Annotated in this window: 111 protein-coding genes, 2 pseudogenes and 1 riboswitch (1 of these 114 running past the window's edge); of the genes and pseudogenes, 50 read left to right on the top strand and 63 right to left on the bottom strand. The window is 39.1% G+C overall.

The window, feature by feature from the left end; all coding sequences use genetic code 11:
• Nucleotides 1-263: 263 nt before the first annotated feature.
• Entirely contained in the window at nt 264-935 is a 672-nt protein-coding gene (locus F7888_RS14050) for a site-2 protease family protein (RefSeq protein ID WP_191780657.1), read from the bottom strand.
• A 324-nt stretch (nt 936-1,259) separates the two neighbouring features.
• Here F7888_RS14050 and F7888_RS14055 point away from each other — a divergent pair, with 324 nt between their 5' ends.
• Nucleotides 1,260-1,445 carry a 2-hydroxymuconate tautomerase gene (locus tag F7888_RS14055; RefSeq protein WP_191780412.1) on the top strand — a complete coding sequence of 62 codons (186 nt, stop codon included), beginning with the start codon at nt 1,260-1,262 and terminating at the stop codon, nt 1,443-1,445.
• A gap of 428 nt (nt 1,446-1,873) precedes the next feature.
• Here the strand turns inward: F7888_RS14055 and F7888_RS14060 are convergent, their stop codons facing one another.
• The 3 genes from F7888_RS14060 to F7888_RS14070 all read right to left on the bottom strand — a co-directional run bounded on the left by F7888_RS14060 (nt 1,874) and on the right by F7888_RS14070 (nt 4,249).
• Nucleotides 1,874-2,383 (bottom strand): YwgA family protein, encoded by a 510-nt coding sequence (locus F7888_RS14060; RefSeq protein ID WP_191780414.1) that lies wholly within the window; start codon nt 2,381-2,383, stop codon nt 1,874-1,876.
• Between the two features lie 39 nt (nt 2,384-2,422).
• On the bottom strand, nt 2,423-3,724 hold the full coding sequence (locus F7888_RS14065; protein ID WP_191780416.1) for an HD domain-containing protein: 1,302 nt from the start codon (nt 3,722-3,724) through the stop codon (nt 2,423-2,425).
• A gap of 300 nt (nt 3,725-4,024) precedes the next feature.
• On the bottom strand, nt 4,025-4,249 hold the full coding sequence (locus tag F7888_RS14070) for a YuzB family protein (RefSeq protein ID WP_191780418.1): 225 nt from the start codon (nt 4,247-4,249) through the stop codon (nt 4,025-4,027).
• A gap of 348 nt (nt 4,250-4,597) precedes the next feature.
• On the opposite strand from F7888_RS14070, the gene F7888_RS14075 reads away from it, so the two are divergent.
• Nucleotides 4,598-5,284 carry an RsfA family transcriptional regulator gene (locus tag F7888_RS14075; RefSeq protein ID WP_191780420.1) on the top strand — a complete coding sequence of 229 codons (687 nt, stop codon included), beginning with the start codon at nt 4,598-4,600 and terminating at the stop codon, nt 5,282-5,284.
• Between the two features lie 211 nt (nt 5,285-5,495).
• Here the strand turns inward: F7888_RS14075 and F7888_RS14080 are convergent, their stop codons facing one another.
• Both F7888_RS14080 and pta read right to left on the bottom strand, forming a co-directional pair.
• A complete protein-coding gene (locus F7888_RS14080) occupies nt 5,496-6,323 on the bottom strand; it encodes a lipoate--protein ligase family protein (protein WP_318246295.1) in 828 nt (275 codons plus the stop codon).
• 270 nt (nt 6,324-6,593) lie between these two features.
• Nucleotides 6,594-7,562 carry a phosphate acetyltransferase gene (gene pta, locus F7888_RS14085; RefSeq protein ID WP_412096004.1) on the bottom strand — a complete coding sequence of 323 codons (969 nt, stop codon included), beginning with the start codon at nt 7,560-7,562 and terminating at the stop codon, nt 6,594-6,596.
• A gap of 419 nt (nt 7,563-7,981) precedes the next feature.
• On the opposite strand from pta, the gene hemQ reads away from it, so the two are divergent.
• Nucleotides 7,982-8,728 (top strand): hydrogen peroxide-dependent heme synthase, encoded by a 747-nt coding sequence (gene hemQ / locus F7888_RS14090; protein ID WP_191780424.1) that lies wholly within the window; start codon nt 7,982-7,984, stop codon nt 8,726-8,728.
• 381 nt (nt 8,729-9,109) lie between these two features.
• Nucleotides 9,110-9,628, top strand: a complete 519-nt coding sequence (gene gerQ / locus F7888_RS22675; protein WP_225228807.1) for a spore coat protein GerQ — start codon at nt 9,110-9,112, stop codon at nt 9,626-9,628.
• Nucleotides 9,629-9,876: 248 nt separating this feature from the next.
• On the opposite strand, the gene F7888_RS14100 is transcribed toward gerQ, so the two are convergent.
• The gene (locus tag F7888_RS14100; RefSeq protein WP_191780425.1) at nt 9,877-10,248 is read right to left on the bottom strand and encodes a DUF423 domain-containing protein; all 372 of its coding nucleotides are present in this window, start codon (nt 10,246-10,248) and stop codon (nt 9,877-9,879) included.
• Between the two features lie 97 nt (nt 10,249-10,345).
• Here F7888_RS14100 and F7888_RS14105 point away from each other — a divergent pair, with 97 nt between their 5' ends.
• A complete protein-coding gene (locus tag F7888_RS14105) occupies nt 10,346-10,498 on the top strand; it encodes a hypothetical protein (protein WP_191780427.1) in 153 nt (50 codons plus the stop codon).
• 1,417 nt (nt 10,499-11,915) lie between these two features.
• Here F7888_RS14105 and F7888_RS14110 read toward each other — a convergent pair.
• The 3 genes from F7888_RS14110 to F7888_RS14120 all read right to left on the bottom strand — a co-directional run bounded on the left by F7888_RS14110 (nt 11,916) and on the right by F7888_RS14120 (nt 13,481).
• A complete protein-coding gene (locus tag F7888_RS14110; protein WP_191780429.1) occupies nt 11,916-12,236 on the bottom strand; it encodes a hypothetical protein in 321 nt (106 codons plus the stop codon).
• Nucleotides 12,237-12,309: 73 nt separating this feature from the next.
• Nucleotides 12,310-12,594, bottom strand: a complete 285-nt coding sequence (locus tag F7888_RS14115) for a YwdI family protein (protein ID WP_191780431.1) — start codon at nt 12,592-12,594, stop codon at nt 12,310-12,312.
• Nucleotides 12,595-12,800: 206 nt separating this feature from the next.
• Entirely contained in the window at nt 12,801-13,481 is a 681-nt protein-coding gene (locus F7888_RS14120; RefSeq protein ID WP_191780433.1) for a uracil-DNA glycosylase, read from the bottom strand.
• Nucleotides 13,482-13,851: 370 nt separating this feature from the next.
• Between F7888_RS14120 and pflB the strand changes: the two genes are divergently transcribed.
• Both pflB and pflA read left to right on the top strand, forming a co-directional pair.
• Nucleotides 13,852-16,080 (top strand): formate C-acetyltransferase, encoded by a 2,229-nt coding sequence (gene pflB, locus F7888_RS14125; RefSeq protein ID WP_191780435.1) that lies wholly within the window; start codon nt 13,852-13,854, stop codon nt 16,078-16,080.
• Between the two features lie 220 nt (nt 16,081-16,300).
• On the top strand, nt 16,301-17,029 hold the full coding sequence (gene pflA, locus F7888_RS14130; protein ID WP_191780437.1) for a pyruvate formate-lyase-activating protein: 729 nt from the start codon (nt 16,301-16,303) through the stop codon (nt 17,027-17,029).
• A 98-nt stretch (nt 17,030-17,127) separates the two neighbouring features.
• Here pflA and F7888_RS14135 read toward each other — a convergent pair whose 3' ends face one another.
• Complete coding sequence (locus F7888_RS14135; RefSeq protein WP_191780439.1) at nt 17,128-17,307, bottom strand: hypothetical protein; 180 nt, start codon at nt 17,305-17,307, stop codon at nt 17,128-17,130.
• 146 nt (nt 17,308-17,453) lie between these two features.
• Nucleotides 17,454-17,726, bottom strand: a complete 273-nt coding sequence (locus F7888_RS14140) for an HU family DNA-binding protein (RefSeq protein WP_090853529.1) — start codon at nt 17,724-17,726, stop codon at nt 17,454-17,456.
• A 257-nt stretch (nt 17,727-17,983) separates the two neighbouring features.
• Between F7888_RS14140 and F7888_RS14145 the strand changes: the two genes are divergently transcribed.
• The 3 genes from F7888_RS14145 to cas5 all read left to right on the top strand — a co-directional run bounded on the left by F7888_RS14145 (nt 17,984) and on the right by cas5 (nt 19,965).
• Nucleotides 17,984-18,256 carry a small, acid-soluble spore protein, alpha/beta type gene (locus tag F7888_RS14145; RefSeq protein ID WP_191780441.1) on the top strand — a complete coding sequence of 91 codons (273 nt, stop codon included), beginning with the start codon at nt 17,984-17,986 and terminating at the stop codon, nt 18,254-18,256.
• A gap of 100 nt (nt 18,257-18,356) precedes the next feature.
• On the top strand, nt 18,357-19,862 hold the full coding sequence (locus F7888_RS14150; RefSeq protein ID WP_191780443.1) for a glycine betaine uptake BCCT transporter: 1,506 nt from the start codon (nt 18,357-18,359) through the stop codon (nt 19,860-19,862).
• Complete coding sequence (cas5, locus tag F7888_RS23080; protein WP_225228809.1) at nt 19,828-19,965, top strand: CRISPR-associated protein Cas5; 138 nt, start codon at nt 19,828-19,830, stop codon at nt 19,963-19,965. The genes F7888_RS14150 and cas5 overlap by 35 nt, the downstream gene beginning before the upstream one ends.
• Here the strand turns inward: cas5 and F7888_RS14155 are convergent.
• Nucleotides 19,913-20,776 (bottom strand): Cof-type HAD-IIB family hydrolase, encoded by an 864-nt coding sequence (locus F7888_RS14155; RefSeq protein ID WP_225228810.1) that lies wholly within the window; start codon nt 20,774-20,776, stop codon nt 19,913-19,915. The two genes, cas5 and F7888_RS14155, sit on opposite strands and share 53 nt — an antisense overlap.
• A gap of 307 nt (nt 20,777-21,083) precedes the next feature.
• Between F7888_RS14155 and F7888_RS14160 the strand changes: the two genes are divergently transcribed.
• The 3 genes from F7888_RS14160 to F7888_RS14170 all read left to right on the top strand — a co-directional run bounded on the left by F7888_RS14160 (nt 21,084) and on the right by F7888_RS14170 (nt 24,746).
• Nucleotides 21,084-21,722 carry an MSMEG_1061 family FMN-dependent PPOX-type flavoprotein gene (locus F7888_RS14160; protein ID WP_318246296.1) on the top strand — a complete coding sequence of 213 codons (639 nt, stop codon included), beginning with the start codon at nt 21,084-21,086 and terminating at the stop codon, nt 21,720-21,722.
• 22 nt (nt 21,723-21,744) lie between these two features.
• On the top strand, nt 21,745-23,139 hold the full coding sequence (locus tag F7888_RS14165) for an amidase (RefSeq protein WP_191780447.1): 1,395 nt from the start codon (nt 21,745-21,747) through the stop codon (nt 23,137-23,139).
• Nucleotides 23,140-23,372: 233 nt separating this feature from the next.
• Entirely contained in the window at nt 23,373-24,746 is a 1,374-nt protein-coding gene (locus F7888_RS14170) for a dipeptidase (protein ID WP_191780448.1), read from the top strand.
• Between the two features lie 173 nt (nt 24,747-24,919).
• On the opposite strand, the gene F7888_RS14175 is transcribed toward F7888_RS14170, so the two are convergent.
• Nucleotides 24,920-25,270, bottom strand: a complete 351-nt coding sequence (locus tag F7888_RS14175) for a GIY-YIG nuclease family protein (protein ID WP_191780451.1) — start codon at nt 25,268-25,270, stop codon at nt 24,920-24,922.
• Between the two features lie 232 nt (nt 25,271-25,502).
• Here F7888_RS14175 and F7888_RS14180 point away from each other — a divergent pair, with 232 nt between their 5' ends.
• Nucleotides 25,503-25,931: a hypothetical protein gene (locus F7888_RS14180; protein WP_318246297.1), complete on the top strand. Its 429-nt coding sequence runs from the start codon at nt 25,503-25,505 to the stop codon at nt 25,929-25,931.
• Between the two features lie 127 nt (nt 25,932-26,058).
• A complete protein-coding gene (locus tag F7888_RS14185) occupies nt 26,059-26,661 on the top strand; it encodes an alpha/beta hydrolase (RefSeq protein ID WP_191780453.1) in 603 nt (200 codons plus the stop codon).
• A 34-nt stretch (nt 26,662-26,695) separates the two neighbouring features.
• On the opposite strand, the gene F7888_RS14190 is transcribed toward F7888_RS14185, so the two are convergent.
• From F7888_RS14190 to F7888_RS14235, 11 genes and pseudogenes are all read right to left on the bottom strand, one after another.
• The gene (locus tag F7888_RS14190; protein WP_191780455.1) at nt 26,696-27,220 is read right to left on the bottom strand and encodes a GNAT family N-acetyltransferase; all 525 of its coding nucleotides are present in this window, start codon (nt 27,218-27,220) and stop codon (nt 26,696-26,698) included.
• 1,275 nt (nt 27,221-28,495) lie between these two features.
• Nucleotides 28,496-29,167, bottom strand: a complete 672-nt coding sequence (locus tag F7888_RS14195) for a GNAT family N-acetyltransferase (protein ID WP_191780457.1) — start codon at nt 29,165-29,167, stop codon at nt 28,496-28,498.
• A gap of 29 nt (nt 29,168-29,196) precedes the next feature.
• A complete protein-coding gene (locus F7888_RS14200; RefSeq protein WP_191780459.1) occupies nt 29,197-30,075 on the bottom strand; it encodes a carbon-nitrogen hydrolase family protein in 879 nt (292 codons plus the stop codon).
• Between the two features lie 240 nt (nt 30,076-30,315).
• A complete protein-coding gene (locus tag F7888_RS23085) occupies nt 30,316-31,263 on the bottom strand; it encodes a methyl-accepting chemotaxis protein (protein WP_412096005.1) in 948 nt (315 codons plus the stop codon).
• Nucleotides 31,258-32,001 (bottom strand): annotated as a pseudogene (locus tag F7888_RS23090) (cache domain-containing protein); the annotation flags it as partial. The gene F7888_RS23085 and the pseudogene F7888_RS23090, both read right to left, overlap by 6 nt.
• Nucleotides 32,002-32,164: 163 nt before the next feature.
• On the bottom strand, nt 32,165-32,452 hold the full coding sequence (locus F7888_RS14210; protein WP_191780463.1) for a hypothetical protein: 288 nt from the start codon (nt 32,450-32,452) through the stop codon (nt 32,165-32,167).
• Nucleotides 32,453-32,562: 110 nt separating this feature from the next.
• Complete coding sequence (locus F7888_RS14215) at nt 32,563-32,958, bottom strand: VOC family protein (protein WP_191780465.1); 396 nt, start codon at nt 32,956-32,958, stop codon at nt 32,563-32,565.
• A 218-nt stretch (nt 32,959-33,176) separates the two neighbouring features.
• Nucleotides 33,177-33,554: a winged helix-turn-helix transcriptional regulator gene (locus F7888_RS14220; RefSeq protein WP_191780467.1), complete on the bottom strand. Its 378-nt coding sequence runs from the start codon at nt 33,552-33,554 to the stop codon at nt 33,177-33,179.
• 243 nt (nt 33,555-33,797) lie between these two features.
• Entirely contained in the window at nt 33,798-35,456 is a 1,659-nt protein-coding gene (locus tag F7888_RS14225; protein ID WP_191780469.1) for a glutamine--tRNA ligase/YqeY domain fusion protein, read from the bottom strand.
• A gap of 167 nt (nt 35,457-35,623) precedes the next feature.
• Nucleotides 35,624-36,196 carry a TetR/AcrR family transcriptional regulator gene (locus F7888_RS14230; RefSeq protein WP_191780471.1) on the bottom strand — a complete coding sequence of 191 codons (573 nt, stop codon included), beginning with the start codon at nt 36,194-36,196 and terminating at the stop codon, nt 35,624-35,626.
• Nucleotides 36,197-36,214: 18 nt separating this feature from the next.
• Nucleotides 36,215-36,922: an MBL fold metallo-hydrolase gene (locus F7888_RS14235; protein WP_191780473.1), complete on the bottom strand. Its 708-nt coding sequence runs from the start codon at nt 36,920-36,922 to the stop codon at nt 36,215-36,217.
• A gap of 187 nt (nt 36,923-37,109) precedes the next feature.
• Between F7888_RS14235 and F7888_RS14240 the strand changes: the two genes are divergently transcribed.
• The gene (locus F7888_RS14240; protein WP_191780475.1) at nt 37,110-37,298 is read left to right on the top strand and encodes a hypothetical protein; all 189 of its coding nucleotides are present in this window, start codon (nt 37,110-37,112) and stop codon (nt 37,296-37,298) included.
• Between the two features lie 1,174 nt (nt 37,299-38,472).
• On the opposite strand, the gene F7888_RS14245 is transcribed toward F7888_RS14240, so the two are convergent.
• Entirely contained in the window at nt 38,473-38,904 is a 432-nt protein-coding gene (locus tag F7888_RS14245) for a threonine/serine exporter family protein (RefSeq protein ID WP_191780668.1), read from the bottom strand.
• 10 nt (nt 38,905-38,914) lie between these two features.
• Nucleotides 38,915-39,667 carry a threonine/serine exporter family protein gene (locus tag F7888_RS14250; protein WP_191780477.1) on the bottom strand — a complete coding sequence of 251 codons (753 nt, stop codon included), beginning with the start codon at nt 39,665-39,667 and terminating at the stop codon, nt 38,915-38,917.
• Between the two features lie 165 nt (nt 39,668-39,832).
• Between F7888_RS14250 and F7888_RS14255 the strand changes: the two genes are divergently transcribed.
• The gene (locus F7888_RS14255; RefSeq protein WP_191780479.1) at nt 39,833-40,216 is read left to right on the top strand and encodes a CotD family spore coat protein; all 384 of its coding nucleotides are present in this window, start codon (nt 39,833-39,835) and stop codon (nt 40,214-40,216) included.
• Nucleotides 40,217-40,272: 56 nt separating this feature from the next.
• Here the strand turns inward: F7888_RS14255 and F7888_RS14260 are convergent, their stop codons facing one another.
• The 3 genes from F7888_RS14260 to thiW all read right to left on the bottom strand — a co-directional run bounded on the left by F7888_RS14260 (nt 40,273) and on the right by thiW (nt 43,599).
• Nucleotides 40,273-41,991 (bottom strand): ABC transporter ATP-binding protein, encoded by a 1,719-nt coding sequence (locus F7888_RS14260; RefSeq protein ID WP_191780481.1) that lies wholly within the window; start codon nt 41,989-41,991, stop codon nt 40,273-40,275.
• Nucleotides 41,992-42,161: 170 nt separating this feature from the next.
• Entirely contained in the window at nt 42,162-43,061 is a 900-nt protein-coding gene (purU, locus tag F7888_RS14265; RefSeq protein ID WP_191780483.1) for a formyltetrahydrofolate deformylase, read from the bottom strand.
• A gap of 46 nt (nt 43,062-43,107) precedes the next feature.
• A complete protein-coding gene (thiW, locus tag F7888_RS14270; RefSeq protein WP_191780485.1) occupies nt 43,108-43,599 on the bottom strand; it encodes an energy coupling factor transporter S component ThiW in 492 nt (163 codons plus the stop codon).
• A gap of 173 nt (nt 43,600-43,772) precedes the next feature.
• A riboswitch (TPP riboswitch) is annotated at nt 43,773-43,877 on the bottom strand.
• 133 nt (nt 43,878-44,010) lie between these two features.
• On the opposite strand from thiW, the gene F7888_RS14275 reads away from it, so the two are divergent.
• A complete protein-coding gene (locus F7888_RS14275; RefSeq protein ID WP_318246299.1) occupies nt 44,011-44,706 on the top strand; it encodes a DUF1287 domain-containing protein in 696 nt (231 codons plus the stop codon).
• Between the two features lie 37 nt (nt 44,707-44,743).
• On the opposite strand, the gene F7888_RS14280 is transcribed toward F7888_RS14275, so the two are convergent.
• On the bottom strand, nt 44,744-45,730 hold the full coding sequence (locus F7888_RS14280; RefSeq protein WP_191780487.1) for a DUF3231 family protein: 987 nt from the start codon (nt 45,728-45,730) through the stop codon (nt 44,744-44,746).
• 157 nt (nt 45,731-45,887) lie between these two features.
• On the opposite strand from F7888_RS14280, the gene pepT reads away from it, so the two are divergent.
• Together pepT and F7888_RS14290 are read left to right on the top strand one after the other, a co-directional pair.
• Complete coding sequence (gene pepT / locus F7888_RS14285; protein WP_191780489.1) at nt 45,888-47,123, top strand: peptidase T; 1,236 nt, start codon at nt 45,888-45,890, stop codon at nt 47,121-47,123.
• Nucleotides 47,124-47,238: 115 nt separating this feature from the next.
• Entirely contained in the window at nt 47,239-47,958 is a 720-nt protein-coding gene (locus tag F7888_RS14290; protein ID WP_191780491.1) for a 3-ketoacyl-ACP reductase, read from the top strand.
• 180 nt (nt 47,959-48,138) lie between these two features.
• Here the strand turns inward: F7888_RS14290 and uraH are convergent, their stop codons facing one another.
• From uraH to F7888_RS14305, 3 genes are all read right to left on the bottom strand, one after another.
• The gene (gene uraH / locus F7888_RS14295) at nt 48,139-48,498 is read right to left on the bottom strand and encodes a hydroxyisourate hydrolase (RefSeq protein ID WP_191780493.1); all 360 of its coding nucleotides are present in this window, start codon (nt 48,496-48,498) and stop codon (nt 48,139-48,141) included.
• A gap of 14 nt (nt 48,499-48,512) precedes the next feature.
• Nucleotides 48,513-49,007 (bottom strand): 2-oxo-4-hydroxy-4-carboxy-5-ureidoimidazoline decarboxylase, encoded by a 495-nt coding sequence (gene uraD, locus F7888_RS14300; RefSeq protein WP_191780495.1) that lies wholly within the window; start codon nt 49,005-49,007, stop codon nt 48,513-48,515.
• Nucleotides 49,008-49,163: 156 nt separating this feature from the next.
• On the bottom strand, nt 49,164-50,777 hold the full coding sequence (locus F7888_RS14305) for a PucR family transcriptional regulator (RefSeq protein ID WP_191780497.1): 1,614 nt from the start codon (nt 50,775-50,777) through the stop codon (nt 49,164-49,166).
• Nucleotides 50,778-50,968: 191 nt separating this feature from the next.
• Here F7888_RS14305 and allC point away from each other — a divergent pair, with 191 nt between their 5' ends.
• Both allC and F7888_RS14315 read left to right on the top strand, forming a co-directional pair.
• The gene (gene allC, locus F7888_RS14310) at nt 50,969-52,219 is read left to right on the top strand and encodes an allantoate deiminase (protein WP_191780499.1); all 1,251 of its coding nucleotides are present in this window, start codon (nt 50,969-50,971) and stop codon (nt 52,217-52,219) included.
• A 16-nt stretch (nt 52,220-52,235) separates the two neighbouring features.
• The gene (locus F7888_RS14315; RefSeq protein WP_191780501.1) at nt 52,236-53,474 is read left to right on the top strand and encodes a pyridoxal-phosphate-dependent aminotransferase family protein; all 1,239 of its coding nucleotides are present in this window, start codon (nt 52,236-52,238) and stop codon (nt 53,472-53,474) included.
• Nucleotides 53,475-53,530: 56 nt separating this feature from the next.
• Here F7888_RS14315 and F7888_RS14320 read toward each other — a convergent pair whose 3' ends face one another.
• The 6 genes from F7888_RS14320 to F7888_RS14345 all read right to left on the bottom strand — a co-directional run bounded on the left by F7888_RS14320 (nt 53,531) and on the right by F7888_RS14345 (nt 60,610).
• Nucleotides 53,531-54,721, bottom strand: a complete 1,191-nt coding sequence (locus tag F7888_RS14320) for an amidase (protein WP_191780503.1) — start codon at nt 54,719-54,721, stop codon at nt 53,531-53,533.
• A gap of 218 nt (nt 54,722-54,939) precedes the next feature.
• Complete coding sequence (locus tag F7888_RS14325; RefSeq protein ID WP_191780505.1) at nt 54,940-55,959, bottom strand: ABC transporter substrate-binding protein; 1,020 nt, start codon at nt 55,957-55,959, stop codon at nt 54,940-54,942.
• A gap of 13 nt (nt 55,960-55,972) precedes the next feature.
• Nucleotides 55,973-56,830 carry an ABC transporter permease gene (locus tag F7888_RS14330; protein WP_191780507.1) on the bottom strand — a complete coding sequence of 286 codons (858 nt, stop codon included), beginning with the start codon at nt 56,828-56,830 and terminating at the stop codon, nt 55,973-55,975.
• Between the two features lie 3 nt (nt 56,831-56,833).
• A complete protein-coding gene (locus tag F7888_RS14335) occupies nt 56,834-57,619 on the bottom strand; it encodes an ABC transporter ATP-binding protein (protein ID WP_191780509.1) in 786 nt (261 codons plus the stop codon).
• A gap of 498 nt (nt 57,620-58,117) precedes the next feature.
• Nucleotides 58,118-59,539 carry an 8-oxoguanine deaminase gene (locus F7888_RS14340; protein WP_191780511.1) on the bottom strand — a complete coding sequence of 474 codons (1,422 nt, stop codon included), beginning with the start codon at nt 59,537-59,539 and terminating at the stop codon, nt 58,118-58,120.
• A gap of 159 nt (nt 59,540-59,698) precedes the next feature.
• Nucleotides 59,699-60,610 carry an AEC family transporter gene (locus tag F7888_RS14345; protein ID WP_191780513.1) on the bottom strand — a complete coding sequence of 304 codons (912 nt, stop codon included), beginning with the start codon at nt 60,608-60,610 and terminating at the stop codon, nt 59,699-59,701.
• Nucleotides 60,611-60,931: 321 nt separating this feature from the next.
• On the opposite strand from F7888_RS14345, the gene F7888_RS14350 reads away from it, so the two are divergent.
• From F7888_RS14350 to F7888_RS14360, 3 genes are all read left to right on the top strand, one after another.
• Nucleotides 60,932-62,194, top strand: a complete 1,263-nt coding sequence (locus F7888_RS14350) for an MFS transporter (RefSeq protein ID WP_191780515.1) — start codon at nt 60,932-60,934, stop codon at nt 62,192-62,194.
• 229 nt (nt 62,195-62,423) lie between these two features.
• Complete coding sequence (gene lacZ, locus F7888_RS14355) at nt 62,424-65,483, top strand: beta-galactosidase, LacZ type (protein WP_191780516.1); 3,060 nt, start codon at nt 62,424-62,426, stop codon at nt 65,481-65,483.
• Nucleotides 65,484-65,628: 145 nt separating this feature from the next.
• Nucleotides 65,629-66,702, top strand: coding sequence for a PQQ-dependent sugar dehydrogenase (locus tag F7888_RS14360; RefSeq protein ID WP_191780519.1), 1,074 nt, complete (start codon nt 65,629-65,631; stop codon nt 66,700-66,702).
• A gap of 35 nt (nt 66,703-66,737) precedes the next feature.
• Here F7888_RS14360 and F7888_RS14365 read toward each other — a convergent pair whose 3' ends face one another.
• Complete coding sequence (locus F7888_RS14365) at nt 66,738-67,325, bottom strand: DNA-3-methyladenine glycosylase (RefSeq protein WP_191780521.1); 588 nt, start codon at nt 67,323-67,325, stop codon at nt 66,738-66,740.
• 125 nt (nt 67,326-67,450) lie between these two features.
• Between F7888_RS14365 and F7888_RS14370 the strand changes: the two genes are divergently transcribed.
• A complete protein-coding gene (locus tag F7888_RS14370; protein ID WP_191780523.1) occupies nt 67,451-67,705 on the top strand; it encodes a hypothetical protein in 255 nt (84 codons plus the stop codon).
• Nucleotides 67,706-67,999: 294 nt separating this feature from the next.
• Here F7888_RS14370 and ftsZ read toward each other — a convergent pair.
• From ftsZ to F7888_RS14410, 8 genes and pseudogenes are all read right to left on the bottom strand, one after another.
• Nucleotides 68,000-68,950 (bottom strand): annotated as a pseudogene (ftsZ, locus tag F7888_RS14375) (cell division protein FtsZ); the annotation flags it as partial.
• Nucleotides 68,951-69,105: 155 nt separating this feature from the next.
• Nucleotides 69,106-69,954, bottom strand: coding sequence for an SDR family oxidoreductase (locus tag F7888_RS14380; RefSeq protein ID WP_191780527.1), 849 nt, complete (start codon nt 69,952-69,954; stop codon nt 69,106-69,108).
• Nucleotides 69,954-71,027 carry a mannonate dehydratase gene (gene uxuA, locus F7888_RS14385; RefSeq protein ID WP_191780529.1) on the bottom strand — a complete coding sequence of 358 codons (1,074 nt, stop codon included), beginning with the start codon at nt 71,025-71,027 and terminating at the stop codon, nt 69,954-69,956. The genes F7888_RS14380 and uxuA overlap by 1 nt, the downstream gene beginning before the upstream one ends.
• Nucleotides 71,028-71,239: 212 nt before the next feature.
• Entirely contained in the window at nt 71,240-71,962 is a 723-nt protein-coding gene (locus F7888_RS14390; RefSeq protein ID WP_191780531.1) for an amino acid ABC transporter ATP-binding protein, read from the bottom strand.
• Complete coding sequence (locus F7888_RS14395; RefSeq protein WP_191780533.1) at nt 71,955-72,614, bottom strand: amino acid ABC transporter permease; 660 nt, start codon at nt 72,612-72,614, stop codon at nt 71,955-71,957. The genes F7888_RS14390 and F7888_RS14395 overlap by 8 nt, the downstream gene beginning before the upstream one ends.
• Before the next feature lie 24 nt (nt 72,615-72,638).
• Nucleotides 72,639-73,409, bottom strand: a complete 771-nt coding sequence (locus F7888_RS14400; protein ID WP_191780535.1) for an ABC transporter substrate-binding protein — start codon at nt 73,407-73,409, stop codon at nt 72,639-72,641.
• A 415-nt stretch (nt 73,410-73,824) separates the two neighbouring features.
• On the bottom strand, nt 73,825-74,991 hold the full coding sequence (locus F7888_RS14405) for a M20 family metallopeptidase (RefSeq protein ID WP_191780537.1): 1,167 nt from the start codon (nt 74,989-74,991) through the stop codon (nt 73,825-73,827).
• A gap of 170 nt (nt 74,992-75,161) precedes the next feature.
• The gene (locus tag F7888_RS14410) at nt 75,162-76,895 is read right to left on the bottom strand and encodes a two-component system sensor histidine kinase NtrB (protein ID WP_191780539.1); all 1,734 of its coding nucleotides are present in this window, start codon (nt 76,893-76,895) and stop codon (nt 75,162-75,164) included.
• Nucleotides 76,896-77,260: 365 nt separating this feature from the next.
• Between F7888_RS14410 and F7888_RS14415 the strand changes: the two genes are divergently transcribed.
• Nucleotides 77,261-78,676 carry a flavin-containing monooxygenase gene (locus F7888_RS14415; protein WP_191780541.1) on the top strand — a complete coding sequence of 472 codons (1,416 nt, stop codon included), beginning with the start codon at nt 77,261-77,263 and terminating at the stop codon, nt 78,674-78,676.
• Nucleotides 78,677-78,939: 263 nt separating this feature from the next.
• Here the strand turns inward: F7888_RS14415 and F7888_RS14420 are convergent, their stop codons facing one another.
• The 3 genes from F7888_RS14420 to brnQ form a co-directional block, all read right to left on the bottom strand.
• The gene (locus F7888_RS14420; RefSeq protein ID WP_191780543.1) at nt 78,940-79,563 is read right to left on the bottom strand and encodes a hypothetical protein; all 624 of its coding nucleotides are present in this window, start codon (nt 79,561-79,563) and stop codon (nt 78,940-78,942) included.
• 10 nt (nt 79,564-79,573) lie between these two features.
• Nucleotides 79,574-80,743: a ParM/StbA family protein gene (locus tag F7888_RS14425; RefSeq protein WP_191780545.1), complete on the bottom strand. Its 1,170-nt coding sequence runs from the start codon at nt 80,741-80,743 to the stop codon at nt 79,574-79,576.
• A 380-nt stretch (nt 80,744-81,123) separates the two neighbouring features.
• Nucleotides 81,124-82,419 (bottom strand): branched-chain amino acid transport system II carrier protein, encoded by a 1,296-nt coding sequence (gene brnQ, locus F7888_RS14430; protein WP_191780547.1) that lies wholly within the window; start codon nt 82,417-82,419, stop codon nt 81,124-81,126.
• A gap of 333 nt (nt 82,420-82,752) precedes the next feature.
• Between brnQ and ahpC the strand changes: the two genes are divergently transcribed.
• The 6 genes from ahpC to ftsW all read left to right on the top strand — a co-directional run bounded on the left by ahpC (nt 82,753) and on the right by ftsW (nt 89,735).
• Nucleotides 82,753-83,316, top strand: a complete 564-nt coding sequence (ahpC, locus tag F7888_RS14435; protein WP_191780549.1) for an alkyl hydroperoxide reductase subunit C — start codon at nt 82,753-82,755, stop codon at nt 83,314-83,316.
• Between the two features lie 12 nt (nt 83,317-83,328).
• Nucleotides 83,329-84,858 (top strand): alkyl hydroperoxide reductase subunit F, encoded by a 1,530-nt coding sequence (gene ahpF / locus F7888_RS14440; protein ID WP_191780551.1) that lies wholly within the window; start codon nt 83,329-83,331, stop codon nt 84,856-84,858.
• A gap of 297 nt (nt 84,859-85,155) precedes the next feature.
• Nucleotides 85,156-86,601: a L,D-transpeptidase family protein gene (locus F7888_RS14445; RefSeq protein ID WP_191780553.1), complete on the top strand. Its 1,446-nt coding sequence runs from the start codon at nt 85,156-85,158 to the stop codon at nt 86,599-86,601.
• Between the two features lie 146 nt (nt 86,602-86,747).
• Nucleotides 86,748-87,404 (top strand): helix-turn-helix domain-containing protein, encoded by a 657-nt coding sequence (locus F7888_RS14450; protein WP_191780555.1) that lies wholly within the window; start codon nt 86,748-86,750, stop codon nt 87,402-87,404.
• Nucleotides 87,405-87,434: 30 nt separating this feature from the next.
• Nucleotides 87,435-88,580 (top strand): rod shape-determining protein RodA, encoded by a 1,146-nt coding sequence (gene rodA, locus F7888_RS14455; RefSeq protein ID WP_191780557.1) that lies wholly within the window; start codon nt 87,435-87,437, stop codon nt 88,578-88,580.
• A gap of 12 nt (nt 88,581-88,592) precedes the next feature.
• Entirely contained in the window at nt 88,593-89,735 is a 1,143-nt protein-coding gene (gene ftsW, locus F7888_RS14460) for a putative lipid II flippase FtsW (protein ID WP_191780559.1), read from the top strand.
• Between the two features lie 31 nt (nt 89,736-89,766).
• On the opposite strand, the gene F7888_RS14465 is transcribed toward ftsW, so the two are convergent.
• Nucleotides 89,767-90,822 (bottom strand): NAD(P)/FAD-dependent oxidoreductase, encoded by a 1,056-nt coding sequence (locus tag F7888_RS14465; RefSeq protein WP_191780561.1) that lies wholly within the window; start codon nt 90,820-90,822, stop codon nt 89,767-89,769.
• A gap of 214 nt (nt 90,823-91,036) precedes the next feature.
• Between F7888_RS14465 and F7888_RS14470 the strand changes: the two genes are divergently transcribed.
• From F7888_RS14470 to F7888_RS14495, 6 genes are all read left to right on the top strand, one after another.
• A complete protein-coding gene (locus F7888_RS14470) occupies nt 91,037-91,882 on the top strand; it encodes an ABC transporter ATP-binding protein (RefSeq protein WP_191780563.1) in 846 nt (281 codons plus the stop codon).
• On the top strand, nt 91,833-92,759 hold the full coding sequence (locus F7888_RS14475) for an iron-hydroxamate ABC transporter substrate-binding protein (RefSeq protein WP_191780565.1): 927 nt from the start codon (nt 91,833-91,835) through the stop codon (nt 92,757-92,759). Before F7888_RS14470 ends, F7888_RS14475 begins: the two co-directional genes overlap by 50 nt.
• Before the next feature lie 73 nt (nt 92,760-92,832).
• Nucleotides 92,833-93,846, top strand: a complete 1,014-nt coding sequence (locus F7888_RS14480) for a FecCD family ABC transporter permease (protein WP_191780567.1) — start codon at nt 92,833-92,835, stop codon at nt 93,844-93,846.
• Nucleotides 93,843-94,850, top strand: coding sequence for a FecCD family ABC transporter permease (locus F7888_RS14485; RefSeq protein WP_191780569.1), 1,008 nt, complete (start codon nt 93,843-93,845; stop codon nt 94,848-94,850). Before F7888_RS14480 ends, F7888_RS14485 begins: the two co-directional genes overlap by 4 nt.
• Nucleotides 94,851-94,966: 116 nt before the next feature.
• On the top strand, nt 94,967-96,034 hold the full coding sequence (locus tag F7888_RS14490; protein ID WP_191780571.1) for a DUF2804 domain-containing protein: 1,068 nt from the start codon (nt 94,967-94,969) through the stop codon (nt 96,032-96,034).
• Nucleotides 96,035-96,170: 136 nt separating this feature from the next.
• Nucleotides 96,171-97,289 (top strand): DUF1835 domain-containing protein, encoded by a 1,119-nt coding sequence (locus F7888_RS14495; protein WP_191780573.1) that lies wholly within the window; start codon nt 96,171-96,173, stop codon nt 97,287-97,289.
• 49 nt (nt 97,290-97,338) lie between these two features.
• Here the strand turns inward: F7888_RS14495 and F7888_RS22975 are convergent, their stop codons facing one another.
• Nucleotides 97,339-99,111, bottom strand: a complete 1,773-nt coding sequence (locus tag F7888_RS22975; RefSeq protein WP_191780575.1) for a sensor histidine kinase — start codon at nt 99,109-99,111, stop codon at nt 97,339-97,341.
• Nucleotides 99,112-99,226: 115 nt separating this feature from the next.
• Complete coding sequence (locus tag F7888_RS14505) at nt 99,227-99,679, bottom strand: helix-turn-helix domain-containing protein (protein ID WP_191780577.1); 453 nt, start codon at nt 99,677-99,679, stop codon at nt 99,227-99,229.
• Nucleotides 99,680-99,923: 244 nt separating this feature from the next.
• Between F7888_RS14505 and F7888_RS14510 the strand changes: the two genes are divergently transcribed.
• Nucleotides 99,924-100,748 (top strand): lipid II flippase Amj family protein, encoded by an 825-nt coding sequence (locus tag F7888_RS14510; protein ID WP_191780579.1) that lies wholly within the window; start codon nt 99,924-99,926, stop codon nt 100,746-100,748.
• A gap of 42 nt (nt 100,749-100,790) precedes the next feature.
• Here the strand turns inward: F7888_RS14510 and F7888_RS14515 are convergent, their stop codons facing one another.
• From F7888_RS14515 to F7888_RS14530, 4 genes are read right to left on the bottom strand one after another with little or no spacing between them, the layout of a single operon-like run.
• On the bottom strand, nt 100,791-101,546 hold the full coding sequence (locus F7888_RS14515) for a PHP-associated domain-containing protein (RefSeq protein WP_191780581.1): 756 nt from the start codon (nt 101,544-101,546) through the stop codon (nt 100,791-100,793).
• 12 nt (nt 101,547-101,558) lie between these two features.
• Nucleotides 101,559-102,377, bottom strand: coding sequence for an energy-coupling factor transporter transmembrane component T family protein (locus F7888_RS14520; protein WP_191780584.1), 819 nt, complete (start codon nt 102,375-102,377; stop codon nt 101,559-101,561).
• Entirely contained in the window at nt 102,367-104,070 is a 1,704-nt protein-coding gene (locus tag F7888_RS14525) for an ABC transporter ATP-binding protein (RefSeq protein WP_191780586.1), read from the bottom strand. The genes F7888_RS14520 and F7888_RS14525 overlap by 11 nt, the downstream gene beginning before the upstream one ends.
• A complete protein-coding gene (locus tag F7888_RS14530) occupies nt 104,063-104,932 on the bottom strand; it encodes a cell division protein FtsQ (protein WP_191780588.1) in 870 nt (289 codons plus the stop codon). The genes F7888_RS14525 and F7888_RS14530 overlap by 8 nt, the downstream gene beginning before the upstream one ends.
• 141 nt (nt 104,933-105,073) lie before the next feature.
• Between F7888_RS14530 and F7888_RS22980 the strand changes: the two genes are divergently transcribed.
• On the top strand, nt 105,074-105,934 hold the full coding sequence (locus tag F7888_RS22980) for a MurR/RpiR family transcriptional regulator (RefSeq protein WP_318246300.1): 861 nt from the start codon (nt 105,074-105,076) through the stop codon (nt 105,932-105,934).
• Between the two features lie 495 nt (nt 105,935-106,429).
• Here the strand turns inward: F7888_RS22980 and F7888_RS14540 are convergent, their stop codons facing one another.
• The 3 genes from F7888_RS14540 to F7888_RS14550 all read right to left on the bottom strand — a co-directional run bounded on the left by F7888_RS14540 (nt 106,430) and on the right by F7888_RS14550 (nt 108,679).
• On the bottom strand, nt 106,430-107,551 hold the full coding sequence (locus F7888_RS14540; RefSeq protein WP_191780593.1) for a response regulator: 1,122 nt from the start codon (nt 107,549-107,551) through the stop codon (nt 106,430-106,432).
• Between the two features lie 154 nt (nt 107,552-107,705).
• On the bottom strand, nt 107,706-108,209 hold the full coding sequence (locus F7888_RS14545; protein ID WP_191780595.1) for a hypothetical protein: 504 nt from the start codon (nt 108,207-108,209) through the stop codon (nt 107,706-107,708).
• Nucleotides 108,200-108,679 carry a hypothetical protein gene (locus F7888_RS14550; RefSeq protein WP_191780597.1) on the bottom strand — a complete coding sequence of 160 codons (480 nt, stop codon included), beginning with the start codon at nt 108,677-108,679 and terminating at the stop codon, nt 108,200-108,202. The genes F7888_RS14545 and F7888_RS14550 overlap by 10 nt, the downstream gene beginning before the upstream one ends.
• 257 nt (nt 108,680-108,936) lie before the next feature.
• On the opposite strand from F7888_RS14550, the gene F7888_RS14555 reads away from it, so the two are divergent.
• The 7 genes from F7888_RS14555 to F7888_RS14585 all read left to right on the top strand — a co-directional run bounded on the left by F7888_RS14555 (nt 108,937) and on the right by F7888_RS14585 (nt 113,753).
• Nucleotides 108,937-109,602 carry a cobalamin B12-binding domain-containing protein gene (locus F7888_RS14555; RefSeq protein WP_191780599.1) on the top strand — a complete coding sequence of 222 codons (666 nt, stop codon included), beginning with the start codon at nt 108,937-108,939 and terminating at the stop codon, nt 109,600-109,602.
• Entirely contained in the window at nt 109,589-110,695 is a 1,107-nt protein-coding gene (locus F7888_RS14560) for a two-component system sensor histidine kinase NtrB (protein ID WP_191780601.1), read from the top strand. Before F7888_RS14555 ends, F7888_RS14560 begins: the two co-directional genes overlap by 14 nt.
• Nucleotides 110,696-110,716: 21 nt before the next feature.
• Entirely contained in the window at nt 110,717-111,025 is a 309-nt protein-coding gene (locus F7888_RS14565; RefSeq protein WP_191780603.1) for an antibiotic biosynthesis monooxygenase family protein, read from the top strand.
• Nucleotides 111,022-111,369 carry a hypothetical protein gene (locus F7888_RS14570; protein WP_191780605.1) on the top strand — a complete coding sequence of 116 codons (348 nt, stop codon included), beginning with the start codon at nt 111,022-111,024 and terminating at the stop codon, nt 111,367-111,369. Before F7888_RS14565 ends, F7888_RS14570 begins: the two co-directional genes overlap by 4 nt.
• A 93-nt stretch (nt 111,370-111,462) precedes the next feature.
• Nucleotides 111,463-111,597, top strand: coding sequence for a sporulation histidine kinase inhibitor Sda (sda, locus tag F7888_RS14575; RefSeq protein ID WP_191780672.1), 135 nt, complete (start codon nt 111,463-111,465; stop codon nt 111,595-111,597).
• A 50-nt stretch (nt 111,598-111,647) separates the two neighbouring features.
• Nucleotides 111,648-112,715, top strand: coding sequence for an ATP-binding protein (locus tag F7888_RS14580; RefSeq protein WP_191780607.1), 1,068 nt, complete (start codon nt 111,648-111,650; stop codon nt 112,713-112,715).
• Between the two features lie 141 nt (nt 112,716-112,856).
• A complete protein-coding gene (locus F7888_RS14585) occupies nt 112,857-113,753 on the top strand; it encodes a sulfurtransferase (RefSeq protein ID WP_191780609.1) in 897 nt (298 codons plus the stop codon).
• 320 nt (nt 113,754-114,073) lie between these two features.
• On the opposite strand, the gene F7888_RS14590 is transcribed toward F7888_RS14585, so the two are convergent.
• Nucleotides 114,074-114,442, bottom strand: a complete 369-nt coding sequence (locus tag F7888_RS14590) for a winged helix-turn-helix transcriptional regulator (protein WP_191780611.1) — start codon at nt 114,440-114,442, stop codon at nt 114,074-114,076.
• 256 nt (nt 114,443-114,698) lie between these two features.
• On the opposite strand from F7888_RS14590, the gene hxlA reads away from it, so the two are divergent.
• Nucleotides 114,699-115,334, top strand: coding sequence for a 3-hexulose-6-phosphate synthase (hxlA, locus tag F7888_RS14595; RefSeq protein ID WP_191780613.1), 636 nt, complete (start codon nt 114,699-114,701; stop codon nt 115,332-115,334).
• A gap of 1 nt (nt 115,335) precedes the next feature.
• Nucleotides 115,336-115,343 carry the beginning of a 6-phospho-3-hexuloisomerase gene (gene hxlB, locus F7888_RS14600; RefSeq protein WP_191780615.1) on the top strand. The gene runs 550 nt beyond the window's last position, so the window shows 8 of its 558 coding nt (coding positions 1-8); it begins with the start codon at nt 115,336-115,338; its stop codon lies off the right edge, out of view.

Consider the following 115,343-nt stretch of genomic DNA (forward strand, 5'->3'; position numbering starts at 1 on the left):
TTACCCCATACACAACAATCCACCACGATCGGGGCACTTCTTCGCTCCTCTAGTTACCCCATACACAACAATCCACCACGATCGGGGCACTTCTTCGCTCCTCTAGTTACCCCATACACAACAATCCACCACGATCGGGGCACTTCTTCGCTCCTCTAGTTACCTCTTCTACCGTAATCCACCATGATCAGGGCACTTCTTCGCGATTCTAGTTACCTCATTTGCTAAATTCTACAAGTTTAAGGGCCACACACCAATCCTCTTCAATACCCAAATATTGGAGCAATTATCCTAAACAAAACGTCTTGCACGATATAAATACCATTCCCTAAAAAAGGGAAAATTGTACGGTCTCCAATTGGAGTAATGACTAAAAATAAAAACAAAATCACACCATAGCTCTCATACTGCGTCATCTTTGCACGGATAGGATCCGGCATTAAATCCTCAATAATTCGGTACCCATCAAGAGGTGGGAATGGCAGCAAATTAAACACAAACAGCATCACATTCAGGCTAACAAAAATATTGAAGAATTGTTCAACTGCCTCTAACGCAAGCCCTGTTAACGACGTAAATACACCAAGGCTAGCTAATAAATAAAACAAAACAATCGCAACAGCCGCAGCAATCAAGTTACTAATCGGACCTGCCACCGAAACAAGGATCCCAGCAAGGCGAGGATTCTTAAAATAAAACCGATTCACTGGAACTGGTTTCGCCCACCCAAACCCAGCGATAAAAATCAAAATCGTCCCAATTGGATCAATATGAGCAATTGGATTCAGCGTCAGTCGCCCCTGCTTCTGTGCAGTAGGATCCCCAAATTTGTAGGCAACAAAAGCATGTGCAAACTCATGGACTGTAAAAGCAATTAAAAGTGAAATGACGACAAACGGAATCGTTTCTAACGGATATCTAATAAATTGTTGTATGATGTCCACACGGTTTCTCCTTTTTTTATGTTCATTAACATCAGTATACAATATTGGGTGCAATAAGTTAAAATAATGAACATACAAGTTTTCATAATGATTGTTTTCGTATAAAGTGTTGTTTATAAAGCAGCAGCCTGAATACCCTCCGCGTCCGGCGGGGTGTCCGGCGAGCCTCCTCGTCACTGCGTTCCTGCGGGTCTCGCTTTTGGCCACGTATCCCGCAGGAGTCTCAGTGTATTCAGACTGCTAGATTATCCTTCTATTAAACAGGATTTATCGAAAACAGCCTTACAAAAAATACTTAATCAAAGGAGAATTCTAATGCCATACGTAACAGTTAAAATGCTTGAAGGTCGTACTGAAGAACAAAAAAAGGCTCTTGCTAAAAAGGTAACTGAAGCTGTATCCGAAACAACTGGTGCTCCTGAAGAAAAAGTCGTCGTTTTCATCGAAGAAATGCCAAAAAACCACTACGCAGTCGCTGGAAAGCGTCTTAGTGACGAATAGCATTTAGTAGAATAGTGGATCACGCAACGCAAATAGGGTGGGAAATCGCAGGATTTTCCCACCCTATTTTTATATGTTTTAGGTAAATTAGCTTTTGATTCATCACGATTTGAAAACAGATTTGCTCGGACTATGTTTGAAAAATAAAAGGAGAATTTCCGGTTAAATTGGGAGATAGCCTTATTCCCCTTTAAATAAAGGAAATTTTTCCTGTTATATCATCAAAATGGTTGAATTCCGCCTTATTTTAAGCTATTAACCGGAGAATCTTTCCTTATTTCGACTACTTTTGCCCCCAAATCTAAAATAGCGGTAAATTCTCCGCTTATGAAATCTCAAACTCTATCGAAAGAGAAAAACTAAAAAAAGCATGGAGAATTCCCATGCTTTCGTGAGGTAGTAGCCCCTAAGGACATCCTCTTCCTCTATTAATTCATCACTAATTGCTTTTGAAGTGAGGCAATATATCGATAGGCTTCCTCAACTTCTTCGTCAGTATATCTCTGTTTACTTTTCAACGTGAAAATTTTATTTTTCACTTCTTCCTTAGGCAAAGTATCAAAATAAAGAACTGTCGATACTAATTCAAGAAACCTTGCATTTTGTTGGTTTAGATTTTGCATGGTTTCATCTAGTGGAGGCATGTCCAACTCATAATGGCTTAAGAATTGTTGCCCTTTCTCTGTTAACGAGTATTTATATTGAATATAGTTACCCTTATCTTCTTTTTCTTCATTTAGGAAGCCTAGATTACAGAGCTCTTCTACGCGTAAGGTTAGTTCCTCTGAGTAAGGTCCATAGAAGTGAAAGTTGTATTTCTCGAAAAATGGAAAATCAACCTTCTTGGCGATATAAATCATTTTTTGCAGTTTTTTTCGACCTGTAATTTCCCCTGCACTAGAGAAGGCTTGCATGATTTTTGCGTGTTCAGTTAACAATCCCCCGTCATCTCCTCATCCGGTTTGTTCCAAACGTTTTTATTTTATATCTAACAATTCTTTAATCTTCTTCTTTACTGTTGATTTTGATGAAAGTTTGTTGATCATGTCTTCTGGGAAATAGAGCTTATGGTCCGTTCTTCTTTTTCCAGAAATGGCGTCAACAATTTCAGATTGGCGTGAGAGTTCACGTATTTCTCCCGTTGGCATGAGTAAATGGATGGGTAGGCGCTCTTCTTCTTCACCAGGACGATAGAAATCGTATGGTAGATCTGAAGAGGAATCTACAACTAAATAATAGTCAGGGTTAATTCCAGCCTTTTTAAACAGCTGAGTAAGCTCCATCAATTCCATCATTTGCTCACTTGGGTTAAATTCGACGTACTTAAACAGCTTCCGGTCACAGAAGCGGCTGCATAAATCACTTAAAATCTCATCATCTTCTTCCTGCCATGCTTGAAAATAATAGAGAATCACTGATTCATCGAGCTTCAAGTAATCACTTACTGTCACTTCGTTGTTAAAAATGGAGTAAAAATGTGTAGGCTTTGTTTGAAAGCTAAAGTTCTTTTCATATAGTTTTTTTGCTCGGTGTAGAATCTTTGTCAAAATGACCTCAGAGCTTCTAGTCACTGGATGAAAGTAGACCTGCCAGTACATTTGATAACGACTCATTATATAGTCTTCGACGGCATGCATGCCACTACTTTTTATTACCACTTGATCTTCTTGAGGACGCATAACTCGAAGAATTCGCTCCATATCGAAGTGGCCATAGCTGACTCCAGTATAGTAAGCATCTCGCTGTAAATAATCCATTCGATCGGCATCAATTTGACTTGAAATCATACTGACAACAAGCTTATTCTCATAGGTTTTTGCGATGACCTCTGCCACTTTCTTCGGAAAATCAGCACTCACTTTTTTGAGTACACTATTAACCTCCGTTTCACCCAAAATAATACTCTGGGTAAAATCCTCATGGTCTAGATGGAATACTTTTTCAAACGAATGTGAAAAAGGACCATGTCCTAAATCATGAAGAAGAGCAGAACAAAGACACAAAAGACGTTCGTCTGGGTTCCAATATGGACGATCCACGAAAATATCATCAATCATTCTACGGATAATTTCATAGACACCTAGGGAGTGATTAAATCGGCTATGTTCAGCACCGTGAAAGGTGACAAATGTGGTTCCAAGCTGCCTTATTCGACGAAGTCTTTGAAATTCTTTTGTGGCAATTAGTTCCCAAATTAGTTTGTCACGAACATGGACATAGCGGTGGACAGGGTCTTTAAACACTTTTTCTTCGCTTAGTTTTTCATTGGAATATGTCATGTTTTACCTCTTCCATCATTACATGTATCTCTTATTATAGCGTCTTCTGTTAGACAAAAAAACCCATTTTCGTACATATTTCGATTCTATTTTTTTTGAGCTTTACCAAATTTACGGAGGTACTGGTGTGGCTTTGAATGCCGCAGAATGCATACACTCTGCGTCCTGCGGGGTCTCACTTTGGCCACGTATCCCGCGGAAGTCTACGTGTATGCATTCTGCTAATTTTTTTAAATACCCGTCTATTTTTTCAAGAAAAAATCACCTGTTCTCTTTGGAGAGTCTTCGAGGTGATATGGGTTATTTATTTAGTTTTTTCTCAATTTTTTCGATTAGCTCGTCTTCTGTTGGAGCTGAGAGTGGACGATTATTTACAAATGCAAATGATTTCTTTCTTCCTGGTCCGCAGTAGGATTGGCAGGCGATGTCGATCGTTGCTTCTTCATCTATTTTCTTTAATCTTGGAACGAGTGTCTTGATGTTCGTTGCTTGGCAATCGTCACAGATTCTAAATTCGTTTGACATGGATGAAATCCTTCTTTCTATTCTATCAGTTACCTGTTTCTTTTCTATAGGCTATTTTACATATTATTAACGTCTATTGCAACCGAACAGAAATTGGCGTTTTTTTCGTGTATAGCTCCTGTCTTTTTTGTCAATCATAGAATTATCAAATGCATTTCGCACAAAAACAAAATTGTAAACTATCAACTAGGTAACCTCTTTTTTAAAGGCTGTTTTTATATAGATTTTTGCAATGAACCCGCAGCCAGAATACACTCCGCGTCCGGCGGGGTGACTGGTGAGCAGCCTTTTAAACAAAACTACCAGTTGATACTATATGAAATTAATCTAGGTAGGAGTGGAATTTATATGAAAGAAAGACAAGATGCATGGACAGAAGAAAATGATTTATTACTAGCAGAAACGGTATTAAGACACGTAAGGGAAGGAAGTACTCAATTAAATGCCTTTGACGAGGTTGGAGACGTATTAAATCGAACATCAGCCGCTTGCGGGTTCCGTTGGAATGCGGTTGTACGACATAACTATGAAAAAGCATTACAATTAGCGAAAAAACAACGCAAACAACGTCAACGTGCCTTAGGTCAACATCAGCCTGTTAAGAAAAAATTATTATATACACCACCAGTACCAACTATTGAAAGTCTGGAAGCACCAGTAGAATTTTCTACAATTGAGACACCATCTGCTGTTACACCAAAAGTGACTGCACCTGTTACAAACGAAATGGTCACAATTGAACATGTAATCTCTTATTTGGAATCAATGAAAAATCGCACTGGCTCAGTATCTGGCCTTCAAAAAGAGAATGAGAGATTGAAGATGGAAAATCGAGAATTGAAAGATGTGAATAAGGAGCTTGAAGCAAAGGTTGCAAAGCTTGAGCAGCAATCTCAAAATATTCAAGAAGACTATGAAACATTGATGAAGATTATGAACCGTGCCCGAAAGCTCGTGTTGTTTGAAGAAGAAGAACGTCCATCTACTAAATTCAAAATGGACCGCAACGGAAATCTTGAAAAAGTAGCTGAATAATCTCTGGAAATCATAGAGGCTGTCCCTTAATTATACTTGGGGCAGTCTTTTTCTGTTCTAAAAGCCGCAGTCGGAATACACTCCGCGTCCTGCGGGGTGACCGGTGAGCCTCCTCGTGCCTGCGGGGTCTCACTTTGGCCACGCATCCCGCGGGAGTCTACGTGTATTCCGACTGCTAGATTTATCATACCAGCATATATTTTACACACTTTTAATTAAACACCTTTTCATTCCGATCGATCATGCGTTGATAGTTTTGCTGGAAGCGTTCGTTCTCAGCCTCAGTCATGTCAGATGTGTAGATTTGTTGACTGTTTTTTTGCAAGGTTTGTAGAAGTCGAAGCATGAACATTTGAACCGTCATTTCTTTGCCAAGCAGCTCTGATAAAGATGCCATCGTATTTGGAACAATATCTGGAAAGATGAATTTCGTTTCCTCATTTTTCAAGGAAAGACGATAGAATTCCTGGATCAAGTTTGCTCGCTTCGACCCGCTCTCAGTTACACTCAGGTAAATTTGAACAGCAACCCCACCACGCAATCTGCGCTGTGAAATCCCTGCGAATTTCTTGCCATCTATGCTTAAATCATAGCTACCAGGGCAATAGGAACCAACAATCTCCCTTGCCTCAATCTGCACATTCTCCTCAGCTAACAATTCTTTAATTAACTCAACCATCGTGTCATATCCACGATTGATATCAATTCCTTTGTCAGCCTCAGGAAAAATTAATGAAATATTAAGAACCCCTTCGTCTAAAACAACAGCAAGTCCACCTGAGTTCCTGACAACGACTTGATAGCCTTGACTCTTTAAGTGGTCGATTCCTTCGTTCAGGTAAGGAAGTTTTGTATCCTGTATGCCAAGGACAATCGTATCATGATGGACCCAGGTTCTTGTGGTGGGAGAGCTTTCCCCTTTTCCAACTGAGGCACAAAGTGTGTCATCATAGGCAAATGATTGCTTTGCATCAAAAAAAGGGCCAAGACTTGTATGATCAATAAAACGCCATTTTTCTTGCTTTAATAGACTTGTCATCTTCATTTCTCCTTACACATTTGTACCAAAACCAATTTATTATAGCATTGCCAAAAAAGATAGCCAACTGTGTGACTATCTTTAATCGATCCTTTGTATAAGATTGTTGCTTTAATCCCCGCAGCCTGAATACACTCCGCGTCCTGCGGGGTGACCGGTGAGCCTCCTCGTCGCGATGCTCCTGCGGGGTCTCACTTTGGCCACGCATCCCGCGGGAGTCTACGTGTATGCATTCTGCTAGATATTACAATCCTTCGTTTTTAATTACAATTACAGTGCTTGTGCAGCTGTGATAAGAGCTAGTTTGTAGACGTCTTCGTCGTTACATCCACGTGATAGGTCATTTACAGGTGCATTTAATCCTTGTAGGATTGGTCCAACTGCTTCAAAGTTTCCTAGACGTTGTGCAATTTTGTAGCCAATGTTTCCTGCTTCAAGGCTTGGGAACACAAATACGTTTGCGTCACCCTTAAGGACTGAACCTGGTGCTTTTTTCTCTGCAACAGATGGCACGAATGCAGCGTCAAATTGGAATTCTCCATCAAGAACTAGTGTTGGCTCTAATTCTTGAGCAATTTTTGTAGCTCCAACGACTTTTTCAGTTTCTGGAGATTTCGCTGAACCTTTTGTTGAGAAGCTTAGCATTGCAACGCGTGGATCGATATCAAACATTGCAGCTGTTCTTGCACTTTCGATCGCAATTTCAGCAAGATCTTGGCTGTCAGGTGAAATATTAATTGCACAATCTGCAAATACATATTTCTCATCTTCACGAACCATGATGAATACGCCTGAAGTTTTCTTCACGCCTGGCTTTGTTTTAATAATTTGAAGTGCTGGACGTACAGTATCAGCCGTTGAATGTGCTGCACCACTCACTAGTCCATGTGCTTTGTTTAAGTAAACAAGCATTGTACCAAAGTAATTTTCATCTAAAAGGATTTTTCTTGCATCCTCTTCTGTTGCTTTTCCTTTACGTCTTTCAACGAATGCAGCCACTAATTCGTCCATTTCTGGGTAGCTGCTAGGATCATATACTTCCACACCAGCTAATGATAATCCTAATTCAGATGCCTTTTGCGAAACCTCTTCCTTGTTACCAACAACAACAGGAGTCATGATTCCTTCACTTGCTAAACGGCTTACCGCTGTTAAAATACGATCATCTAATCCTTCAGGAAATACAATTTTCAACTGCTTTCCAGTTACTTTTTCTTTTAACACATCAAATAAACTCACGATAAATCCTCCCAAACTTAAATATGTACTATCTTAAGAATAAACTTTTTTCAATAAAATGCAATAAAACTGTTTTAACAAATTTGTGAATCTCTTTAGTACAGATGATAAAACAACCAATTTCACAGTTCATTTAACTGCCAAATAACAAGAGAAAACAATCATTCATCTTATTCAATTGAAATTCACACATCTGTTCTAACACATTCATGAAAATGCATGGTACAGATTAATACAGTTTATATATATCAAGTATAAGACGTACTTATTTTCCCGTTATCTCCGTTTTCTAGTCACATTTTTGACGAATTCTTTCATTCCATCGTTTTTCCCGAGGTTAATTCCATTAACGTAAGGCTAAACTATGATATATTATTGATGGATACATACTATTACCGAATAAATAGGAGTTGAGTTAAATGAGTGAAGCAGCACAAACATTAGATGGTTGGTACTGTCTACATGATTTCCGTACCATGGATTGGACTCTTTGGAAAAGTATTTCGAGTGAGGAACGCCAAGTTGCCATTCATGAATATCTCGGTTTATTAGAAAAATGGAATGTCACACAAAACGAGAAAAAAGGCAGTCATGCGCTTTATTCGATTGTGGGCCAAAAAGCAGACTTCATGATGATGTTCCTTCGTCCAACGATGGAAGAACTAAATGAAATCGAAATGGAATTTAACAAGTCCAAGCTTGCTGAATATACAATCCCTGTTCATTCTTATGTGTCAGTGGTTGAGTTAAGTAACTATTTACCTGCTGGGGAGAATCCTTATGAAAATCCTCAAATCCTTGCACGTCTATACCCAATCTTACCGAAAGCTAAGCATGTTTGCTTCTATCCAATGGACAAGCGTCGCCTAGGAGAAGATAACTGGTATATGCTTCCGATGGAAGAGCGCCGTTCACTCATGCGTAGCCACGGAATGATCGGCCGTCAATATGCTGGTAAAGTGAAGCAGATTATTTCTGGATCTGTTGGTTTTGACGATTACGAGTGGGGTGTAACATTATTCTCTGATGATGTTCTTCAATTCAAGAAGCTAGTTTATGAAATGCGCTTTGATGAAGTAAGTGCTCGTTACGGGGAATTCGGTACTTTCTTCGTTGGAAACATCCTTCCAGAGGATGGACTTGAGTCTTTTTTACATGTTAACTAATTACCATTTAGGATGACTACTTTTAGTCATCCTTTTTTGTTTAGTAAATAACCGATCATTGATGAACGACTTTACCAAAGGCTCGTGCGTTCATAAACTATATAGGTAACCTAAAAATACTGCGGTATTCCATATTTATATACTTTCTTATCATTAAACAACAAACTTTTAGAAAACCGTCTATATTTTTGAGTGGACTTGCATAATCCTACAAATTTCCTCATAGGTTCTAGAGAATTCACTATTTAATTTTTTCAAAAAGGCTGTAACCTATTTTCCTCTTCTTAATATGTTATTAAGGTGTTCAATTCGCTAACAGCAACTCATTTATCTTACAGAGAGAGAACGAGTGATTTAATACTTACCTGAGGAGGTTTCAACATGAGTCAAAATCAACAGAACCAAAATCAAGAAAGTGAAGTAAGAAATCAAAATCCATATGCAAACTATGGCTCTGCATATAATCCTTATGCAGGGTTCACAGATCCAACAGCTGCTTACGGGTACGGTTATCCAGCTGGATACCAAACACCATATCAACAGCCAGCCGCACAGCAACCTGTGTATCAAACACCATATCAACCTGCTCCACCAATCGGCCAAGAGCCAGGTATGCTGCCGCTTGAGCAATCCTATGTAGAGAACATTCTACGCTTAAACAAAGGCAAATTAGCAACAGTGTATATGACATTTGAAAATAACACGCAATGGAATGCAAAAATTTTCAGAGGAATTATCGAAGCTGCAGGTCGTGACCACTTAATCTTAAGCGATCCAGACACAGGCATGCGCTACTTACTGTTAATGGTTTACTTAGATTATGTAACTTTCGATGAAGAGCTTGATTATGAATATTCTTATGGTTCAACACCGGGATTAAGCACGTATCCACCAAGATAATAATAGATTAGGAGTGTTGCTTTGGGCACACTCCTTTTTTGTTGGTAAAAATAATTGGTAGTTACACATAGAGTTCACTCTGAAAAAACGCAAGCTGAAATACACTCCGCGTCCTGTGGGGTGACCGGCGAGCCCCCTCGTACCTACGGTGTCTCACTTTTCCCACGGGAGTCTTTCGTGTATTCAGCCTGCTCTTTTATCTACAAAAAGAACCATACCTACTTGGGATATGGTTCTTCATATTTTTTCTATAATTGTTTAACCGCTGCGACAATAATTAAGATCCATGCAGCAAGAAACGCAACTCCACCAAGCGGAGTGATCGCTCCTAATACTTTGATTCCAGACGTACTTAAAACATATAAGCTTCCAGAAAAGAGAATAATACCGATAAACATTAACCAACCAGAAAAGCTTACTAGCGATGAGTTTGGCCATTTATCTGCTAGAAACGCAACCAAAATAAGGCCGAGCGCATGATACATATGGTAGGTAACCCCAGTCTCCCACACTTTCAAATACTTCTCTGTTAGCTTCCCTTCTAACCCATGTGCCCCAAACGCACCAAGTGCCACTGCTAAAAAGGCATTGATCGCTCCTAAAATTAAAAATAACTTCATATAAATCTCTCCATTCAACTAACATTCTTCATCTAGCTCTAATTATAACGGTGGGGCTGTGGGCAATCAATCTTTTGAGATGGACGGAGGAAGTAGCATGATTTATTCCACGAAAGTGGAGAGGATTCCAACGAATCAGACCAATAATCCAACGAAAGTGATGCTTGATTCAACGGAAGGGACTTCCTGGATGATGCATATCCATTCATTCAACGAAATCGGGGCGGAATCCAACGAACTAGAGCTATAATCCAACGAAAGTGATGCTTGATTCAACGGAAGGGACTTCCTGGCTGCAGCATATTAATTTATTTCAACCAAATTGAAGGGAATTCCAACGAACTAGAGCTATAATCCAACGAAAATCAGGCTTGATTCAACGGAAGGCCCTTCCTGACTGCAGCATATCAATTCATTCAACGAAATCAGGGCGGAATCCAACGAACTAGAGCCATAATCCAACGAAAATCAGGCTTGATTCAACGGAAGGGTCTTCCTGGCTGAAGCATATCAATTCATTCAACGAAATCAGGACGGAATCCAACGAACTAGAGCTATAATCCAACGAAAATCAGGCTTGATTCAACGGAAGTCCCTTCCTGGCTGAAGCATATCAATTCATTCAACGAAATCAGGGCGGAATCCAACGAACTAGAGCTATAATCCAACGAAAGTGATGCCTGATTCAACGAAAGGTCCTTTCTGGCTGAAGCATATCCATTCATTCAACGAAATCGGGGCGGAATCCAACGAACCAGAGCCATAATCCGACGAAAGAACGGTATGATTCAACGAAAGGTCCTTTCTGGCTGAAGCATATCCATTCATTCAACGAAATCGGGGCGGAATCCAACGAACCAGAGCCATAATCCAACGAAAGTGAAGTATGATTCAACGAAAGGTCCTTTCTGTCTGAAGCATATCAATTCATTCAACGAAATCGAAGCGAATTCCAACGAACTAGAGCTATAATCCAACGAAAATCATCCTTGATTCAACGGAAGGCCCTTCCTAGCTGCAGCATATCAATTCATTCAACGAAATCGGGGCGGAATCCAACGAACTAGAGCTATAATCCAACGAAAATCAGGCTTGATTCAACGGAAGGCCCTTCCTGGTTGCAGCATATCAATTCATTCAACGAAATCGGAGCGGAATCCAACGAACTAGAGCCATAATCCGACGAAAGAACGGTATGATTCAACGAAAGGTCCTTTCTGTCTGAAGCATATCCATTCATTCAACGAAATCCGAGCGGAATCCAACGAACTAGAGCCATAATCCAACGAACTAGAGCCATAATCCAACGAAAGTGAAGTATGATTCAACGAAAGGTCCTTTCTGGCTGAAGCATATCCATTCATTCAACGAAATCGGGGCGGAATCCAACGAACCAGAGCCATAATTCAACGAAAGGTCCTTTCTGTCTGAAGCATATCAATTCATTCAACGAAATCGGAGCGGAATCCAACGAACTAGAGCTATAATCCAACGAAAATCATCCTTGATTCAACGGAAGGCCCTTTCTGTCTGAAGCATATCAATTCATTCAACGAAATCAGGGCGGAATCCAACGAACTAGAGCTATAATCCAACGAAATGCATTCGCCTCTCTATAGCATTCCCCCATCAAAAAAGCCGCCCCACTAGAGACAGCTCATCAATCATCAACGATTATTCAAATAAACTTTCAAAGCTTGTTTCATATCGCCTTCGTATTCGGCGCTAGTTTCGACATGATAATGATCGCCTTCAAGCTCGGTTTTGAATTCAGTGAAGCCTTGTTGCTTCAAGAAATCGTCCACATCAGACATTTGATCATTTTGTCCAAGTAATGTTTTCTTTCCAACAAGATCATTATTCACTAACACTTCATACCGATCCTCTCTCAACTTTCCAGTTCCTTCATCACCCAAACCTGGTGCTGTTATACCAGCAATGATTGGATAGCTGCCAGACATTCCATATCTAGAGTCAACCATATTCATTCCCACCTCCAAAGCTATGATCTCTCAGTCATAGATTTTCCAACGAGAATCATTCTATGGGTGGGAATTTAAGTTAAAAATCTAAAAGTGAACCACCATTTGCATCATCTTCATCCATCTTTGTCGAAGGTAACGACGTTCCCATCGGCATTGTCATTGGTGGCGTCTGCTGGATAGGCTGAGCAAAACTCTTTGGATACACAACCTCATTTGCCTCTTGTCGTTCCTCTAATACAAGGTCACATAATGTTCTCATGGCAATGAAATGCTCTCTTACTTTGCCTTCATTTTGCTCCTGCTTGGCTTTTGCTAATTCGATTGTCATTTTCTCTAAAATTCGGTTCATTGATACATTCATGCTAAGTACCCCCTTTCACTACTTTTTCTGCTCTTATTTTTATCAGTGAACTTCATGCAATTGTCACCTGAGGATTGGTAAACGGTGACTGAAGGCATGGATGTTGTTTTAAAATTAAATGCCCGACAGCCCTTAGGGAATTTAGGATCCCATGTTGTATAAAAGTGCTGACAGGAAAAACAATTGATTCTCTCCCTCATTCCCTACTACACCTCAATCTCATCAATTTGCCAATTAATTTCTGAAAGTCCCTGTTCTTTCAATATTTTATTTACCTTTGAAAAAGGCTTGCTTCCAAAGAATCCTCTATAGACAGAAAGCGGACTTGGATGTGGTGCGGTTAAGACGAAATGATGATCATTTGTAATGAGCTTTGATTTTGATTGCGCGGGATTTCCCCATAAAATAAAAATCACAGGCTCTTCCCGTTCATTCAAATGCTTGATCACCTGATCGGTAAATCGCTCCCAGCCCTTCCCTTTATGTGAATTAGCCTCCCCTTGTCTTACAGTTAGCACCGTATTTAATAGAAGAACTCCTTGCCCTGCCCATTTCTCCAAACTGCCATGAGTAGGAATCGCACAACCTAGATCGTCCTGCAATTCTTTAAATATATTCATTAATGAAGGCGGAATCTTAACACCTGGTTGAACCGAGAAGCTTAACCCATTTGCCTGACCAGGCCCGTGATATGGATCCTGACCAAGGATGACAACCTTCACTTGATTGAAATCGGTTAATTCGAAGGAACGAAACACATTCTTCTTCTCAGGATAGATGTTAAAAGTATCACACTCTTCCTTTATAAACTGTGATAAACTTAAAAAGTAATCCTGTTTCCACTCTTTTTCCAAAATAGTGGACCACTGATTAGTAAGAACATCCATTGAAAAACTCCTAACCATTTTAGCATGCTTATTATTACTTTAACACATCGAACAAGCAGCTTCTATAACAGGAATTGGAATCCGATTTTATAGTACAGTTTCTTAAAATTTTCAAACTGTTATATAATTGTGAATCTAATCACACAATTGGATGGATACCCAAAACATACCATGTCTAACGAAAATAAAAAGTGCTACAATGTCTCCAGAAACCAATAAACACTTGACGTTCACAGATTATTGTTCAATAGTTCACAAATATTTCACGACTACCCCCTGTTAACCTGAGGATAACCATAGTATTCTATTAGTAGAAACTGTTATATATTCAATTTAAAAACTGTTATACAACCTTAAGGAGGTTTCCGTTATGAAACAATGGGAAAAGTTTGTAGAAGGTAAATGGATGAAAGAGATTAATGTTAGAGACTTTATTCTAACTAACATCAATCCTTATACAGGAAATGAAGAGTTTTTAGCAGATGCAACTGAAAATACGAATAAGCTATGGAAGCAAGTGATGGAATTAACGAAGCAAGAGCGTGACAACGGCGGCGTTCTTGATATGGATACTGAAATTGTATCAACAATTACATCTCATGGTCCTGGTTACTTAAATGAAGAAATCGAAAAAGTAGTAGGTGTTCAAACTGACAAGCCGTTCAAGCGCTCTCTTCAACCATTTGGTGGGATTCGTATGGCTGAAGCTGCTGCTGAATCTTACGGATTTAAAGTAAGTGAAGAAGTTAGCAAAATCTTCTCAGACTATCGTAAAACACATAACCAAGGTGTATTCGATGCTTATACAGATGAAATGAAGGCTGCTAGAAAAGCTGGAATTATCACTGGCCTTCCAGATGCTTACGGGCGTGGAAGAATAATCGGTGACTATCGTCGTGTCGCATTATACGGAGTAAATCGTCTAATTGAAGAGAAGAAGAAGGACCTTAAGCAAACGGGTGCAAAGACAATGTCTGAGGAAATTATCCGTTTACGTGAAGAACTTTCTGAGCAAATTCGCTCCCTTCAAGAATTGAAGCAACTTGCAAGTGCGTATAACTTTGATATTTCAGAGCCAGCTACAAATGCGAAGGAAGCATTCCAATGGTTATACTTCGGTTACCTAGCTGCAATTAAAGAACAAAACGGTGCAGCAATGAGCTTAGGCCGCACATCATCATTCCTTGATATCTATATCGAGCGTGACTTAGAAAATGGTGTTCTAACTGAGGAAGAAGCGCAAGAATTAGTGGATCATTTTGTCATGAAGCTGCGTCTTGTGAAATTTGCTCGTACACCTGACTATAACGAATTATTCAGTGGTGACCCAACATGGGTAACAGAATCAATTGGTGGGGTTGCCTTAGATGGTCGTCCACTGGTAACGAAGAGCTCATTCCGATTCTTACACACATTAGATAACCTAGGTCCTGCTCCAGAGCCAAACTTAACAGTGCTTTGGTCTACTCAGCTTCCTGAGGAGTTCAAGAAATACTGTGCAAAAATGTCGATCAAAACAAGCTCTATCCAATACGAAAACGATGATATTATGCGCGAGCAATTTGGTGATGACTACGGAATCGCATGCTGTGTATCTGCCATGAGAATTGGAAAGCAAATGCAATTCTTCGGAGCACGTGCGAACCTTGCAAAAGCATTATTATATGCAATCAATGGTGGTGTGGATGAGAAATTAAAATTCCAAGTAGGCCCAGAATTTGCCCCAATCACTTCTGATGTATTAGATTACAACGAAGTTATGGCGAAGTTTGATACTGTGATGGAATGGTTAGCAGAACTATATATCAACACATTAAATGTGATTCACTATATGCATGATAAGTATTCATATGAACGCATTGAAATGGCATTACACGATACTAACATCTTACGTACCATGGCAACAGGTATTGCTGGTCTATCAGTAGTTGCTGACTCACTAAGTGCCATCAAATATGCGAAGGTAAAAACCATTCGTGATGAAAATGGTCTTGTGACAGACTTTGAAGTGGATGGAGACTTCCCGAAATACGGAAACAACGACGATGCAGTTGATGATCTAGCTGTTCAGCTTGTTGAAACATTCATGACAAAGCTAAGAAAGTTCAAAACATACCGTGATTCTTTACACACAATGTCAATCTTAACGATTACATCTAACGTTGTTTATGGTAAGAAAACTGGAAATACACCTGACGGAAGACGTGCTGGCGAACCATTCGCTCCTGGTGCAAACCCATTACACGGTCGTGATACAAAAGGTGCTCTAGCTTCATTAAGCTCAGTAGCGAAATTACCATATGATCAATCTCTTGATGGCATCTCAAATACATTCTCAATCGTACCTAAAGCACTAGGAAAAGAAGAAGAAACACAAGTACTAAACCTAGTAGCGATTCTTGATGGATATGCTGAAAAAGAAGGTCACCACTTAAACATTAACGTATTTAATCGTGAAACATTATTAGACGCAATGGAGCATCCAGAAGAATACCCACAATTAACTATTCGTGTATCTGGATATGCGGTTAACTTTATCAAATTAACTCGTGAGCAACAAATCGACGTCATTAACCGTACGTTCCACGATAACTTATAAAAATAGAATAACAGAACTCCTATTAGGGAATTCATAATCTATTCTAGCAGCATGAATACACTATAGACTCCTACAGGCTCACTGGTCACCCACAGGACGCGGAGTGTATTCATGCTGCGGCATAATTACACAACACAACCTATTAGCTCAACACTTAGAAAAAATCATTTAGGGGAATTCACGTCATACTAGCTTCATCCCCAAGAAGGAGGATATCAATATGAACGGATATATACATTCGATCGAATCTTGCGGAACGGTGGATGGACCTGGATTACGCTATATTATTTTTACACAAGGCTGTCTTCTACGCTGTCAATTCTGTCACAACCCAGACACTTGGGAGATCGGTAAAGGCAGAGAAATTACAGTGGAGGAAGTCATTAAGGATTTAAAGAGCTACCTTCCTTTCATCAAAGCATCTAATGGAGGAATCACTGTTAGTGGTGGAGAGCCTTTACTACAGCTTGATTTCCTACTAGCTTTATTTAAGGCATGTAAGAAGCTTGGCATTCATACAACAATTGATACGTCTGGTGGCTGCTATAGCCAAGAAGAAACCTTTCAAGAAAAACTTGCTGAGGTTCTAAAATATACTGACCTATTACTACTAGACCTTAAACAAATTGATTCAAAAAAACACCGTAAGCTAACAGGCAAACCTAATGAGCACATCTTAGAATTTGCAAACTATTTATCTGATCGAAACATCCCTGTTTGGATTCGTCACGTACTCATTCCTGGAAAAACGGATGACCCAGAAGATTTGAAAAAACTACGTGCCTTCATTGACACATTAAATAATGTTGAAAAGGTAGAAATCCTACCATATCACAAGTTAGGCGTCTATAAGTGGCATACATTAGGACTTAAATACCCATTAGAACATGTCGAGCCACCAACTGAGGATGTTGTAAACATGGCTACTAGTATTCTGATAGATAGATAAATAAACGCATAAAAAATACTTAACTGATTCAGTTAAGTAAGAGGATCAATTGGCATACCAATTAAAATAGAAATTGGTATGTCTTTTTGTTGTTAAAATCATCTGGCATTTAATTTTTCCTTTAATTCATCGTAAGTTTCTTCCGTTTTGTATGTATTTAACGAGAAACCATTCGCTACTGATATACGATTTTCTCTTACTTCTATCACCAACAACGTGTTGATCAATATTTTTTCTTTTGATTTTTTATCAGTTACTTCAATAAATGAATTCAACATAATCCCCTCCATTATTTATAGAATAATATAATCTATCTCGGCTCCCTTATAAAAGAGAAATGAGTTGCTCGTTCGATTTTCACTCCCAAAATGGAATACGTTAAAAAAAAGCTGACTTGTTTTAAGTCAGCTTTTTTGTTGGTTCATTAGTTTACCGCTTCTTTTAATGCTTTTCCTGGCTTGAATGCAGGAACTTTGCTAGCAGCGATTTCGATTTCTTCACCAGTTTGTGGGTTACGACCCTTACGAGCAGAACGCTCACGAACCTCGAAATTACCGAAGCCGATTAATTGTACTTTATCTCCGCTTGCTAATGCTTCTTGAATTGCTTCAAATACTGCGTCAACAGCCTTTGTCGCATCTTTTTTTGATAGTTCAGAGCTTTCTGCTACTGCAGTAACTAATTCAGTTTTATTCATAATCTTTTCTCCTCTCCTTAAAGAACACATATTCTTTTTACCACGTTTTGCTTAGCTTGGCAACTTTTAGATGAAAAATTCCTATTAATCTTGTGGATGTTTAAATTACTTTACTAGATTAGCCAAAACAAGCGGTTTTAAAACACAAATTTCAAAAAATTTTAGCTAAAAATGTTTATTTTTTTAAGAAAGGCTGTTTTTTACTTAAAATAGGACAATTTATAGGTGTATACGTTTGTTAAAAAGGAGGTTTTCTGATGGCAAGAAAGCGTCGTCCCTTAGTTCGCGAAGCACGACCTGCTCTAGATCAATTAAAGGCCTCAGTGATGAAGGAACAGGGCTATCATCCCGATCAGAGCTCACCAGACGCTGTTAAATATGAAGTGGCAAAGGAGTTAGGTATTCCACTTCAAGAAGGCTATAACGGGACTCTCACGTCCAAGCAGGCTGGAAAAGTGGGTGGACAAATTGGCGGCAGCATGGTCAAAGAAATGATTAAAATGGCTCAACAAAATCTTTCAAAGCAATAAACTAAACCATGTGTAAGGAAGATCTATGTCGGATCTTCCTTTTCAATACATAAAAACCATGGCGAACTCAAACACTCTACATATATAAAGGGGGGTTACGATGAGAAAGGAAGTAACAAGTGTTTTTTGGATTTCTCTTGTGATTGCTTGCTTGTTTGTGGCATGGGGGGTTTTATTCCCAAGTAACCTAGAGCAGGCAATGGGCGTGGCTCAAGGTTTTTTTCTTGTTAACTTTGGGTGGTTTTATCAGCTTGTGGCGACGTTCTTTTTGATTTTTGCTCTATTTTTAATTTTTAGCCGTTACGGAAAAATCAAGCTAGGAAAAGATAGTGACAAGCCAGAATTTAATAACATCACATGGTTTGCGATGTTATTTAGTGCTGGGATGGGGATTGGTCTATTGTTCTTCGGGGTCTCCGAGCCTATTTCCCATTTCGTTACACCTCCGCTTGATATTGAACCAGGATCGAGCGAAGCGGCACGAACATCCTTGAGATATACGTATTTGCATTGGGGATTTCATGCATGGGCCATCTACGCAACGATTGCGCTAGCTTTGGCATACTACAAATTTAGAAAAGACCTACCCGGTCTCATGAGTGCGACTCTTTATCCACTACTTGGTGAAAAAACAAAGGGACCTATTGGAATTACAATTGATGTGATTGCTGTATTTGCCACCATCTTTGGTGTAGCAGCTTCACTTGGTCTTGGGTCGCAGCAAATCAACGGTGGGCTAAGTTACTTATTCGGGATTCCTAATCATTTTGGCATTCAATTGATCATTATTTCGATCGTGACCATTTTATTTTTAATCTCGGCGGGAACTGGGATAAAAAAAGGGATTAAGTATTTAAGTAATGCCAATATGATTTTGGCCGTTATTTTATTATTTACATTTTTATTTCTTGGCCCAACCGTGTTTCTATTAGATCTTTTTACAACGACATTAGGAACGTATATCCAGAACTTGCCTAGTATGGGACTTCGTTTGTCTCCTTTCAATGAAGAACGGGCCGCTTGGGTTCAAGGGTGGACAATTTTTTATTGGGCATGGTGGATTGCTTGGGCTCCCTTTGTCGGTACCTTTATTGCGCGTGTTTCAAAGGGGCGTACGGTAAGAGAGTTTGTGGTGGCGGTATTATTGGTCCCTACCCTTGTATGCTGCTTCTGGTTTGCGGTGTTTGGAGGAACTGGGATTCACTTTGAATATAATATGGGAGCAGATGTGTCCGGTCAATCGACAGAAACGGCTTTGTTCTATGTCTTCCAACAAATGCCCTTTACATCTGTTTTATCTGTGATCACTTTATTATTAATTTCGACCTTCTTTATTACTTCAGCAGATTCTGCGACCTTTGTCCTTGGCATGCAAACGACAAATGGTTCACTTAACCCGACTAATTTCGTGAAATTCACATGGGGGATTATTTTAGCCTTATCAGCAGTTGTATTAATGCTTTCAGGTGGATTAAGTGCGATGCAGACAGCAATTATTGTTAGTGCTTTTCCGCTTGCAATTATTCTAATCTTCACCTGCATTTCGATGGTGAAGTCGTTTCAACAAGAGGTTGCGGCTACAAAGAAATCAAAAAAAATCAGTTAAGAAAAAAGGAGTCAACCGCTTGTGGTTTGACTCCTTTTTCTATCGGGTTCCTACTGATTCACAACTTCAAGAATCGCTTTCCCTACCCCATCGTTCTTGTTAGTGTCAGTGATGATATGACCGTGCTTCTTTACTTCTTCTGGGGCATTTCCCATCGCAACTGCTCGGCCAACGCGCTGGAACATCGAGAGGTCATTGTAGTTATCTCCAATCGCCATTGTTTCTTCAAGTGTGATGTTTCGTTTTGCGACAAATTCAGTTAAGGCTAGTCCCTTTTGAGCATGAACACTATTGATTTCAATGTTTTCTTTTCCTGATGAACTAATCGCAATTCCTTCAATGGTTGACAGTGCCTCTCTTAGTTCAGCAAGCACTTTCTCATCGAATGAGAAGGTTATAAATTTATAGACAGAGACATTGTTTTTCACAATCGAATCAAATTCATCAACTAATTGAATCAAGCCACTTTCAAATCGTTCTTTTGCCGCCTTCACAGTTTCTTCATAGTTTACATGTTGGAAATTTGGGCTCATGAAGATGTCCATGATGATCATTAGTCCTTGATCATAGTCCTTAGAGTAGGTTCCATCTTCTGTATATAATTCATAATAAGCGTTGTGCTTATTTAAGATATCCATGACTTTGAATGCTGTTTCTTGATCAATTGGACTCTCGTGGATTCTTTCACCTGAAATCGATCTCACATCTGCGCCGTTTACAGCAATAATCGGACAATTTAGCTCTGCTGCCTCTAAAGGGAATTTTGCCTCAGGAAAGGATCTTCCTGTTGCGATCACAACCTCTATCCCTTTCGCTTGCGCTGCTTCAATTGCTTGCTTATTGAGATCACTTACTACATGATGTTCATTTAACAACGTTCCATCCATATCAATTGCAATACACTTAATCATCATTACAACACCCTTCTTTTCTAAGTTGTAAATTCACTTATAATTTAACTTTTTTCGAACAAATTATTGCTGTTATTAATCGCAGCCTGAATACACTCCGCGTCCTGTGGGGTCTCACTTTGGCCACGCATCCCACGGGAGTCTCCATGTATTCAGTCTGCTAGAAATCTCACTTTCAATTATTAAAAAAAACACTTTGAGAAAACAGCTTATAATTTTCAATTATACGTGTCTTTTCTTGAAAAATAAAATCATACCCTTGATTATATTGTATAATTTTAACAAGAGTATGTAATTAGAGGAGTGGATTGTGTTGTCAGATTTGTTTAGAGAGAAAATTACATCGGTTGAGGAATTAACTGACGTGCTAGGAGGATCTCCTGGTAAATTAGCAGCCAATAAAGTCATTCATCACCTAGATACCCACTGCAAGAACTTCTTGCAATTATCACCCATCGTCTTCATTTCCACATCACATCAGGATGGCACCTGTGACGTGTCTCCTCGTGGTGACCATCCAGGTTTCACATTGGTTGTGGATGATACACATCTCGTCATTCCTGATCGTCCAGGCAACAAACGCGTGGATTCGATGCGCAATATCCTGGTCAATCCACAGATTGGCTTAATCTTTCTGATTCCTGGATTGGAAGAAACCTTACGAATCAATGGCAAGGCTTGGATTATTCAAGATAAAAAATATTTGGAACAGCTAGAGATCCGTGGGCACATCCCAACTCTTGGAATCGGAATTGAAATTGAAGAGTGCTTCATCCATTGCGCCAAAGCCCTTAAGCGCTCCTCCCTCTGGAATCCAACCGCTTGGCCTGAAAAAGAGGCTCTGCCTTCGATTCCGAAAATGATCGCTGACCATGTGAAGCTAGAAGACCATACACCTGAATCAATCAAGGTAGACTTAGAAGAAAGCTACACGAAACGATTGTATTAAACCGTGAGGAGTTGTGATAGATATGGATCAATTTAAATGGATGGATGCATTAACCCTTGCCAAACTAATTCGGGAAAAAGAAGTGACGTCTGATGAACTAGTTGAGGTAACTTTGAAACGAATTGAACAGGTTAATCCTTTGATCAATGCTGTTAACTCACTTGTAGACCAAACAACGCAGCCTTCACATCCATCAGGTCCCTTCGGTGGTGTACCTTTTTTAATGAAGGACCTAGAGTTTTTTGCGGGCACTAGATATTCAGGTGGTTCGAAGTATTTTAAAGAATTCATTGCCCCTGTTGAATCAGAGCTTGTTTCGCGTATTCGCAAGTCAGGGCTAGTCACTATCGGAAAAACAAATACTTGTGAATTTGGTATTCAACCGATTACAGAACCCGCCCTCTTTGGTCCAACTCGCAATCCTTGGAATACTGAGTATACTGCTGGCGGTTCAAGCGGTGGAGCTGCGGTGGCCGTTGCGGCAGGGATTGTTCCGGTGGCTCATGCTTCTGATGGGGGCGGTTCAATCCGTATCCCAGCCTCTTGTTGTGGCTTATTTGGACTTAAAGTAAGTCGTGGTCGCAATCCAAAAAATCCTGATCCCGTTGGTATTGCAATCAGTCATTGTATCTCCCGCTCGGTTAGAGATAGTGCGGCCCTTCTTGATGCTACACATGGGGCTGGGGTGGGCGACCCTTATCCTGCACCTCGATTTGAAGGATCGTTTTTACATGAGGTGTCAAAGACTCCAAAGAAGCTCCGGATTGCCTATGTCACCACCAGGTTTGATGGTTCTCCTATTGACTCTGATTGTGTTGATGCGGTGATGGATGCTGTGAAACTATTAACAGACCTCGGACATGAAGTAGAGGAAGCGATGCCTCGTATTGATGTCAACGGATTTACAGAGGCATTTACCGTTCTATGGTACCAGCTTCTTTTAATAGGAGTAGCTCCGCTTGAACAATTAGTCGGTCGAAAGCCAACTGGGGGTGATTTTGAACCTCTAACATGGGCGATTCTAGAACAGGCGAAGACAATGACCGGCCTTGATTATTTATTTGCCACTACTTATATGCAAAGTCTAAGTCGTGAGCTGGCACAATTTTTCACTAGCTATGATTTGTTACTTACTCCTACCCTTTCCAAGCCGCCCGTTAAGGTTGGCGAAATCAAGTATGAGAACGATCTTGATAACTATTCAAAGGTGATCAATGGATGGGTTCCGTATACGCCTGTCGCAAATGCAACCGGGATTCCAGCGATGAATGTTCCCCTATATTGGAATGAGGCGGGACTTCCAGTTGGCGTGCATTTCATGGCACCTTACGGGGATGAAGCGACCCTCCTGCAACTCGCTGGACAGCTTGAAGAGGCACGACCTTGGAAGGATCGATATCCGGCGGTGAGTATTTAGTCTATAAAAAGGCTTTTTTTCAATAATTGTTGTAAAGTCTTGAAAAATAGAGAGGCTCATTACTAGCAGACTGAGTACACGTAGACTCCCGTGGGATTAGTTGGCTCCTACAGGACGCGGAGTGTATTCAGGCTGCGGTTTTACACTTAACAATCTAATTCAATTCTTGCTTTTAACGGACTAAAGGAGCAAAATATATTCATAGACATCATTTTTTGAAGGAGGATCTACATATGGAGCAAAAGACGCAAGATTATTTAACTCAACATCGAGATGAGCACCTGAAGCAATTATTTGAACTATTATCGATTCAAAGTATAAGCGCACTCCCAGATCATAAAGAGGATGTGAAGAAGGCAGCGAACTGGATGGCTTCAGCACTGACGGATATTGGGATGGAACATGTGGCAGTACATGAAACAAAGGGACATCCAATTGTATATGCTGACTGGTTAAATGCCCCTGGCAAACCAACAGTCCTGATTTACGGTCACTATGATGTGCAGCCTGTGGATCCCCTTCACTTATGGGACAGCCCACCTTTTGAGGCTGAGATTCGTGATGAGAAAATCTTTGCTCGAGGCGCAAGTGATGATAAAGGACAAACATTCATGCACTTAAAAGCGATTGAAGCAATCCTTGAAACAACAGGAACTCTACCTGTTAATGTGAAATTCTGTATTGAAGGTGAGGAAGAAATCGGCAGTCCAAACCTCCCTGCTTTTACCGAGGAAAACAAAGAGCTTCTCGCAGCAGATATTCTTGTCATCTCTGATACAGGAATGCTTGAGCGTGGAAAGCCAACGATTTGTTATGGTCTAAGAGGCTTATGTGGCCTGCAAATTGACATCAAAGGGGCAAAAGGTGACCTTCACTCTGGCCTATACGGTGGCGGTGTTCAAAATGCCATCCATGCGTTAGTAGAGCTGGTTGGAACCTTCCATAATGAGCATGGGAAAATTACGGTTGAAGGCTTCTATGATAAGGTTGCTCCTCTCACAGACGAAGAAAAGGCGGCCTATGATGCGTTAAACTTTGATGAAGAAACCGTGCGTGCGGAATTAGAGGTTCCTGAATTATTTGGAGAAGAAGGTTATACCTATTTAGAGCGTACATGGGTAAGACCGACGCTTGAGGTAAATGGCATCTACGGAGGCTTCCAAGGGGATGGTATAAAAACAGTATTGCCTGCTGAGGCTGGTGCGAAAATCACTTGCCGTTTAGTTCCAGATCAGGATCCAGACGAGATTGCTGAATTACTTCAAAAGCATATTGAAGCACATAAGCCAAAGGGGGTTGAGGTGAAGGTTTCACTCTTTGATAAAGGAGCTCCTTTTGTCACTCCATTCGACCACCCAGCGATCCAAGCGGCAGGTCGTGCTTATGAAAAAGTGTATGAAGTACCAACATCTTATACGCGCGGTGGCGGGTCCATCCCAATCGTGGCGGCATTTGATCAAATTCTAAACATCCCTACCGTTCTGATGGGCTTTGGATTACCAACGGAAAACTTCCATGCCCCAAATGAACATTTCCACCTAGAAAACTATGATAAAGGCTTGCTGACCCTTTGTCATTATTGGTATGAATTAGAGAAGACATTGTAAGGATTAAGTCAGGAGTAAGTCGCTCCTTTTCGATGGAAAAGCAACTAAATTATTTAAAACAAAAAGCATACCAATTCGCATCTAATCTCGATTGGTATGCTTTTCATTCTGCAGCCTGAATATACTTTTTGTCTGGAACAGCAAATTTGAGAAAAACAGCCTTTTTATTAAGACTACTTTAGGTTATACCCTTGTTCTCCATACGGTTGTAACTTTTCTAGCCATTCTTCTTCAAGATTTAATAACGCTTCTTTTTCGTTAATATATGGATGATCACTCTTTTTCAACTTTTCCAATACCTCAATTATAAAAGCATCTTTGCCATACTGGTTCCATTCTTTTTGTAGCTCCTTGTTTGTTGTATATCCATTTGTTTCAAGCATGAATTTTAATCCGTTTAGTGTTTTAATGTTTTTCGTACTTCCAACCAATATTTTATGATTGATTGTATTCTTTATCTGATAAACACCTGCTTCGACGGATGTTTCCTTAAAGTGTTGTTTCAACTCTTTCTTACGATCCACGTTTTCCACCTACTATTATCTTATTTTAATAAACCGAATACAGTAAATATCGTTTTAAATTATATAGGAAACTATGTAAGATTGCACAGAAATTCCTATCAGGATAGAACATACAGCTATTGACAATTTTGATAAACATAAGGCGTCCTGTCAAGAAAGGGACTAGATATTATTCAAACACTGGACTATTTTTCCTGAAAATTAGGCATGATAATTTTGAGGTGGATTAGGCGTGAAAAAACGAATAATATTGATCATTTCGATTTTGTTAATTTGTACTAGTCATGGATATGCTCAGGAGAAAAAATGTCCTTCGTTAAGTGAATTAGAGCAAACATCCATCAAGAATCAAAGAGAAGTCATTGAAGCCTTAAATACGTTAATACCAAATACGTATGGAACAGGTATCGATGATTTTCCTGACATGTATACGAAATGGAATGTCTTAACTGCAAAACCTTTTCCAGACACAGTTGGTCATGAAGACGAAGAAGCCTATTATGGTATTGCCAAAACCTTTTGTGGGAAGGAAATTGCTAATAGGTCCTGGCTTGTCCGCTTAGACTTTCCAAAAGCACCTGGCGCTAGCTTAGGACAGGGTCAATTATTCTTAGCAAAAAGCAAGGACAACGGCTGGTTTGTTTGGTATCAATACCATTAATCGGCTTTTCCTTCAACACAGCTTGAGCAATCATCTTAAGACGGATGATTGCTTATTTTTTTTGAGGAAGGAATAATGACTTTAAACGACGAATAGATACCTGTAAAATGTTTAGGGGTGATAAGCAGTGACTATTTCAAATAGGTTTCCTTTTAGATTAATAGAGCAAAAAGAGGAAACGAATAATTTAGTAATTGTCTTACCTGGAGCAGGTTACACCACACAGGCTCCATTATTACACTATACAACAGGGCTATTTCACTCGAAGGGTTTTGATGTTTTACATGTGAATTATTCTTTTAATAGAGAAGAGTTATCTGTTCTAAACGGAGAAGAATTCGCACAAGATGTCCAATTTATCATCGACCATGCCATTAAGAACAAACCATATCGTCAAATTTATATTGTGGCAAAATCGGTTGGAACAATCGCTTTAAGTTATCTGCTAAATCATACGATGTTCAAAGACTCAAAAGTGGTCTGGTTAACCCCCTTACTGCAAAGAGCTGATGTATTGAATGCAATGGTTCAAAATGTAAACAAAGGGCTTTGTCTGATTGGAGATAACGATCCTTGCTTCATACCGGAACGCTTTGAACTATTGAAAAATAATCAACACCTCGTTTCAAGTGTAATTGAAGGTGGAAATCATGCACTAGAGCTTGAGAACGAACCTATTGATTCTATTGATATATTAAAAAGAGTTATTTCCGATATAAATGAATTGTAATAACAATACAGGGCTTCGTTGAAACGAGATGAGTTTAGCGAATAGCCCTGTTTTCATTTATGGGAAGTGAAAAATGAAGGTAGTACTTCAATCCTAAGAATCCAAAGCGCTCCTTACCTTTATAGTGAAAGCCGATTTTTTCATATAAATGAATGGCTCGGTGGTTTCCTTTATTTACAGCTAGAACAATCTCGTCAAATTCACAAAAATACTCCTGCAAAAATGGACGTAGTGCCCTGAAGGCATCGGTTGCGTAGCCTTTACCTTGATCCTTCAAATTAATTGAAAGGGCACGAAGGAGAATCGCTCTCGGGTTTGCTGTATAGCCTTTGATCTCAGGTCCATAGTGCAATATAAAGAAACCCACTGGCGTTCTACCATGTTGGATGACAACTGGGAATCGATAGGGGTCTTGAATAGCAAGCTCAATCACATCCTTTGGTAATGCCGTGAATTTAAGCTGTGATGGTGTTAGGTAAAAGCTTTGTAGAGCTTGGTGATGCCCATGATGATAAGGACGAAGAGTAATAGGCGAAGCTTCCACTAATGACTTTAACATGTTCATGTCACTCCAACTGAAATAAGATAAAATCATTCTACCAAAGCCCATTTGAAAAATTCATCGAAACCTGTCTTTGAACATTGTGATTTTTGAATTGTGGTGACATTATTTAAAAATGCTGGGGGGTGAGGGTATCTAGTTACCTCAGCCTGCACCTCTCAGGCGCTTGAGGGCACTACTTCGCTCTTCTAGGTACCTCATCCTGCTCTTCTCACTGGTTTGAGGGCACTACTTCACTCTTCTAGGTACCTCATCCTGCTCTTCTCACTGGTTTGAGGGCTCTTCTCCGCTCTTCTAGGTACCTCATTCTGCTCTTCCCACTGGTTTGAGGTCACTACTTCACTCTTCTAGGTACCTCATCCTGCTCTTCCCACTAGTTTGAGGGCACTACTTCGCTCTTCTAGGTACCTCATCCTGCTCTTCTCACTGGTTTGAGGTCACTACTTCACTCTTCTAGGTACCTCATCCTGCTCTTCTCACTGGTTTGAGGTCACTACTTCGCTCTTCTAGGTACCTCATTCTGCTCTTCCCACTGGTTTGAGGGCTCTTCTCCGCTCTTCTAGGTACCTCATTCTGGTCTTCCCACTGGTTTGAGGGCTCTTCTCCGCTCTTCTAGGTACCTCATCCTGCTCTTCTCACTGGTTTGAGGTCACTACTTCGCTCTTCTAGGTACCTCATTCTGCTCTTCTCACTGGTTTGAGGGCTCTTCTCCGCTCTTCTAGGTACCTCATTCTGCTCTTCCCACTGGTTTGAAGTCACTACTTCGCTCTTCTAGGTACCTCATCCTGCTCTTCTCACTGGTTTGAGGTCACTACTTCACTCTTCTAGGTACCTCATCCTGCTCTTCTCACTGGTTTGAGGTCACTACTTCGCTCTTCTAGGTACCTCATTCTGCTCTTCCCACTGGTTTGAGGGCTCTTCTCCGCTCTTCTAGGTACCTCATCCTGCTCTTCCCACTGGTTTGAGGTCACTACCCTGTGCTTCTAGGTACCTCACCCAGCACCTCTCAGGCGCTTGAGGTCACTACTCCGCTTTTCTAGTTACCTCATCCACTACTACTCAGCGGTTTCGAGACTCTACTCGGACCTTCTAGATACCTGATCCACTACTACTCAGCGGTTTCGGGACTCTACTCCGCTCTTCTTGTTACCTCATCCACTACTACTTGGAGCTTCAAAGGCACCACTCTACACTTTCAACCTATCGCCCAACTCCCGAATCCAAATACGAAAAAAACGGATCCTCCCATTGGAGAACCCGCTTTCGTTATCGTTAAATAGGTTTCAATTCTACTGTTTCACTCTTTTTCAATGTGTCAATCATGTCTAACCATTGCTGTGGTTTGTTTGAAAGAACACTGTAATAAGTCGTTAAGAAATCAACAACAAGCGCTGCTGGTAATTCGCTCACACTGTCATCTGTTGGCATAAATGATAACTGCAGTCCTTCAACCGCTGTTCCATCATTTTCCCAAGACGGGTGAACATACTCTAAATCTAGACGCTTATAGCCAAGATGTGATAGCACTTCACGACGTACATATGGATCCATCGTTTTCACGCCACCAAATTCATGATTCTCCCCATCATACGGATTATATATTTCAGCAAACATACCAAATAGCTCTTTGCCATTTGCTTTTGCTAGGTCATTTAGATCCTTCAAACGACTTTGCGCTAGGAATCGACCAATGCTCAAGCCTGGCTTCCCAACAATCGTGAAGTCTGTCATGGCAATATTCCAATCAGGGTAATAACGATATTCCGTCACCCCAACAACTTCATCCTCATGTAAGGCAACAAACACACGGATACTAGGATCCTCCAGAGGCTCTTTCCAAAGGGAGTATTCTAATACTTCCTCCTTCGGAAACACTTCCTTCATTAAATCATGGAGCTTTTTAAATAGTGGATCATCTATGCTATTGACTCTAATATATTGCATTAATTCGTCTCCTTTTGTCCTAAGATTCGTTACTCGCCCTTACTCGCTGGACTATTCCAATCTGTGTATAAATCGGTACGACGGTCACGCCAAGTCGTAACAGAGCCCTTTTCTCTTACTTCATAAAGTAAGTTTAAATCTAAATCGGCTGTTACAATCATATCATTATTTAATTCACCTTCCACTAGAAGACCCTGTGGTGGGAATGGGATATCATTAGGCGTGATGACAGCTGCCTGCCCAAAATTGGCACGCATGAAATTAACCGTTGGAAGAGCTCCAACTGTACCAGTTAGAACAACATAGACTTGATTCTCAATCGTACGAGCATGACTTGTGTAACGAACACGATGGAAGCCATGACGGTCATCTGTACATGATGGACAAAAGATGACGTCAGCTCCTTTTGCTTTCGCCATGCGAACAATTTCAGGAAATTCGATATCATAACAGGTTAAAATCGCAATTCTACCCTTATCTGTATCGAACACATTTAATTCATTTCCTGGAGCCATTTTCCACTCATTTACTTCAGTTGGTGTGATATGAAGCTTTGCCTGCTCTGCAATCCGACCATCTGGGTAAAATAAGTGTGCAACATTATATAATTTATCATCTTTACGAATGACATGAGTTCCCCCAATAATGTGCATGCCTGTTTTCATCGCGAAAGAAGAAAAGAGCTGGCGGTATTGCTCTGTGAAGCCTGGTAATTCATTGATTGTTAGGTTTGTTCCTTGATCGCTTCCAATCGAAAGTAATTGTGTTGTGAAAAACTCTGGAAACAGCACAAATTCTGATCCATACTCTTCAGCCGTTTTTATATAGTGTTCACACTGTTTTGCAAAATCGTCAAAGGACTGAATGGTATGAAGATGATATTGCACTGCAGAAACACGTAGCTTCATTTACTTCTCCTCCTTAAAATACATGTTAATCGTGATTATGAAACAAATCGACAAATTTAACAAGTACGAACTTTTTTGTTATAAAGTTTCCTGGAGGATACTATGGATGATCTTAAGGATAAAAAGATCATCGGTATGTAGTATTACCTGTTTTCGTAAATATTTGGGACATAGTTATAATTCCCTATATTAGGATTTCATAAAAAGAAGACTACCAATCAGGTAGCCTTCCGTGATAATTTATACTTTAAACCTTGTTATTAAATCCTTCAGATCCTCTGCTAAATTAGATAACGCTGAGGCAGATGCAGCAATTTCTTCCATAGATGCAAGTTGTTCCTCGGCTGAAGCTGCTACACTCTGTGAATGCATGGACGTTTCTTCAGATATAGTAATAATTCCAAATACTGTTCCTGAAACTTCTTGTGTACTAGCCGATATTTGTTCAGATGTTGCTGCCATATCATTGGTTTGATCTGTTAATCTTCCCATAAAATCAAGAATTCCGTTAAAGTTTTCTCTAGTTTGGTTAACAACTGCTAACCCCTCTTGGACATCAACAGATACTTGTTCAATGGATTTGTTGGATTTGTCCATCTCTTCTTGTATCGTCTTAATCAGAGCTGAAATTTGTGAAGAGGATTGCTGAGATTGTTCAGCCAGTTTTCTAACTTCGTCTGCGACAACAGCAAAGCCTTTCCCGTGTTCACCAGCTCTAGCAGCTTCTATCGCTGCGTTTAATGCTAGTAAATTCGTTTGATTCGCAATATCATTTATAACATTTGTTATTTTCTCAATTTCTTGTGAGCGATGTTCAAGCGTTTTTATTGCTTCTCCACTTACTTGAACAGACTCATTAATAGCATTGATTTGCTTGACCGTATTATCGACAAACAAACCGCCCTCTTTAGCCTTTTCTACAGCCTGTATACTTACTTCTGAAACGACTGTCGCATTTTCAGCAATGGACTGTATTCCTCTTGTCACTTCCTCAAGAGCCATTGAGCTTTCTTGCACACTTTTAGTAGATTGTTCTGCACCATTAGCTACTTGTTGGATTGATTCTGTAATGGTCTCTGTAGCAATACTCGTTTGCTCAGAGCTTGCAGTCAGTTGTTCTGATGAAGAAGCTAGTTGTTCAGATGTAAACATTACCTCATTTATCATATTTCTAAGGCTTCCAGACATTTGGTTGTAGCTCACAGCTAAAGAGCCAAGTTCATCGCTTGAATGATCATCAATTTTTGTTGTAAAGTCACCATTTCCTGCAAGAGTAAGGGCATTAGAAACAATTGTAAGTCTCTTTTTCAAGTTATGGGTGAACCAATACACAATTGAAGTAGCCAAGGCAACCATAATAAGTAAAACAATGATAAATTTTATTAAAAAAGAAGATAGTATTTCATTTATTATTTGTTGAGAAGCACCGATATACATAATTCCAACAACTTCCCCTGTTGCACTCTTCAATGGCATATATGCCGCTTGATAAGACTCTCCTGCCACATCTGCTTCGCCATAATAGTTTTCACCATTTTTTATAACAGCATCTACTACCTCAGGTGAAGCTTGGGTGCCAATCGCACGCTCTCCATCTCTCATTACATTAGTAGTTACACGTGTGTCACCTAGAAATATGGTAACCGTGTCCCCTGTATCTTCACCAATCTTATCTACGATTTCGTAGTTTTCGTTTATTAAAGAAGTTCCTTTATACAGCTTATTCTCTTTCACTTCCCAATCACCAGGGTACTTATTATTAACATATCTATAAGCTAGTCCTAGATCCCCTTTTGCTTTCTGTACAGCAAATTCATTGATTCCTTTTGTCACCTCTTGGATCACAACAAAACCAATAACTGTTGATAAAACAATGATTATTGATAACACAATTAGATTTATCTTTGTGCCTAATTTTAATTTCATGATTTTCCCCAAATGTATCTACCCCTATTGTTAATATTGAAAATAACTTATAGGTTACTATCGGTTTTTTTATGAAAATATTTATTTAATTACACTATGTAAATAGTGGAAACATCGAAAATAAAAAACGATCCTTCATCATTGAAGAATCGCCTTCTAAATTTTAAGCGTCACTTATTTTATTTTTCAAAGAGAAATAGGTAATGACACTTAAGGTAAGGTACATCAAACACAACATGTATCCTACTGTTATTGAATAATTAAATACATTATATATATTCATGATCCCTATTAAGATTAATATTCCAAGAAATAGATAGCCCTTTTTCATATTTTTACGAAAGATAGAAGAAAAGATAGCCAATGCTAAGACGGTTGTTATTAAGTGACCAACCAATAACAACGCTCCCCATAACAAATCATTGTCTAGTGATATCCACTCTGGATACATCCTCTTCCACCTCCTAAAGTTGTTTATAGGATTTTCATATAACATTTAGGCTGTTTCCGTATTAGTGTTACTTTTAAAGCCGCAGCCTAACTACTACAACACCATACTTACTAACTTAAATGAAAATAGACAATTTCCCATATATGACCATCTAGGTCTTTGAAATATCCTGAGTAACCCCAATCATATTCTTTTGGGTAAGAAGGGAGAAGGGTCCCACCAAATTCTACTGCTGCTTTTAAAATCGAATCTACTTCGTCTTTACTTGCAGCTGTATGACTCAGAATTACTTTGGATGCATTTTGAAAATCATCTGATTGACTAAATTCCTCAAGCTCAGAACGAAGATATAAGACCAATGATACATCTCCTTCTAAATCAAAAATAATATGATCTGATCCCTCAACTAACCCTGAGGTTGGTAGACCTAATCCATCTCTATAAAAGACGATTGACTTCTCTAAATCAAGTACTGCAAGTGTAATGATATTTATTTTCGGCTTCAAATTTAATCCCCCAACTATACAATGTTTAAGAGTTGAACAAAGATAGAAACACACAAACTGATGAAAAATGTCATGAACCAATTTATTTTTTTGGTTGTTTTAAACAGGATATTAAGTACCGATCCAATTATCATGCATGCTAAAAATGCGACTAAGATCATGATATATTCCATACAAACTCCCTCTCAATCCAAAAACATTATTTAAGGAACTAACCTTCAGTCACGTTCCATATTCTGAGTAATGACACTCATTCGATTCTTTCCCCATTCATACATCATCTCAACAATAGGTAGTAATGATTGACCGACCTCTGTCAGTGAATACTCCACTCTGGGTGGGACTTCTGGGTAGGCTTCTCGGTGGACTATGCCGTCTTCAATTAGCTCTTTTAGTTGATTGGATAATATCTTATGAGTGATTTTCGGAAATAATTTTTGCAGTTCATTAAAACGATGTGCCCCATGTAGTCCTAAATGCCAAATAATGACGACTTTCCATTTGCCACTGATGACGGAAAGAGTTAATTCCTTCTCACAATTGAATTCTCCCTTTTCAATCTTCTCTCGTATTTCTTTTCTTAACAAATCAGACATAATGAACACCATCCCTTCCCAATCGGATATTGGGTAATAAGAAGAAAGACCGTTGAAACTAGATCAACAGTCTTTCTTTGTATGTGTTATATCATTTGGCTGTTTTTTTATAAATTGTTACTTTTATAGCCGCAACATGAATACACTCCGCGTCCTGCGGGGTCTCACTTTGGCCACGCATCCCGCGGGAGTCTATGTGTATTCATGCTGCTAGAAATAAAACAATCACTTTAAGAAAACAACCTATAATTTGAACGAGCTTTTAAGCGATACAATCAGATTGAAGACAAGCTGCTCTGCTGTTGTATGCTTTGGATCGACATTGAAGTAGCCATGTCTGAAGAATTGGAACTTATCCTGTCCCTTCGCATCCTTCATATTTGGTTCAACAAATCCTTGAATGATTTCCAATGAGTTTGGATTCACTTGTTCAAGGAATGATTCTGTCTCTTCGCCTTCCTCGTTATCTAGAACAAGAGGGTTATACATACGGAATTCAGCAGGCACTGCTTGAGTCGCCTCTACCCAGTGTAGTGTTCCTTTTACTTTTCTTCCTGTAAAGCCTGAACCACTCTTTGTTTCTGGATCATACGTACAACGAAGCTCAACAACATTGCCGTCCTCATCCTTAATCACTTCTTCACACTTAATGAAATAAGCATGCTTCAAGCGCACTTCATTTCCTGGGAATAGACGGAAGTATTTCTTCGGTGGATCCTCCATAAAGTCATCCTGTTCAATATAAATCTCACGAGAAAATGGGATTTGACGAGTTCCCATTTCTGGAACCTCTGGATTAATTTCAGCATCAAGCATTTCAACTTGACCTTCAGGGTAGTTTGTAATCACGACTTTTAACGGCTTCAATACAGCCATTGTTCGAGGTGCTTTCAGCTTCAAATCTTCACGAGTGAAATGATCAAGCATTTGAGCATCTATTACACCGCTTCCCTTATGAACCCCAAGCTCCTTACAGAATTCGCGGATTGCTTCAGGTGTAAAGCCACGACGTCTTAGACCAGAAATGGTTGGCATACGTGGATCGTCCCAGCCATCAACAAACTTTTCATCAACAAGCTGCTTCAATTTACGCTTACTTAATACTGTATTTGTCAGGTTTAAGCGAGAAAATTCATACTGCTGTGGTTTAGCTTCTGTCTCACAGTGTTCAATCACCCAGTTATAAAGTGGGCGTTGGTCTTCAAATTCTAACGTACAGATGGAGTGAGTCACTCCTTCAATTGCGTCCTCTAATGGATGAGCAAAAGCATACATTGGATAAATGCACCATTTGTCACCTGTATTATGATGTGTTGCATGAGAGATTCGGTAAATAATTGGATCTCTTAAATTGATATTAGGAGAAGACATATCTATTTTTGCACGTAATACCTTTTCTCCATTTTGAAACTCACCATTTTTCATGCGTTCAAATAAATTTAGGCTTTCTTCGATACTACGATTGCGATATGGACTTTCTTTTCCTGGCTCTGTTAATGTCCCGCGATATTCACGGATTTCATCAGCAGATAAATCATCCACATATGCTAGTCCTTTTTTGATTAACTTAACTGCATATTGATACATTTCATCAAAGTAGTTTGACGCAAAACGCAAATCATCCCAGTCAAACCCAAGCCATTTCACATCTTCTTTGATTGCATTGACGTATTCCACATCTTCTTTTAGCGGATTCGTATCATCAAAACGTAAATTTGTTTTTCCATTGAATTCATCAGCTAATCCAAAGTTAATCACAATCGATTTCGCGTGACCTATATGTAAGTAACCATTTGGTTCAGGTGGAAAGCGTGTAATAATTTCCTTGTGCTTCCCTGACTCTAAGTCCTCAATTATTATATCCTTAATAAAGTTTGAAGCATGTGAAGTGCTCTTTTCCATAAAAAACTCAACCTTTCTTCATCTATACCAGACATGATTCATATTAATTGTAGTTATAACACAAATACTTGGAGATATCCATTGGTAGACTGGCTTCTCCCCGATTTCTGTCTCTTTCTCTATTCTACCAGAGTGTATAAAAGAATAAACCCTAAGGAAGGGATTATTTACTCAGGGTTGCTACTAAATTTATTAACACCAACTAAATACGAATCAATCAATCTTCTCAAGCTATCATTGAGGTCTAACGATAAACCAAATCCCCCTTTTTGTTCAAGCGAAGCAAAGCCATGAAGGATACTTCTAAGCCCTCGGACTGCATGAATCGCATCTTCATCCTTTAATTGATAGTATGCTAAAATCTGAACAGTTAAGTCAACAATCTTAGAGCCTGCCTGCTGCACACTCTCGTCATTTGGAGGAAGAAGAGCTGCCTCATACACCCCAGGATTCTCTCTCACAAAGGTAACGTAAGCTATACTCATCGCATGAATGGCTTCATTGCCGGAACGACCGACAGCCGCTTGCGTCAAAGCGTTATACAGCTGTTCAATTCCGTAGATCGTCAATTGCTTCTTTAAATCATCTAAACCAGCAATGTGATTATATAAAGAAGGGGATCGTACATTTAGTTTTTTGGCTAAGGAAGCTAGTGTAATCGCCTCAAGACCTTGTTCATTTATCATTTCTGCGGCTACTTTTAAAATTGTATTCGAATCTAAGCCAATTCTAGGGGACATACCGATCTCCTTTCCAACTTAGGCAAATTTCTCTTCTGCCTCTTTAATTGCTTGCTCCATCAAATGTTGTGGTTGTTCTAGCATTCTTCCATGTCCAACAGCTAAAACAGAGGGCTTCAAACCTGCAATTTTGATGGCACTTTTTAATGCCATCTCTTTATTCCAAGTCCCGAATGCAGGAAAAGGAAAAAACGGCTGAACCTTCCCAGCAACAGCGATCCCCCCTTGTATTTGAAACGCATCTCCAGCAATCACTGCTCGATTCCTTGTATCAAGAAATGCCATCGAACCTGGTGTGTGGCCAGGTGTATAAATTGCCTCAATCGATCCAATTCGATCACCTTCATTTAATAAAATCGTTGGTTCCGTTTTAAGGTTTTTAGGTACGCCTCCTTTTATAGGCGTAATCGGTTCACCTTCTTCCAGAGAACGATCTCCTTTCATTATTTTTGCATCTCTGGTTGATATATAAACATCTGCCGCTGGTAGCTCCATTTTCAACTGATCTAACGCCCCAACATGATCTTCATGAGCATGTGTTAACACGATGTTAGTAATTGGTTTCTCCATTTCTCTTGCTGCCGCCAGAATCCCTTTCGCACTAAAAGGTAACCCCGCATCAATCAACGTAAGCTCACTCTCTTCCTCAACCAAATAACAATTCACAGGAAAAAAACGCGGTAAGAAGGCCAATTGATACACCGTTTCAAAACGAGTCACTCTCATCCAAACTCCCACCTATCTGATTAACTAATGATATTATTATTTTAACTAATAACATTAGTTTTAACAATCAACCATTTGTCTATTTAACAGTAAATTTACAATTTTTCTAAAAATAAAGCTATTTTGTAATCTTTTCCTTATGAAGGATAACTTTTAATAGTATAATTATGGAAAAGGAGTGAAGCAAATGATTAAATTATGGGGAATTGTTTTAATAAGTGTGGTTTTGTTGTTACTATTCGGCTATTTATTAGATAAAACGACGAATCGTTATAAACAAATGAACGATAAGAATGCAAAAGAAGGACTAGAAACAATTAAAGATGAAACTCAAAAAAATAACCCGCCTAATTCAAATCAAATAGGGCCGTGGTAGGCAATATTCCACTCGTAGTGGCGTCGATTGATGGTTTCTAACTTTGTCCCTAAGTCAAGAGCCTACTCTAGTACGCGGGCTAATTGATATGCTTCAGATGGGAAGAACACTTCGTTGAATTCTTCCTCTCTTTCGTTGGATTATCGCGCAAGTTCGGCGGATTCTCCCCAGATTTCGTTGAATTCATTGATATGCTTCACTCAGGAAGTTCACTTCCGTTGAATCATATCTCTCTTTCGTTGGATTATCGCGCGAGTTCGGCGGATTCCCCCCAGATTTCGTTGGATTCATTGATATGCTTCACTCAGGAAGTTCACTTCCGTTGAATCATATCTCTCTTTCGGTGGATTATTGGCCACGTTCGGCGGATTCCTCCCAGATTTCGTTGAATTCATTGATATGCTTCACTCAGGTAGTTCACTTCCGTTGAATCATACTTCTCTTTCGGTGGATTATCGCCCTGGTTCGGCGGATTCTCCCCAGATTTCGTTGGATTCATTGATATGCTTCACTCAGGTAGTTCACTTCCGTTGAATCATATCTCTCTTTCGTTGGATTATCGCCCTGGTTCGGCGGATTCCTCCCAGATTTCGTTGAATTCATTGATATGCTTCACTCAGGTAGTTCACTTCCGTTGAGTCATATCTCTCTTTCGTTGGATTATCGCGCGAGTTCGGCGGATTCCCACCAGATTTCGTTGAATGAATTAATATGCTTCACTCAGGAAGGTCACTTCCGTTGAATCATATCTCTCTTTCGTTGGATTATCGGCCTGGTTCGGCGGATTCCTCCCAGATTTCGTTGAATTCATTGATATGCTTCACTCAGGAAGTTCACTTCCGTTGAATCATACTTCTCTTTCGTTGGATTATCGCCCTGGTTCGGCGGATTAGATCCAGATTTCGTTGAATTCATTAATATGCTTCAGACAGGAAGTTCACTTCCGTTGAATCATACCGCATTTTCGTCGGATTGTAGCTCAAATTCGTTGGAATCGGACTTGATTTGGTTGAAATAATTGATATGCTACAGCCATGAAGGTCCGTTCCGTTGAATTCATCCGTATTTTCGTTGGATTATCGCCCTGGTTCGTCGAATGATCCTCTTAGCAGGCTGACTCCCGTGGGATCAGTGAACTCCCACAGGACACGGAATATATTCAGTCTGCGACGTCTCACATCTTGGGCTTCCGAATCACCTGATTAAGCACCTCAGAAAACACAAGCCCCACAGCAATCGCACCAGAAATCATAAACGCTCTCGCTGCAAGTGGAAGTGCCTGACTATAATCATTCTCGACAAAATTCCGCATCGCATCATACGCCAACCCTCCTGGCACCAACGGAATAATTCCCGCTACACTAAAAATAATCATCGGTGTTTTATAAAGCTTTGCAAACAGATGACTAATGACTGCAATCAGAAACGAAGCCGAAACTGTCGCAAACACATAGTCCACCTGGATTTCTACGAGATAATAGTAAAGAGCCCAACCAATCATCCCAACGAAACCACATTTTACAAGGGAATTCTTTGGGGCGTTGAAGATAATCCCGAATGCCGCTGAGGCAATAAAGCTTGTGATAAATTGTGCTAGCAAAAGAATCCCTCCTTCTCTAAATTGAAAACACGATCGCGATACCCGCGCCAATCGCAAAAGCTGTTAAGAAGGCCTCAGCCCCCTTAGATATTCCAGAAACTAAGTGACCCGCAATCAAATCTCTAACCGCATTCGTGATTAACAGTCCCGGTACAAGCGGCATGACCGACCCGATGATGATCTTATCTAAATCGATTCCAATCCCCAGTCGCACAAACAGAATCGCAATCACACCAATGAGCGCTGACGACATAAACTCAGCAAAGAACTTCAATTTCACTAGATGATGAAGATAAAGTAAACTAGAAAATCCGATCCCACCCGTGATCATTGCAGGAATGAAATCATTCCATTGCCCTTGGAACATGATTAAGAAGCAACCACTCGCAATCGCAGCTGCCACGATTTGAATACTCGTATGGTACACAAGCTTAGCTGCCTCAACCTCCTTCAATTCCTGATAAGCTGCTTTCACCTCAAGTGAGCCACTGCTAATTCGTCTTGAAATCCCATTCACAATCGTAACCTTTTTTAAATCAGTGGTTCGATCTGAGACTCTAATCAACTTCGTCGAATGCTCTCCATCAATGGAAAAGATGATTCCAGTTGGTGTAACAAAGCTATGTGAATGATGATATCCATACGCAGCCGCAATACGGGTCATCGTATCCTCCACACGATAGGTTTCTCCACCACTTTGAAGCATGATTTTCCCTGCTAAAACACATACCTCCATCACATCATGGGAATGTTTCTGTGTATTTGTCATTTTTTTCTCTCCAAATCGTAGTATAAGAACATCCATTATAATCCTTTTTGACATGAAAATGAAATTGAAGCACATCTTACTAGGCGAAAATTCCACGAATTATCTATTACCCCTACAAGTTGTGAAACATATAGTATTAAGACTAAAAAAAAGGAGGAATAAATGATGTCATGTTTTGGACCTAGACCTAAAGCATTAAGTCCTGTTGTTTATCCAACAAGGGTAAATGCAGTGAATTCAGTGCAGAATATCGAAGTTCCACATATTCATCCTTCACACACAGTATTTAATCGACACACAAACTTTGTTCATAGACACTATTATCCGCACACAACTTCAGTAAACAATACTGTATCTAACCAACATGTTCAAATGGGACCAACAGCAGCTGGCCCTGGATTCCCGGGTAATGTTGCTGGTGCTAATGCGGGACCAGGTTTCCCGGGTAATGTTGCTGGTGCTAATGCGGGACCAGGTTTCCCAGGTAATGTAGCTGGAGCTAACGCTGGATTCCCAGGCGCTGGATGCCACCGCAAAAGATTTTGGTAATGAATGTTTTGTGAAACGAAAAAGAGGATGCAATCCACTGCATCCTCTTCTCTTTCTTATGTTCGTTGATATTGAACTCGGTGAAGATTTGCAAAGATTCCACCTTGCTCAATTAATTCATCATGTCGACCTTCTTCTGCAATTCCATTCTCTGTCACTACTACGATTCGGTCTGCATTTCGGATGGTAGCAAGTCTATGAGCAATCACAAGCGTTGTACGATTTTTTGAAAGCTCTGTTAACGCCTCTTGAATAAATAATTCAGTCTCTGTATCTAGAGCTGAAGTTGCTTCATCTAGAATTAGGATCGGTGGATTTTTCAAGAACATTCTCGCAATCGCGATCCGTTGCTTTTGACCACCAGACAGCTTCAATCCTCGTTCCCCAATTTGGGTTTCATATCCATCAGGAAGGGAAGCAATGAAATCCTCTAAATAAGCTCTTCTTGCTGCATCTTTTATTTGCTCTTCTGTAGCATCAAGCATTCCGTAAGCAATATTTTCGCGAAGTGTCCCAGTAAATAAGAACACATCCTGCTGTACAATCCCAATTTGAGAACGTAAAGACTGCTTTGTCATTTGACGAATGTCAATCCCATCAATAGAAATGGCACCCCCATCGACATCATAGAATCTCGGAATCAGTGAACAAATCGTCGTTTTCCCTGCACCAGATGGACCAACAAACGCAACCGTTTCTCCTGCACGAATGTTCAGATCGATGTTCTCTAACACATTCTTCGTTCCTTCATAGCTAAATGTTACTTGATCAAATTTGATATCCCCTCTAAGTGTCGGAACAGAAATCGCATCCTTTGCATCGACAACCTCAGGCTCCTTATCAATTAACTCTGTGAAACGCTTAAATCCTGCCATTCCTTTTGGATATAGCTCCATTAACGCGCTAATTTTATCAATCGGTTTTAATAGAACATTTACATATAAAACAAAACCAACTAATTCCCCATATGACAACTGACCCGTGAAGCTTAACCATGCTCCAAATACAAGCACAATAAGTGTGATAAAACGAGTCATCATGTAAATTCCTGAATTGCTGTATGCCATAATTTTATAAGCAGCAAGCTTTGAATGACGGAATTTCTGATTGTTTTTTCTAAATCTCTTCATCTCGAAATCTTCATTTGTGAAAGACTGTACTACACGTACTCCTGATACACTATCTTCCACACGACCATTTACATCAGCGATATTGCCATACATTGTCTTCCATGCTTTGTTCATTCTTAGATTACATATAACAATTAACCAAATGAGGAACGGAACAACAACAATCGCCGCGAAAGCAAGCTGAACATTAATCGTCAACATAATCCAGAAGGCACCAAAGAATGTCATAATCGCAATGAATAAGTCCTCTGGACCATGGTGGGCCAATTCACCAATATCAAACAAGTCATTTGTAATCCGACTCATCACATGTCCTGTTTTCGTATTATCAAAAAAACGGAATGATTGCTTTTGGACATGGTTAAATAGCTGTTGTCTCATATCAGTTTCGATATTAATGCCAAGCTTGTGCCCGAAGTAGTTCACAACATACTGCAAGCTAGTACTCAATAAGTATAGTGCTAGCAATCCGGCACTCACCCACACAATCGCCGACCAGTTTTGACCTGGAAGAAGATCATCAATAAACCATTGAACGGCTAACGGAAAAGCTAATTCTAAAATGGCAACAAATACCGCACTACTGAAATCAAGCGCAAATAGCTTTTTATGCGGTAGGTAATAGGTAAAAAAACGCCGAATCATCTCTCTATCTCCTTTTTCCCGAAAATTAAAAAAACATATAATACTAGGATTATATGTTTAAGACACATATTATTCAAGGGATTCAGACCATATTAAGAAACGCTCAGAGATTTTGACTCCTAGACTCTGGGCGTTTTCGATTTGGTGATTATGGTCATTTCGTTCGTTTATTAAAAAATAATCGTTTTATTTCCATGAACAATGATCCGATCTTCGAGGTGCCATTTCACTGCTCTTGCAAGGACGCTCCTTTCAATCGATCGACCAATTTTCTTAAGGCGATTGACATCTGCTTGGTGATCCACTCGCATGATATCTTGTTCAATTATTGGACCTTCATCTAAATCATTTGTCACATAATGTGAGGTTGCACCAATCAACTTAACACCGCGCTGATATGCCCGTTCGTACGGACGAGCACCAACAAATGCTGGTAAGAACGAATGATGAATATTTATGATTTGATTTGGGTGCTGTGCCACAAAGGTAGGTGTGAGAATTTGCATATAACGAGCGAGAACAATCAAATCAATCTGATATTGTTCAAGTAAAGCTAACTGCTGCTTCTCTACCTCTGGACGGTTCTCTTTACTTGCAGGAATATAGTAAAAAGGAATATGAAGGGCCTCAACAATCTCCCGACAATCTTCATGATTACTAATGACTAGCGCAATCTCGGTGTTTAAATCTCCACTTTGCCACTCCCATAATAATTCACGTAAACAATGGAGTTCCTTTGAAACAAAAATAGCCGTTCTCTTCAGTTCCTGTGAAAAATTAAACGTTGCTTTCATCTCAAACTTTGTTGCAATCTCTTTGAAACGCTGCTCTAAATCGGCCTTCTTCTCCTTGAGCCCAACGCATTCAAATTCGATTCTCATAAAGAAGGTACCTTCTGTTGGATCTGTTGAGTATTGACTTGACTCAAGAATGTTCGCACCTTGTTTATATAAGAAATCTGAAACCGTAGCGACAATTCCTGGCTGATCTGGACAATTTATGAGTAACCGCCCTCTATTTTTATGCAATTCCTGATACGCTTGTAATTGCTCTTGAACAAATTTATCCATCTTCACTAACCTCTTCTATTTAAGTATTGCTTCACATTATACTTCTCTATGAAGATCTTTTCCATACATTCGATTTCATGATACGAGTCACGAGAAATAAACCAATAAGTGCGCCAGCAATACTACTAACAATAAATGGTGGGATGAAGAAAAAGCTCGCGAAGGTTGTTCCCATCAAGACTTTTGCGTAAGGAACAGCAATTAGTGGGGCAATAATCCCTGACCCTATCACTTCTCCAGCTGCGGCACTCCATGTTTTTTTCATTTTACGATACACATATCCAGCTAAAAAGGCACCAAGCATTCCTCCCGGGAAAGCTAAAAGGGAGCCTGTTCCTAATAAATTTCTTAAGACGGCTGTTATAAATGCGACGATGACTGCCGGCACGGGACCAAGTAACACTCCAGCTACTACATTTACAGCATGTTGAACAGGGTAAGCCTTGGCTACGCCTGCTGGAAACCACAAGAGCGATGACCCAAAGGTCCCAATCGCAGCAAACAAAGCCATATAAGTAAGACGATAAGTTTTTGACATCTTTCTAACCTCTTTCATTTCTAAGGTAGCTTCTACACAACAGGTGGGGTGTGGCTGTTAACTCATAGATTTCCGTATTAATCTATTACTTTGACTAGCTATGCAAAACAAAAAACACTCCAACTAATTGCTGAAGTGTTAATAATCTATGAACGAGAAACAATACTGTACCGTTTTCAATTACTCCACTTCCCTTCGCTAGCATTACCTAGACCAGGTTCAAAGGGTTAAGAACGTTCTCTCTCAGCTTTTTCAACAAAGCACCCCTAGTGTATACATACCTATTTTTCTACTATTGTAACATAATCTAACTGAATTATTTGGCTTTTCTCATTGTTTTCTTTCATTTCATCTTTTATCATGTAACTAGTTACTAAAATTTGGTGAATATCCGCTAAGGTGGTGTCCTTCGTGAAGGTTAAAAAAAGGCGTCTCTCATTGTTTATTGTCCTTACGGCTATGATTCTATTTATCCTCTTTTATAAAAACGGGATCTTATTAGATTCAATTGGCATTCATTTATCGAACCCTTTCACTCCAAAAGTAACGATTGAAGACAATTATTCAACGACTGACCGCAATAATAATGGAATACCTGATCCGATTGACATTGTCACAACTGCAAGAAAAGAGGTTGAGCAGAAGACCACTTATAAGAGTGCTTATTATGCGGGCGGATACCCACCAAATGATGAAGGTGTTTGTACGGATGTAATTTGGAGAGGACTGCTAGGGGCAGACATTAACTTAAAAGACGTCATGGATGAGGACATTAGTAGCCATACAAAGCTATATCCAAGAGTAGGCGGTTCACCTGATCCGAATATTGATTTCAGAAGAGTACCGAATCAATTCGTCTATTTTCAAAGATTTACAGAATCGCTGACAACAGAGCTAATACCCGGGGATGTTGAAAATCTTAAAGAATGGCAGCCTGGCGATATTGTCTTTTTCTTAGATGGTTATCACCATGTTGGAATTGTTTCAGACAAACGAGCGAAAGATGGTACGCCTTATTTCATCCATAACAATCCACCGTTTGCAGCAGAAGTGAAACTTTCCTCCTTTAAGACACCAATCGCTGGCCATTTTCGTTGGAACTATTAAAAACAGATTACCAAACGCATGGTAATCTGTTTTTTCTTTACTCTCGATTTGGTGCTTTGGGTGGTTGCTCCATCCAGCCTTTTTCAATCATGATATTTGTTCCATCTTCAGAGTATTGAAGGATTTCTGCAGCCAATCGTGTAAAATGAAGGGCTATGTCCTTTCTCATTGATGTTGCAAGTCCTACACCATAATTATGAATCCCTTGTGAATTTAATAATGTAATAAGCCCGAGCATTAATTTCTCGGAGAATGGTGCTTCATGGGATTCAGTCACACCAAAATTCCAGGAGGACGGAACCGGTAGTTGCTCATCCTTGAGAACCTTCGAGAATACCTCAATATGCTTGTCGCTTATTTCTTTTCCTCTTTTAAAATAAGTCTTAATCTCTTCATCACTTGTTGTCTGGATAAAACTTGAAATCAAGCTAAGTCCAATTGAATTGGTGATGATATTATAAAATAAATGGCCAATTTCCATACCAAGTAGTGTTCTCTTGTCTCCAAACCAACCATTTAAGAAGCTTTGTTTCTGTACATATTCCTGGTGATCTGGTACTGGTATGTAAGGTGCTCTCAGCCATAGGCCTTTTTCCAATAATAGATTTCTGGACTTCCCTACATGTTCGACGGAATCCGCTAAGCACTCTTCATAATGTCTCGTTACATCTTCTCTAGCAGCTGTATTCAAGGCTAACGCGCTGTAGGCAAGATTCCCTCTACCAATAAACCATACGAAGAATAGGATAAATTCATCTGTATACAGCTTTTTCGCATCAATATGAACATCTTCGTCAGTAAATGCTCTCGGTAAAGGAACACGATCAGCATTTAAAATGACTTCAATTTGTTTATGATGATTTCTGCTGGTCTCTAGGACAATATTTACTTGTTCTTTGACCTGTGGGTCCTCAGAAATTTCTTGAAAATAGGTTAATATCGCGATATTCATGCTACCCCATTGATAACTGGACCATAAATAAGCCATTTCTGTAGACGTTAAATCGATCTTATCCTTTGCCATATACAGTCTCCTTACATATTTTTTGTCACGGATATTTTTACCCTTTTTCTCAGAATTAGTCATGCTCTATCTAACTTTTACAAAAAGTCTACTTTATTTTTTGATTCTTTTTAATAGATGAAATATGATGAAATTAAGATCAAAAGGAGTGATATCTATGAAAGAAAAACTGATTGAAAGACTGACTAGATATGTAAAAGTGGACACACAATCAAATGAAGAGAGCACCACATGCCCGTCAACTCCGGGGCAATTAGAGCTCGCTCACCTTCTAGTTGATGAGTTGAAAAGCATTGGAATGGAGGAAGTGACCATTGATGAAAATGGTTATGTGATGGCAACTCTTCCTGCCAATACTGACAAGGCTGTACCTACGATTGGATTTTTAGCACATGTTGATACAGCCACTGATTTTACCGGCAAACATGTGAAGCCTCAGCTTATTGAAAATTATGATGGAGAAGCAATTGTTCTCAATGAAGCACTAGACGTTGTCTTATCTCCAGCTGATTTCCCTGAAGTCACGAGCTACAAAGGTCATACGCTAATCACAACGGATGGCACAACTCTTCTTGGCGCTGATAACAAAGCTGGGATTGCAGAAATCATAACTGCCATGGATTTTCTCATTCAACATCCAGAAATCAAGCATGGGAAAATTCGTGTGGCCTTCACACCTGATGAAGAGATTGGAAGAGGCCCTCATAAGTTCGATGTATCAGCCTTTGATGCAACATATGCCTATACAATTGATGGTGGTCCACTAGGGGAGCTTCAATATGAAAGCTTTAATGCTGCCGCTGCAAAAATCACCGTCAACGGGACCAATGTTCATCCAGGGACAGCAAAAGGGAAAATGGTCAATTCGATGAAAATTGCGATGGAATTACATGCGATGCTCCCGGCTGAACAAGCACCAGAATTAACAGAAGAATATGGTGGCTTCTATCACTTAAACTCATTTAACGGTGATGTCGAGAAAACAACGCTAAGCTATATCATTCGTGAGTTTGATAAAGAAGAATTTGCTCGTAAGAAGGACCATTTACACCAAGCAGTTGAAAAATTAAAAGAAGTATATGGACCAGAGCGCATCACGCTTGAAATGAATGATCAATACTACAATATGCGTGAGAAAATTGAGCCAGTGAAGGAAATCGTTGACTTAGCCTTCAAAGCAATGAAGAACCTACAAATCGAACCATTAATTAAACCTGTACGCGGTGGAACGGACGGGTCTCAGCTTTCTTACATGGGACTACCTACTCCAAACATCTTCACTGGAGGAGAAAACTTCCATGGGAAATTCGAATACATCTCAGTCGATAACATGATCAAAGCCACAGAAGTTATCGTCGAAATCGTTAAAGAATTTGAACAAACTGCTGAGTAGGTTTTCTGTGAGCATCATGATGCATGATTTCATCGCGTTTGCGGTATAATCTCTGTCATGATGTTTTTTAAGTAACATCATATTCATCAATTGTACATAAAGGAGGATTCTACGTATGGCACAATCAATACAAGGAAAAACAGCACTGATCACTGGATCAGGAAAAGGAATTGGACGCGCAACTGCGCTTGCATTAGCGAATGAGGGCGTGAATATCGGTCTTTTAGCACGAACTGAGAAGGACTTAGTGGACGTTGCAAAAGAAATCGAAGCAACAGGGGTGAAGGTTGCCTATGCAACAGCTGATGTTTCATCCATGGAGGAAGTAGACGCAGCTGTAAAATCATTAACTGACAGCCTTGGCACGTTCGATATCTTAATCAATAACGCTGGCATCGGAAAGTTTGGTAAATTCTTAGAATTAGACCCACAGGAATGGAAGCAAATCATTGATGTGAATTTAATGGGGGTTTACTATGTTACTCGCGCTGTTCTTCCTCAATTAATTGAGAAAAACGGGGGAGACATTATCAATATTTCTTCCACTGCTGGTCAAAAAGGAGCACCTGTTACAAGTGCTTATAGTGCATCAAAATTTGGCGTACTTGGCTTAACTGAGTCATTAGCGCTAGAAGTACGTAAGCACAACATTCGTGTAACTGCTTTAACACCAAGTACAGTTGTAACAGAGCTTGCTTACAAAGAAAACTTAATTGGAGACAAGCCAGAAAACGTGATGCAGCCTGAAGATTTAGCGGAAATCATTGTATCACAATTAAAGCTACACCCACGTATTTTCATTAAATCATCTGGTATGTGGTCAACGAATCCATAAAAATAAAGGGCTACTAATTTTGGGAGGAAAATCTCTCTCTAATTAGTAGCTTTTTTTATATTGTTCTCTACAACGCCACAGCCTGAATACACTCCGCGTCCTGCGGGAGTCTCGTGTATTCAGGCTGCTAGATTCCATTTTCTATTCCTAATACTACAAACTTCGAGAATACTTCTCCCCTTAACTCCCGCGATACACCTGATAGCCCCAAGGAGAGACGAGGAGAGGGACATGGTAATGAGCTCCAACTTCGCTCACACTAAAGCGTACTGGTACTTTCTCTAAAAAATGAGGTTCGGCTAATTCTAGAGATTTCGTGCGGAAATAGTCACCGATATGAAAGATCAATTCATATTCACCAACCGTTAATTCCTCATCTGTTAGAAGGGGAGCATCAATGCGCCCATCTTCATTAGTCGTGACTGTTTTTCGAAATTCAAGACTAGTGGAAGATTCTACAGCCACATATAAATCAATGTTGACATTAGCTGCAGGCTTTCCATGCGTTATATCTAAAATATGAGTCGTTAATCCTGACATTGGAAACCATCCTCTTACTCGTTTATTTTATCCTGAAGACGAAACCCAGCAATCTTATCAATTTCTGATAAAGCCTTCTCAAATTCGTCCGCTTCTGAATGATTGATTCGTTCTACTAATGAATCATGGACATCCTGTTTCGTTTTCCCTTTCACTGCAAAAATAAAGGGGAAGCCAAACTTCTCCATATAAGCTCTGTTTAACTCTTGAAAGCTGGCAAACTCTTCTTCTGTCAGATTTTGCAATCCAGCTCCTTGCTGTTCCTTTATTGAATCACTACTCATTTCAATGCGTTCGCCTAAATTGGGATGCTCTCGTATGAGTGCGATTTTGTCTTCGATTGGTGCATTACTTACCACTTCCATCATCGCTTGATGGAGGACTTCGATTGATTGAAATGGACGATATTTTACGGCCTTCTTCGCCACCCATGGGGAATGCTCGTAAATTTCACCTAACGCATCCACAAACGCTTCTTCATTTATCTCATTTAGCTCAGTAAGATTCATCTTCCTTCTCTCCCAACCCGCAAATGTCATAAAACCTAACTTCCAATGTAATAAGTATAGGTTCACGATACAGATAATTCAGTCTATTGTCATTAGACAGGTTGAACAATTATCGCCATGTAGTTATGACAAATTGCATAATGAGAGGATGAGAACCTACGCTTCTAGGATATTTTTAATTTGGAACGCCAAACGAATCTGAAGGCTTGTTTCTGAATCATGAAGACTCCGCCCAAGTAGCTCCTCACACTTTTCCAAACGATACACGACGGTATTTCGATGGACATATAACCTCTTCGCCGTTTCGGAGATTTGACAATGTGCTTCTAAATAGACAAAAAGGGTTTGGAGCAGAGTGGGATCATGATTAAATTCCTGTGCAGATAACCCACCAAGTGCATTATGATAGAAATCCTGTAAATCCTGTTTAGGTATACTCCTTAATAACTCCCTAATATCCTTTGTCCGATAGGTTTGGATGAAGGCTAACTTCCCTGATTGATGCCCAATAACTAAAGCATCCGCTGCCTCCTTATACGAATTTTTAACATCTACTAGATTTAAAGAAACATTACTGACACCGAATGAAATCGTTCGACTGAACTGGGAGGTAACCTTCGTTTGAATGGTTGTAAGTGTTGGCAAAACAACAGATTCCACCTGCTCTACTTCTTCAATCTCAATCAAAAGGGTACAAGTCCTCCCCTTCGTAAAAAGATGGGCTTGAAACGGAAACAGCTTTAACTCATCCTCAATGAATTCATAGATTGAGTCAATCTTCAACTGATTTTGGGTGTAGCTTTCAACCACGATACTTCCATCTAATTCTCCCGTGACACAAAGGTATTTTTGTTCATCTTGAAGATGAAATTCCTTTGCACGATTCATGATTTCTTCCTGCGTGGAGTACTGTCCTTCAACAAAATGAAAGAAGAAATCATTCTTTACCCGTTTGTAATGCTGACTTAAGGCATTTTCCTTCGTTAACTCAAACGAAAGCACGTTTGTTGCTTGTTCTATTGTCAAAATGGTCGAATGATCCCTCGGCAAAATTTCGCCAATCACAACAAGATAGCCTGCTTTTTTTTCATAGGTATACACCGAGAACAACGAATAGGTCACTTTATTTGCCAAAAGGGTGAACATAAAGTAGGGGATGTTTGGAAAGTAAAAGTAATCATCACTTGAATTAAATTCTTTCAGTGGCTCAATGTATTTCTCGTCATTTCTTGCGTAATAGATGGGCTTTGCATATTGATCTAGTAAAATAACAGGTGAACCAATCATGCTAGATAAGCTTTTTAAAAGCTGTGGAATGCCTTTTCCACTCAAAATATGGTTGGCAAATTTCTTGTGTGTATCAATCGCAAACTGTAGTTCATTTGTTCTTTTATCTAAAATATAACTTAATGTATGATTAACAATATCACCCAAAGAAGCCTCATTTGGTAATTCAAACACTGGTAAGGATCGTTCATTGGCTAAATGAATGGCCTCTTGTGGAATCTCTTGTAAGAATCGCTTTGTTTTGATCCCTAGTGCCGCACATTCTTTGTTTGCCATCTCATTGATTAGCTCCAACAAAAGCGATGGCTCATCTTTCAGGTGGTAAGCGGTCGTCACTAGTAATTCATATGGTTTAAGAAATGAAATGATATCAGGGGCGTCCATCATATTGACATGTAAGACTTCTCGATGGATTCCTGTATGACCACCAATTAATTGACATCCCTTCAGAACAGGAACCTCTAACACTTCTGCAACCTTCATTTCAAAAACCCCTCCCAACATTATTGTTTATATACTATCATAATTTTTCGACTTTTTAGTTAGTTAGCACAAAAAAAGGGTAAATTTAGTACATTTTTACCAATGAAGAAGCTAACATCAATTGGTAAACTTAAATCACATTAACCGTGAATAGTGTTTTTATTGTTCAACAAGATAGGAGGAAAAGGGCAATGGCGTTAGATTCAAAAGACTTGTTCACTCAACAGCTAGAAGCAGAAGCTATGGTTAACTGGCTTTCCTCTTATGGTCAAACAAGCAACGGAGGGGTAAGTCGTTTACTTTATTCTGACGCTTGGGTCCATGCTCAACAAGCACTAAAAGATAAAATGAATGAATTCGGTCTCATTACACACTTTGATCGTGTAGGTAATTTATTTGGACGTGTAGATGGGACAGAGAGTCAATCCTCAACAATCCTAACTGGTTCACATATCGACTCAGTCATTGACGGTGGTAAATATGATGGGGTATATGGAATCATCGCAAGTCTGCTTGCTGTTAAGAAATTGCTAGCTCAATATGGGCCACCTAAGAAGTCAATTGAAGTGGTTTCTTTATGTGAGGAAGAGGGAAGTCGGTTCCCGTTAACATTTTGGGGCTCTGGTAATATTACAGGTCGATTCTCCATGGATGATGCACTTGATATAAAAGATAGCAATGGAATAGGATTACTTGAAGCGATGAAAGCAGCCGGATTTGCTACAAATAACGGAGAATCCCCAGTTAGAAATGATATCGAGTGTTTTATTGAACTCCATGTCGAGCAAGGGATTACGCTGGAGCGTTCTGCTAAATCAATTGGCATTGTCAGTCACATCGTTGGACAAAGACGATTTAACATTCACATACTTGGGGAGAGTAATCACGCCGGGACAACACCGATGTATTATCGGAAAGATGCGATGCTTGCTGCCTCACATTTGATTACTTATATCCATGCAAAAGCACTAAAGACAGACCCTCAGCTCGTTGCCACGATTGGAAAACTAACTGCCCAGCCAAATGTTCCAAATGTCATTGCTGGTGACGTGTTATTTACTCTTGATGTTCGACATTTCGATGAAGATATCTTGGACCAATTTTGCCAAGACATGATCGATTATTTTAACGAATATGCGAAGAAATCTGATGTTGAGATTGAAATAAACGAGTGGATGAGCGTGAAGCCGGTCGAAATGGACCCACTTCTAACAAAGCAGTTTGAGCGTATTACGAAGGAGAAGCAATTTTCTTTTTTACCAATTGTAAGCGGAGCTGGTCATGATGCCCAGGTGTTTGGCACATTTTGTCCAACAGCTCTATTATTTGTACCAAGCGAGAAGGGAATAAGTCATTCACCACAGGAATTCACACATAAAGAGGATTTAGAAAAGGGGATTTCCATTCTAACAGAGCTACTATACCAGCTAGCCTATGAGTAAAGGAGAGTTACGCACGATGACATATCGAGATTTAAATACTCCATTAAGAACAATTATGACACCCGGCCCTGTGGAAGTCGACCCAAGAGTATTAAGGGCGATGAGCACCCCGATTTTAGGCCAATTTGATCCAGCCTTCACTGCGATTATGAATGAGGTCATGGAGATGCTTAGAGCGGTCTTTCAAACAAAAAACAAATGGGCCTTTCCTATAGATGGCACCTCAAGATCTGGAATCGAAGCCCTTTTATGCAGTGTGATTGAGCCTGGTGACAAAGTGCTGATCCCGATTTTCGGGCGTTTTGGTTATCTTTTAACAGAGATTTGCGAACGCTACGGTGCAGAGGTACATACCCTTGAATGTAAATGGGGGACTGTGTTTGAACAATCTGTCATTATTGACGAGATTAAAAGAGTATCACCCAAAATCACCGCATTAGTTCATGGAGAAACCTCAACTGGATGTATGCAGCCACTTGATCAAATTGGTCCAGCATGCCGAGAGTTAGATTGTTTATTCATTGTTGACGCGGTTGCAACTACCGGAGGAGCACCCGTGAAGGTGGATGAATGGTGCATTGACGGCGTCATTGCTGGTACACAAAAATGTTTATCTGTCCCATCTGGCATGGCTCCCATCACCTTCAATGAACGTGTAGAAAAAGTGATCAATGATCGAAAAAAAGTAGAAAGAGGCATCTCAACAGTAGAAGATCGTCTCAAGGAGCAGCAGCTAAATCACACTTTTATCAAAAGTAATTATTTTGACTTAAGTATGCTGCAGGATTATTGGGGACCTCGGCGATTAAATCACCATACCGAAGCCACTTCTATGCTCTATGCACTAAGAGAAGGCTTGCGAATTGTTCTTGAAGAGGGACTTGAGGAACGCTTTAATCGCCATTCTTATCACGAGTTGGCATTGATCGCAGGAATTGAAGCAATGGGTCTTGAGCTATATGGTAATCGCGACTGCAAGCTACCAATGGTGACATGTGTAACCGTCCCAACAGGTGTGGATCCTGAATCAGTTAGAAGTATGTTATTACATGAATTTGGAGTTGAAATTGCAAGTTCATTTGGACCATTGCACGGAAAAATATGGAGGATAGGATCAATGGGCTATAGCTGTCGGAAAGAGAATATTTTATTTGTTCTTAGCGCACTAGAAGCTGTTCTCATCCGTCATAGAGCCAATGTCAACACCGGCAGGGCATTACAAGCGGCATTGGATGTATACCAAGAGAATCTTTAACAAGAATGAAAATGGAGAAAGCCTGAGTCAAACAACCTCAAGCTTCCTCCATTATTTCACTTATTGAGCTTTCCCCATACTTCCTGAGCAAATTGAAGGAGCTGTAAGTCTTGATGACGATTACCGATAAAGGATAGACCAACCGGCTTCCCTTCACCATCTTCTCCAATCGGCAAGGTGACTTGTGGCAGACCCGCTAGCCCTGCAATACATGTAAGCTGCATTGCACGAGAGCGATAATCCTCTAATTCATCTCCAGCTAGATTCTTTAACGGCGCTCCCCCTGGAGCAGTCGGAATAACTAATATCCCATCATCACCTAATAATGTATATAGACGATCCTTTACCTTCTCTCGTAGGTGAAACTCTTGTTCATACTCTTCTTTTTTTAAGGTACTTGCCCATTCAAAACGATCCTTTATCCCTGGTCCAAATGTCGGCTTTACTTTTTCAACCCAGTCTTTGTGCTCTTCCCAAATCTCCATGGCTTGCAGGATTCTAAACGCATTTGCCCAACGATCAAGCCCTTCATCTGACAGAATGATTTCTTCAAACATTGGACAGATCGACTTAATCACAGGGAGAGAGCGATGTAATGACTCTGTGATTTGTTGTTGTAGTATTCTTTCCCACGCATCAGTTGCATAAAGAACACGACTGAAACCATGTTCAGTAGGGGCTATTTGTTTGTCTATGATCACCTTTCCAACCTTAACTAAGGTGGACAGGTCACTTGCCATCCATCCAACCGTATCAAAGCTATCTGCTAACGGAATGACTCCCTTTATTTCCACAGCTCCATGTGTAGGTCTAACCCCAAATATCCCACAATAAGAGGAGGGGATTCGAACCGACCCACCTGTATCCGTTCCTAACGTAAAATCAACGACACCACTTGCAGCAGCAACAGCTGAACCACTTGAGGAGCCTCCTGGAATATGATCAGGTGCCTTTGGATTCACAGGTGTCCCATAATGTGCATTTTCCCCATTTAAGCTGTACATAAGTTCATCTGTATGGGTGGTTCCTTTTAATGTTGCTCCATTTTGAAGGAGGGCTTCAATCACCGGCGCATTTTCTGTTGACGCTTCATGCGTTCGAAGGTAATCTGGGTTTCCCGCAGAGCTTTTATGCCCTTTGATGGCAAAGACATCTTTTACCGAGAAGGTGAATCCATCCAACGAACCTGTTTCAGTTGGCTTAAGTTCTAGTTCACGATTCATATAGGCATGATACCGATCTTCCATTTCCTATCCCTCCATTTTCTATCTTGTGCGAATAACAGAACTTAAGGTGACTCCACTATGTTTTGAGAGTCACCTTACTTTAATAACCGCAGACTGAATACACTCCGCGTCCGGCGGGGTGACCAGTGATCCCGCAGGAGTCTCCGTGTATTCAGTCTGCTAAGAATTTACGATACTGCTTTATCATTTTACAAACAGTAGCTTTTAAGAACCAACCCTTATTTCCCAGGTAAAAATTCTGTCGTGAAGATATCAGTTGCGTCAAATTTCTCTTCTAGTAACCCTAACTCTGCTAGCTGGTCAATTAAAGCACTCCATCTATCTTCAGTCATATAGCCGACACCATGTTCTGCAGCGTCTCCTTCATACACAAATTCAGCTTGTGAGGTTTGTTCAAATTGAAGGGCTTCATAGGCAATATCTGTGTTTGCCTCATTAATGATTTTCGTAATTTCATCTGGAGAATCCTTGTAATAGTTCCAGCCTTCAACAAATGCTTTTACAAACTTCTGAACCGTTTCTTTATTTTCATCTAAATAGTCCTTCGTTACATATAGAACAACATTGTATGGATCATAGCCAGATTCAGAAATTAACATGGTTTCCGTTTCAACATTTTCAAGTTCCATGAAATAAGGTTCTGATGTCACAAATGATTGAGTAACAGATGTTTCGTCATCCATGAAATTCACATGTTGCCCTGTGTAAGCAACTTCTTTTACACCACTTAAGTCATATTCTCCTTTTAAATAATCCCAATATGTAATTCCAGGTTGAATAAATACCGTTCTTCCATTTAAATCCTCGAAATCATTAATTTCCTGCCCTTTATGATACATCCATGCTTGTGGACTCCCTTGCATCGCAGCAGCTACTGCAACAAGCTCAATCCCTTGATTTCGTGCTATAACCATTTGGTCTGCATGTGCTAGTCCAAACTCCGCACTTCCAGATGCCACCATTTGAATCGAAGAAACTTGTGGTCCACCTGGTTCAATCGTAACGTCTAATCCACTTTCTTCAAAGTACCCTTGGTCATCGGCAGCATATACCCCGCCGTGCTGTGCTTTAGGAAACCAGTTTAATACTAGCTTCACAGACTCAGTCCCACTAGATTCTTCTGATTCTCCATCCGCAGTATTCCCTGCCTCCTTCTCAGAACACGCAGCTAGCACAAGCATGAACAGTAACCCTACTAAAAACAGACTAGATTTCTTCCATTCTATTACTCTTTTCATGTTTTTACCCCCTTTATTTTTCAACCTTCATCGCTGATTCATGCCATGATTTAAGAATTAAGTTCGAAATAAAGCTCACTAGTAAATAAAAGCTCACACCTAGGATGGCAGCAGCGATTCCACAAGCAAATAGATAGGCTGTTTTTACTTGGATCGCAGCTACAGTGATGGAATACCCTAATCCACCTTTTCCACCACCAATTCCCGCTACATACTCACCGACAATTGCCCCAACAATCGTTAATGTACAAGAAACCTTTAATCCAGCCATGATAAAAGGCATCGCTGCCGGAAGTCTGAGCTTCCACATTTTTTGCCAGTTTGACGCATTATACAGTGTAAATAACTCATCCATATTTTTATCAACCGAATTCAAGCCCATTAATGTGTTTGAGATAACAGGAAAAAAGCCAACCAAAAATGAGATAACAACAATCGAGTTATAACCTGCTCCAAACCAAATCACGATAATTGGTGCGACTGCAACCACAGGGATGGTCTGCAAGATAATCGCATATGGATAAATACTTCGCTCTAATATCTTTGAACTTGCTAATAGAATCGATACCAGAATCCCAATAACGGCACTGAACAGAAATCCAATAACAGACTCTAGCATGGTAATTTGGATGGCCGGCCACAGCAAATTCCAATCCTTGATTGCTGCTTCTACAACGTCTGTTGGTTTTGGTAGGATGTAATGCTTCAAACCCAGTACTAACGGAATGGTTTGCCATAATGTAATAAATACAAGAAATGCAACGATAGGTCCTACATAGTATTGTTTGAACTTAGACCATCCAGCTTTTTCACTTTTCTTTGCTTTTGATAACAATTCTTTTTTTGCTACCTCAATCGATTGGATAGACATAACCTAACCCCTTTCATCTGTACTATTTTCCAAACACTGAGAGGCTAATTCTACATATTCATTAAATGCATCCTCAGTTCTCATAGTTAACGTCCTCTTCGCCGGAAGCTTCACATCAATCATCGAGGATAAACGCCCAGGTCTTGCGGACATGACGGCAATTCTAGTTGATAGAAACACAGCTTCATAGACATTGTGAGTAACAAATAAAATCGTCATCTTTTCCTTACGCCAAATGTCAAGCAACTCCATTTGAAGGGTCTGCCTCGTGATTTCATCTAAAGCAGCAAATGGCTCATCCATTAAAAGCATTTTTGGCTTCGCTGCTAATGCACGAGCTATCGATACACGCATTTTCATTCCACCCGAAAGCTGTCTTGGATATGACTTCAAATGATCCTTCAGACCCACCATTTCAAGGACCCTCAAGGCCGTTTCCTTATGCTTCTTCTTGTTTCCCCCTCTTAGCTCTAGAGGAAGTAATACATTATCAAGCACCGTTCGCCATGGTAAGAGATTCGCATCTTGGAAGACAAAGGCGATATCATTTGTATTTTGAATGACATCCAGTGGCTTTTGATCAAAGACCTTGACCTCACCATCTGTTGCTTCACCAAGACCCGCCACCATTCTTAAGGCGGTTGACTTCCCACAACCTGAAGGACCTAAAAAGCTGATAAATTCACCTTCATTAATCGATAAGTGAAAATGACTAAGCGCCACTGTTCCGGTATTATATACTTTACTAACCTGTTGAAATGCCACCACTTCACTCGCAACTACCGTCAATTAGATCTCCTCCTGACAAGTTCAGTTTCTCGCACGAATATATATATCTGAAAATAAATTATTTTACCAAAGTTCAGATAATTAATGATAAAAAATGGCTGTTTTCGTATATATTGTTGCTTTTAATACCGCATCCTGAATACACTCCGCGTCCTGTGGGGTGACCGGTGAGCCTCCTCGTCGCTAGCGCTCCTGCGGGGTCTCACTTTGCCCACGCATCCCACGGGAGTCTCCGTGTATTCAGGCTGCTAGAAATCTCATTCTCAATTATTCATCTCAAAACAACAACAAACTTTGAGAAAACAGCCTAAAAAATAAATCAATCGGTATGTTATAAAACATAACATCACTTGTTGCTTTTTATCCTAATTTATTTCCTTATCAATGTCATTGGTTATTTTAGACGAAAGGTAGGAAACAATTTAGAGATTTTCACAATTTTTCTGATGAAAGATGAACAAAAGGGAATGTAAGCGTTACATTCCCTGATTCCTTGCATTATCTATCATTTATGGGTGATATTCTAGAATTTCGATAGTTCTTTTTCAATTGTCTTGAAGCAGTTTCGACCATACGATTTGCTGCCTTTTGAGCAGATATCGCTAACTGTTCTTCATTTATATTAACTAAACGCCCTTCTTTCACAACAGTCCTACCACCCACTATTGTTCGTTCCACATAAGGTGTGCCCGTCAAAATCGGAAGAGCCGCATCATCAAAAAGAGCACCCGCAAATTCCAAGCGATTAGCATTAATCATAAATAAATCTGCCGCTTTCCCTATCTCTAGTGAACCAATTGAATCCTCCCACCCCAAAACCTTGGCTGAACCGGTTGTCGCAATAAATAAACAATCCTCTGCGCTAAGTGCTTTTGTTCCATGTTGCAGGTTATGTAATAGGTTCATCATTTTTAGTTCCATTAACAGATTGGAAGAATCATTAGAGGCAGACCCATCTACTCCCAACCCGACCTTTACACCTGCACGAAGCATCTCAATAATTGGCATTGTGCCAGATTTCATTTTCATATTGCTACTCGGACAGTGGGCCACACCACAGCCACAAGAACCTAGTTTGAGTATTTCCTTCTCATTGAACCAAATCCCATGTGCATACCACACATCATTTCCGACCCAACCGGTGTTCTCCATTAATTCCAATGGTCTCATCCCTAATTTCTCTATACAAAATTGCTCCTCATCCTGTGTTTCTGCCAAATGTGTGTGCATTCTAACACCATAGCTTCTGGCTAAATCAGCAGATTCCCGTAATAAATCCTGACTTACTGAAAAGGGGGAGCAAGGTGCCACACCAATACGCACCATTGAGAATGGACTAGGGTCATGGTACGTTTCGATTACTCTCATTGTATCCTTTAGAATCACCTTCTCACTTTGAACAACCTCATCTGGTGGCAAACCACCTTTTGATCGCCCAAGACTCATCGAACCTCTCGTCGGAAAAAAACGCACACCTAAATCGTGTGCTGCTCGAATTTCTTCATCAATTAACTCACCACTGATCCCATTTGGAAACACATAAAAATGATCACTTACAGTTGTACAACCACTTTTTAATAATTCACCAATACCTACAGCCGCACTCAAATACACATCTTCAGGTCTAATATGACGCCAAATGTCATAGAGAGTAATTAACCAATCAAACAACTCACAATTCTGTGCCAATGGGATATTTCGTGTGAATGTTTGATACAAATGATGATGTGTATTTATTAAACCTGGATAAATGATTTGGTTTCTAGCGTCAATCACTTCATCTGCAGTTTCATATGGAAGGTCTACTCCAATTGCTTTGATTTCCTGGCCTTCAATATAGATACTTCCTCCGGGATACTGATTTCTCTCACCATCCATCGTAATAATATTTCGAGCATTTTTTATTAACACTGTTCTCATGATCTTCACCTTCCTATTGGAAACGATTTTTGTATCCTATCCTATAGGCTAATGAAGAAGGTTGTCATTACACATTTCTACAAACTTTCTCATTCTATTTAGTGATATCCACCAAAAAACCTGGTGCCCGCAGTGGAAGCACCAGGTTTTTCACTAGTTTTATAGAATCAAGTTCCCTATTCCCCACAAGAGGAAGAAGCTGATCAGAATGGTTAAATTAGAAACCGTTCCGACAAACTTGCGATCATAATCAAATTCTACCGAGTATGGAAGCACGGAAACAGAGGTTGGTAGAATCAATCCAATCAATACAGTGTATTTAAACATATCTCCAAACGGAAGAATGAAAAATAAAATAAGTCCTAAAACAAGTCCTACACCATATCTAATCGCTAGAAATTTCAGGGCTAATGTTTTGTAGCTTTTTTCAAATCTAAAATTCAAGTAGATTCCCAGTAGTAATAGAGCCATCGGCATGTTTGCTAAAGAAATAATGCCTGATACCTCAATAATAAAGGATGGCAGATGATACCCGATTAAGCTAAAGAAGAAAATAATCATATACGTCATAAAAGGAATAGACCTGACCATTTTTCCTGAGATTTCTTTGAAGCCCAGTTTGACATTTTCTTGGGCATAGAAGCTACCAATCAAGTAACTAACCCCAAACACAATAAATGCATTTCCTACATCAAACATCCCAAAATATTTAATTCCTTCCTTGCCCCAAATCCCTTCCACTAAGGGATACGCAAAAAGCCCGATATTAAATCCTGGAACCATCATACCAAGCATTCCTTTTGTTTTACGCGACTCATTTTTAAAAATAAAAAGACCGAGAGCAGAAATAAAGAGTCCATAAAAAAAAGCAATACCAATCAGCAAGATTAAGGAATAATCAATCTTTATATCATTAAAAGTAACGATGATCAAAGCAGGCAGAGTGAGGTTAAAGATGATTCTTGATAATCCCTCTCCATCCTGCTCCTTAAGGATGTTAAATCTCTTAAGAGTGTACCCTAGACCAATAATGACAATGGCATATAAAAATTGTTGATTAAAATTATCCAAGAGACATTCTCCTTCTGATGTCTTGCAGGTGCAAGTCTTTTGTACTTTAGTCTGTTAAAAGTTTACCATATTTAACGAGTGTTTGTTCAGCAAGAATATGAAACTTCTCTAACGATACATTGAAGATTATTTCTGAAAGGGAGCATGGTTGGGGAGCCCAGATAATAGAATAGAACTAGACATTTAGATGAACGCCCTTCATAATGTTGTAAACGCATACAACTGAAGTTTGTAAAAGATTTGTAATTTTATTTTAAATCTACCATCAAGGAACAGCCCATCTAGTAAACTATAACTAAGCATATGGGGGAGGACGATTGGATGAAGCGTTTTTCAACGCAAGAGAAAAGTTGGATGATGTATGACTGGGCCAATTCAGCCTATTCTGTCATTATTACGACCGCTGTATTTCCACTATATTATAAAGCAGCTGCTACTAGTGCTGGTGTTAGTGCTTCAGATTCAACAGCATATTTGGGCTATACAATCGCGATTGCGACATTTATTCTGGCTATGCTTGGACCTATTTTAGGTACGATTGCTGATTACGAAGGACTGAAGAAGAAGTTTTTCACGTTCTTTTTTAGTTTAGGTGTTGTGTTCACCGCCATCCTTGCTTTTATTCCAGGTGATCAATGGTTACTTCTATTAATCATGTATACTGTAGCAGCAGTTGGATCTGCTGGAGCCAATGTGTTTTATGATGCATTTATTGTTGATGTCACCACCGAGGAGCGGATGAATCGGATTTCTGCTCGAGGCTTCGGCTTAGGATACATCGGGAGTACGATTCCATTTATCATCAGTATCGCTATTATTGTTTTAGCTCAAAATGAGTTAATCCCAATTGCGACGACCACTGCTAGTAAAATTGCATTTCTCATAACAGCTGTGTGGTGGGGTATCTTCTCGATTCCGCTTCTACGAAATGTGAAACAAATCTACTTTATTAAACGTGAAGCAAAGCCTGTTGTAAATAGCTTTAAGCGGCTAGGGAAAACGATGAAGGAAATCAAAAAATACCGAGCACTCTTCTTATTTTTACTTGCTTATTTCTTCTACATTGATGGTGTTGGTACAGTCATTTCGATGTCTACAGCGTATGGAACAGATCTTGGAATCACGTCAACCAATCTATTAATCATCTTGTTTGTCACACAGGTCGTAGCTGCTCCGTTTGCTCTGTTATACGGGCGATTGGCTGAGAAATTCACAGGTAAAAAAATGCTTTATGTTGGGATTATTGTCTATATTATTGTTTGTATTTATGCTTATTTCTTAGAAACAACTTTAGATTTCTGGATTTTAGCGATGCTTGTCGCTAGTTCTCAGGGTGGAATTCAAGCATTGAGTCGCTCCTACTTTGCTAAGCTTGTCCCAAAGGAGCATTCCAATGAATTCTTCGGGTTCTATAACATCTTTGGAAAATTTGCATCGATTATGGGGCCACTGCTTGTTGCAGTAACTGCTCAGGTAACTGGAAACTCAAACAGTGGGGTATTCAGCCTCGTCTTCCTATTCATTATTGGGATTATTATTCTGGCCTTTGTACCAGAGCCTGAGGATGAGAAGGTTGCAGCCTAATATAGAGGTAAGTGAAAGAGGGATTCTATTCCTCTTTTTTTAATGCAATTTTCTTACAGATTATGACTATAAACGCCGCAAGGTGAATACAACAAACTTTAACAAAACATCATTTCTTATGTTTAATGATTCTCTCAATCAGTCAAATAATTTCAATCTTTCGTCAACATTTTTCATTTACAATGCTCTATAATTTTAAGTGATCACACAAAAAAGCGAGGTTATGGATATGTTAAAAACAACTAAAACAGTAATTCCAGATCTTCATTGGCTGACAGATGTGAGTGTGTTTGCCGTGAATCGACTTCCTGCCCATTCAGATCATCGTTATTATGAAACAGTAGAGGAAGCAAAAGCTCAGTCTACCATGAAAATGCGTTATTCTTTAAATGGAAATTGGAAATTTAGTTATACAATTAATCCAATCAATCGACCAGCTGCATTTTACCAAACAGATTTCGATTGTGCTGGTTGGGGAGATATTCAAGTGCCAGGCCATATCCAGCTCCAAGGCTATGGAAAGCCACAATATGTGAATACGATGTATCCTTGGGATGGACATAATGACATTCGTCCGCCTGAAATACCTACAGATCATAACCCAGTTGGCAGCTATGTGAAGTATTTCGATGTACCTAAGCACATGGAGAACAAGCCCGTATACATATCCTTCCAAGGAGTAGAATCAGCATTTTATGTGTGGCTTAACGGAGAGTTTATTGGCTATAGCGAGGATAGTTTTACACCCGCTGAATTTGATTTAACTCCATTTTTACAAGAGGGAGAAAATAAACTCGCTGTTGAAGTCTATCAACGTAGTACAGGAAGTTGGTTAGAGGATCAGGATTTCTGGCGCTTTTCTGGAATCTTCAGAGATGTTTATTTATATACCGTCCCTTCGATCCATGTCTATGATGCGCACATTCACGCAGAGCTTGATGAGACCTATACAGTGGGTACACTAAAGGTTGACCTTGCCTTTCTATCTTCACCTGTGAAAGGTTCAAAAGTCATTGCAGAACTGATTAATTCTGAAGGGAGATACGTAGAATCAATAACCATCGAACCGGAAAGTACTGAAACTAGCTTTTCAATGGTCATTAATAAACCAACACTTTGGAGTGCAGAGTCTCCTTATTTATATAAATTATATATTCAGGTTTTCAATGAAGCTGGTGAGTTAGTAGAGGTCATTCCTCAAAAAATCGGATTTAGAAGATTTGAGTTAGTTGATAAGATTATGCGATTAAATGGTAAGCGGATTGTTTTCAAAGGAGTTAATCGTCACGAATTCAATTGCCGCACTGGACGTGCCATTACAAAGGAAGATATGCTTCAAGATATCAAAACGATGAAGCAGAATAATATCAATGCTGTCCGTACCTCACATTATCCAAACCAAAGCGATTGGTATGACTTATGTGATGAATATGGTGTCTATGTTATCGATGAAATGAATTTAGAAACACATGGTTCATGGCAGAAAATGGGGAAGGTTGAACCATCTTGGAATATTCCTGGAAGCTTACCTGAATGGCAGGAGATTGTATTGGACCGTGCTAAATCCATGTTTGAGCGAGATAAAAATCATCCATCGATTCTCATTTGGTCATGCGGAAATGAATCATATGTCGGAGATGTTCTCTTACATGTAACAAGGTATTTTAAGTCTGTTGATTCTAGTCGTCTTGTTCATTATGAAGGCGTTTTCTATGATCGTACGTATAGTGAAATAAGTGATATGGAAAGTCGAATGTATGCAAAACCTGCTGATATTGAAAAGTACTTAACAGACGGTCCTGAAAAGCCTTATATTAGCTGTGAATACATGCACGCGATGGGGAATTCCCTAGGTGGTATGAATTACTACACAGATCTAGAGGATAAATACCCTATGTATCAAGGTGGCTTCATTTGGGATTATATTGACCAATCGCTAGTCAAAGAAGATCGTTATGGCAACGAATTCTTAGCGTATGGTGGGGACTTTGATGACCGTCCTTCCGATTATGGCTTCTGTACAAATGGAATTGTATACGCAAACCGTGAGCCTTCTCCAAAAATGCAGGAAGTGAAATACTTATATCAAAACATAAAGCTAGACGTTGACCAGTCAGGTGTCACAATTAAAAATAGTAATCTATTTGTTGATACGTCTAACTATGATTTTGAGTATAAGCTATTCCTTAATGGAGTCGAAGTGTATCAGCAATCATTCCATGTCATTGTAGGTCCACTAAGTTCAGAACGTGTGGAATTTAATTGGCCGAGTGATGTCATGAAAGAGTCCGGTGAATATTGCGTACATGTTATTTGTAAAGAAAAAGAACAGAAGTTATGGGCTCCTGCTGGTTATGAGGTTGCGTTTGGTCAATATGTGTATGTAAATACCACAAAAATGGATCACCGGGTTACAACTAATCATCCACTTCGTATTGTCCAAGGGGATGTAAATATTGGGGTTCACGGTAGAGACTTCACGATTATGTTCTCAAAGCAATTTGGTAGTCTACTATCTATTAATTACTCAGGTACAGAAATGATCGCCGCTCCACCTGCACCATTATTCTGGAGAGCAACAACTGATAATGACCGTGGCTATGCTCAAGCCTTCCATTCAGGAGCATGGATTGCTGCTAGCTTAGCACGTAAATGTACTGCTGTTGATTTGAATGAAGAAAAGGATACTGTCACTGTATCATTTACGTACAAGTTTTCAATTCATGATCAGCTTGAGGTAAAAACAAGCTACATCGTCTATAGAGACGGAAGCATTCAAGTAAAATCAAACTACCATGGTGCAGAGGATTTACCACAATTACCAATCTTTGCAGTCTCGTTCAAGGTTCCTGCAACATATGATCAATTGGATTGGTATGCAATGGGGCCAGAAGAAAACTATTCTGACCGCTCACAAGGGGCACGTCTTGGCCGTTTTAAGAACACAGTTACAGAGAATGTATCTGGATATTTGATGCCACAGGAATCAGGAAACCGTACCGGAGTACGCAATGTCAGTGTGACAAGCAAAGGTGGGCGAGGGATTTCAATTTCATCTGTAGCAGAGCCGCTCGAGTGTAATGTCTCACCATATACAGCATTTGAACTTGAAAACGCGAAACACCATTATGAATTACCTAATGTTCATTATTCCGTGATCACTGTTGCAGGGAAGCAAATGGGTGTCGGTGGGGATGACAGCTGGGGTTCACCAGTTCATGCTGAACATCTACTAAAAGCAAATGAAGAAATGGAATTTGAGTTCGTGATTCAACGAGTGAATTGTTAACAAGGTTGGAAAAGTCAGTTCTTAATTGAACTGGCTTTTTTGCTGTATTTACTAATCTATGTAAAAATAAATCTAAATCTCTCGTTTTAAATGGTGCAAACAGGTCTAAGCTAGAGAGGTAATAAGCGACCGAAAGGAGTATGACATGAACAAAATAATTATGTTTATCGTCTTGCTATTGATCTTGACCGCATGTTCAAGTAAAAACAATGATTCTACTAAACCCATTGAAGAACAAGACTCCCTTGAAATGACTTCATCAGCGGCAGAAGCACTCGCAACAAATCTACATATTCCTTGGATGATTACTAAGCACGAGGACACTTTTTATATTAGTCAACGTGAAGGGAAAATCATCGAAGTAGATTTAGAATCTCAACATCCGAAGGATCACAATCTCATATTGACAAAAGATGTATTACACGAGGGGGAAGGGGGCTTACTTGGCTTTCTGCTCGCTCCTGATTTTGAAACAAGTCAACTCGCGTATATTTACCATACATATCGTGAGGCTGACATGATTAAAAACCGGATTGTTACACTTCAAAAGCGAGAGAATACATGGTACGAAACTAAGGAGCTCTTAGCTGATATTCCAGGAGCAAGAAACCATAATGGTGGGAGAATGAAGATTGGACCTGATGGCTTGCTTTATGTAACTACAGGCGATGCTGCCATTCCAGAGCTTTCACAGGATAAGAAGAGCTTAGCAGGTAAAATATTGAGGATGACACTTGATGGAGAAATTCCAACTGATAATCCTTTCGATCAATCCTATGTCTATTCCTTTGGCCATCGAAACCCTCAAGGCTTAGCTTGGGATGATAAGGGGAATTTGTATAGTACCGAGCATGGGCAAAGTGCTCATGATGAAATTAACTTCATTGAGCCTGGTAACAATTATGGGTGGCCTGTCATTGAAGGGGATGAAGAAGAGACTGGAATGACCAAGCCATTGTTTCATACCGCTGAAACGACTTGGGCACCTTCTGGACTCGAATACCATGATGGTAAGCTTTATATCGCTACATTACGTGGTTCGAGCATTCGAAGCTATGATTTAACAGATCAATCTGTCGATACCATTCATGAAGGTAGCGGAAGAATGCGTGATATCTACATTGAAGACAACACCTTATTTACGATTACAAACAATTTAGATGGTCGAGGACAACCGTCTGACGATGATGATCAATTACTACGAATTAAACTCGACTAAATCCCAGGCACCCTTAATAAGAGGGTGTCTGGTTTTTATTTTGACACAAATGGGTTGCCTGCTACCCAGAATCGCCATGGATACTCTCTGGCCTCGCCACTGTTCTCTATTCCAATTCGAGGTCCAGCTTCAATCGCTCCAATCTCTTCTCCTTCAGCAATAAATAATGGTGATTCTGACAGAGGTCTGCCGTAATCCTCTTTCACTATCCCAAGTGCTTTTGTTAATTTTCCAGGTCCACTCGTTAAGTCTCTCAGCTTTTTAGTTGGACCTCGTTGTTCATACATGAGATCTAATCCGCAAACAGGTTCAAGCGCACGAATTAATACAGCTTCAGGGTGACCTTCTTCTCCACTGACAACATTGACAAGACAATGAGTATGCATCACATAAGTATACGCAACTCCTGCTGGTCCAAACATGACCTCCGTCCGTTTTGTTCTTCGATTTTCGTAGCTATGCGCTGCCCGATCTCCTGGACCGATATAAGCTTCCGTCTCGACGATAATTCCAGCCGCTGTACCCATTTCTGTTTCCTTTACAAGAATGTTTCCTAGCAGGGAACGAGCAAGTTTGAGCGTTGGTTGTTGGAAAAATTGGTGGTCAACTGGTTGAAAATTCATGTATATCACCTCTCTATTTGAAAAATTTACATTTTTAGGTACATCAAACCACATTTACCCTCACAAAAGGATTGTCTATCACGTAATATATAGTAAATAACCATTTTTGAAATGGAGGAATTGACATGGGTTATATAATGCCAGTTCAACTAGACGCTTATACTCAATATTCAAATCGTCAAGCTTTACATACATATAATTATGCACAGGTTAGTACAATCTCAGCAGTTCAATTAAATAGTAAATATGTTGAAGAAGAAAGAAAGCATGAACTTAGACGCTTCACTAAAATACAAGATGGGATCAAAAAATCTAAAGTTTTATATACAAACACAAGTAAATATACGGGAAAAGGCACTCACTTTAATGAGTATGTCTAACTCAGTTTCGTTCTAAAACAAATAAAAGACGCCTATGCAGCGTCTTTTATTTTAGACTGTTTTTCCAAAGTTTGTTGTCATTAGATGTAAATTAGAAGTTCGTTTTCTAGCAGCCTGAATACGCGGAGACTCCTGCGGGATGCGTGGCCAAATTGAGACCCCACAGGAGCGAAAGCGACTAGGAGAGGAGGCTCACCAGACACCCGCCGGACGCGGAGAGTATGCAGGCTGCTACTTTACAAGCAACACTTTATACGAAAATAGCCTTTTTCTTAGATATAATCATTCATTCGGATCAGTAAATCCCGTTGCAATGACAGTTACGATCATTTCGTCCTTCAGCTGTTCATTAATCACCGATCCAAAAATCATATTCACGTCCTCATGTGACGTCGATGCCACAATGTCAGCGACTTCTTGAACCTCGAACAAGCTTAAATTACGACCACCAGTAATATTCATAATTACACCCTGAGCTCCATTAATCGATGTTTCAAGCAGCGGACTATTTATCGCCTTTTCAGCTGCTTCCACTGCACGGTTTTCGCCTTGAGCAATCCCAATTCCCATTAATGCAGTCCCTCTATGAGACATGACCGTTTTCACATCGGCAAAATCAAGATTAATTAATCCCGGTACAGCAATTAAATCAGATATCCCTTGTACCCCTCGACGCAGGACATTATCTGCTTCTCGAAAAGCTTCAAGCATTGGTGTTTTTTTATCAACAATCTCTAACAATCTCTCATTTGGAATGATAATTAATGTATCTACCGCATCCCTCAATGCTTTGATTCCACCATCGGCATTTGCTGCACGCTTGCGCCCTTCAAATTTAAATGGACGTGTCACAACACCAATTGTCAGTGCGCCAAGGCGATGTGAAATCTCTGCTACAGCTGGTGCAGCTCCTGTCCCTGTTCCGCCACCCATTCCAGCTGTGATAAAGACCATATCTGCTCCTTGAAGGGCAGCTTCAATCTCTTCATACGTTTCTTCTACTGCTTTTCTACCGATTTCTGGATTCGCCCCTGCGCCTAACCCTCTCGTCAACAGCGCTCCTATATGAATCTTCGTATCTGCCTTTGATTGATTCAGAGCTTGTCCATCTGTATTAATCGCAATAAATTCTACGCCCTTTACACCATCCTCAATCATTCGATTAACAGCGTTATTACCACCGCCACCTACACCAACTACTTTAATGGTTGCAAACTGATCTATGTATGTATCTAATTCAAACATGTTCATTCCTCCTAGCTTTTCTACTGCCTCATCATAGAATTCGCAATGAATCTTGTTTTTCTATTGGTTTTACCCAAAATGAGGTACTATTTCTACTATTAGTATAACAAAAAAGCCCATCTGATTTTCAGATGAGCTACTGATAATTGTATCATTTATACACCTGAATAGGACATAAAGCCACCATCTACTGGGACTGTAATCCCTGTGACAAAACCAGCTGTTTCCTCGTCAACAAGCCATAGAAGCGTTCCTAATAGGTCTTCTGGCTTTCCGAATCTGCGCATCGGTGTATGTGAGATAATTTTGTTTGAGCGTTCTGTTAAACTACCATCCTCATTTGTTAATAGTTTTCGATTTTGCTCAGTTAGGAAAAATCCTGGTGCAATCGCATTTACTCGAATTCCTACATCAGCCATATGAACAGCTAACCATTGCGTTAAATTATCAATTGCTGCTTTTGCTGCACTATATGCTGGCACCTTTGTCATTGGTGACGGAGCACTCATTGATGATAAGTTAATCACAACAGCACCCTCACGCTGAATCATTTTCTTTGCAAAAACCTGTGTCGGAATCAAGGTCCCTAATATGTTTAAATCAAACACAAAACCAAAACCCTCTTGATTCAAATCAAAAAATGTTTGAATCCCGTCTGTGTTCAGATCTTCTGCTTTTAACGTTTCATTTGTGGTAGTCCCTTTTGGATGATTCCCGCCCGCACCATTTATGAGAATGTCACATACTCCTAATTCGGTCGAGATGATTTCCTCCGCTTGCTTCACACTCTCTACATCAAGAACATTGCAGGATAGGGCAATCGCCTCTCCGCCACCTTCTCTAATTTCACGGGCTACTACTTCACCTTTTTCAACCGTTCTATTGAGGATCGCAATCTTCACACCATGTCTTGCGAGCTCTTTTGCCATCGCACTGCATAATACACCACTACCGCCTGTTACCACTGCTACTTTCCCTTTCAAATTTGGATGAATAGGTAGCATTATTGATTCCTCCCGCTAAGTCGTTCTAGTGAATCCCAGATTCCCCATAAGTACATAATCCCAAGTCCTCGGTCATACAAGCCATATCCTGGTCTACATTGTTCACCCCAAATATGTCTCCCATGGTCTGGTCTTGCATAACCAGTAAAGCCATTCTCATGATACGCTTTGACGACATCATAAATATCGACCGTACCGTCTTGCGTCCGATGTGAGGTTTCAATGAAATCACCATTTTCATAAACTCTTACATTACGAATATGGGCAAATGGAATGCGGTCCGCAAATTCTCGCACCATATCTGCTACGTTATTTTCTGGATTTGAGCCCAATGAGCCACTACAGAGAGTTACTCCGTTTGACGGACTATCCACTAGACTTAACACTCTTCGAATATTCTCTCTGTTTGTCACAATCCTTGGCAGTCCAAAGATCGGCCATGGTGGATCATCTGGGTGAATTCCCATTCTGATGCCATTTTCCTCCGCAACAGGAATGACCTCTTCTAGAAAATAGGCAAGATGATTGAATAAGTCTTCTTCACTAACATGCTTGTATGCTTCAAATAGTTCTTTTAAACGAGACAATCTCTCAGGCTCCCAACCTGGCATCGTATACGTACTATTTTTTGAAATGTTCTCCACCAATTCCATTGGATCCATATCTGCTACCTTTGCTTTTTCAAAAAATAAAGCCGTTGAACCATCTTCCATTGCTTTAAATAAATCGGTTCTCGTCCAATCAAAGACAGGCATAAAATTATAACAAATGACTTTTACACCTACCGTAGCCAACTTTTCAATGGTTCTTTTATAGTTTTCTATGTACCTATCTCTTGTTGGAAGTCCTAGCTTAATATCTTCATGAACATTGACACTTTCAACAACATCAATATTTAATCCGTATTCTTCCGCTTGGTTCTTTATTTCTTCTATTCTTTCTAATGGCCATTCTTCCCCTACTGGTACATCGTGAAGAGCCCAGACAATTCCCTCCACACCAGGAATCTGTCTTATTTGTTGAAGGGTGATGCTATCATTCCCCTCACCATACCACCTGAACGTCATTCTCATAATCTTCGCCTCTCTTTTGAGTTGATATGACAACGCTTACTATTTATGCAAAACTAGATGACTACCCCCGCAGCTTGTTATGAAGATTTGTTTCTCTATCTACAAGAATTATAGGTTAAGCCATTTTCTTTGACAAGGAGTGATTGTGAAGTTGTCATAATCTTTCCACAAAAAAAAGCCCAACTGAAACGTTCAGTTGAACTTTTGAATGATTATAATACTTTTTCTAAAAATTCTTTTGCTCGATCCGTCTTTGGCTGAGTGAAGAATTCTGATGGTGGTCCTTCTTCTAGTAATTTTCCACCATCTAAGAAAATAACTCGGTTTGCTACCTCTTTAGCAAATCCCATTTCATGAGTAACAATCACCATCGTAATTCCAGTTTCGGCAAGGTCCTTCATAACATTGAGAACTTCCTTAACCATTTCAGGATCTAATGCAGATGTTGGCTCATCAAATAGCATATATTTTGGTTCCATTGCTAACGCTCGAGCGATTGCCACACGTTGCTTTTGTCCACCTGAAAGATTGTTAGGATATGCGCCCTCTTTCTCAGATAAACCAACCTGAGCTAATAACTTTCGCGCTTTCGTCTCTGCAACCTGACGAGATTCACCCTTCACCTTCATGGGACCATATGTGATGTTATCAAGAACTGTCATATGTGGGAACAAGTAAAAATGCTGGAACACCATGCCAATTTGTTGACGTACCTTCATGATATTCGTTTTTCGATTCGTAATATCCTGTTCATCGATTAGAATGGTTCCATTCGTTGGTTCTTCTAATAAATTTAAGCATCTAAGAAAGGTTGATTTCCCCGAACCTGATGGCCCAATAATGGAAACCACTTCACCAGTCCCAATCGTTGTTGATATATCTTTCAATACTTCATTCTGGCCAAATTGTTTAGAGAGGTTTTCTACTTTAATCACTTAATTTCATCCTCCTTTCAACAAACTTACCAATTAAGGTTAGACCCATTACTAGACACCAATAAATGAAACCGACGAATAACAATGGTTCAAAGTTACGATAAATATCGGCTCCAACCACCTGTGCTCGACGCATTAAATCTAAATAACTAATCGTTGATACAATCGCAGATTCCTTTGTTAAAGTGATGAATTCATTCATTAATGCTGGCAAGATATTTTTAAGCGCCTGTGGGAGAATAATATCCTTCATCATTAAATGATAGGGAACACCCATCGCTAATGCAGCTTCTGTCTGACCTTTATCTACAGCTTGAATCCCCGCTCTAATAATTTCAGCAACATAAGCCGATGAATTCAAACCAAACGCAAGGATCGCCGCCAGAAACGGAGGGATATCATATCCAGTTAACTGTGGAATCGCAAAATAGATAATCATTAATTGCAGGATCAATGGTGTCCCACGGAAAATCGATGTATAAAAGTCTACCAACCAATGTAGTAGCTTAATTCGTGTGAATTTTAATAAAGCTAAACCTGTTCCTAAAATAAAACCAAAAATAATCGCGATTATTACAAATTGTAACGTTACCCATATTCCTTCTAACATAAAAGGAATATAAGGCACGATTTGGCTAAAATCCAAATTCATGCCTTACACCTCTTTCCATTATATTTATTCTTCACTTAACCATTTTTCTTTAAGTTCATCTAACTTCCCGTTTTCTTCCATCTTCTCAATAACCTTGTTCACTTCTTCAACAAAATCACTGCCTTCCGGGAAAGCAACAGCCATTCCAGGCGAGCTCGTCGTCGGATCATCAAATCCTGCTAAATCTTGCTTCTCGATATAACCAGTTGCTACTGACTTATCAAGATACGCCACATTAATACGATTAGATAAAAGCTCTTGAATCAATGTTTGCGCACTGTCCACTTGCTTGATCTCAAAATCATAATCTTCTTGAAGCTTCTTCGCACCCTCTTCTTGGATGGTTCCTAATTGAACACCTAAAGTTTGACCTTTTAAGTCATCAATTGTTTTGATGTTTGAATCCTTCAACGTGATAAACATTTCACCTGAGTGGTTATAAGGAATTGAGAAATCAACGTTCTTGTCACGCTTTTCAGTCGCTGACATTCCAGCTAGGACGATATCAACACGGTTTGTTTGTAAAGCACCAACTAATCCGTCAAATTTCATATCTTTAATTTCTAGTTCAAAGCCTAACTCATCAGCAATATAGTTTGCTAAATCAATATCAAAGCCAACAATTTCACCGTCTGTGTTTCTTGATTCAAATGGAGCAAAATCAGCTGAAGTCCCCATTACAAGTTTCTTCTTTTCAGTTGTTGCATCACTACCAGTTGTGTCATTTTCAGTCGTACCACAAGCCGTCATAACTAATAATAATAGTGCAGTCATACTCAATAATATCTTTTTCATGTCGTCTCTCCTTCAATATTTATATAAAAATGTTAATGATTTTTTATTCAACGAAGTGAATATTAACACAGATTTATTATATTGAAAAGATATTTAGAAAATGTAATAATATTCAAAAAACTATCATATTCCTTAGTAATAGTGTGTACAAAAATTCAATTTTTATCAAAAATGCTATTTTTACAAAATGATGTGTTAAAAATGAATGAAAGGGGCTCATTATCTAGCAGCAGGAATACACTCAAGACTCCCGTGAGATTAGTAGCCAAAGTGAGACCCCGCAGGAGCAAGCGACGAGGATGCTCACCGGTTACCCCACAGGACGCGGAGTCTATTCCTGCTGCGGGTTTTACGAGATACACCTTCATATGAATATAAAAAAGCACCCTAAAATAGGGTACTTAATGAATGAAAATTAGTTATTCGTACGCAGCTTGAATTCAGATTGCATTTTTTCAAAGATTTCTTTGTTTGTGATTAAATCAAAGCCTGTTTTTGCTAAAGCTAATGCACCTCTTGCTAAGATTGCATGTGAGTTATCGGTAATCGTTATATCGGCAAATTCCTGTGTATGAGCAACTAACCCAGGAGAATCTAGTCCGATGTAAGGATGGATGGCAGGAACAACCTGACTTACATTTCCCATATCAATTGAGCCATAAGAGCCCTTAGCCTTCTTCACTTCTTCTACACCAGTCGATAACAAATTCTCATTAAATAAATCAGATAACGTTTTGTTTGTAATCATATTGTCGTAGCTTAATTCATAATTACTTATTTCTAGTGTTGCTCCTGTCATTAAAGCTGCACCTTCAGCGATCTTCTTGACCTTCTCGACAACCTCATTCAAGTACGCTCGATCCTTAGCACGTACATAGAATTGGGCAACGGCTTTTTCAGGGACAACATTAGCTGCAACTCCGCCCTCTGTTATAATTCCATGGATACGAACGTCTGATGAAACATGCTCACGGATTGCATTGATTCCATTAAAAAGTTGAATCACTGCATCAAGAGCATTGATTCCCTTTTCTGGCGAAGCCGCCGCGTGACTTGGCTTACCTCTATAATCAAATTGAATGGCATCCATGGCTAGTGAATCGCCACTTTCATATGATTCATCAGACGGATGCAAGATCATTGCCGCATCAATATCATCAAAGATTCCTTGTTCTGCCATTGGCACCTTTGCACCATTTGTTTCCTCTGCAGGTGTACCTAGTACTACCACTCGTCCACCTATTTCATTCACTACTTTACTTAATGCCACACCCGCTCCAGCGCTCATCGTTCCAATCATATTATGACCGCAACCATGTCCTACACCTGGTAATGCATCGTATTCTGATAAATAAGCGATCGTTGGACCTGATTTTCCGCTATCATATACTGCTTTAAAGGCAGTCGCTCGGTCAACAATTCCTTTTTCAACAACGAATTCATGTCCTTCTAAAAACTCAACTAATCGCTCCATTGAAGCAAATTCTTGATCCCCTAGCTCTGGATGATGATACAAATGATCACTAATTCCCCACAATTTATCTTGTATTTCCTCTACATGACTTTTTAATTGGTCCTTCATCCTCAAAACTCCTCAAAATTATTATTGTTATATGATTATTCAAATTATTTTACCTGTATAAATATACATATTACATGATTAAATTCGTTTCGACAATAATCTTTGTGTATCCACTTATTGACCAAACAAAAAAACCTCGATGATCTATCGAAGGTTTTCGTGTGCTTCTATTAGTTTTCTTCTATTAAAGGTAGACCGATTAAAAACAAACTTTTTTGATTTTCGTCTCTGATTAATGATATTTTTCCATGGTGGTTCTCAATGATACGTTGAACAACCGTAAGTCCCAAGCCTGTTCCTGAGGCTTTCGTTGTTTGAAACGGCTCGAACAATTTATCTTCTATTTCAACTGGAATCCCCGGACCACTGTCCTGAATATATAAATAATAAGAGCCATCATGTGTTTTTGAAGATATCGAAATCCAACCAGTATTCCCAATCGCTTCACTACTATTTCTGAAGAGATTATAAAACACCTGTGTCATTTGTTTGGCATCTAATAAGAGTGGAGTTCGTTCGATATTTAACTTAAAGTTAATTTCTTGCCCAGTCTCATTTGAGTCAAACAACGGAAGAATCTCCTTCACAATATCTTCGAGAAAGCCTTCCTTTAATAGTGGATTCCCTGGTTTCGCTAATAACAACATCTCTTCAACAAGTGAATCCATTCGCTTAAATTCCTTTAATAGCAACGGGAGATGATATTTCTCCTTATCAAGATCCTGGAGTGATTCATTCATTAATGTCAAGAAACCTTGAATTACTGCAAGAGGATTTCTTATTTCATGGGCTGCCCCTGCTGCTAACTCTCCTAATATAGCGAGTTTTTCCGATTGATTGATTCGCTTTTCTAGTTCCTCTGTATCCGTTATATCAATAAAGTATATAATTCTACCAATTAACTGCTGGTACTGATCAATCAGTTCTGATTGTGATATTAATAACAGATGTCTTTCCTCGTCTGTTTCATACTCAGCTTTGATGTTTTTGAATTTTTCATGTGAAGAGACATAATGCCAAAAAAGGGAGTCGTGTGACCCTTCTTTTTGTAATTTCTCTTTTAATTCAGTAAGATTCATTTTTAACAATCTTGAAGCAGCTGTGTTTAGATCCACCTTCGAAGTCTCATCCTCAATTGTAATCACCCCAACTGGCAGAGAATTCAAGATTTGTTCTCTGTAGACTTTATCTTTTGATACTTCTTCATATAAGCGGACCGTTCTTTTAAATTCCACAGATAGTAATATTATAATGAATAAGAAAATTAGTAATCCAAAAACAGGATGTGGTTCATTTAGCATTACAATCAATATATATGAAGCTGCAAGTATCACTAAATAAATCGATAGTGTATTTTTCAAAAAATCTTTAATTATTTCCCAAATCGGATTTGTTTGGGAGGTAAAGTAAAAGCAGGGGGTTATTAAAATAATATTCAAGATAAAATATGTAATAAGGGCACCTAATAAGGCATAAATTTGTTCCAAATCAATAAGACCGACTTTGCCTCCAAGGAATACATACATATAATAGGAACCTGTTAGCATTATTGAGTAGATTGATATATTAAATATATAATTCCACCATTTTTTTATCTTAGGTATACGAAAGATTGCACTGATCAAGTTACTTATAAACAGTAATAGTAAAGCTATCTCTATCCCAAAAGTAATAAGGGATGCCATATATATGGCGGTATCCATAGAAAAGAGAACAACGCCTTTTGGCGGTTTTGGGATATTAAAGTAATCACAAATAATGATCCCAACAGCCATGGCACCAAACAAGATCCAATCAATATAAAAAGTTGCTAATTTTATTTGAGAGATAAACACACCTAAACTAATCAGTACAATGATCAATTTATAGACATTAGTCCCCTTTTCAGAAAATAAAAAATTCAAATATATCACTCTCTTATGAGTTATTTATGGATGAAACTAGTACTTTTATTCTAGTTTATCCTAACTATGAAAGCAATTATACAGTTATTGTAATTTCTAAGATTTTTCTTGATAACAAACGATTGTCACAGATCCGCCCTATTATTTTATTAGAATAATGATTTTTGGTCATACTCACTTATTTGATTTTTTCCACAGTACTAAAGTCATGAGTTTAATTAAATTTCCTTCTAGTGATTATAACCAAATACCATACGTGATTTTAGCTAGGTTACACATGCCCTCTTATACATAGAAATGATACTATAGGCAAAAGAGCAAACTGGTCGTTTACACTAATCGTATGTTGGAAGGAATGAAGTTGTATGAGTTTAGAGGCTTTAACCAAACAAGTAAAAACAGATCTTTCTTATCTTTCTTTTAGTGGTTCAGATTGGGTACGTCCACTGACTCATCCTGAAGGGCATGTCTATGATGTTGTCATTGTTGGTGGTGGACAAAGTGGACTTGGTGCCGCATTTGGTCTATTACGCGAACGAATTTCGAATATCCTTGTCATTGATGAAAATCATGAAGGGTATGAAGGACCTTGGGAAACTTATGCACGGATGGTTACACTACGCACACCAAAACACTTGACCTCGATTGATTTAGGAGTTCCTTCATTAACTTTCCGGTCGTGGTGGGAGGCTCAGTTCGGACAAAAGGGTTGGGATGAAATAGACAAGATTCCAAGAGGAGATTGGATGAACTATTTGCGTTGGTATCGACATGTTCTTGGACTCCCTGTAATCAATGAGGTGAAGCTAAATCTTGTCGAACCAACAGAAGAGGGGATTCATCGACTACATATTGAAGGCGCAGGAGCACCCTCTGCTACATTACTTGCACGAAAAGTAATTCTTGCGACTGGTATACAAGGTGGTGGCGAATGGCATGTTCCCTCACTAATCTCTGAAAATCTTCCCCGTAAGCTCTATGCTCATACCTCTGAAGCGATTAACTTTGACATGCTTAAAGGAAAGAAGATTGCTATTTTAGGAGGCGGTGCATCTGCCTTTGATAATGCTAACTTCGCCTTATCAGAAGGTGTAAAGGAAGCCCATGTATTTGTCAGAAGGTCGAAGCTGCCTCGTGTGAATCCAATTCGCCAGATGGAGGTTTCTGGTATGATTGAACGATTTCATACCTTATCTGACGCTGATAAATATGCAGTCATCTCACATTTTTTCAAACTGAATCAACCGCCAACCAACGATACCTTTGACCGTGCTAGCTCATGGTCAGGATTTCAGCTTCACTTAGAGGCCCCATGGCTAGACGTAAAAGCAACAAATGAAGGAGCTGAAGTCACTACGCCACAAGGAACTTTTTCCTTTGACTTCTTGATTATTAGTACTGGTCTCCTCACTGATCCTGCATTACGTCCAGAATTAAGGCTTGTTGAACACCAGATCGCACGCTGGGGTGATGTCTATCAAGCTCCACAAGAACTGGAAAATCCTATGCTTGATGCTCATCCATATCTAAGTCCAGGGTTTGCTTTCACAAGTCGTGAACAGGATGACCGAAACAATTTACATGGTTTGTTTGCCTTTAATTATTCAGCTCTAATCAGCTGCGGAATTTCAGCATCTGCTTTATCTGGGATGAAGTTTGGGATTCCAAAGCTTGTAACAGCTGTGGCTGACCAGCTTTTCCTTGATGACCGAGAAACGATATTAAATGACTTCTACCAATATAATCAGATTGAATTTGTCGGTAGGTGGCCGAAATCTTAGATGGAACTACGAGGGGGGCTTTTTGTTAAGTGATGAATTAGCAGGCGGAAGATAAGGGGAGGATTTTCCGTTATTTGCTGAATCGAGCTCTTTTTAAAGCGAATAACGGAAGATTTTTCCGCTATCCGTTCTAATCATGCTCATTTTCGCCTTTTTTAAGCAAATAACCGAAATTTCTCCCTCTATTTAAGCCATTATTAATAAGAATTGCCAATTAAGCGGAATTTCTCCCTTTATTACCTACCACCTTGCCCCCCGCCACCTTAACTCCGATTCATCGTTGCTAAAAAATCGCCAAGCAGATCCTCCGCATCCTCTACAGTTTCCTCATTCTGATTCACTTCTTCAGAAGAAGCTAATTCTTTCCTTGCCTTTTCTAAATCAAAATGGAGCAGATCATCTTCTACATTCATTGTTACCGGAGCTTTCTGTGGCTTTATCCATTCAGTCTCAACATCTAGCATCATTTCCTCGACCTGCTCTATGTCTGGGGAGATATTCTCCTCCAACTCCTGTAAGTATAAAGCTTCATCAATATCTATCGCATTACTATTTAGAGCGGCTAAGATTGACGTGGCTCTGACTGGATCTGCTAATAATTGATATAGAATATTACCTAGCAATGCTTCTGAATGAGAGTGTTTGAGCCAATTTCTCTGTTCCTTTGTCAACTGCTTGGGGAGTGGAATGGTAATCGTTTCTCTTTCCCGAGAAAGAGCATTCCCCATTCCATCTAATGCAAATTGTGCAATTTTACTAGAAAAGTTTCTTTTCTCTGTTTCCTTTAACTTTTGGAGCTGTTTAATAAGATGATCAGGTGTATCTGATGGGATCCGAAATGTAATGGCTTGTCCCCTTTGTATTCGAGTTATTCCCTTACTTGTCATGAGATCACCCTTACTTCTCTACCGTTACTTTTTCTTTTCCTTTAGTCATCTTTCTCTCAAAGTCTGAGATTAATTTATAATAAGCATTGGCCATCATCCAGATGCTTTCTTTTTCATCTTCAAAAAAACCAATATTGTATCCATCTAAACTATTATTTAACATTTTCAGATAATCCTTTAAAACAATCGCTCCTCCACCGACAAAGTAGCAGATTTCTGTTTGTGAGTTCTTTTGCCAAATATTTCGAAGTAAGCGATATTGCTTCTTCGCTAAATCTAGTAGAATACGATCTGTAATATCGTGCACACTTGTCCGACTGCCCTTGACCATAATATGGTTTCGATCCTGTTTCTTTGTGATGATTTCAACAACATCTCTACGACTATCTAATTCAACACTATGCTTTGTCCGGATTTCTTCTCTAATCGCCTCCAATGATTCAGCCACCCCAAGATTAAATCCTTGTGCTTTATCATCATCGACATTTCGATTTTTGATCACAGCAATATCGGTCGATAACCCACCAATATCCTGAATCAGAATTCTTTTATCGACTAAATCACGATTAATAATATTTAAATCATGGTCCATCACTAAATTGATATATGCAGCAAATCCTTCTGGATAGACCTTCATTTGATCAAACTTAATATTTACTTTCAATCCTTGATACTTTGGTGTGACTAGAAACTCTACTTGGTGAACCGAACTAAGCAATCGTGATCGGTAGCCTACGTCTTTTCCTTCCTTTACTTCACGAAGTGGGAGGCCTGTACCAAGAATATAGTTCGCATCAATTGCAGAGCCATTCTTCTTAAAAGTAGCGGTATTTTGCTCACGCGCCGCATCCAAGGCCAAGGTAGCAAAGAGCATAACCAACGTCTGGTCTTCCTCTGATTTACTACTTCCTTGATCTAATTCAGTCGCATTGTCACTTTTCGTTGCTAAATTTCCGACACGGTAAATCACATTATTCTCTTTTAAAGCAGGGGAGTGGACTCTTATATGAATACCTTCTAATGGATCTTTGTCGTTCAACTCTTCGATTCCAATTACTGGCCGATCTTCTGTATCTCTAGCAATGACATTTGGAATATTAAGTTCAAAATCACATTTTCCAAATATCGCCTTTACGGAATCATTCCCTACATCGATTGCAGCAATTCTAGCATTACTCATAAAATCATCCCTTCCAATTAATATAAGAGGAATCTAGTACCCTCTATTAAAATGGTAAAGCAGGCTAGATCATTCCACAATCAATCAAAAGTTGTGTTCGAAAAAGAACACATGTATACATTTTTGTGTACATTATCAATTCATTACAAACCCCTTGACAGAACAGGATGCACACACCTTTGTTTACATGTATACGACATTGCATACAAATGTGTACAAATGTGTTTACTTGTTTACAAGGTGACATTCAGTACCTTCTATCCCCCTTTCTCCTTTGAAAATTGTTACTATTCGACTAATTCATTTGGACTGTACAAAAAATAGACACAAAAAATCTCAGCTAGCATCGCTAACTGAGAACCTTAGATCTTGATCCATATTTATTTTTTTATGGCTAGCCCCACAAGTCCACCAATAAAACTAGGGAACAACCACCCTATTCCCTCTTTATATAACGGAAGAAAGTTTAGTAAATCTGTCACCACCGCTATTTCAACCCCTGCATTTGATAATCCGTCATAAATACTTATGATCCCTGCGCCTATCATTGCTCCAACATAAACCGAACGTGGAATAGGTTTAATCGCATGTACAAGTGATAGCATAATCAACACGATCGTGATCGGATAAATAATTACAAGAAGTGGTAGTGAAAAAGCAATTAATTGATTTAACCCTAAATTAGCCATTGTAAAGCTAAAGAGACACAAAATCGCAATCACTACTGGGTATGACACCCCTTTAAAACGATTTGTAAGAAATTCTCCACACGCTGACACTAAACCAATCGATGTTGTTAAACAAGCACCAACAATAATCATTGCAAGTAGTACAGTACCAAGTGATCCAAATAAATGTGAGGTCACAGAAGAAAGAATTGCTCCTCCATTTTCCTGCATACCAATCGCGTCTACACTACTCGCACCAAGATAGGCCAACGCGATATAGACAAATGATAGGCCAGCCCCAGCAATGATTCCTGCTTTAATAGTATAAGACCGAATCGATCCCACTGTCGTAATACCTTTATCCTTGATTCGATTAATAATCACAATTCCAAACACAAGAGCAGCAATTGCATCCATCGTTAAGAAGCCTTCAAGGAATCCCTTAAAAAACGGACCCTCTAAGTATGTCTCTGTTGCCTGATTAACAGCTCCGAGTGGAGAGACTACTCCTCTAATAGCGATAATCACAATTAATAGAAGAAGAATGGGGGTCAGGATTTTCCCCACACGATCCACAAGCTTAGCTGGATTAAGCGCAAGCCAAAAAGTCACTGAAAAAAAGATGAGCGTTGAAATAAACAAACTGAATCCATTACTCACGGTTAAAAAAGGAACTACCCCTACTTCATATGCAACCGTTCCTGTACGTGGGATTCCGAAAAGTGGACCAATCGTTAAGTAGATAAGAACTGGAAAGACGAGAGCAAAATTTTTACCTACTCTTTTCGAAAGAATGTCTAAATCTCCCTCAACATTGGATATAATAATAATTGCTAACAACGGAAGGCCAACACCGGTTAACAAGAAGCCAGCAATCGCATGAATGATTGATGTTCCTGCTTGCTGACCTAGAAATGGTGGAAAAATTAAATTTCCGGCTCCCAAAAATAAGGCAAACATAAAAAAGCCTAAAGCAACTATTTCTCTTGTTCCTAATTTTTCTTTCATATATAAATGTCCTCCGATAATACGTAAACATGTTGTTAATAAAAAGTACTAAAGTAGTAGTGTAAGTTAAAATTAAATTTATTACTACAAAAATTTCGACAATAATAAATATTTTTCGTCATAATTCTTATGTAATCGTGAACATCCCAATTTTACCCTTAATCTTAGGTAAATTATCCGTAAAATTTCAGGCATATCCCTTGACACTGAATAATTGATACCATATGATAACAACTATATAATTAAAATAATTATAATTTAAGTAGTTAAGTTGCTTTTTTAACTAAAGGCAATTTTACATAATACTAACCAATATCTAGGAGGAATTTAATCATGTCTTTAATCGGAAAAGAAGTACTACCATTCGCAGCGAAAGCTTACTTTAACGGAGATTTCATTGATGTAACTGAAGAAAACTTCAAAGGAAAATGGAGCGTTGTTTGCTTCTACCCAGCTGACTTCACATTTGTTTGCCCAACTGAGCTTGAAGATCTACAAAACGAATATGCAACATTAAAAGACCTTGGAGTAGAAGTATACTCTGTATCAACTGACACTCATTTCACTCATAAAGCATGGCACGATCATTCAGAAGCAATCGGTAAGATTGAATATGTAATGATTGGTGACCCATCTCAAAAGATTTCTCGCAACTTCGACGTATTAGACGAAGAAGCAGGTCTTGCTGATCGTGGAACGTTCATCATCGATCCAGACGGTGTGATCCAAACTGTTGAAATTAACGCAGGTGGAATCGGCCGTGACGCAAGCACAATCGTAAACAAAGTAAAAGCAGCACAATACGTACGTAACAATCCAGGTGAAGTTTGCCCAGCTAAATGGCAAGAAGGTGGAGAAACTCTTAAGCCAAGCCTTGACCTTGTTGGTAAAATCTAAGGAGCGATATTAATGATACTAGATGCAGATATAAAAGCACAATTAGCCCAATATCTTCAACTAATGGAAGGCGATGTCCTTCTTAAAGTAAGTACGGGTTCAGATGATACGTCACGCGATATGACTGCTCTTGTTGAGGAGTTAGCGTCAATGTCATCACACATTAAAGTAGAGAATGCTCAATTAGAGCGCACTCCTAGCTTTAGTGTAAACCGTATTGGCGAAGATACTGGGGTAACATTTGCTGGTATTCCTCTTGGTCATGAATTTACTTCCTTAGTATTGGCTCTCTTGCAGGTTAGCGGAAGAGCTCCAAAGGTTGAGCAAAAAATGATTGATCAAGTGAAAAACATTAAAGGTGAATATCACTTTGAATCTTACATTAGCTTAAGCTGCCACAACTGTCCTGAAGTTGTACAAGCACTTAACCTAATGAGCATTCTAAACCCTGGCATCACTCATACAATGATTGATGGTGCTGCATTCAAAGAAGAAGTAGAAAGCAAGGAAATTATGGCTGTTCCAACTGTGTTCCTAAATGGAGAATCGTTTGGTAGCGGTCGTATGACTCTTGAAGAAATTCTTGGAAAAATGGGAAGCGGTCCAGATGCTTCAGAGCTATCTGACAAGGAACCATTTGATGTACTTGTTGTTGGTGGCGGACCAGCTGGAGCTAGTGCAGCAATCTATGCAGCTCGTAAAGGAATCCGTACTGGTATTGTTGCTGAACGCTTCGGTGGTCAAGTAATGGATACAATGGGTATCGAGAACTTTATTAGTATGAAATATACAGAAGGTCCTAAGCTTGTCGCAAGCCTTGAAGAGCATGTGAAAGAGTATGGAATCGATGTAATGAACCTTCAACGTGCAAAGCGTATTGAAAAGAAAGATCAAATCATTGTTGAACTTGAAAATGGTGCAATTCTAAGAAGTAAAACAGTGATCCTTTCTACTGGAGCACGCTGGCGTAATGTTGGTGTACCAGGTGAAGCTGAATTCAAGAATAAGGGTGTAGCGTATTGCCCTCACTGTGACGGTCCATTATTTGAAGGAAAAGACGTTGCTGTTATCGGTGGAGGAAACTCTGGTGTTGAAGCAGCGATTGACCTTGCAGGTATTGTAAAGCATGTAACAGTGCTTGAATTCATGCCTGAATTAAAAGCTGACTCTGTTCTACAAGATCGTCTGAACAGCCTTCCTAACGTAACTGTTCTTAAGAACGTTCAAACAAAAGAAATCACTGGAACTGACAAAGTGAACGGTATTTCTTACATTGACCGTGAAACAGGAGCAGAGCACCATGTTGAACTACAAGGTGTATTCGTTCAAATCGGTCTAGTACCAAATACTGACTGGTTAGGTGATACAATCGAACGTACTCGTTTCGGTGAAATCATTGTCGATAAGCACGGTGCTACAAATGTTCCTGGAATATTTGCTGCAGGTGACTGTACTGACAGTGCATACAAACAAATCATTATTTCAATGGGATCAGGTGCCACTGCATCATTAGGTGCATTCGATTACCTTATCCGTAATTAATTTAAAAAGTCGTATTCTATGTAACAAGTAGAATGCGACTTTTTTTATTTCCTCTCGCATTTATCCAATATTTTCTAAAAAAATATAAATAAATAACAAATACCGACAAATTTCCCCCTCTTCTATCTTGTAATATTGTATTTATAATTTAATAATATAGTAAAGGAACTGTAATCTTCTTCTCAGTTATTGGAAATAAATGATGTCAGATTACTAGATATCATTTTTCCAATCCCTATTACCATAAACTTTCTTGTAAATAAATTGTCCAATTTGAAGATAGATGGGGGTAAATGTATGGCAAATACTGCTAAACAACGGATGGAGCAGACAACTCTATCGCGGAAACAACAAGTCAAATGGTATAAGAACTGGAAATACATCTCACTCATAACGATTTCATTGATTATACTCGTCATTGGATCTATGAGTTATTATCAATACACACATTTTAATGAGAATAAAACCATCAATGGGATCGAGGTTAGTGGCTTATCTGCGAACAAAGCTCTTACCAAACTACAATCCTCCAAGTTAAAAAATGAAATCTATATTGGTGAAGAATTAGTGGTCACTGGCAAAGAAACACAAATGGGATTTACAGACGCAGATCTCCCAGAAATAAAGAAGCTGTTAAAAAACCAGTGGACATTCTTCCCTTCATTTGACTCAAAAGAGTATTCAATCATGCCAAGCATAGAGGATGACTATCGTAGCAATGAGTTAAAATCTGAACTTGAACAAAAGCTCATCTCCTTGAATCTTGACTTAAAAGCGCCTATTGATGCCACAGCTAGAATTGAAGATGGAAAAGTAGTCATTTCTGAAGGGTCTCCGGGTGAACAATTTGACGTTAATCAGCTCATAAAAGAATACGAGACTCATGAATATGTTAGTGACATTCACCTTGACCCGATTTATCGCGAACCAGTCATGAAGGATGATGAAGTCGTACTTAACCAAGAGAAACAACTGCAGGAATTTTTGCAACATACTGTAGAATACAAGGTTCAGGATGAAGTATTTCCATTAAAAGCAAGCGACCTAATTACTAAAGCATCGTTAACAGAAGATCTTGAAATCGTGATAGAAGCCGACAAGATTGAAAAGAAAATGACCGAAATTAATCATGACAAATCTACTTTAGGTAAAGACTTCACCTTTAAGACCCATTCCGGGAAAAGCATTCAAGTAAAGGGAAAAGGCTATGGCTGGGCACTTGATGTAGAAAAGGAAACTGCTCAAATTCTTGCCGCCTTTGAAAAAGGTGAGAAATCTCTGGCTGCCTCAAACATTTATGGTAACGGATGGAGCGGTGAAGGCTATGGCTATGACACTACATCAAACAACGGCATCGGCAATACGTATGCAGAAGTGTCCATTAAAGAACAACGAATTTGGATTTATCGAGATGGTAAATTAGTTGTATCAACAGATGTAGTCACAGGTAAGCATAGTACTGGAGAAGATACATCTCCTGGTGTTTGGTATATTCTCTACAAGCGCACCCCTTATACTCTTACAGGTAGTGCAGTTGGAAATCCAAATTATTCAATTGACGTAGATTATTGGGCACCATTTACCAACAGCGGCCAAGGCTTCCATGATGCAAGCTGGCGCACGAACTGGTCAAAGAATGCCTATCTCACTCAAGGCTCTGGTGGCTGTGTCAATGTGCCTCCAAATGTCATGAAAAGCATCTATGATAATCTCAGAACCTATGACCCAGTTATCGTCTATTAAACTCTTTAAAAAACAGGAAATCGCAAATAGATTTCCTGTTTTTTTATGCACATTCTCAGCCGTTGACAAAATGTCAACACTTCCTTATAGTTAAAGGAACTAGGGTATGTCGTGAGATCGGATGAGCTATCGAAAGGAAAGAAGTCATGTCTATTGAACAACAAAATCAATTAAGTTTGAGATTAAAAGAATTATTGAAACAACACTCTATCTCCATGGGCAAGCTAAGTGAGTTAACAGATATTGATAAAGCCACCATTTCAAGGATTATTAATGGCAAACGCAAAGCCAACCTACAGCATCTAGAGAAATTTGCTGATTGCTTTCAGATTCCCCTAACGGAATTATTGAAATCAGCTGGATATAAAATTGAACGGCAACACGCTGAGCCAGAATCTGATACCCATGCTTCATTAGAACCTATTCAGAGCCTTCTTGAAGCCTCTACTGCCTTTGATCGAACGTTCTCAATGGACAAGGTAAAGAAGCAACTAGAACAGTATGAACAGGAGTCTCAGCAGGAAGAAGGAAAAAGAACCATCTTCAAAAGCTTTGAAGAAAAGCTTAAAAATGTCGGTAGTATTGGTCCCTATATTACTCATTTGAAGGAAATGTATGAGAAATTTCGTCTAAAGCAAGGCACAAAAAAAGAATTGGCAATCATTGGTAGTGGGTTGCTGTATTTTATATTAACGTTAGATGCCATCCCAGATTACATTTTTCCCATTGGCTATTTAGACGATGCTATTGCCATTCAATTGGTGATTAATCTACTCTCCGTCAAGGGATCATCCATCTACTGATAGAATTTTTTCAAGAGAGGTTGAAATCAATTGAAGCAACCAGAAAGACAGATAGATTTCACATTATTATTCATCTTATTTTGTTTATTTCTTATTAGTATTGTGGCTGTATATAGTGGCTCGGGTCAATATCAAACAGACGACCCCTTCTACTATATGAAGAGACAAATCATTTGGTACATCATCGGGGTTGCCGTCATGATTGGCGTGGCCACCTTTGATTATGAATTACTAGAACGACTGTCTGCACCCTTTTATCTATCAGGAGTTTTTCTTTTAGTACTTGTCCACTTTTTTGGAACCTTTAAAAATGGATCACAAAGATGGTTAAATTTAGGCGTAATTGAGCTGCAGCCCTCAGAATTTATGAAAGTCTTTTTAACTATTTTTCTAGCAGCCATCTTAAACAAATATGGAGTGCAACGACTTTCTTTTAAACAAAGTATCCCTATTACGTTTAAACTCATTATGTTCACAATTATTCCCTTCGCCCTCATCCTTGTACAGCCTGACTTAGGTTCAGCATTAGTAATTGGAGCTGTATTTTTCACACTTTTAATTGTCTCAGGTATTTCGATGAAAATGATTTCCCTCTTTTCTGCTAGCGCCATCAGTCTTATTTCCTTCTTAGTCTATCTTCATAACCATTACTTTGAGGTTTTTTCAAAAATCATCAAGCCCCATCAATTGGATCGTATCTATGGCTGGTTAATGGCTGATGAATTCGCTTCAAGCTATGGTTATCAATTAACTCAGGCATTACTAGGGATTGGTTCTGGACAGCTATTAGGGAAAGGAATTCAACAAGGACAGCAAGTGCAAAGCGGTAGAATTCCTGAGGTACATACAGATTTCATTTTCTCAGTCATTGGTGAGGAATTTGGGTTTATCGGGGCGAGTCTATTAATTATCTTGTATTTCTTATTAATGTATCGAATTGTTAAAATAGCTCAGAATTCAAATAGCGTATATGGAATGTATATTTGTATTGGTACGGTTGGACTGTTGTCCTTTCAAATCTTCCAAAACATCGCCATGACGATTGGCTTAATGCCTATCACAGGACTAGCCTTACCATTTGTGAGCTATGGGGGCAGTGCACTATTAACCAATATGATGGCACTAGGATTAGTCCTAAGCGTCAATATAAGAACTAAAAAATATATGTTTGATTAATTAGGTGATGACATGCTGATTAGACATTTAAAAAAATTTGATTATTGGTTAATCGTGACCATCCTATTACTATGTTCATTTGGTCTTCTTATGGTTTATAGTGCTAGCTATCCCATTGGTATGATCAATTACCATGACCCAAATTACTTTTTCTCAAGACAGCTAAAGTGGTTTGGACTTGGGTTGGTTGCCTTTGTCCTGGCTGCATTTTTTCCCTACCATGCATATGGGAAATTAAGTCCCCTGTTTGTTGTCATTTCAATCTCCCTTTTGGTAGCTGTATTGATTCCAGGAATCGGTGTTGAGCGAAATAATTCTCAAAGATGGATTCAACTGGGGTCATTTATGTTTCAGCCTTCAGAAGCCGTGAAACTACTTATGATTATCTACTTTGCCTATATTTATGCAAAAAAACAAAACTATATCGAGCACTTCACAAAGGGAGTATTACCGCCTCTCTTCATTTTAGCAACAGTGTTTCTGCTCATTTTAAAGCAACCAGATTTAGGGACAGCTACTTCCATTCTTGTAACATGTGGAGTCATTCTTCTGTGCTCAGGAGTACGTAAGATTCATTTGATTTTGTTAGGAAGTATTGCTATCTCAGGAATTAGTTACTTTGCCTTCACAACCCCTTATCGAATGAAAAGACTACTGTCCTTTCGAAATTCCTTTGATGATCCACTCGGTGACGGTTATCAATTAGTCAATTCTTATTTAGCGATTGCTTCAGGGGGGCCATGGGGCAGTGGACTTGGTAACAGTATTCAGAAGCTTGGATATCTACCAGAGGCTCATACAGACTTCATCATGGCTATTATTTTGGAAGAGCTTGGCATTGTTGGGTTATTATTCGTAATCGTTTCATATTTCATTATCATGCTTCGTGGGTTACATATTGCGCGAAACAGCAAAGATGCTTTTCCAAAGCTACTTGCTGTTGGCTTAACGTTTCAGCTTATGATTCAGGTAATCTTTAACTTAGGTGCGGTATCAGGCCTTCTCCCAATTACAGGAATTACGCTTCCATTCATTAGCTATGGTGGCTCCTCGCTCATTATTATCATGATTTCAGCAGGGATTTTGGTCAATGTATCTGCATCTGTGAAGAAAAAGCAGTTATCAGCTCCTAAAAACATAAAAATGCACAGCTAATAGTAAATCTTAGCTGTGCATTTTTATGGCATTAACTTCGTACGATCATTTCTTTCACTAATTCACGATTGCGCTTTTGAAATACTTCGTTATGAGAAGAAACCATGGCAAATTTTTGAGCATCCGGTTGGATATACTGTTTAGCCCTATTCACTGCGTTTGCTGCATCCTGAAAGCATCCTGCAATTAAATTTACTTTGCCTTCATAATTGAGAATATCACCTGCTGCGAAAATCCCCTCAATTGATGTTTCACTCCCTGCATTTCCAGCAATATAAAAATCATTTACCATGTCGAATTCTAATTCACTATTTTTCAGAAGGCTCGTATCTTGCTCATAGCCATGATTGATAATCACATCATCAATATCCAAATAAGTGACCTCTCCCGTTTCTTGGTGAGTCAGTTCCACTTGCTTGATACGTTCATGACTCTCACAAGCCACAAGTTTCGTAATGGACGTTTGTGATAAACAAGTGACACCACTATTCTTCATCTGAGTCACCTTCGCTTCATGACCAGTAAGATGTTCCTTGCGGTAGCTTATATAGACCTTTTTTGCCACCCGAACTAACTCATTCGCCCAATCAATGGCAGTGTTACCTCCACCTGAAATGACGACGGTTTTATCCTTGAAACGCATTAAGGATTGGACAGTATAATGAATATTAGACACCTCATAACGCTCTGCACCTTCAATTTTCAATTTCTTTGGATTTAGAATACCGCTACCGACTGCGACAATGACTGTTTTTGAATAATGGATTTGACCTGATGCCGCCTTTAATTTAAAAATTCCGTCTTGAGTTCGTGAAATCGAGTCAATTTTTTCATTTAGTACGACCTCTGGACCAAAGGTTAGGCCCTGTTCGACCAGCTGTTCAATCAATTTTGCCCCAGTTGTCGGTGTGATTCCACCAACATCCCAGATCATTTTTTCAGGGTATACATGGATTTTACCACCTAAATGAGGCTGAAATTCGATGATTTTTGTTTTCATTTCGCGAAGACCGCTGTAAAAAGTGGAATAAAGACCAGCAGGACCCCCACCAATTACTGTCACATCAAATAATTCTTGTTCACTCATCTCCATTACTCCCCTTCATAAATGTAATTGATTATCATTATCAATAAGGATAATCGATAATCACTATTTTTACAATACGAACTTTTAAGAAAATTTCCTTTCCCTTCATATTAAATTTTTCATTGACAATCCTAGAAGTAAGGAATTATAGTAAAACTACAATCGAAATTGATAATCATTATCAATAATATTACTAACCTGGAGGTCATAATAGATGGATCGACTATCTACAGATGATTTAAGCATTGGCTATGGTGAAAAGTTAATTGTCAAAAACCTAAGTGTAACCATTCCCGATCATAAAATCACCACGATCATCGGTTCTAACGGATGTGGCAAATCGACCTTATTAAAAGCGATTACACGGATTATTTCTCATCAATCCGGAACAGCCCTTTTGGACGGAAAAGATATTTCAAAGCAACCGACAAAGCAGCTAGCAAAAAAAATGGCTATTCTCCCTCAAACACCTGAGGGTGCAGCTGGATTGACTGTTGGTGAGTTAGTTTCCTATGGAAGATTCCCCTACCAAAATGGATTTGGTCGCCTATCAAAAAGGGATTATGAGGTCATTGACTGGGCGCTAGAGGTCACTGGAACAATCGATTATAAATATCGGACTGTCGATGCACTATCCGGAGGTCAACGACAGCGAGTTTGGATTGCCATGGCACTTGCCCAAGAAACGGACATCATCTTTCTTGATGAACCAACAACCTATCTAGATATGGCTCACCAGTTAGAGGTTTTAGAATTACTACAGAAATTAAATCGTGAGCAAGGACGCACGATTATTATGGTTCTACATGATTTAAACCAAGCTGCTCGTTTTGCTGACTATATCATTGCGATGAAAGACGGTGAAGTCGTGAAAGCTGGAGCTTGTGAAGACGTCATTGTCCCTGAAGTGCTTCGTCAAGTATTTCAAATAGACGCTCTCATCGGACGTGACCCACGAACAAATAAACCAATGTGTATCACCTATAACCTATTAAAAGGAGATCAATCGAATGAAGAAACTACTCATCCCGTCTATGCTAGTGCTCACTCTACTTATTAGTGCTTGTGGAAAGAACGAAGCAACACCTGAAGGCAATAGCTCAACACCAAAGGAAGAAACATCAGAATTTGTTACATATGAATCAGAAACAGGACCTGTTGACGTTCCTGCTAATCCACAAAGAGTTATCTTACTTTCTGGTTTCACCGGTAATGTCATTAAGCTTGGTGTGAATGTTGTTGGGGTCGATGTTTGGTCAAAAACAAATCCAACCTTTGCGGAAGAATTAAAGGATGTTGAGGAAGTCTCTGATGAAAGCTTGGAAAAAATCATTGAATTAGAGCCTGATTTAATCATTGGCTTATCAAATATTAAGAATGTCGATAAACTAAGTGAAATCGCTCCAACTGTTACTTATACTTGGGGAAAATTAGATTATTTAGCTCAACACGTTGAGATTGGTAAACTATTAAATAAGGAAGCCGAAGCCCAAGCTTGGGTGGATGATTTCAAAACACGCGTCGAAGCCGCTGGTGATGAAATTAGAGCAAAAATTGGTGAAGATGCAACTGTTTCTGTCATTGAAAGCTATGGAAAAGACCTTTATGTTTTCGGTGATAACTTTGCTCGTGGAACAGAAATCCTCTATCAAGGGCTGAAATTAAAAATGCCTGAAAAGGTAAAAGAAGTAGCAGCTGAATCTGGTTATTATGCCCTGTCTGCCGAAGTACTGCCAGAGTATGCGGGAGATTATATCCTACTAAGCAAATACTCTGATGCTGATACTGCTTACCAAGAAACTGACACGTATAAGAACATCCCAGCTGTTAAAAATAACCAAGTCTTTGAAATGGAAGGACAAGGGGCATCCTTCAGTGATCCTGTCACTTTAGAAAAACACTTTGAATTTATTACGAAATCATTTCTAGGAAATTAAGCACAAGGAGGAATTCTTTCTTTAGAATTCCTTTTTGTCTATTCTACCTTAGTAAAGGAAAAGATGGAGACTTATGAAGAAAAAAACCTTAAGTTCTACTTCATTCATCGTTAAATTAATTATTGGATTGATCCTATTTATCATCATGTTTGTGGCAGCAATGATTTTTGGAGCAGCAGATATTTCAATCAGAGATGTTTGGCTAGCCCTCACTTCTCCATCGACATCTGGTGATAAAATATCAATTATCCGAGAAATTCGCTTACCACGTGAAATCGCTGCGATAGCCGTTGGAGCAGCCCTTGCTGTTTCAGGTGCAATTATGCAGGGAATGACCAGAAATCCACTTGCAGACCCAGGGTTACTTGGCTTATCTGCCGGAGCGAATGCAGCACTAGCCATCACGATTGCACTCATCCCTTCTGCTAATTATTTCATCACGATGGTTGCTTGTTTTATTGGCGCTGCAGTTGGTGCAGCTTTGGTTTTTGGCATCAGTGCCATGAAAAAAGGGGGCTTCTCTCCTTTACGTATTGTTCTAGCTGGGGCAGCCATTTCCTCCTTCCTGTACGCCATTGCTGAAGGAGTAGGACTTTATTTTAAAATTTCAAAGGATGTTTCAATGTGGACTGCTGGAGGAATGATTGGGACAACTTGGGGACAGCTCAAGATCATTGTCCCGTTTATTGTCATCGGAATTCTTATCTCCTTTGTTCTCTCTCGTCAGCTTACCATCCTAAGCTTGAATGAAGAACTAGCTGTTGGTCTAGGACAAAAGATCACTCAAATTAAAATGGGCCTTTTTATGATCATTATCATTTTAGCAGGTGCCTCTGTGGCGTTAGTTGGAAACATGGCATTTATCGGTCTGATGATTCCACATATTGTCCGAGCTGTTGTAGGAACCGATTACCGATATATCTTACCGATGTCAGCGATTTTCGGAGCTACTTTTATGCTCTTTGCTGATACACTAGGTCGTACGCTTCACCCACCTTACGAAACACCTGTTGTCGCCATTGTCGCCATGATTGGTTTACCATTCTTCCTGGTGATTGTCCGTAAAGGAGGTAGAGCATTCACATGATCCATCCAGCATTGATGAAGAAGCAGCGACTGATCATCGCATTAGCTCTTCTACTTATTCTAGCTACAATCGTAGTGGGCATGGGGTTGGGGTATTCATCCCTCTCTTATAACAGATTGCTCCCTACACTTTTCGGGCAAGGGACATTTAAAGAGGAGTTTGTGCTATTTTCCGTTCGTTTACCACGAATTATTATCACCCTGTTAGCTGGTATGGCACTTGCCTTATCTGGTGCTATACTACAAGGAATCACAAGAAATGATTTAGCTGATCCAGGGATTATTGGGATTAATTCAGGTGCAGGTGTTGCCATCGCTGTTTTCTTTTTGTTCTTTCCAATTGAGGTAGGATCATTTGTTTATATGATTCCCGTTGTTGCCTTCCTTGGAGCAATATTGACGGCTGTTTTGATTTATTTATTGGCTTACAACAGGCAATCAGGTTTGCAACCCGTTAGTCTAGTGCTGATTGGGGTTGGATTTTCCATGGCTCTGTCTGGCACAATGATTGTTCTGATCTCATCAGCCGAGCGAACGAAGGTTGATTTCATCGCTAAATGGTTGGCTGGGAATATATGGGGTACCGATTGGCCTTTCATTTGGGCTCTTCTCCCATGGTTATTGATCCTAATTCCATTTACATTATACAAAGCCAATCGCTTAAATCTCTTAGCAATGAGCGAGCCTGTTGCAATTGGTGTAGGCATTTCCATTGAGAAGGAACGGATCGTCTTATTATTATCCGCTGTTGCACTAGCTGCCTCTGCTGTTTCAGTGACTGGTGGAATTAGCTTTATCGGACTTATGGCACCTCATATTGCCAAAGCATTGGTTGGACCAAGAAATCAACTGTTCCTGCCTATCGCCATTTTACTCGGTGGCTGGCTACTCTTATTTGCTGACACAATCGGACGCAATATCATCGAACCAAGCGGCGTACCTGCAGGAATTATGGTCTCCATCATTGGAGCACCTTACTTTATATATCTGTTATTGAAAAAATAGAGTTCAGAACATCCCTTGACTACAATTAGGGGATGTTTTTCTAATTGATAAAGTTGTTTCAAAATTATAAATTCATTGTTATAATAACGATTAAATAAGATAAGGGGTATGTGAGTATGAAAAAAGGAAGTCTTAACGAAGCTAAAATTGAAAACGCTTTCCGCAATAAGAACTCAACTACTAATCATAGCTTAGCGGTTGCAGAGCATCTTGTCGTTGATGGCAAACGACAACATGGACGATTTAACGTACGCCCTCAAGATGTCGATCCTCTAGATGAGACATCTGCCATTCCAAGAGCTTTGCGGCGTCTAAGACTTAAGGAATGGGTTGGATTCACCCTGCTTCATCCTGAGATTTCGTCTTCGATGATTCTCCAGGAAGCGCATTATTTGGCAAGCTCAGAAATCTATGTGCGCGATAAACACGGAATGGTCGAGCATAGTCGCAATGTCCGTGGTGGTTCCCTTAAATTGCCACATAGGCTGTTCCCTAGTACACCAGTGATTGATACAAAGGGCTACAGAATCTTATACAATTGGGCTGATAAACCAGAGGGAACTCATCGAATTCAGGTGTCTGTTGAAGCCACCACAGATAAACCAGCCATTGTGATGGATCTTGAGCTTTACGGAGACAAGTCTTCAGCGATTCTTTCGGTAAGCTCGCCGCTTCCTGGAGGTTCTATGTATACACACAAGGTCGCTTATCCAGCTTCGGGTACAGTGACTGTCGGTGATCGTACATACAAGTTTGATCCATCTCGTGACATCGCTATTCTCGATGAACACAGAACCGTCCTTCCTTACAGAACAACCTGGCTTTGGGGCACATTTGCCACAATTACAGATGAAGGAGTGATTGGTGCAAACTTCGCCCAACGACCGATTGTTCCAGGCACAGAAGAAGAATCTTGCTTGTGGACACCAGGTGCGTGCGAGCCTTTAGGAGATATCCTATTCAATCAGTCATCTGACAACCCGCTGGCCCCATGGCATATTTACTCAGCGGATGGACGACTAGACGTCACCTTCACACCAGAAGATCGTAAGGATGTCAAACACCAGCTTGTTGTTGCCTCTATTGACTACTGGCAAATGGTAGGGACCTATACAGGAACAATCGCTGGTCATAAAGTAACCGGTGTACGAGGTGTCTGTGAATCAATGAAAGCTCGTCTCTAACTAATCGACTGAAGGAGCAGCACCTCACTTCTAAATCTGTGAGAGTGCTGTTTTTTCCACATACAAATGCATCTCATATCTTTTTTTGTTAAAATTTATCTATACAGGTTTGTTTTATGCAGAGGAGATGTAAGTGTTGTATACAAGAATGAATGATCCCTTTATTTATTTTTTTATGGAACCAAATGTGATTTTTGTATATGAGATTTTATCTCTTGACTATTTAACCATCACTGATTTGGAAGGTGGACATGGTTGGGCCACCTATGAGGTCAACCAGTCTAGCGACTTTGACTCCTTTAACCATGAGAATTCAGAGCCTCTTAGCGGATATGGATATTTTATCAATCAAGATGATCTACACCTGATGACGATAGAAATTAACAAGTACATCAAGAAAAAGAAAGTTAATTCTCAACAAATAGATCCTCAACCTATGCCCGTTCATCTAGTTACTTCAGAATCTGCTGCTGGTGCACTTAGAGTAGGACTCGACCGCCCCAAGCATGTGATTGGTTTTCAAGATAGCTTTGCCATCGGTCCGTTATGGAAGCTAGATGAAACAATTGGACAATCTCACCGAAATGAATGGTTCTATGATCATATCAACCTAGAACAACCGAATGATTATGAATTTCAGAACCAATTTTCCAAATCACTTCTTGAGATTGATGATATAAGAGAGCAGGATCCTATTTATATTTGGACTGGGAATAATGTTGAAGAGCAAATCGGCATAAGATTTATTTTATATTTATTGAGAAATAAAACGAATGACTGCTACATCATTAACTCAACAGACTCTTATATCTCAAACATAAAGCCAATGCCCATTAATGGACATATTTACTATACAAGTCAAATTAAACCGAATGACCTAAACTTTTTGTTTAAGCAAAATCAGAAAATCAATCCACTCTCTCAACAAGATAAAGAAAAGTATGTAGACGAATGGGAAAACCTTTCTCAATCAACATTAGTATTACGTATTTTGTCTCAAGGTGAGATTATGAATGTCTCAGAAGATTACTACGATGATCAGATTCTAGAACTGATAAAAGGACTCAAAGCCAATCAAGATTCTAATCATTTTGTGAAAACTGGAGCAGTTATTGCTGAGTTTTTAAATATATCAAAAATGCCAGTGAACCCCTTTTATTTAGAATATAGAATACGTGATATGGTCTATAATGGAAGATTAGAATTAAAAGGAGTGCCCAGATCTATGAGGCATTATAGTGTTAGATTAAAATAATCTTAATCTACATAAAAACCCTCGAACCTAGTTCAAGGGTTTTGCCGTATTAGCTATGATTTGCAAGTGGAACAGAAAAATAAAACGTACTTCCTTGACTTGGGGTACTTTCAAACCAAAAGTCTCCCCCATTAAGCTTTACAAAGTCTCGACAAAGTGAAAGTCCTATTCCTACTCCTCTCTCACCCGCTGTACCAGTGGAAGAAATCGGGTAAGTATGCTCCTGTAATAGGACCTTTGCTTGCTCCGGGTGAATCCCTTTCCCTGTGTCTTGGATGGAGACAATGACTTTACTGCCTTCTTCTTTTGCATTGATAAAAATACGCCCATCCATATCTGTAAATTTAAGTGCATTAGTAAGTAAATTTCGAATGATTAACTCAAGCATTTCTCTGTCTGCATAAACTGCCGTGTCTTGGTTAATTGTAGATATGACATGAATTCGTTTGAGTTCTATTTTAGGTTGTTGCAGATGAATGGATCTCTCAATCGTTCGAGACAAATTCCAGACAACAGGGTTAATGACCATTCCCCCTTTTTGACTCCTGAACCAATCAAGCAAATTTTCAACGAGTGAAAACGTATTTTGAATTTGTTTATCCATCTCATGAACGACTTCATCATGTTTTTCATCCAACTGATTTAAATCTTCCTTCAGTATTTCCATTAAACTAATAAGAATCGAGAGCGGATCACGAATATCGTGAGCAATCACGGTAAACATTTTATCCTTGAATGCGTTGAGTTCCTTTAATTGTTCCGAATGACTCAGAATCCTTTGCTCAGCCAACGTTGCCTCCGTCACATCGTTTAACATCAGCATTTTCCCTATTGTGTATTCTCTTTTATCAAGAACTACAGAGGAATAAACTTGAAAGAAACGAGCGTCAGAACCATCATCAAACTTAATTTTCCTTTGTACTGAATCCTTTTCAATCAACATCCCTACAAGCTGCGGATAGTTAGAAAATAGACGGATGGCGGATTTTCCAATCACTTTTTTACCTTGTAGCTCGTCAAAGACGTCAAGGGCTGCTTGATTAAAGCTAGTAATTAAATAATCTTGATCAACCACAATAACGGCTTCCTTCATCGATTCAAACACCTTTTGCAATGCGTTTGGAACCAGCTTCATCATATTAAATTGGTAAATTCCCCACATATAGAAAATTCCCGAAAACAGAAAACCGATTGGAGCTATATCAATTTTGGGTGAAAAAATCCCGCTTAAATAGATGAGTGTAACCCCATATGGACCAGCTGAACCAACCAGTAGCCAAACAACCTGCTTCTTAATTTGAACACTCACAACTGACCGGTACATTCGAATAAGCATTCCAATTCCGAGAAAAACGAGCAAGTAATTATACACCGTATGGAGGATGTAAAAAGGACCTGGAGTCGTTTCTAGCAAAGGAAACCCTGCATCCTCGTGAATCTCCATCGTTTGATAAAATAAATGATGCCAATCATTTGTATAATGACTAATAAAAGTAAGGACAGGTACAATCATCATGACGAGAAAAAGCCATTTACGAACAAAGATTTTATGATTGGTGAATAGCGCAATGGTAATAAACCACAGGAGTGTTCCGAACGCTATCCCAATGTACTCGATCTTTAACCAGAATTTGATTTGCTCCATGCTTGTACTCATAATCTCAAAAGCATAACCAAACGTATATAAAGTACATGCACACATACCAAAGAAAAAGCTGAAAGCGACCGGATTTTCTCTTCTTTTCCACGCTAGAATGGCAATGTACCCTAGACTACTACTAATGGCAATTAATATGACAAATAAATAATAATTATAGCTCACTCACCGACCGCCCCCGAACGATGTCGATTTTTGTTGTTTTACACTATCATACCATTTATTCGGGTAGTGGACATTCAACTTTTTCCTTTGAGACTGTTGAAAATCTTATATCAAATCAATCCTCTTTATATTTGTCTTTTACCATACTAGAACCAATCCCAGCTCCGACCATTAAAATTAGCGGACCAAAATTCCAAATAAAAGAACCACCATATAAAGTAAAATCTAATGAAGTAAATTTATTTAGAAGAATCATACCAATTTTTATTATCAACAGAGCAACACCTATTAAAAATATAACATCAAAAACAAATTTCAATTTGGGGTGTGCCAATTGCTTACTATCATTAATCACTTTCTCCTTCAATTCCTCATCACTCCTTAACAATTCATCTATTGTCACTTCAAACAGATCACTTAATTTAATTATGATTTCAATACTAGGATAATTTTGACCATTTTCCCACTTAGAAACTGACTGTCTACTAACAAATAGTTTTTCTGCTAATTCTTCTTGAGACCAGCCCCGATCCTTTCTTTCCTTTTTCAACTTCTCTGCAAAGATCATGTTATCAGTCACCTTTCATTTATCTATACTCCATTATGATAAAGACTACTGTAAAAAGTAAAGATAGCTATAGTTGCTTGGGCCGCAACCTATAGTTTACCTTAACCAAATCCCTTAATTACTAACATTTCACTCTGCCAAAATTTGAATGTTCTTGCTGAGACACATCCTACTCATTCTGATTCACCCTTCAAATATGGTACAATGTGACAAAATAGAACGATTTAGAGAGAAGTGTTTCTTGATGGACATTATTACGACCAAGGTGATCTTCATCGCCTTATTTATCCTAATCATTCATAGCATTGAAACGCTAGCCTATGCAGTACGATTGTCTGGTGCGAGGGTGAAGATGATTGCCTCTGCCCTCTCATTATTTAATATGATGGTGATTGTTTCGAGAATGGCTAATATGATGCAGCAGCCATTTACAGGAAGCTTAGTGGATAATGCACCTGAGGAACATGCGCTTATCTTCGTGGAACAGCAATACAGGGTATTAATCGGGGCCTCGACCATTGGAACAATCATTGGCATTATCTTATTACCAACCTTTACTGCCTTATTTTCAAGAGCCATCATTCACTTGTCAGCGGAACGAGGGTCAATCCCAGCTCTACTAAAAAAAGGGTTCACCCTGGAATTCATAAAACGCGGAAGAAGGCATCTTCATTTACCTAAGCTTTCTTATATAAGAGAAATCAAATTCAAGGACATCCCGCTTCAATTGTTCTTCTTTAATATGATTGTTACATCCATCTATACGATTGGGGTATTATCAGCACTCTATGCATCATTAATCGCACCAGATCGGGCTGGGGCAACAATTATGGCATCTGGACTAATCAATGGGATCGCTACTATCCTATTAGCTCTTTTCATTGATCCCAAAATCTCTGTCATGGCAGATGATGTGGTGAATGATCGAGGAAGCTATTCGACGTTGAAAGGCATCTCCGTTATCATGATTTGCTCAAGACTTCTTGGCACCCTACTTGCCCAAATCATTTTCATCCCAGGGGCACATTATATTGCTTGGATCACGAAGTTTATTGTACATTTTAACTAAAAGAGCATGGAGATTTAGCTTCTCCATGCTCTTTCTATATTCTTAGATTTCTACTTCAAGCTTTTCTTTTTCAATCGCCTTTAGACGAGTTGCTTCAGACACACGTTCATGTAGGTCTTCAGCTACAGTTACTGTAAATTGGCCCTTTTGTAAGGTATTCTTCAACTCTGATACATTATGACACTCATTCTCTAATACCGTATACACCGCTCCATATTGCTTAAAGTGATGAGTGTCACTGCCACCAACTACAGGTAGGCCCAGACTTGTTGCTAATGATTGGACATCTTGAATATTCTCCGTGATTCCCCGTGTATGCAGATCCTTGCCATTTAAATCAAATGCATCTAATCTTGCTAACAACGATGGCTCCAGATCCTTTAACGGCGTACTTGGGCGATATGGATGGGCGCCAATAACAAGCATTTCATAGCAAGAGGTCTTATCCAATAGCTCTCTAAACGGAATAAATGGATCGATGTACTCATCTAGTTCTTCACGCAAAGAACGTACATCTTTCAACTCACCAATACATAAGATATGACCTACCTCATATACATCTACTTCCATTCCCGGGAAGACCTTCAGACCATCGACCATATAATAACCTTTCCCATAAGAATAGTGCGCATCTAATGTATCATAGACCTCATGAAAATTCCTCGTATTGAAATGCTCAGTTAAAGCAATCCCCTCTAGGCCACTAGCTAGTGCACTTTGTACCATTTGTTTGAAATAAGATAAGGAAAAATCAACCTTTTTAGATAATTTGGCATGTGTATGGAAATCAACTTTCATCATAGCTCTCCTCTATAAAACAAAATGTAGGGCATGAACGATTATCAAATAAAGAATCGTGATCATCACAAATGCGTAATCGATATAAGTCAGCTTTAAATAGCCTGTTTTTAGCTTAATCATGTTTGAATCCTTTGCTCCATAGCTAAAGCCCTTTGTTTCAAGTGCTTCCACCGTTGTTCTTGACCGTTTTGCAGTATTTAAAATAAGCGGATAAAACGAACGCATAAATATAATTAAATAATATGCGAGCTTTCTCCAATAAAAGACACCATTTTTCGAAGGCGCTAACCCTCTTAAGCGGTAGGATAGGATAATTTGCTGCAATTCTTCTAGTAAAATCGGTAGAATCCGATATCCATAAGCGACACTAAACGAGAATGTGGGTGGAAAACCCATTCGAAGTAACGCATCACTGAATTTCTCTGGATTTAGACTCGTAAATACAGCCACACTGGCAAGAGAAATACTCCCAAGCTTAATACTTAGCCAAAACATCGGCATCACGGTCTCAAGATTTCCCCCAAAGAGAAGTGAAATAGCAAAAAGGATTCCCATCTCTCCTAGTAATCCCAGACCAAGTACAGCAAGAAGTAGAGGGCTCACCTTTGCTTTATACGTCAAAAAAACCATAAATAATAGATAGCCAACCAACACAATATGGCTATGAATAAACCACGGGACAATCGCAAAATAACAATACCAAATAAGAATCACACGAGGGTCAAGCTTAGTAAGCAAATTAACATCTGTGCTATAGGCGGTTCTTACTAACTCCCCTTTGATGTATTCAAGACTAAGCTTCTCAGACCATAGTTTGCTAGTTTCCAACTAATTCACCTCGCATCTCTGCTTGCTTCCAGCACTCAAGAAAATCCTCAATCGTCGCACAGTACGGGAATCCTAGCTCATTGCATAATGTCACAATTTGCGGTGGCACTAAACCCGCTTGATCCAACAGATCTTCTTGTTTAAAAATAATCTCGCATGTGTTATCAGCAATCAATTCTCCATGATGCATCACGAGGATTCGATTCGCCCATTCAGCCACAAGCTGCATATCATGAGTTGCAACAATAATGGTATCCACATGTTTCTTCAATTGCTCTAGCATCCAAACCACTTTTGATTTTGTCGCCATATCTAAGTTGGCTGTTGGTTCATCAAGAATCACAATCGAAGGTCTCATTGCTGCACCGATCGCCAATGATACACGACGCTGCTGACCACCACTTAGAAGACGTGCATCCTGATGTTGAAGATCCGTTAAATCAAAATCCTCCAGAATTTGATCCACAAGGGCGGACATACCTTCCACCTTACGTGCCTTCAAATAGAATTCAATTTCCTTCCTCACACTATCATCAATAAACATCTCCTCTGCCTGTTGAAAGACAAATGCAATGTCATTTGATAACGCCTCTGGTGTCATTTTCTTCAGTTTTTTTCCAAAAAGCTCAAGGGCTCCTTCTGTTGGCTTAGTGATTCCACTTACTAGTTTTAATAAAGAGGATTTCCCTGCCCCATTATTACCAACGAGCGCAACTTGATCACCTTTATGAAAAGTCGTTGATACATTTTTCAAAGCAGCTTTCATGTCCTTATTCAACGTTTGATAACGAACGGTTGCATTCTGAACAGATATGATGGGTGACCCCTCTTTTTTCAGCTTTGTTGGAACGGAAGCTTGTTCAAAAAAGGGAAGCTGAAAGTATTGAACAGCCTCCTTCATCGTAATAGGGTAAGAAGAATCACGCTGTAACGCATGAGCTGCTAAGGTCACCTGTGGCGGGAAGATTTGCCTTGCTAGTAAATCCTCTACCTGGCAAAGGGCATCTCTTACTTCCTTCTTCCACTTCACCCTCCCCTTATCCATCAGAGCAACACTCGAGCAATAGGAAGCAATAAATTCTGTATGATGCTCGATTACTATAATCGTGGTTCCATACTCTTCATTCAATTGCTTCAATACCTCATAGATTCGCTTGGCATGCTGTGGATCTAATTGAGCAATCGGTTCATCGACAATCAATACCTTTGGCCTCATTGCAATTGCACCTGCTAATGCAAGCAAATGCTTCTGCCCCCCACTTAATTGCCAGACAAACTCCTTTTCTACATGAGCTAGCCCTGTCACCTGTAATGCCCATCTCCCACGTTCCTTGAAATCCTCAAAGCCATAATTCAATGGAACAAAAGAAGCATCATCTAATACAGTCGGACGTAACAATTGATTCTCAAAATCTTGATACACATAGCCAATCATTTTTGATAGACTACCAACATCACTAGACGTTGTTTCAAGACCATTTGATTGAACCTCACCTTCAAATTCACCAACATAAAAATGAGGGATAAGACCATTCATTGTTTTACAAATGGTTGATTTTCCAGAGCCATTTCCACCAATGATAGCCAAGAACTCGCCTTCATTAATTGATAGACTTACTCCATCAAGGACCTTCACATCACTACCTGGATATTGAAAGGATACATTTCTAATGTCAATCACTGGCTTATCCAACGTTTTTCATATCCTCATCTGAACTTTTTCCTTTTTTCATTAAATACATAATAATGGCAACAGAGGCCACTGCCGCTACACCGATTACCATCCAAATCACCTGTGATCCGTATATATCTACAAATTCTGGTTCCCACACACCTAGCTCAAAGTCTGATTCTGATAGAGCTTCTGCTCCAAATGCCATCACCGATAACACTAAGCTGATTAGGATAAATTTGGGTGTGATAATTTCACTCATAGGATAGTTAAGCTTATTATTTCTTGGCTTCATCCCTAGTAACGGTTCAATTTTTCCATATAAACGAGGAACTAAATAGAGAGTAGGTAACAAGACAAACAATGTTCCTGAGAATATAAGATCAGTTAAAAACTCAACACCCTCAACAACAAAGATACTTTCAGCTAATCCTGGGACAGCTTCAAACTCCTCTACCCCAACCATGACCTTAACAATATCAACGATAGTGCTTAAAACAAGGAAGATTCCATAACCAGTAATTGCCCCAATAGCAACTTGAGACTTACTCTTAGCATTACGGACAATCATGCCTCCAAGACACATCCCAAGTGAAAAGAGGATAAATTTCTCCACTTCACCAATTCCACCGAACTGACCTAGCATCAGTTCTCCAAAGATTAATTCTCCAGTTGACGCACCAATTGCAGCATATAAAGGATGAAATAACATACATAATGCCAATGGAATAAATGCAAAGCAATCAATCTGTAATTCGATAGGACCTACATTAACGGATGGCACCAGTTCAGTGAACATATTACTAAGTCCGTATAGACACATGGACAAAATAAACACCATCATTTTTTGAGATTGAGTTAATACATAACGTTCTTTTACCATTTCTTTCCCTCCTCAGCTTCGATTACCACCTATTCTAGATTGGTAATGTAAAGGAAATGTTAATAAAGAGTTAGAAAATTGTAAGATTTTTTTATTTTTTGATTCTATGAAAAATATTTTTCTTTTTCCATGTTATGATGAGTGTCAGGAGGGATTCTTGAAGATATGAACTGGAATGTGACAAAGCTAACCCCTAATCAAAAGAAGATTGCAGACTTTATCGAAAAAGAAGGAAATCAAATCTTATACTATTCAGAAACAGAATTAGCTGAAGCTCTGGCTATGAGCAACGCAACCGTCTCCCGCTTCTGGAAGCATATTGGCTATGATAATTTTAAAGCTTTCAAACAAGAGCTAAAGGAGAAGGAACGAATTTCTCCTGATAGTAAGCTCAAAAACTCACTATCACAAATTCAACATCAATCTCTGCAAATCCATGAGCATTTGCTATCCGTTACGAAAAATCAGCTTGTGAATACGTTACGAGAACTAGATTCAAAGCAATTCCAAGCAGCTATTTCGTTAATGTCTAACTGTAGAAAAATCTACATCCATGCTCCAGGATCTACTGAAAGCATATCGGTCTTAATGAAGCATCGCCTCGCTCGTTTTGGGCTAGAAATAGAACTCTTACCAAAAAGCGGACATGAATTATTTGAAGCACTAATGCATATTCAAAAAGATGATGTTGTATTTATCTTCGGCTTTGTAGCCATGAATCGCGAAGCAAGTGTCCTGTTAGATTATGCAAAAAAAGCACACTATCAAACCATCATCCTAACAGATTGCCTTATTTCTGATTTTCATGAACAAGGGGATTATATTTTTTATACGAATCGAGGAGAACTATGGGAGTTTCATTCCATGATTGCCCCCACATTTCTAGTAGAGAACTTCATTCTCGGGATTGGTCAGCATCTTGAAGAGCAATCACTACAAAACTTAGAGAAATTAAGTGAATTACGTAAGCTCTACAAAGAGCAGCTACCTAAGCAGAAATAAAAGAAGGTGCCAACTAAGTGGGCTCCTTCATATGTATAAATGAATAAGAGCGCCTTTCAATAGGAAAAGCGCTCCACTACTTTTCTAGGTTTTGTGCTCCACAGTAATCCTTATACATTGATGAGTGAGCATACTTGTCATTGAAGAGATAACGGGGTAAAACTAATAGACTCAAAGAGGATAATCAGAAGTTGGACAAACAATGATACTGATTATTCTAATAATTTATCCTGTAGTAACCCCAGGATCAAGTGAGTTTTTTAAGCCTAGTCCCCTTTTTTCGTATGTAATAATAACCCTCATTATCTTTTAATAGTTGGATTCCTACCAAAGCTAGTGGTGTCCATACTCTCTTTAAACTAACAAGTGGCATTTCTATTCCTCCTTTTATTATATATTCATGTTAGTAACATTATAAAATTCACCAATGAAAGAATAATGACAAAAGGACTATAAAAATAAAAAAAGAAGGGTCATTAGCCCCACTTTTGATGTTTATTTCCTATTCAATTCACGTAATTGCTCCGAGTAATAGCCCACTAACTCCTTTGATGGACTGGTCCCCAATTCAATTTTCATCATTCCTGTATACTGCTCAAACAGCTCGATAAAAGCAACTCTATCCATTTTAGAAGCGTACGAATGTAGGAGAAGCTCTACTACTTCTTCATCTAATTCATTATAACTCCATATTTTTTTGAGGAGACTAATCGCCGTGTTATGCTCCTTGTTCTTTAACAGCTCCGGCACTAATTTCTTCACGAATGTACCGTGTAATCGATGAAATCGTTCAATATCACTAAATGACCATAGAAAAGCTCTCTCACCAAACAATGGACCGATATAAACTTCCTCTATCCTTAATGCTTCTTCCATATATTCAGGACTTGTTTCATCAAGAGTTAACAGCTTGTTTTCTAATTCCACAAAGTCAATCGTTGCATTCTCCAAATCTAAACCATAATGGTCTTTATTCGAATGTACAATCGCTTTTAATCCATGAGGATCTAATGATTTTCTTATTTGATAGATAACCGTGTTCAAATAAGTAACTGCATTCTTTCTCGGCATTTCTGGAAAAATATCTTCTATAATTCTCTCTCTTGAAACCATTCTCCCATGATGCATAACCAAATAGGCAAACACTTCTTCACTTTTTCTTGAAATCCATTTCACAGGTCCCATAGAAGAACGAACCTCTATTCCACCAAAACAATAAATAAAAAATGTGTCCTCTTTCTTGTCCGAGTAATCATAATGATGAATAGCCCTAGCTCGATTCACTGACTTTTCTAGTCTTTCAAATGAAACAGGCTTCACAATATAGTCTAATGCATAGACATCGAAAGCATCCATGGCATAATCCTTATGAGATGTAACAAAAATAATTGGAAGATCACGATCACTTTCCGCCATTCGTTTGGCAAAGTCTAAGCCATTTTCTTTTGGCATACTAATATCGACAAATACTAAATCAACTGAATGAGTTTCTATATATGAAAAAGCACGTAAAGAATCTTGAAACATCCCGACAATCTCCAAATCTGGTATTTTCCCTAGCATTTTACTCATGACGAGATGCATTGCTTTTTCATCATCAATAATCAATACCTTCATTCTCGGAACCAATCCTTTCTACCCAATTATGCTCCATCTCTCAGATTATGAAATCACAACATAAGTCCTACGGGATATTTTTAACATACCTCTATAGTACCATAAATAAAAGACGGTTCTTGTGTGCTCTTAAAAAAGAAGCAAAAGAACCGCCCTAATATTCTTTCTCTCCATATTTCATAATGATTCTGTAAAAAATCACCCATCCGCTTATAACCAACAGATAAATCCCAAATGAATAATAAATTTTATAGCCATGCTGATAATGAAAGACTCCAATCTTATGACTCACAAACTCAATTCCAACGCTCAACAAAGCCCACACCAAAATCCACAGCATCAAAAACCTTGGCTTTATGTCAAATAAGTCATAAAGATAGAAGAAAAGATAGCAAAAAGGGCCATACATGATATGTGAGAAAAAATCCATAATTTCAAAAAGCGTACTATCATTTATTACATAGTAACTGACTGGTAAGACACTTAATGTGTGGTCGAAAAAGAAGCCGAAAAACACGCCACACAAGAGAAATACACATGTCGTCTGTATTGAAAAACGTTTTGGCAGAAATAATACGACAAGAACTCCAACGATAAGAGAAATGACAATAAACCATTCATTAGCATTAAATTGATGATCAAAACGAACTACCTGCATGTTTTTTTGAATTCTCCTTTTCCTAGGCTACTAAACCACCGTGCAATCCACCACATGAGGACAATAAAGATGACATACATAACAGCAGCATAGAATTCATTCCATTTTTCATACGTGATGAGATCCGCCCACAAATATAGCCTGTCCTCCAAACATAAGAATGCGACGATGATTGCTGATAAGAGCCAACGCCACTTCGCTTTTAATTCAGAATGAAGAATACATACTGCCAAGAGCACTTGAAAAGGAATTAAAATAAAACGGCATAAATACATCGCAAATGACCCTTCTACACTTCGAGTCAACGGCACCCACTGTAAATTAACATCCAGAATCGTAAACTGGGTAATCGTAAATATCCCAATCAGAAAATACATAAAAATTAGTTCAATAAGCTTTAACCCTTTCGGAACCATAGTAAATATAATCAGCATTATCCACGCCAGCAATGCTAGAATCGCGAGGATCATAGGAATCATCCTTTGAATAAATTTGGTAAATATAAACATATTGTTCCAACATCCTCCAAAATAATTCCACAAAAACAAGGATGCTTCTCTAATAGCTCTCTGAGTTGCAATAGGACCTTATAACCGTTTTCATTGAATACTATAAAGAAAATAAGTTATTATTAATAACGTCACATGGTTTATATTCAGTTGGATTTTAGTAATTGAGAAACTTGTTTTATTTATCTTCGAACTTAAGTATAGTAGGTGAGTAATAGATGCAAGACAAATTAATAGTTAGGAAGTTAGCACATTTTCTTCTTCAGGGAGATGAAATAAATTCATGGAATTTACTATCTGAATATCAAGCCAAAGGAAATGATCTTACGAGTATTTATGAGGTTCTTTTAACAGGAGCCATGAGATATATCGGAGAGCTTTGGGAAGAGAATGAAATCACAGTTGCTGATGAGCATATTGCTTCTAACGTTTGTAGCTTCCTAGTTTCGAAATTGATATTTGAAAATAAAAGCGAGCAATTCCCTAATAGCGGGAAAGCTATGTTGTTTTGTGTTGAGGGAGAAGAGCATAGCTTAGGCATAAAAATGGTGAACAATTTGTTCAAAGAATTGAACTGGGACACACGTTTTTTAGGAGCGAACCTCCCAAACAATGAAGCCTTCATTTATGCAAATCAATGGCAGCCAGATGTTATTTGTATCTCTGCCTCTATTGTCTATAACCTTCCTAATCTAGTTCAATTACTCCAGCAACTAGACTTACTAGATTATCAGCCAGAAATTATTGTCGGAGGGAGGATTACAACCTTGTATTCATTAGAGCAATATTGTTCGAATAAACCTGTAGTAATAGAAGAAATAAATGATTTAAAAGAATGGTTGCTGAAATATAGGCTATGTAGTAATCAATATGTCACTAGTTAAGCACTCAATCGAGGCCATACCATTCCCTTATTTCTTAATGGATGAAGAATTTAATATTTTAAGTGTTTCAGAGGAAGTCAATAATCACTTTCCTCGAGTCACTAACTTTTTGGATTTAGTCGACTATGGAAGTAAAAATAAAGTGAAACGATTCATGAACCCTGTTATTCATAAAACGAAACTGGAAATAAACCTTCTTACTAAACACCAGCCTATTTCTTTATATGATGTCTATATTCAGTGGGACCAAGATAAGAGATTAAATGTTTTCTGCATTGAAAAGCAGAACTACGTGGAACAAATCCAATCCTTTCTCTCGAAACTTGAAAAACAGCTTAGTGATGAAAATCTTTCCCTTCTCGAAAAGAAAGAAGAACTGGAAAGATCCCTCAAGAAAATGGAACAAATTGTTACCGAGCATGACTCTTTAGCCAATCTTGGTAAACTTGTAACTGGAATTGCAGAAGAGTTAAGAAGACCTCTTATATCCATTAAAGGTTTCCTTCAATTGTTAAAACCTCATTTAATAGATATTGGAAAAGAACACTATGTCAATGTAGCCTTAGATGAAATAAATCAAGCAAACCATTTAATTTTTCAATATTTGAGTACTACAATGCCTAGTTCACCCATGAAAGAGCAAAATAATATTCACAAGGTTATCACTGAAGTCATTCAATCAACTGAGAAAGAAGCCCATAACCTAAATTGTGAAATAAAATATAATAAAGAACATATCCTTCCCGTTATTAACATGGACACAAAGCAAATAAAACAAGTCTTTCTAAATCTACTACGAAATAGTATGGAGGCCATTGAGGATCATCCAAGTCGTGAAAGTGGCCACATTCAAATAAAGACAAACATTGTGAATCACTCTATTGAAGTATCATTTCAGGATAATGGTATAGGAATGAATAAGGAAACGGTTAAAAATATCTTCACCCCATTTTTCACCACGAAGGACAAAAGAGCAGGCATAGGACTGTCCGTTTCAGCACATATTGTTGAAATTCATGGTGGGAAAATCGAAGTCAGCAGTACACCACAAGAGGGAGCAATAATTACAGTGATCCTCCCGCTAAATGTGTAAATTGAAAGGAGCCACAAAATAGTGTTTATCGTCCACTCTACCTTTGAACTACCGAATGAAAATAAAATTGATGAAGTAATTGCTATTTATCAAAATCGATCTAGACTCGTTGATCAATCAGAGGGGTTTCTTGATTTTAAATTATTACAAAATAGTAAACGATTAACCTCAATTACCGTACAATTAACCTGGGCAAAGAAAGAGCACTACTTAGCATGGGTACGAAGTGAGAGTTTCAAAGTGATTCATGCCCTAGAAAAGAAATATCCAGACCAGGATTTAGCCTCAATTATTCCTAAGGTTGACCAATTTGAGGTGGTTGCGACATGAGCAAAGCACAGATTGAAGCGATTATTGAAGAAGTTGTAAAAGATATCTATCTAACCTATCCCGAATTATTGGACCGATTTGGTGAGATAGGAAAGGTAAAGTGCAAAGAGGATAATGGGCATCATTTTAAGAATTTAGAAACCGCCTATGTTTTGAAAGATCCTAAGATATTTGTAGATTATGCACATTGGCTCAATCATCTATTAACAAGTCGAGGGATGAAAACTGAGCATATTACAGATAACTTTGAAAGAATTCGAGACAAAATAAAAGGAAAATTACCAGTTGAAATAGAAGAGTTCTATGAAGCTGCTTTAGTAAAAGCCATTTCGTCTCTCAACTAAACAACATCTATTATTTTTATTGAATTTTGGGAATTTTTTCCTTTATAATAATTACAGATAACTAGTGGTAAAGGGGTCCAAGTTGTTTTGAAAATGTCAAATGAGGAATTGATCCAAGCATATTATAGTGCAATTGAATTAAAGCTTGATGAAGATTTCATAGAAATGCTTGAGAAAGAATTAATTCAACGAAATATTAAAATAGTAAATAACGGTTTTTCCCGATAGAACGACCATGAACTTGATATATTCCTATCAAAGAGAAAAAGGGGAAAGATATGCATCCATCTAGCCTTTCTGATTTAAGTAATTATGATATTCATGACAATCAAGGATTTTTTTGCCTTGCTGATAACTCATTAGATTCTATCGCTGTTTTAAAAAAACACAAGATTGTATATGTAAATCCAGCATTCTGTGAGTTATGGGGTTTACAGCATGATCATTGGATTGGTGAGAATATTCAACAGGTGCTAAGTCCAGAAGACAAAGCCGATTTTATTAACCTGGTGGACCTTTCATTACAGAAAATGAAAACCTTAAAGGGCAACGTTTTCTCTACCACCTCTACTAGCGGCAACCCGAGAAGAGTACAAGTTGTCTTATGTCCGGATATTTATCGTGGCGAACACTATGTTCATGCAATTTTCCGAGACATTACTGAGCAAGAAAAGGCTGAAGAACTTTTTTTGCAGCATGAGAAATTATCAGCAGTTGCTCAACTTGCAGCAGGAATCGCACATGATATAAAAAATCCGTTAACTACTCTTAAAGGGTTTGTTGACTTACTTATAGCAGGCATCGGCAATAAGGAAACCTACCTTGAAATAATGAAAAATGAAATTACACAAATTGAACGAGTATCTAAAGAGTTAATGATGCTAGCAAAGCCATCTGAAACAAATTTCAAACATGTCAACATGATTGAAATCATTGAAAATGTGACAATGCTGCTCGATACTGAAGCGTTTAAACAAAACGTTAAAATCTTTAAATCTCTTCCTCACGCTACCTATGTCAATGGGGATGAAACCCATTTGAAGCAAGTGATATTAAATCTTGTTAAGAATGCTATCGAAGCAATTAATGACCAAGGCAAAATACTCTTACATGGCAAAATCGACGGAAATTATTTTGTCCTACATATTTCTGATAATGGGAGTGGTATTCCTGAGGAACAACTTCAAAATCTAGGAAAACCTTTCTTTACAACCAAAGAAACTGGTAATGGTTTGGGCCTGATGATGTGCTATCGGATTATCGATAACCACAATGGTCAAATTGATGTCAAAAGTACAATAGGAGAAGGAACGGAGTTTATCATCAAACTCCCCTTCATTGCCTAACTGGGGGCGGTTCTCACTTTTCTTTTTTAGAAAGTGTAGAACCGCCTTTTTTTATAAAATTCCAAGGTGCCTCATAACTTTCCAAATAAATGGAAAGCTTAATCATTGATAGTCTTTGATTCAATGAAGTGGAGGAAGAACATGAGTAAACATCCTTTAATTGTAACGACCGAATGGTTATCAGAACGATTAGAAGATCAAGCTTTAAGGATTATAGATGCATCAACCTTTTTGAAGATCCCAGATAAGGAAGGCGAAGAGGTTGGTATGTGGTCTGGGAAAGATTCCTATAACGAAGGTCATATCCCTGGGGCAGTTTATGCAGATTTAATGAATGAATTATCAGATCCTAACTCGCCCATTCCCATGACTGTTCCCCCACGGGAGCAATTCGTTAACAAAATGGAGGAGCTTGGGATTGGAGATGGTACATATGTTGTCATTTATGATCAAGGGGCATTGGTTGGAAATCCAGTCGTCGCTGCCCAATGGGCTTCACGATTAGCATGGCAGCTCCGTTATGAGGGGTTTGACGATGTGTCCGTCCTTGAAGGTGGCTTTCAAAAATGGAAAGAGGAAGGACGCCCTACAACTACAGAACCAGGTCATTATCCACCAGCAACATTCTCTGGTAAGCGCCGCCCAGAGCTATTGGCGACAAAAGAAGACGTAAAGAAAGCAATGAATAATGAAGACATCATTCTAATCAATAGCTTGTCTCCAGCAGATTTCCGTGGTGAAACTAATACTTATCCTAGAAAAGGCCATATCCCTAGCAGCGTCAATGTCTTCTTTGGAAATCATGCCGACCCGAATACGAGAAAAGTATATGATGAATCCACATTACGAGAAACCTTTGACAAAGTAGGAGCATTAGACCCTACTAAAAAAGTAATCACTTACTGCGGTGGTGGTATTGCTGCCACATGGAATGCCCTTCTACTCAATATGCTTGGGCAAAAGAACGTAGCCGTCTATGACGGTTCAATGAACGAATGGGCCAGTGATCCTGATTGTCCATTAGTTACTGGAAGTTAAGCGAGGGCCTGGTTTGGTCTTAAATAAGGGAAGGTTTTTCGGTTATTTGCAGGATGAGGCCATGTTCTGTGATAAATAAGCGAAGATTTTTCGGTTATTTGCAAAAAGGTGATTATTCCGGGGCAAATAAGGGAAGGTTTTCCTGCTATTCGAAGAAAAACCGCCTATTTCCATGCTTTTTGGGTCAATAGGCGGAATTTCTTCCTCTATTTATGCCTTTTTTCATAAAAATAATCAAATAAGCGAAAATTCTCCTTCTATTTAGCCAATCAGCAGCTCGGGAGATGATTCCCTCATCCAATAAGACAACTACCCCTTTTTTATTTAATAGATTCTGAGGTCAAATCCACATCACTATCAAGCACATTTTCCATATAATCTTTACCCCATTCATACATTGACTCCAAAATAGGCATCAAAGTCTCTCCTTGTGCGGTAAGTGAGTACTCAACCTTCGGGGGAACAACTGGATACACCTCTCTCTTGACGATAAGGTCCTCCTCTAGCTCTCTCAGTTGATTGACAAGCATTCTTTGCGTAATACCAGGGATCAATGCTTTTAACTCACCAAAACGCTTCGTTCCCTCTTTCCCCAAATACCAAAGAATCAACATTTTCCACTTACCACCAATGACAGCTAACGTTAGTTCCTTTTCACAATTGAACTCTTTTTCTCTTGTACGTGACATAATCCCTCTCCTATTTCATCTCGGCTATTTTTTGATAATCACTACTATAGCACATAGTATACTTTTTAACACTATGTATGCTTTGTATCACTATGTAAAAATAAAGTGCGTACTTTATCTAAAAATACATACACGTTACACTTACAATTGTACATTTAGTCTTCGTGATTATGCTGGTAATTAGTTTCCACGTAAAATAACCTGAATTTATGGGGACCATGAAGTAGTGCACTAAAAATGATGAGGAGTGAAGGAAATGGAATTACAATTAGCTTTAGACTTAGTTAATATCCCAGAAGCCATTGAGTTGGTTAAAGAGGTAGAAGAACATATTGATATCGTAGAAATCGGAACTCCTGTTGTTATAAATGAAGGACTTCGTGCTGTTAAAGAAGTAAAAGCAGCATTTCCTAACCTAAAAGTGTTAGCAGATTTAAAAATTATGGACGCAGCTGGATACGAAGTAATGAAGGCTTCTGAAGCAGGTGCTGATATTGTTACTATCCTTGGAGCAGCTGAAGATATGTCAATTAAAGGTGCTGTTGAAGAAGCAAAGAAACAAGGGAAAAAGATCCTTGTTGACATGATCGCTGTGAAAGACCTTGCTGAGCGTGCGAAGCAAGTTGACGAATTTGGAGTGGACTATATTTGTGTTCACACTGGTTACGACCTTCAAGCCGTTGGAAAGAACTCATTTGAAGACCTTCAAACGATTAAAAGTGTCGTGAAAAATGCAAAAACAGCCATCGCTGGTGGCATTAAGCTAGAGACTTTACCAGAAGTAATCAAGGTTCAACCAGACCTAATTATCGTTGGTGGAGGAATTACTAGCAAAGAAGATAAGAAGGCAGCAGCAGCTCAAATGCAACAAATGGTGAAGCAAGGTCAATAAGATGCAGAC

It is taken from the genome of Litchfieldia stipae, from assembly GCF_014837155.1.
Taxonomy (GTDB): Bacteria; Bacillota; Bacilli; order Bacillales; family Bacillaceae_L; genus Litchfieldia.

Excerpts from the sequence above, each read along its gene's own strand:
- lacZ (WP_191780516.1), top strand. The coding sequence starts at position 62,424 with ATGTTAAAAACAACTAAAACAGTAATTCCAGATCTTCATTGGCTGACA.
- F7888_RS14510 (WP_191780579.1), top strand. The coding sequence starts at position 99,924 with ATGGACATTATTACGACCAAGGTGATCTTCATCGCCTTATTTATCCTA.
- hemQ (WP_191780424.1), top strand. The coding sequence starts at position 7,982 with ATGAGTGAAGCAGCACAAACATTAGATGGTTGGTACTGTCTACATGAT.
- uxuA (WP_191780529.1), bottom strand. The coding sequence starts at position 71,027 with ATGAGAATGACGTTCAGGTGGTATGGTGAGGGGAATGATAGCATCACC.
- F7888_RS14515 (WP_191780581.1), bottom strand. The coding sequence starts at position 101,546 with ATGAAAGTTGATTTCCATACACATGCCAAATTATCTAAAAAGGTTGAT.
- F7888_RS14170 (WP_191780448.1), top strand. The coding sequence starts at position 23,373 with ATGGAGCAAAAGACGCAAGATTATTTAACTCAACATCGAGATGAGCAC.
- F7888_RS14465 (WP_191780561.1), bottom strand. The coding sequence starts at position 90,822 with ATGAGTGAACAAGAATTATTTGATGTGACAGTAATTGGTGGGGGTCCT.
- F7888_RS14405 (WP_191780537.1), bottom strand. The coding sequence starts at position 74,991 with ATGAAGGACCAATTAAAAAGTCATGTAGAGGAAATACAAGATAAATTG.
- F7888_RS14555 (WP_191780599.1), top strand. The coding sequence starts at position 108,937 with ATGCAAGACAAATTAATAGTTAGGAAGTTAGCACATTTTCTTCTTCAG.
- F7888_RS14145 (WP_191780441.1), top strand. The coding sequence starts at position 17,984 with ATGGCAAGAAAGCGTCGTCCCTTAGTTCGCGAAGCACGACCTGCTCTA.
- F7888_RS14255 (WP_191780479.1), top strand. The coding sequence starts at position 39,833 with ATGTCATGTTTTGGACCTAGACCTAAAGCATTAAGTCCTGTTGTTTAT.
- F7888_RS14190 (WP_191780455.1), bottom strand. The coding sequence starts at position 27,220 with ATGTTAAAGTCATTAGTGGAAGCTTCGCCTATTACTCTTCGTCCTTAT.
- F7888_RS14475 (WP_191780565.1), top strand. The coding sequence starts at position 91,833 with ATGAAGAAACTACTCATCCCGTCTATGCTAGTGCTCACTCTACTTATT.
- F7888_RS14380 (WP_191780527.1), bottom strand. The coding sequence starts at position 69,954 with ATGCTACCTATTCATCCAAATTTGAAAGGGAAAGTAGCAGTGGTAACA.
- F7888_RS14395 (WP_191780533.1), bottom strand. The coding sequence starts at position 72,614 with ATGAATTTGGATTTTAGCCAAATCGTGCCTTATATTCCTTTTATGTTA.
- F7888_RS14590 (WP_191780611.1), bottom strand. The coding sequence starts at position 114,442 with ATGTCACGTACAAGAGAAAAAGAGTTCAATTGTGAAAAGGAACTAACG.
- F7888_RS14365 (WP_191780521.1), bottom strand. The coding sequence starts at position 67,325 with ATGAATTTTCAACCAGTTGACCACCAATTTTTCCAACAACCAACGCTC.
- F7888_RS14075 (WP_191780420.1), top strand. The coding sequence starts at position 4,598 with ATGAAAGAAAGACAAGATGCATGGACAGAAGAAAATGATTTATTACTA.
- uraD (WP_191780495.1), bottom strand. The coding sequence starts at position 49,007 with ATGAATCTTACTGAGCTAAATGAGATAAATGAAGAAGCGTTTGTGGAT.
- gerQ (WP_225228807.1), top strand. The coding sequence starts at position 9,110 with ATGAGTCAAAATCAACAGAACCAAAATCAAGAAAGTGAAGTAAGAAAT.
- F7888_RS14155 (WP_225228810.1), bottom strand. The coding sequence starts at position 20,776 with ATGATGATTAAGTGTATTGCAATTGATATGGATGGAACGTTGTTAAAT.
- F7888_RS14225 (WP_191780469.1), bottom strand. The coding sequence starts at position 35,456 with ATGGAAAAGAGCACTTCACATGCTTCAAACTTTATTAAGGATATAATA.
- F7888_RS14350 (WP_191780515.1), top strand. The coding sequence starts at position 60,932 with ATGAAGCGTTTTTCAACGCAAGAGAAAAGTTGGATGATGTATGACTGG.
- F7888_RS14585 (WP_191780609.1), top strand. The coding sequence starts at position 112,857 with ATGAGTAAACATCCTTTAATTGTAACGACCGAATGGTTATCAGAACGA.
- F7888_RS14505 (WP_191780577.1), bottom strand. The coding sequence starts at position 99,679 with ATGATCTTTGCAGAGAAGTTGAAAAAGGAAAGAAAGGATCGGGGCTGG.
- F7888_RS14580 (WP_191780607.1), top strand. The coding sequence starts at position 111,648 with ATGCATCCATCTAGCCTTTCTGATTTAAGTAATTATGATATTCATGAC.
- F7888_RS14080 (WP_318246295.1), bottom strand. The coding sequence starts at position 6,323 with ATGACAAGTCTATTAAAGCAAGAAAAATGGCGTTTTATTGATCATACA.
- F7888_RS14110 (WP_191780429.1), bottom strand. The coding sequence starts at position 12,236 with ATGAATATGGTTGACTCTAGATATGGAATGTCTGGCAGCTATCCAATC.
- F7888_RS14320 (WP_191780503.1), bottom strand. The coding sequence starts at position 54,721 with ATGGAAGATCGGTATCATGCCTATATGAATCGTGAACTAGAACTTAAG.
- F7888_RS14425 (WP_191780545.1), bottom strand. The coding sequence starts at position 80,743 with ATGAGTAATGCTAGAATTGCTGCAATCGATGTAGGGAATGATTCCGTA.
- F7888_RS14540 (WP_191780593.1), bottom strand. The coding sequence starts at position 107,551 with ATGAAGGTATTGATTATTGATGATGAAAAAGCAATGCATCTCGTCATG.
- F7888_RS14470 (WP_191780563.1), top strand. The coding sequence starts at position 91,037 with ATGGATCGACTATCTACAGATGATTTAAGCATTGGCTATGGTGAAAAG.
- F7888_RS14115 (WP_191780431.1), bottom strand. The coding sequence starts at position 12,594 with ATGAATGTATCAATGAACCGAATTTTAGAGAAAATGACAATCGAATTA.
- F7888_RS14220 (WP_191780467.1), bottom strand. The coding sequence starts at position 33,554 with ATGTCTGATTTGTTAAGAAAAGAAATACGAGAGAAGATTGAAAAGGGA.
- F7888_RS14260 (WP_191780481.1), bottom strand. The coding sequence starts at position 41,991 with ATGATTCGGCGTTTTTTTACCTATTACCTACCGCATAAAAAGCTATTT.
- F7888_RS14420 (WP_191780543.1), bottom strand. The coding sequence starts at position 79,563 with ATGACAAGTAAGGGAATAACTCGAATACAAAGGGGACAAGCCATTACA.
- F7888_RS14135 (WP_191780439.1), bottom strand. The coding sequence starts at position 17,307 with ATGTTGAATTCATTTATTGAAGTAACTGATAAAAAATCAAAAGAAAAA.
- F7888_RS14445 (WP_191780553.1), top strand. The coding sequence starts at position 85,156 with ATGGCAAATACTGCTAAACAACGGATGGAGCAGACAACTCTATCGCGG.
- F7888_RS14570 (WP_191780605.1), top strand. The coding sequence starts at position 111,022 with ATGAGCAAAGCACAGATTGAAGCGATTATTGAAGAAGTTGTAAAAGAT.
- F7888_RS14545 (WP_191780595.1), bottom strand. The coding sequence starts at position 108,209 with ATGCAGGTAGTTCGTTTTGATCATCAATTTAATGCTAATGAATGGTTT.
- F7888_RS14485 (WP_191780569.1), top strand. The coding sequence starts at position 93,843 with ATGATCCATCCAGCATTGATGAAGAAGCAGCGACTGATCATCGCATTA.
- F7888_RS14240 (WP_191780475.1), top strand. The coding sequence starts at position 37,110 with ATGATTAAATTATGGGGAATTGTTTTAATAAGTGTGGTTTTGTTGTTA.
- F7888_RS14250 (WP_191780477.1), bottom strand. The coding sequence starts at position 39,667 with ATGACAAATACACAGAAACATTCCCATGATGTGATGGAGGTATGTGTT.
- F7888_RS14360 (WP_191780519.1), top strand. The coding sequence starts at position 65,629 with ATGAACAAAATAATTATGTTTATCGTCTTGCTATTGATCTTGACCGCA.
- F7888_RS23085 (WP_412096005.1), bottom strand. The coding sequence starts at position 31,263 with ATGTCTGGAAGCCTTAGAAATATGATAAATGAGGTAATGTTTACATCT.
- F7888_RS14450 (WP_191780555.1), top strand. The coding sequence starts at position 86,748 with ATGTCTATTGAACAACAAAATCAATTAAGTTTGAGATTAAAAGAATTA.
- thiW (WP_191780485.1), bottom strand. The coding sequence starts at position 43,599 with ATGTCAAAAACTTATCGTCTTACTTATATGGCTTTGTTTGCTGCGATT.
- F7888_RS14560 (WP_191780601.1), top strand. The coding sequence starts at position 109,589 with ATGTCACTAGTTAAGCACTCAATCGAGGCCATACCATTCCCTTATTTC.
- F7888_RS14235 (WP_191780473.1), bottom strand. The coding sequence starts at position 36,922 with ATGAGAGTGACTCGTTTTGAAACGGTGTATCAATTGGCCTTCTTACCG.
- F7888_RS14210 (WP_191780463.1), bottom strand. The coding sequence starts at position 32,452 with ATGTATCCAGAGTGGATATCACTAGACAATGATTTGTTATGGGGAGCG.
- F7888_RS14150 (WP_191780443.1), top strand. The coding sequence starts at position 18,357 with ATGAGAAAGGAAGTAACAAGTGTTTTTTGGATTTCTCTTGTGATTGCT.
- allC (WP_191780499.1), top strand. The coding sequence starts at position 50,969 with ATGGCGTTAGATTCAAAAGACTTGTTCACTCAACAGCTAGAAGCAGAA.
- F7888_RS14140 (WP_090853529.1), bottom strand. The coding sequence starts at position 17,726 with ATGAATAAAACTGAATTAGTTACTGCAGTAGCAGAAAGCTCTGAACTA.
- F7888_RS14325 (WP_191780505.1), bottom strand. The coding sequence starts at position 55,959 with ATGAAAAGAGTAATAGAATGGAAGAAATCTAGTCTGTTTTTAGTAGGG.
- ftsW (WP_191780559.1), top strand. The coding sequence starts at position 88,593 with ATGCTGATTAGACATTTAAAAAAATTTGATTATTGGTTAATCGTGACC.
- F7888_RS14490 (WP_191780571.1), top strand. The coding sequence starts at position 94,967 with ATGAAAAAAGGAAGTCTTAACGAAGCTAAAATTGAAAACGCTTTCCGC.
- F7888_RS14400 (WP_191780535.1), bottom strand. The coding sequence starts at position 73,409 with ATGAAAAAGATATTATTGAGTATGACTGCACTATTATTATTAGTTATG.
- F7888_RS14230 (WP_191780471.1), bottom strand. The coding sequence starts at position 36,196 with ATGTCCCCTAGAATTGGCTTAGATTCGAATACAATTTTAAAAGTAGCC.
- F7888_RS14330 (WP_191780507.1), bottom strand. The coding sequence starts at position 56,830 with ATGTCTATCCAATCGATTGAGGTAGCAAAAAAAGAATTGTTATCAAAA.
- F7888_RS14480 (WP_191780567.1), top strand. The coding sequence starts at position 92,833 with ATGAAGAAAAAAACCTTAAGTTCTACTTCATTCATCGTTAAATTAATT.
- ahpC (WP_191780549.1), top strand. The coding sequence starts at position 82,753 with ATGTCTTTAATCGGAAAAGAAGTACTACCATTCGCAGCGAAAGCTTAC.
- F7888_RS14305 (WP_191780497.1), bottom strand. The coding sequence starts at position 50,777 with ATGAAGGTTGCAGAAGTGTTAGAGGTTCCTGTTCTGAAGGGATGTCAA.
- pflA (WP_191780437.1), top strand. The coding sequence starts at position 16,301 with ATGAACGGATATATACATTCGATCGAATCTTGCGGAACGGTGGATGGA.
- hxlA (WP_191780613.1), top strand. The coding sequence starts at position 114,699 with ATGGAATTACAATTAGCTTTAGACTTAGTTAATATCCCAGAAGCCATT.
- F7888_RS14195 (WP_191780457.1), bottom strand. The coding sequence starts at position 29,167 with ATGCAATATATTAGAGTCAATAGCATAGATGATCCACTATTTAAAAAG.
- F7888_RS14120 (WP_191780433.1), bottom strand. The coding sequence starts at position 13,481 with ATGGATGTTCTTACTAATCAGTGGTCCACTATTTTGGAAAAAGAGTGG.
- ahpF (WP_191780551.1), top strand. The coding sequence starts at position 83,329 with ATGATACTAGATGCAGATATAAAAGCACAATTAGCCCAATATCTTCAA.
- purU (WP_191780483.1), bottom strand. The coding sequence starts at position 43,061 with ATGGATAAATTTGTTCAAGAGCAATTACAAGCGTATCAGGAATTGCAT.
- brnQ (WP_191780547.1), bottom strand. The coding sequence starts at position 82,419 with ATGAAAGAAAAATTAGGAACAAGAGAAATAGTTGCTTTAGGCTTTTTT.
- F7888_RS14315 (WP_191780501.1), top strand. The coding sequence starts at position 52,236 with ATGACATATCGAGATTTAAATACTCCATTAAGAACAATTATGACACCC.
- F7888_RS14105 (WP_191780427.1), top strand. The coding sequence starts at position 10,346 with ATGATTTATTCCACGAAAGTGGAGAGGATTCCAACGAATCAGACCAAT.
- F7888_RS14280 (WP_191780487.1), bottom strand. The coding sequence starts at position 45,730 with ATGGCAAAGGATAAGATCGATTTAACGTCTACAGAAATGGCTTATTTA.
- F7888_RS14165 (WP_191780447.1), top strand. The coding sequence starts at position 21,745 with ATGGATCAATTTAAATGGATGGATGCATTAACCCTTGCCAAACTAATT.
- F7888_RS14070 (WP_191780418.1), bottom strand. The coding sequence starts at position 4,249 with ATGTCAAACGAATTTAGAATCTGTGACGATTGCCAAGCAACGAACATC.
- F7888_RS14370 (WP_191780523.1), top strand. The coding sequence starts at position 67,451 with ATGGGTTATATAATGCCAGTTCAACTAGACGCTTATACTCAATATTCA.
- F7888_RS14055 (WP_191780412.1), top strand. The coding sequence starts at position 1,260 with ATGCCATACGTAACAGTTAAAATGCTTGAAGGTCGTACTGAAGAACAA.
- F7888_RS14550 (WP_191780597.1), bottom strand. The coding sequence starts at position 108,679 with ATGATCCTCGCGATTCTAGCATTGCTGGCGTGGATAATGCTGATTATA.
- F7888_RS14290 (WP_191780491.1), top strand. The coding sequence starts at position 47,239 with ATGGCACAATCAATACAAGGAAAAACAGCACTGATCACTGGATCAGGA.
- F7888_RS14100 (WP_191780425.1), bottom strand. The coding sequence starts at position 10,248 with ATGAAGTTATTTTTAATTTTAGGAGCGATCAATGCCTTTTTAGCAGTG.
- uraH (WP_191780493.1), bottom strand. The coding sequence starts at position 48,498 with ATGTCAGGATTAACGACTCATATTTTAGATATAACGCATGGAAAGCCT.
- F7888_RS14415 (WP_191780541.1), top strand. The coding sequence starts at position 77,261 with ATGAGTTTAGAGGCTTTAACCAAACAAGTAAAAACAGATCTTTCTTAT.
- F7888_RS14200 (WP_191780459.1), bottom strand. The coding sequence starts at position 30,075 with ATGAAGCTACGTGTTTCTGCAGTGCAATATCATCTTCATACCATTCAG.
- F7888_RS14065 (WP_191780416.1), bottom strand. The coding sequence starts at position 3,724 with ATGACATATTCCAATGAAAAACTAAGCGAAGAAAAAGTGTTTAAAGAC.
- pflB (WP_191780435.1), top strand. The coding sequence starts at position 13,852 with ATGAAACAATGGGAAAAGTTTGTAGAAGGTAAATGGATGAAAGAGATT.
- pepT (WP_191780489.1), top strand. The coding sequence starts at position 45,888 with ATGAAAGAAAAACTGATTGAAAGACTGACTAGATATGTAAAAGTGGAC.
- sda (WP_191780672.1), top strand. The coding sequence starts at position 111,463 with ATGTCAAATGAGGAATTGATCCAAGCATATTATAGTGCAATTGAATTA.
- F7888_RS14530 (WP_191780588.1), bottom strand. The coding sequence starts at position 104,932 with ATGGTAAAAGAACGTTATGTATTAACTCAATCTCAAAAAATGATGGTG.
- F7888_RS14340 (WP_191780511.1), bottom strand. The coding sequence starts at position 59,539 with ATGAGAACAGTGTTAATAAAAAATGCTCGAAATATTATTACGATGGAT.